We start from the raw sequence: 112289 nt of genomic DNA, 5'->3' as shown, positions 1-112289 counted from the left end.
GCGGTGCAGCTCCGGCGGCGGCGGATCGCTCCCCCGTCGTCGGCGACGCGGCTGTCGAGGACCCGGGTGTCGGTGTGCCGGCAGTACGGGCAGTGCATCTCGGCTCCTCTCGCTGTGGACGGAAATGTGGAGAACCACGGTTTCCTGTGGGGTTCGCCACTGGCCCTTGTGGACTAGATGTGGATAACTACATCCGTGTAAGTACTAGATGTAGTGGCTACCGTACGCGTCCGACCCAGCCCATGCAACTCAGTCTCACGTGTCGCGCCGACATTTCTGTCCTCGCAGGTCAGAGGCGGTTTTGGGCGTACGGCGCGGCGTGTCGCGGGTCTCACCCGCGGTGCCGCGGCCGAGAGCGCCGCATGCCGCGTACGACCAGCACCACGTCCGCGAGGGCGACGACCGCGATCACGGCGCTCGCGACGCCCAGGACGACCAGGGTGTCGGTGGCGTCCGGCGCCAGCAGGGCCCACAGCGCGAGCGCGGTGAAGACGACGAGACCTCCGAGGGACAGGCCGAGGCGCATCCCGTACGCACTGAGGGCCTCCTTGGGCTCAGCGCCGGTACGCCTCAGGTGCGGTCCGGAGCGGGAGTGTGAGCTCATGACGGACCTCCTTCGCTGTTACCTGTACAACACCGCGAGCACGCCGATCCATCCCCTGACCCGCACCTCGTACGGGCGGGCTGACCTGCATGGACAGGGTCGTTGGCACGATCACTCGTACGCTGTACGCGTACGGTGTACGAGAGTTTTGAGCGGACCCCTCTTGCTCAGTCGGCGGCCGCTTCGAGGCGCGCGATCCGCCCCACTCCCCAGCCCCCCAGCGACTCGAGCGCGGCGTTGAGGGAGACCCCGTGCTCGGTCAGCGAGTACTCGACCCGCGGCGGCACCTCGGGGAACACCTCGCGGCGCAGCAGGCCATCGGCCTCCATCTCGCGCAGCTGCTGCGTGAGGACCTTGTGGCTCACGCCCGGCAGCCCGCGGTGGATCTCCGCGAACCGGCGCGTGCCGTACGCCTCGAGCTCCCACAGGATCAGGGCCTTCCATTTCCCGCTGACGACGTCCATCGCGGCGTCCAGCCCGCAGACGTACGGGCCCCGTCGCCGCATGTCGGGCTTTGCTGCCTCTACCGTGCTGCCAGTCATCGGGTCCCCCGTCGGTCAGTGGTCGGTTACCTGAAGGTGAGAACCGCACAATGAAGTGCGTTCTTCCGCGGACCGCCGCCGGCCGCGATCGTGGACGGCATGACACCCACCACCCACTCCACCGTGACCGTACTCGGCCTCGGTTCGATGGGCCGCGCCCTCGCGACCACCATCGCCGCCGCGGGCCACCCCACGACGGTCTGGAACCGTACGCCGGGCCGCGCCGACGACCTCGACTCCGCCCGCACGACCGAAGCCCCGTCCGTACGAGACGCCGTGACCGCCTCGTCGCTGGTCGTCGTGTGTCTGCTCGACGCCGCGTCCGTACGCGAGGTCCTTGACCCGGTCGCCGACGCACTCGCCGGCCGTACGGTCGTGAACGTCACGACCACCACGCCCGAGCAGTCGCGCGCACTCGCTGCCTGGGCCGACGGCTACGGCGCGGCGTACCTCGACGGCGGCGTCATGGCCACGCCGCCGATGATCGGTGGGGAGGGCTCCCTCGTCCTCTACAGCGGATCCCCGGCCGCGTACGAGGAGTGGCGCGGCGTCCTCGAGACGTGGGGCGAGAGCCCGTACCTCGGCGAGGATGCCGGAGCGGCAGCGCTGTACGACCTCGCGCTGCTCGCCGGCATGTACGCGATGTTCGCCGGGTTCTTCCACGGCGCGGCGATGGTCGCGACAGCCGGGATCTCGGCCAGCGCGTTCGCCGAGAGCGCGGTCCCGTTCGTGTCGGCGATGGTGCCGGCGTTCCGTGACTACGCCGCGGTGGTCGACGGCGGCGACTACGGCGTGGCCGGGCAGCAGAGCCTCGACTTCTCCGACCTGTCGGACATGGTCCAGGCGAGTGCCGACGCTGGTGTCGCGCCCGGCGTCGTCGCGGCCGTCCAGGGGCTGATCCGGCGACAGATCGACGCGGGGCACGGCAAGGACGGGTTCGCGCGGGTGTACGAGAGCATCGCCCGCCCCGCAACGACGCGAGCGGCGCGATGAAGGTGACGGTCATCGGGCTCGGACCGATGGGGCAGGCGATGGTGCGGATCTTCCTCGCGGCCGGCCACGACGTGACGGTCTGGAACCGTACGGCCTCGCGGGCGGACGACCTCGTCGCCGCGGGCGCCGTCCGTGCGCAGACGCCGTCGGAGGCGCTCGCCGCGAGCGAGCTCGTCGTGCTGAGTCTGACCGACTACGCGGCGATGGACGACATCCTCGGGCGCGACCCCGAAGCGATCGCCGGGCGCACACTCGTGAACCTCAGCTCGGACACTCCCGACGTCACGCGCGAGGCGGCCCGGTGGGCGGACGCGCACGGCGCGGCCTTCCTCGTCGGCGGCGTCATGGCGCCGCCACCGATGCTCGGCGGCAAGGACGCGTACGTCTACTACAGCGGGCCAGCCGACGCCTTCACGCCGTACGAGAAGGTGCTCGCGCTGCTCGGCGAGCCTCGCTACGTCGGCGAGGATCCTGGCGCGGCGCAGCTGCTCTACCAGGCGCAGCTCGACGTCTTCCTCACCGCGCTGTCGGGGATCGCGCACGCGGTCGCGCTCGTCAGGACGGCGGGTGTGGGTGCTGCCGAGTTCCTGCCCGACGCCCTCGCCACCCTCGCGGGCATCGCCGACATGACCGGGCTCAGTGAGGACGGCGCGGAAGCGTTCGACGACGGCATCCACCCGGGTGACCTGAGCACGGCCACGATGATGGGCGCGACCGCGGCGCACATCCTCGGCGCGAGCGAGTCCGCCGGGGTCGACACCGCGCTGCCTCAGGCGGTGCTGTCGCACTACGAGCGGGCGATCGCCGCCGGGCACGGCGCGGACAACTGGACGAGCATCTTCGAGGTGATCAAGGCGCGCTGACACTGACTCAACTGATAACGCGGCCGATGGTGGTGGCAAGCATCCACGCCACTCCCCCGGCGCACGCAGCCGTGGCGAGCCAGAACGACGCCAGCCACACTGACGCCGGGACTCGCGTGAGGGTCTCGAGCGCCACGGCGTCCGACTCGCCGCGGCTGCGGTGCCAGTGGCGGCTGCGCCACGTGTCGACGACCGAGCGCAGACCACCAAGGACGAGGAACGCGCCGACGCCCACCGCCGCACCGCTCTGCACGACCGGCGGCGCCCACCACCACAGCGCTGCCGACGCCGCCACACAGCCGACCAGGACGAGGACGGTGAACGCGCTGCGCGCCCACAGCAGGCACACCGCGAACAGCACTGCGAGCCCGAACAGCCCCGGCGCCGCCCAGCCCTTGACCGCAACGAGCACCGCGATCAGTCCGGCGATCGCCGGAGCCGGATAGCCGGCCCACGCACACACCACCATCCCGAACCCCTGCGCCTTGCCGCGGGTGTGGGTGACGCCCGACGCGTCGAGCCGTACGCGCAACGCGGTCAGCTTGCGGCCCGCGAACACGCCACCGAGGGCGTGTCCGAGCTCGTGCGCGACGGTGACGACGACGCTCGTACGACGCCAGGCCGGAGCGGTGAGAGCGAGGATGGCGACCACCAGGGCGAACGCCCACACCGTGAGGTCCGCCGTCGTGTACGTGGCGGGGTCCACGGTGGCGAGCCGCGCGTCGAGGTCGTCGAAGGTCACGCCATGAACCCTAGGCGTTCTGACCTATCGGCAGCGTCCCCAGTGCCACGTTGTCCACAGGTGCGGTGTCGAGGGGCGACGCCACACCGGCGAGTCGCCCTAACCTGCCGCGCATGCCTCTTCAACTTCGCTCGTCGTTCGCCCTCGTCCTCGCTGTCCTCGTCGTCTCCTCGTACGGGGCCGGGTGCGGGCCGCAGGAACGGCCGGCCTCCGCGCAGACGGCTACCCCGACGACCACCGTTGCCCGCACATCGACCGAGCTTGCCGAGCCGGCCGTCCTCGTCCCGACGCTCTCGCGCGCCGCGGACGAGTTCACCGCGGCGGCGGCACAGGTCTTCTTCGAGCACTACTACCGCCTCATCAACCACGCCGCCCGCACCGGCGACACGCGGCCCTTGCGCCAGGCCTCGGCGGCCGAGTGCCGCGGCTGCGACAACGTCGCCGACCAGATCGACCGCGCGTACAAGACCGACGGGGGCATCACCGGTTTCTGGTGGGACCCCTACTACACGCACGCGATGGACGAGCAGGACTACAAGGTGGCCGCCGCCGACGTCGAGGCGGACGCTTACGCCTACCGCCGCAGCGCCGACGCCAAACCGAACCGTGTGCGCAAGACCGAGCACCACCACCTGCTCCGCGCGAGGCGGTACGACGGCCGGTGGCGGGTGATCTTCCTCAGCGACCAGGCGGCTCTGATGCCGGACGGGTACGACACCGACTTCCCGATGAAGGCCCCGCCCCGCCCGCGGTTCTCGCCGTTGCTCAGCTGACCTCGCGCGCGTCGAGCTCGGCGATGCGACGCTTCGGTGCGATGAGCCGGTACGAGGCGTCGACGAGCTCGGCGACCTCGTCCCAGTCGACGTCGGGATCCTCGAGGTCGAGTGCTCGCCAGCCGAACGGGCCGTAGTACGCAGGGACGAAGAACCGCTCGTCCTCGTCGAGCGCCGGGATCTCCGACTCGTCCACCTTGACGAGCAGCGCACTGCGTACCTGTCGGTGCTCGCCGGGGCGCACCTTCTCGGAGCCGCCGAACGCGGCGAAGATCTTGCCGCACCGGAACGTCGGACGGCCGTGCGACACGTGCTCGTCGGCTCCCGGATAGGCGAGGCAGATCGCGCGCAGCTCTGCCAGGCCGGGGTCGTCGTCACTGAACATCACCGGGTGAGCCATGCAGGAGAGTCAACCAGCCTTTCGTCCACAGGACGTGCAACGGAGCCTTCCGCAGGACCTGGGTTGCCACTACGTTTTGCGGCATGACTCGCCTGGGTACGGCGCTGGCCGCGGCCGTCGCTCTGCTGTCGGTCACCGCGTGTACGGGTGAGGAGCCGGCTGACGGCGACCCCACATCGGCACCGCCGACCACCGCCAGCGCATCGCCCTCCCCCACACCTTCCGCACCGACGATCCCGCCCGAGGCGACCAAGCACAGCGCCGACGGCGCCGCCGCCTTTGTGAAGTACTGGAACGAAGTCTTTAACTACACCGTCACAACGCTAGACACACGTCACCTTGATGCTCTCTCCGCTCCCGACTGTGACGCGTGCGGAGAAATGATCGGATTCGTAGATCGTGTCCGGGTTGGCGGAGGCTACTCCGAAAGTCCGCGATACCGAACCCTTGTCACAAGTAGCCAACTCATCGATGGCGCCTTCATGGTCGCGGCAGAACACACCTCGTCTGACTACCGATATCGGGAATCGGCTGACTCAAAAGAGATGCTCGTTCGGGCGGCGAAGTACCGATACCTCTACGAACTCGGCTGGAACGGCCGCGGGTGGAGCCTCGATGGGATCCGGAAGCAGGAGAGCGCATCATGATGGTTGTCAGTCTGCTGGTCTCGGTCGCGCTGGCAGGTCCAATAGTCGCGCCGAGCCCGTTTGACGAGAGCATTGAGACACGGGATGAGTCCACGACCGATGGCACTACAAGCCCGGGGCCTGACCAGGATTCTGGCCAGCAGGATGCCGAGTACCGCCTGGATCCGATGTGCACTCCGACCAGCAGTAGTGACACGACATGCAGCCTCGCCTACAACTGCCCGGAAGGGCAGATCCGCTATAACATCTGGCGCCGATACCCGGGGCAGGAGTGGGAATGGTTCGGAGAAGACTGCTTCGGCAACACACCGCAGGTCGACGCGCTTCCGGAGGTCACGCGCGGCGATGTGCTCCGCGAAGTCCGCCGTCTCCCGCTCCCCAAGGCGCAGATCGCGATCCAGCCGTCCGACCGCACGTTGGTGAACCTCGACACGGTCTTCTCGACGACCGCACCTCAGTTCGACCGGACGGTAACGATCCTCGAGCAACGCGTCCACATCACGGCGAAGCCGACACGCTACGCATGGCACTTCGGCGACGGCGCCAGCAAGACGACCACGACCCCCGGCCGCCCGTACCCGGCGATGGACGTCACCCATCAATACACGAAGGCCGACCGCACCCACCGCCCGCGCGTCGACGTCACCTTCTCGATCTCCTACTCCGTCGATGGCGGTCCGACGCAGTCCCTCGAGCAGACCGTCACGACCGCAGGTCCCGCCGCCACACTCGTCACCCGGGAGGCCACCCCGGTGCTCGTCGAGTGACGACACCGCAGCGTGCGGCAGGCCTCCTACCGTGGTCGGCATGACCGAGCCCTCGATGCGCGACCGGATGCTCGCCGGCGAGCTCTACATCGCGGACGACCCCGACCTCATCCGCGAGAACGAGCGCGCCCAGCGCCTCACCCACGCGATCAACACCTCCAACCCGACCGACCGCGAGCGGCGGCGCGAGCTCCTGACCGAGCTGCTCGGCGGGTTCGGCGAGGACAGCGCCATCCGGCCGCCGCTGCACGGGGACTACTTCGGGCTCGTGATCCTTGACGTCGAGACCGTGACGATCGGCGACGATGTCCAGATCGGTCCGTACGTCAGCTGCTCACCGCAACGCACCCGCTCGAGCCTGGCCCGCGGCGCGACAAGTGGGCGTCGGCCGAGCCGATCGTGATCAGCGACAACGTCCGGCTCGGCGGCGGCGTCATCGTGTGCCCCGGGGTCACCATCGGCGAGAACACCGTGGTCGCCGCCGGCTCGGTCGTCACGCGCGACCTGCCTGCGGGCGTCCTCGCTGCCGGCACGCCTGCGCGGGTCGTCCGCGAGCTCTGACTCACGCACGACCCGCGCCCGGCGCCCCGAGTCCCAGGAGGCGTCAGCGCACCCGGAACCTCTTGACGACCTTCGGGCTCCAGCCGCTGATGTTCTTCGCGCGGACCGTGACGGTGAGCTTTCCTCGGCGCAACGCCGACTTCTTCACCGTGTAGGACCGCCGCCCGGGCTTCAGCGTCACCGACTTGACGATCTTCGAGCCCTTGCGGAACACCAGCTTGTACGACTGGACCGCACCGCCGCCGTTGTCGGCAGGCTTCGCCCAGCGCACCTTCCGCTTCGCCGCGCGCGTCTTCCCGGTCACCCGCACCGAGCGCACCGCCGAGGGCCGCTTCGGGAACATCGTCGAGAACACCTGGATCGCACGTGACCCCCGGGTCGTGACGATCCGGCCGTTCAGGGCGACGGCGGCCTCACGCGGGTTGATGCTCGCCTTCTTGCCGCGTAGCACCCGCAGCGGACGGACGTTGCCGTTCGCCGTCGGCGCGAATGCGCTGATGCTCCGGCGCGTCCCGTCCGTCACGTACAACCGGTTCGCGGAGTCGACATCGACGTGACGCGGCGACCGGAGACCGGTACGAGGGCCCTTGATGCGCACTGCCGGTGGGACGTCGTCCCTGGCGCCCGGGGCGTACCCGAGCACCTCGTTGGCGACCGCCACCCAGATCCAACCCCGACCGTCGATGGCGACGTCCCGGACCCCGTCCGCCGGCAGCCCGGGGAGCAGGCCCACGAGGATGACACCAACGTCCTTTTGGGTCGTGGCGCCCGGCGGATACAGCCACAGCTCGTTCGCGGTGGCGACGACCAGGTCGCCCCTCGGGGAAACAGCCAACGCTCGGGAGTAGGTCGGAACCCAGAGGCGCCTCAGAGGGCTCGTCCCCGAGAAGCGGGGGCGATACGTCAGGACGTTCGCCTCGCCCTCGATGATCGACCTGAGCATGTAAGCGTTGCCTGCGGCGTCCGTCGCCACGTCGATGTCCACCTTGTCTCCTGCAGGCCCTGGAGCCACGACGTGAGACGGACTCGCGTTGCCGTCCGCACGCGGACCGAACACCCGTACCCGGTCGGACAGCACCCGAGCGAAGAATGTCGCCCCGTCGGAGGCGATCCCCACCGCCTGAGCATTCTCGACCTGCGCTCGAGATCCGGAGATCACCCGGCTCGGGCCATAGTCCACCGTGTCCGCACTCGCGGACCCCGCGCCAGCCACCGTCACGCCGCCGGCGACGAGCGCGATGCTCCCCGCTACGGCGATCGATCGTTTCGTCACCATCGGTCGTTCCCCCTATCGCACCCTGAACGGGCGCACCACCTTCGGGCTCCAGCCCATGGAGGTCTTCGCCCGCACTGTCACCGTGAGCTTGCCGCGGCGCAACGACTTCTTGTTCACGACGTACGACCGCTTCCTCGGGCCGAGCGTCTTCGTCCGCAGGACCTTGGTGCCCTTGCGGATCACGACCTTGTACGACCGCACCGCACGCCCACCGTCGTACGACGGCTTCTTCCACCGCACCGTCCGCTTCGCGGCCGCAGACTTCCCGGTCACACGCACTGCGCGCACCTTCGAGGCACGTGTCGGGAACATCGTCCGGTAGACCCGGACGGCGTCGGCACCCACGGGGACGACGATGTCGCCGCGCGGACCCACGTCGTCGCCGCGCTGGTACCGCGGCCGTGTCCTCGGGGGAACCGTGAGCACGCGCAGCGGCGCCGCGTCGCCGTTCGCCGACGGCGCGAACACACTGATCCGTGGGATGGATCCCGAGTACTGGGTGACGTAGACCCGTCCGGCCGCATCGACGTCGAGCGCCGCTCCAGCACCGAGCCCGGTCCGAGGACCGGCGACGCGACGGTCCGGAGCGACGTTCCCCCGAGCCCCCGGTGCGTACGACAACAGGGTGTTGGGCGTCGCGCCCGCCACCCAGAGACGGCCGTCGCCGCCGAGGGCCAGATCGAGCGAACCCGCCGACGTCTCCGCCGACACGTCGATCACCCGGGTGGGTGTCGCGCGGCCGCGGGCAGTCCGCGAGTAGATCTGGACCTCGCTGTCGCCACCGAGGTTGGTCGCGATCTCTCCGGACGGGGAGACGGCGATCGAGGTCTTGTCGTCCAGGAGCTCCAGCGTCCGCAGCGGCTTGCGCGAGGTCGCGCCGCGCGGGTAGACCTTGACGATGGTGTCGACGTCCCGCGGCCCCCCTGACAGGGCGTAGAGGCGGCCCGCTGAATCGGTCGCGAGCGGATCAAGGATATCGAGGTACACGGTGAGCTTCTGCACCCGCACCGGCCGGGCGTTCCCGCGTGCACCGGGCCCGAAGACACGGACGGTCGTCGGGTTCGTCGCCCGCAGCACGTACGTCGTGCCGTCCGGCCCGACCGCGAGCCCCGCAGGGCTGCGGACCTTCGCCCGGTCGCCGGCGATCGTACGGCTCGGCGGATCCTCCGCCGCCATGCCTGGTCCAGCGCCGGCGAGCACGAGGCCGCCCGCTGTCATCGCTGCGGTTGCCGCAGCGAGGATTCGTCGTGTGAGCATGCGTGCTCCGTCCGTGTGGATGTGGATGTGGATGTGCGTGTCGAGGCTTCGCTCACCCGGCGGGAGGAGCGCGAGTCAGGCGGCGCGGCGGCGGTTCGTCACGCCCGACACCGCGAGCGCGACCACGGTCACGAGGTAGACCTGCCCGATCAGCGCCTCGAAGGCGGCGATCATCTTGCCGGTGTCCGTCAGCGGCGTGAGATCGCCGAACCCGGTCGTGGTGATCGTGATGAAGCTGAAGTAGAAGAAGTCGACCGAGCTGTGGATGGCGTCGGTCTGGGCGAAGAACACGCCGTCTCGCGCCCCCATGAACGCGTACACGCCGGAGAACGCGTAGCCGAGCAGCAGATAGACGACGATGACCCCGAGCACGATGTGCACGTCGAGCGACGGATCGCGGATGAGGTGGGCGGCGATCGTCGCGATCGTGCCCAGGCAGAGGATCACGACGATCGCCGAGTACGCCATCGTCGCCTCGCGGTCCTCCGCGATCTGCGAAACCGCGCTCGCCACCACGCTCAGCACGACGAGGACCATCGACACGAGGATCACCAGCCGCCGTGCCCCCGACGTCCGCTGTGCGAACAACAGCACCGCCCCGAGCAGGGCAGCCACCACAGGTCTCAGCAGCGTGTTCTCGACCGGCACGAGCAGCACCACAACGGCGAGCAGGATCAGCAAGATCCCGTACCGGTCTCCTCGTGGCACACGCTGGTCCTCCACGACACGTGAGCCTAGGGCTCAACGTGTCTGTGCGCAGGACCATCGCGTCGTCCACGAGCTACTTCCGCACCGTGAAGGTGGCCTGAGCCACCGGTCCGTACCCCTTGCGGTTCTTCGCCCGCACACGCACGGTGTTCTCCCCGGCGGGCAGATCGCGCCGCGCCAGCACGTACGACCGTCGTGAGCCCTTCACCACGGCAACCTTCACGACCCGGTCGCCGCGCATGACCGTGACCTTGTACCGCGTGATTGAGGCTCCACCGTCCGCGACCGGCTTGCGCCACCGGACCACACGCTTCGCCGCCCCAGCGGAGCGAGCCACGGTCACCCGCCGGACCTTCCACGGCCGCGTGGGCGCGAGGAGACGCGGATAGACCACGATCTTGCGTCCGTCGGACACGGCGAGCTTGCCAGACCGGATCATGGACATCCCGTCGATGTGCGACTGACGCGCGTTGCTGAGGGTGAAGAGCGGCTTGGTGACGCCGTTCGCGTTCGGCGAGAGGACGTCGACCTCACCCGTGTGGGTTCCGACGTACACCCGACCTGCGCGGTCGAAGCGCAGCATCTCCGGCTCCCACAGTCCGGGCCGGTCCACGGTGATCTTTCGCTCAGGCTTGGCGTCCTTGCCCGCACCCGGCGCGAAGACCTCGATGAAGCCTTCCTCGCCCCAGCCGACCCAAAGCCGACCGTCGACGTTCCGCTCGGTGGCGTACGCTCCGCGCGCCTTGTCAGGGATGGGGTTGGGACGCGGGCGCATCTGGCGGACCGGGCGTACGTTGCCGCGGGCGTTCTTGGCGAACACAAGGATGCGCCTGTCGCTGAAGACGTGCAGCCGCCCCTTGGCGTCGCGCGACAGTCCCCCTGGGTTCACGATCCTGGTCCGTGGGCCCTGCAGCCGGTAAAGCGGCTTGGCGTTTCCTCGCGCTCTGGCCCCGTACACGACAACCCGGTGCCGGTGATAGTCCGACGCGTAGACGCGTCCACTCGCGGTGAGCAGGATGTCCCACGGATTCACTCCACCCCGCGTGCCGATGATCGTGCGTTCTGGTCGGACGTCGACAGGCTCGGCAGCTGCGGCCGCCTCCGCCGGAGCGGCAGCAAGCACCCCGCCAGCGAGCGCGGCGCCGGCCACGGCACCGACAAGACGTGTGCGGTTCATGCGCGTTCTCCCCTGTTCGTAGGTCCGTACGAGGGATCGACACCGAGCGCGGTTCTTTTGTGACCGGCCCGTCCCGAGATAAGGGACGAGCATCACACCTTCGCGTGGGAGCGCGGAAGGCTTTTCGACGACGCTTGAAAGCGGAACCGCGTCGACCGCAAGGTCTGCAAGCCTGGGGAAGTCCTGGACAGGGGGATTCCAGTGCTCCGCATTCATTTCAGCGAGCTTGACCTCGCGCGCACACGACTGGCCGACGCACCCGACCCGATGTGGGAGGTCGCCTCGAGCCTGCACCGCCTCCAGACCGGCCACGGACGCCGTGCGCACGGACGCTGGCACGCGGACGTCATGCGCACGCTGCGCGGTACGTCCCTCGGCCGGGCTGTCCGTACGATGCTCCTGCCGCTGTACCCGCGGGCCCGCTACTTCCCCGACTTCCTGACTCCGGGCGGAGGCATGGCCAACCTCGACGATGCGCTCGAGGCGATCCTCGCCACCCCAGAACGCCGCGTCACCAAGGAGCTCGCGCGTCTCGACCCGCGGCGGCGCAACCGCACCTCGTTGCACGACGTGGCCGCGCCGGAGGGACGTCGCCACTTGACCGCGACGCTGCGCGCCTACCACCAGACCGTGATCGGGCCGGTCGCCGGACAGATGCAGGATGTGCTCGACAGCGAGCGGGCGGTACGCGCTCGGCACTTCCTCGATGGTGGCGTGGACGGTCTTCTCCAGGGGCTCGGCCCGTCGCTCCAGTGGCACCCGCCGGTCCTCCGTGTCCTCGACCACGTCGACGACCGCGACATCTACCTCGACGGACGCGGGCTCCAGCTCATCCCCTCGTACTTCTGCTGGCAGCGTCCGGTCACGATCGCCGACTCGACGCTGCCTCAGGTGCTCGTCTACCCCCTCCTCCGCACCGCCGCGGACCACGTCGCCGCGCACCCGGAGCAGGCCCTGGAGGCCCTCATCGGGGGCAGCCGCGCGTCGGTGCTCGCGGCGTGCATGGCTGGTGCCACCAACGGGGAGATCGCCCGCCGTGCGGGGGTGTCTGCGGGAACGGTCAGCTATCACACCCGTACGCTTCGCGAGGCCGGGCTGATCACTAGCCGGCGCGACGCCGAGAGCGTGCTGCACACCGTCACCCAGCTCGGCGCGGAGCTGATGCGCACGGTGCGGTGACGGCCCGCGCCATCGCGCGCAGGTTCGTCGGCCCGAGCGCACCGGTGGGGCAGGTCACGAAGACCTGCCCCACCTGAGTGTTACCTCACTTGCGGACGCGGAACGACTTCTTGGCGTTCTTGCCGAAGCCCTTGCTGTTCTTCGCCTTGATGTAGACGGTGTTCTTGCCGTTGCGCAGCTTGGCGCGCTTGATCTTGTACGACCGCTTGCTCGGACCGAAGTTCTTCCGCAGCAGGGTCTTGCCGCCCTTCTTGACGACGAGCCGGTAGCCGGTGATCTTGGCCCCGCCGTTGTTCGCCGGCGCCCTCCACGAGACCTTGCGGGTCTTCGCGCCACGCTTGCCGGCGACCTTCACGGCCCGCGGCTTACCTGGGACCTTGGCGGCCTTCCGGAAGAGCGAGGCGAACGACGAGACGTCGTTGCCGTCGTAGTCGGACACGACGATCGTGCCGTTGGACGCGATCGACACCCCAGCGGGCAGCGTCAGCGCCGCCGCGGGTCCGCCGAGCGTCTTGATCGGCGCGACGTCACCGTTCGCGTTGGCGGCGAAGACCTTGATGTCGTGCGCCTGGTGGTCGGCGACGTACACCCGCCCAGACGAGTCGGTCGCGACGTCCGTGGCGAACTGGATCTGCGTCTTCGGGCCCTTGATCACTCGCGCCGGCGTCGCGTTGCCCGTCGCGCCCGGCGAGAACGCGACGACGGAGTCGCCGCCACCGTTCGCCACCCACAGACGGTTCACGCTGTCGACCGCGAGGCCACGCGCGTTGGTCAGCCGGGTGCTCGTGATGGTGCGCTCCGCAGCCGGTGTGCCGGTCGCGGAGAGCGGGAACACCTTGATCGTGCTCACGTTGTCGGAGACGTTCACCTTGTTGTTCTTGTCGATCGCGATGCCGAACGGGACGAACCCCGGGTCGAACTTCGAGTCCGGTGCGACGTTCCCGTCGGCGGCCGGACCGAACGCGAGGACGCGGTTGGCGGCTGTCGCCGTCGAGTTCGCGACCCAGGTGAACCCGGCGCTGTCGGCCGCGACATGGCGCGGCGACGACAGCCCCGACGCAGCGCCGGCGATGTGCCTCAGCGGCGGTACGTCACCGTTGGCGTTGGCGGCGAAGACGCTCACAGAGCCCCCGCCGAAGTTGCTGATATGGATGTGGCCGCCTCGGACGTACATGCCGAGCGGCTGGTTCAGCTCGGTGTTGGTGGCGCCCTTGATGGTCCGTACGGGCGGGACGCTGACGTTGTCGGCGGAGGCGCTCGGGCCACTGGCGACCAGCACCCCCGCTACAAGTGCGGTGCCGGCCAGAGCGCCGGTCACACGGATGGTTCTGTTCATGGAAGTTTCCCCCTTCGCAGTCCACCTTGAGGACCGCAGGGTTCACGGCCAGTCCGTTTTGTCTTCGTCACGCCTGGTTGGTTACGTACCAGCGGTCAGGATGTCCGTCGCCTTGTGGTGCTCGTCGACACCGTCCACGACGATCACGTCCGACACCCCGTTCTCGATACGCAGCGGCAGGATCGCCTGATAGGCGGGCGACGTGTACCAGGCCGTCACGTGCGCCCGGTCCGGGAAGCCGATGATGATCACGTTGCCGGGCCAGGAGCCTTCCACCTCGGTCACCGTGCCGCCGTGCACGACGAACCGACCCCCGAAGGGCGCCAGGGTCTCGTCGATGCGCTCCAGGTACTCGACGATCTCCGGCCCCATCGAGACCTCGCGCATGTGGGCGATCGCGTACGCAGTCATCAAATGCTCCTCTCCTTGTGTGCTGTCACCCCAGCCTCACGTGCCGGGATGCGCGAAGTCGATGACCTCGGAGGTCATGGTTTCGAGGGGTTGACAGGCCGTGCTCAGAGGCGCATTCTAAAACAATCCAGTTATACAACAGATCGGTTATAGAACATGACGGACGACGAGCTCGACGCGGTGTTCGGGGCCCTCGCGGACCCGACGCGGCGCGCCATCCTGGCCCGACTGGCTCAGGACGACGCCAGCGTGAACGAGCTCACGGCGATGTTCGCGATGTCGCAGCCCGCGGTGTCGCGACACCTCAAGGTCCTCGAGCGTGCGGGGCTCGTGTCCCGGACGCAGCAGGGGACGATGCGGATCAGCCATCTCGAGGCGGCGCCGCTGCGCGAGGCCACCGACTGGCTCGCGGACTACCGGGCGTACTGGGAAGACAGCTTCGCCCGGCTGGAGACGCTCCTCGCCGAGGCCGACACCTCGTCCGACGGCTCCTGACCGATCACCGACCACCCCAAAGGGGGAACCATGTCCGACCTCGAGGTCACCGCCGCACCCGGCACGACCACGATCACGATCACCCGCACGTTCGCCACGACGCCCGAGCGTCTGTACCACGCGTTCACCGACGACGACATGCAGAAGAACTGGCTCGGCCCGGACCGTCTCACGACCGAGATCCCGGTCAACGAGGTCCGCGACGGTGGGCGCTGGCAGTGGGTCCAGAAGGACACCGACGGCACCGAGTACGGGTTCCGCGGGGTCTATCACGGAGAGCCGTCCGTCGAGAACGGCATCACCCGGACGTTCGAGTTCGACGGCGTCCCGGGCCACGTCTCGCTCGAGACGATGCGCTTCACCGACCTCGGAGACGGCCGTACGCGCATCGACAACGTCACCGCATTCACGTCGGTCGAGGACCGCGACGGCATGGTCGAGTCCGGCATGGAGGGAGGCATGGAGGAGGGCTTCGTCCGTCTCGACAAGCATCTCGCCGAGTCGTGACCCCCTGCCGGCCCGGACGTCATACGGATCGTGGGTTTCGACCCACGATCCGTATGACGTCCGGAGGGAGGGAACGCATAGGCTGACCGGCGTGGCAGCGTTCGCATCAGACAACTACGCCCCCGCTCATCCTGCGATCCTCGAGGCCGTCGCCGCGGCGAACGACGGGCACGCCGTCTCGTACGGCGCCGACCCGTGGACCGAGCGCCTCGCCGAGGTCGTACGGCACCACTTCGGCGACCACGCCGTCGCGTACCCCGTCTTCAACGGCACCGGCGCCAACGTCGTCTCGCTCGCAGCGGCACTCCCCCGATGGGGCTCGGCGATCGTCACCGACGTCGCTCACCTGCACACCGACGAGAACGGCGCCCCCGAGCGCGTGGCCGGCATCAAGCTCCTCACGGTCGAGGCGCCCGACGGCAAGATGCGGCCCGAGTCGTTCGCTCCGTACACGCTCAACCTCGGCGACCCGCACCGCCCGCAGCCGCTGGCCGTATCGCTGACCCAGTCGACTGAGCTCGGCACCGTCTACTCCGTCGACGAGGTGCGTGGCCTCGTCGAGACCGCCCACTCGTACGGGATGCGCGTCCACGTCGACGGGTCCCGGCTCGCGAACGCCGCCGCGCACCTCGGACTCTCCCTCCGCGAGATCACCACCGACCTCGGCATCGACGTGCTCTCGTTCGGCGGCACCAAGAACGGGATCCTGCTCGGCGAGGCGGTCGTCGTCCTCAACCACGAGGCGGTCGCGGGCATCGAGTTCGTCCGCAAGATGTCGATGCAGCTGGCCTCGAAGATGCGGTACGTCTCCGCGCAGCTCGCCGCCCTCCTCGACCCTGCGGACGACCTGTGGCTCGCGAACGCGTCCGCCTCGAACGCGCGCGCGACGCGCCTTCGCGAGGGCGTCGACACGCTCGCGTCCGAGCTCGCACGCGACGGCCGTACGCATGAGACCGGCGCACCGCTGCTCCATGTCGCCAACCCGACGCAGGCGAACGTGGTGTTCCCGACGCTCCCCCGCGCGGTCGCGGACGCCGTACGCGCTGAGCACCCGTTCTACGACTGGCGCCCCGGCGCGCACCCGGACTTCGTCGAGTCTCGGTGGATGTGCTCCTGGGACACGACCGACGAGGACGTCGACGCGTTCCTCGGTGCGCTGCGCAAGGCCTTCGGATGACGACGGCCGAGCCTGTCGAGACCCCGCGCGTCGAGATCACCTACTGCACGCAGTGCCAGTGGCTGCTGCGTGCAGGGTGGATGGCGCAGGAGCTCCTGAGCACGTTCGGCACCGAGCTCGCTGAGGTCGCGCTCGTCCCCGGGACGGGCGGCGTCTTCCGCGTGGCCGTCGACGGCGACCTCGTGTGGGACCGCAAGGACGACGGCGGGTTCCCGGACGCCGCCGAGCTCAAGCGCCGGGTGCGCGACCGCATCGATCCGGACCGGCCGCTCAGGCACGCCGACCGTACGACCGACGCACCCGGGGCGGACGCGTGACCGTCCCACCCCTCCCGCAGCTGCGCGACGACGTCCGGTGGTCGGTCGAGGTGCGCGACGCCGACGACGACCACGTGCTCGCGTCCTTCGAACCCGACCTCATCCTCCCGACGGCCAGCATCGGCAAGCTCGTCCTGCTCGTCGAGGCCGCCCACCAGATCGCGACCGAGCGGCTCGACCCGGACGAGCCGCTCACCCGTACGGACGAGGACGGGGTCGCCGACTCCGGCCTGTGGCACCTCCTGCGGACGGACACCCTGCCCGTCGCGGACGCGTGCACGCTCGTGGGCGCGGTCAGCGACAACCTCGCCACCAACGTGCTGCTGCGACGGCTCGGCCTCGAGGCCATCACACAGACGGCGACGCGGATCGGCATGGAGCGCAGTCGGCTCCTCGACCGGGTTCGCAACGATCGCGGCCCCGAGCACCCCCCGACGCTCTCGGTCGGGTGCGCGGCAGACCTCGCGCACTTCTGCGCACGCCTCCATCGCCGCGAGATCCTGTCGCCCACCATCAGCGAGATGGTCAGCGGATGGCTCGGCGCGAACACCGACCTGTCCATGGTCGCCAGCGCCTTCGGCCTCGACCCGCTCGCCCACGCCGGTCCGGACCGCGGCGTCGTCCTCTGGAACAAGACCGGCACGATCGAGACCGTACGGGGCGACGTCGGGCTTGTGTCCAGCCCGGCACGCACCCTCGCGTACGCGGTGATCGCGGAGTGGGACGACGACGCCGAGCCGTCCGTGCGCGACCGCGTGCTGGACGACATGCGCGCGGTCGGGCTCTGGCTGCGCGCCGTCATCGACGGTCACGCCTGAGCGCTCTGCGACACGATCGCAACGAAGACCGTCGCTCTCAGTAGAGAGGCACGTAGATCGTCGCGCCGGCCACGATCTCGCCCGCGCTCGCGAGCGAGTTGAGGTCAGCGATGTCTTGGACGGTCTCGCGGATGTCGCCCCGAGGGTTGGCCTCGGCCGCGAGGTCCCAGACGGTCTCGCCCGGCTGCACGGTCACCACCCGGCTCGGGACAGGCTCGCCCGCCTCCGAGGTCGCGATGACCTGCGTGCCCAACCCGACGGTGAGCCCGCCGAAGGCGACCATCGCCGCGACGAACACCACGAAACGCCCCCGACGCGTCAGCCGGTACGACGACTTACGCGGGGCGGCACGACGCTCCGGACGTGCCGTGGGTCGCGTCGGCGCCGTGTGCGCCGCCGGCCTCCCCTTGCCTGCGGGGTGACGCGCCACTGCTCGGGTCAGCGGCGTGTCGAGGGTGATCACGGTGCGGTCGCAGGTGCTGGGGACGGTGCTCATCGTGTCCTCCTGGTCTCGGACTCGTACGGCCTGCCCGACGGCGGCGAGACGGCTGACCAGCTGGTGGATCCGTAGCCGGAGCCGAACACGCGTTCGATCGAACATGTGTACGAACCTAACCACACGCACCGACAGATGTGAAGGACCCGCTCGAACAAACTTTCGAGTGTCGTACGACACGCGACGGTCGAACATATGTTTGATCGAACCGCCGCCCGGTACTAGGGTCAGTACATGACCAAAGCCGAGGTTTCCGAGCTCCCCGACGGCCCACCGGACGCGAGCGGGCTGACTCCCCGCCAGCGCCGCGTGCTCGAGATCATCCGCGAGTCGATCGAGCAGAAGGGCTACCCGCCCAGCATGCGCGAGATCGGCGCTGCGGTGGGTCTCGCGAGCGTCTCCTCGGTCGCTCACCAGCTCAAGGTCCTCGAGCGCAACGGCTTCGTCCGCCGCGACCCCAACCGCCCGCGCGCGATCGAGGTCTTCCTTCCCGACGTCCTCGCGGCCCGCCGCTCGATCGGCGACGCACTCGACTTCGGCTTCGACGACACCGCGTCCGGCGACGCGCGCCCCGCGCCAGCGTACGTGCCGATGGTCGGCCGGATCGCCGCCGGTGGGCCGATCCTGGCCGAGGAGCGCGTCGAGGAGATCATGCCGCTCCCCCGCACGCTCGTCGGCGAGGGCACCTTGTTCATGCTCGAGGTCCGCGGAGACTCGATGGTCGATGCCGCGATCTGCGACGGCGACTACGTGGTCGTCCGTCAGCAGCCGACCGCCGAGAACGGCGAGATCGTCGCTGCCCTCCTCGACGGCGAGGCGACCGTCAAGACACTGCAGCGCAAAGACGGCGAGATCTGGCTCCTCCCCCACAACCCGGCGTACGACCCGATCGACGGCACCGACGCCACGATCCTCGGCAAGGTCACCACGGTCATGCGACGCGTCTGACCCCACGTGTCGTGTGGTGGGCGCGAGATCCCCTCGGTCTCGCGCCCACATGTGTGTCCGGACCCGCCCCGCGACGCCCCCTCCCGCGCTCGCCGGCGAGCCGGCACCCGTACGTCAGTTGGCGGACGCGGCCGCGTCGAGCCGCTTGAGCGCTCCCAAGATCTGCCCGCGATCGACCGTCCGCCACATCGGCGGCATCGAGGAAGCGAGGAACGACCCGTACCGCGCCTTGGCCAGGCGGGAGTCGAGCACCGCGACGACGCCGCGGTCGTCGGAGCGGCGGATGAGCCGTCCGGCCCCTTGAGCCAGCAGGAGCGCGGCGTGGGTCGCGGCCACCGCCATGAAGCCGTTGCCGCCCTGGCGTTCGACGAGGCGCTGGCGCGCGCTCATCAGCGGGTCGTCGGGTCGAGGGAACGGGATCCGGTCGATGATCACGAGCTGACACGTCGTGCCAGGCAGATCGATGCCCTGCCACAGGCTCAACGTGCCGAAGAGGCACGTGTGCGGGTCTTCGGTGAACCGGCGCGCCAGCTCGGGCAGCTGCGCGTCTCCTTGGCACAGCACCTCGATCTCCGGCAGCCGCTCGCGGACGACCTCGGTCGCCGCCTCGGCGGCCCGCCGTGACGAGAAGAGCCCGAGCGTACGCCCGCCTGCCGCACGGACGAGGTCGACGATCTCGTCCGCGGTCGCGTCGGCCATCCCGTCGCGCCCCGGCGGCGGCAGGTGGCGCGCGACGTAGAGCATCGCCTGCTTCGCGTAGTCGAACGGCGAGCCCACGTCGACCGCGTCCCATGCGAAGTCGCGTTCGTCGGACTCGGCCTTGTCCGCGGGGCCGACCCCGACCTGCTCCGTCGCCCACAGCCCGACCGATCGTGCCACGGAGTCGAAGCCGCCACCCAGCTTGAGCGTCGCGCTGGTGAGCACGACCGTGTTCTCGCCGAACAGCTTGTCGCGCAACGTCAGTGCCACGTCGACGGGCGCGATACGCAGCTCGTTGCCGCCACGCGAGCCCTCACGCTCGGCGAGCCACAGCACGTCGGCCTCGGAGGCCGCCGCCATGCGTTCGGCGACCTTGCGGACCTCGTCGACGAGCCCCTTGACCTGCTGGCGAGCCGCATCGGTCTCGCCCTCCTGCGACTCCTTCGGGATCGCAGAGTGGCACGCGCGCGCGGTGTCTCGTACGAGGGCCAGCGCGTCCGCGAGCTGGTCGGTCGGTGACGCGATGCGACCCGGCGGGGTCACCTCGAGAGCGTCGCGCAGCGCGTCGGTCGCGTCCTCGAGGTCATCGGCCTCCCGCCCGCGGACGAAGGCCCGGGCGCGGCGCGCGGCCCGCTCGACCATCGGAGGCGACAGCTCGGCCGTCGAGGCCTGGGTGACTCGGGCGACCAGCTCGTGGGCCTCGTCCACGACGACGGTGTCGTACTCGGGGAGCATCGGAACTCCGTCGATCGCGTCGATCGCGAGGAGCGCGTGGTTGGTGACGACCAGGTCGGCATCGGCGGCGTCGTCGCGCGCCCGCTCGGCGAAGCACTCCTGCGCGTACGGGCAGCGGGCGGCGCCGAGGCACTCCCGCGCGTGGACGCTCACCTGGCGCCACGCCCGCTCGGTGTGCGAGGGCGCCGAGTCCCGGTCGCCCACGCCGCTCCGGTCGGTCTCCTCCTCGGCCCATGCCCGCAGGGTCACGACCTCCTCACCGAGCGAGCCCGACGGCGCCTCGATCAGGACGCCCTGCTCGTCGGGCGCGCCCTCGCGGATGCGGTGGAGGCAAGCGTAGTTGCCGCGGCCCTTGACGACCGCGTGCTTCGGCGTGCGTGAGAGAACGGTCCGGGCACCGTCGAGCAGCGCCGGGATGTCGCGCTCGACGAGCTGGTGCTGGAGGTTGAGGGTCGCGGTCGCCACGACGACACGGCGGTCGTGCAGCAGGCTCGGCACGAGGTAGCCGAGCGACTTGCCGGTGCCCGTCCCGGCCTGCACCAGCAGGTGCTCGCCGCGCGCGAAGGCGCCGGCGACCGCTTCGGCCATCTGGACCTGCCCCGGTCGTTCGGTGCCACCCACGGCCTCGACGGCTGCATGGAGGACGGCGCCGACCTGCGCGCGTCGCTCGGGATCGGCGTCGGGCGCTGCGGGGTGTTCCGAGATCGACGAGGTCACCGACGCAGCCTACCGAGCCGCGCGGACGTCCCGTGGCGGCGACTCACAGGCTCGTACGCCGCGACGGCGAGTCACCATCCGGTAACGATTGAGGGCCCGCTCGGACTAAGCGCTTGCTTACCCCACTCAGGTCGGTAGCGTTCGGCGTCACGACGTCATGTGGTCTGGATCACACCTCCCTGCCCGGATGACACCGCCCCCTCTCGGAAGGACGCGCATGACCCCTCCCGTCGAGCCCACTCCCGACCCGCCGCCGCACGGCGCGTTCGTGGCCGAAGGCGTGACCGTCCGCTTCGGCGGCCTCGTCGCTCTCGACGACGTCGGCGTACGGGTCGAGCCCGGCCAGGTCCACGGAGTGATCGGCCCGAACGGCGCTGGCAAGACGACGTTCTTCAACGTCTGCTGCGGCTTCGTCCGCCCCGACGAGGGGTCGCTCACCTGGGAAGGCTCACGCCTGGAGAATCTCCGCGCCCACGACCTGGCAGGCCTCGGCATCGCCCGTACGCTGCAGGGCGTCGGGCTGTTCACGGGCATGAGCGCGCTCGAGAACGTGATGACCGGTGCTGCCGTCCGGTCCAGCAGCGGGTTCGTGTCGGCGGCCTTCGGACTCCCTCGAGGGCGCCGCGACGAGCAGGCGCTGCGCGAGCGCGCGATGCAGGCGCTGGCCGACCTGGGAGCCGCGCACCTCGCGCCGCGCTATCCGGGCATGCTGCCGTACCCCGACCAGAAGAAGGTCGCGCTGGCCCGTGCCCTCGTGGCCGAGCCGCGCCTCCTCCTGCTCGACGAGCCCGCCGCTGGCCTGTCCGAGGGCGAGATGGACGAGCTCGGCGAGCTCGTACGCCGCCTCACGGACCGCATGTCCGTGCTCCTCGTCGAGCACCACATGGATCTCGTCATGCGTATCTGCGACACGATCACCGTCCTCGACTTCGGTCAGGTGATCGCGCGCGGCACGCCTGCGGAGGTCCGCGACGACCCGTTGGTCATCGCCGCCTATCTCGGCGCCGAGGTGACGGGCGGCAGTGAGATCGACACGACCTCGCTCGATGCCGGACCGGCTGTCGCCGTGACGAAGGAGGGCTGACCGTGCTCACGATCGCCAACCTCACCACCACGTACGGGCCGGTCCGTGCTCTCGACGCCGTCGACATGACGGTCAAGACCGGACGCATCACGGCGGTGCTCGGCGCCAACGGTGCCGGCAAGACCTCGCTGCTGCGGACCGTGTCCGGGCTCGTCCGCCCGACATCGGGGACGATCACGCTCGACGGCACCGACATCACCGGCGCGCCCGTCGAGTCGATGGTGCACCGCGGGATGGCCCACGTCCCCGAGGGCCGCGGCGTCATCGCCGAGCTCACCGTCGAGGAGAACCTTCGCCTCGGCGCCCGCGGCGCAGCCAAACGTCCGGACGACGTGCCGGCTCCGGTCCGCTCGCTCGACGACGCCTATCAGCTGTTCCCCGTGCTCGGCGACCGCCGCAGCGCGCAGGCGCACACGCTGTCCGGCGGCGAGCGTCAGATGCTCGTCATCGCACGGGCCCTGCTGTCGCGGCCGACGCTGCTGCTCCTCGACGAGCCCTCGCTGGGCCTCGCTCCGCGGATCGTGGCGCAGATCTTCGACCTGATCCGCCGCCTGGTCGCCGACTCCGGCCTCACGGTGCTCCTCGTCGAGCAGAACGCCCGCAGCGCCCTGTCCATCGCGCACACCGGTGTCGTGCTCAACCTCGGCAAGGTCGTCGTGACCGAGTCCGCCGAGGTCCTGCGCAACGACGCCGCGCTCCGTCACTCATACCTCGGGTTCTGAGGAGGAGACCATGACCGACGACATCCAAAAGCTCGTCAACGTCCTGCTCAACGGACTCACCCAGGGCATCGTGATCGCCGCGTTCGCGCTCGCCCTCGTGCTGATCTTCCGGTCGACCCGGATCATCAACTTCGCTCAGGGCTCGCAGGCGATGTTCACCACGTACATCGCCCTGGCGCTGCTCAACCAGGACTTTCCCTACTGGGCTGCATTCGCGGGCGCGCTCGCCGCCGGCTTCGTGATCGGCGCCCTGCTCGAGCGGGTCGTCATCCGACCGCTCGAGGGCGGCATGGAGCTCAACATCGTCATCGCTACCCTCGGTCTGTACGTGGCGATCCAGGCGCTGGCCGCGATCCTGTTCGGGTCCGACTACCAGTCGTTCCCGTCGCCCTTCGGCATGGCCGGGTTCCAGGCCGGCGACCTCAACCTCGCGCTCACGCCGACCAGCATCTTCGTCGTCTGCACGGTCGGTGTCGTCGTCGTCGGACTCACGCTGCTGTTCCAGAAGACGCAGCTCGGGCTCACGATGCGCGCGGCGGCCTTCGACGGCGAGGTCTCACGCATCCTCGGGATCAAGGTCTCGCACCTGCTCACCTTCGGGTGGGCGCTGGCCGGTCTCGTCGGGTCGGTCGCCGGGATCCTCGTGGCGACGGGCACCTTCATCTATCCGAGCTACATGGAGACGTTGATCGCGTTCGGGTTCATCGCCGCGGTCATCGGCGGGCTCGACAGCCCGGTCGGCGCCGTCGTCGGTGGCCTCCTGCTCGGCGTGGTCAACTCCGTCGTCTCCGGGTACGTGGCCTCCGGACTCGTCACGATGGCCGCGTTCGTCCTCTTGATCGTCGTCCTGCTGCTCAAGCCCGGGGGTCTCTTCTCCAGCACGAAGGCCAGGAGGGTCTGATGACGACCGATGCCGCCACGAGGCCCGCAAAGCGCCTGCTCGATCTCAACCTCACGCGCAGCCTGCTGATCAGCGTCGCCGTCCTGCTCCTCGGCGTTCTCCTGCTGGAGTCCACCGACCGCTACACCAACACCCAGCTCTCCTCGCTCGCCTACTACGCCATCGCGGCGATCGGCCTGACCGCTCTCACAGGGCTCAACGGTCAGATCTCGCTCGGCCACGGGGCGCTGATGGCCGTCGGCGCCTACACGACGGCGCTGATGCTCGACACCGAGACTCCGCTGCCGTTCCCCGTCGTCGCGCTGGCCGCGGTCGTCGTGACGTCGCTCGTCGGGTTCGTCGTCGGCATCGGCGCGGCACGTCTCCACGGGCCGTACCTCGCCGGTGCCACGCTCGCGCTGGCCGTCGCGCTGCCGAGCGTCGCGCTCTACTTCAAGGGCACCTTCAACGGGGAGGTCGGACTCACCGTCGTCCAGCCACGGCCGCCGGAGTGGTTCGTGTCGTTCATCGACGCGGTGTCGGGCGAGTTCGTGACGTCGACGAAGTACGTCGCCTACCTCGGCCTGTTCTGCTTGGTCGTCGCCCTCTTCTTCGCGCTCAACCTGCGCCGTTCCAAGATCGGGCGCCACTGGCGCGCGGTCCGCGACCAGGAGGTCGCGGCGGAGATCGCCGGCATCAACCTCGGCCGTACCCGCGTGCAGGCGTTCGTCATCAGCGCCGCGTACGCCGGGCTGGCCGGCGCCGTCATGGCGATCGTTGCGCGGCTCGCCGCGCCGGGCTCCTTCTCAATCGTCCTCTCGCTCTCGCTGCTCACCGCCGCGGTGATCGGTGGGCTCGGCAGCATCACCGGAGCGTTCATCGGCGCTGCGGTGCTGGTCTTCCTGCCGCCGTGGGTGACCTCGATGTCGACCGGGCCGGGCGGCCTGTCGGACACCCAGGCCGCTCAGATGTCGCCGTTTATCTACGGCATCGTCCTCGTCCTCGTGATGCTCCTCGCACCTGGAGGAGTGATGGGGACCCTCTCGACGGCATGGCGGCGAGCACGCCTGCGCCGTCTCCACCCCGCAACACCCACCCAGAAGGGATGAGATCCATGGCTCATCAGCCCAAGCCGGCGCGCAGGAGTCGCCGACTCGTACTCGGGGCGGCACTCGCCGCCTCCGCACTGGTCGTCGCCGCGTGCGGTGGCGGTGATGACGACGGCGGCTCGACCGATGTCGGCCTCACCGAGGACTCGATCAAGATCGGCGGTCATTTCCCGCTCACGGGTGTCGCAGCGCCCGGCTACAGCGAGATCCCGCTCGGTCACAAGGCCTACTACGACTTCGTCAACGCCAACGGCGGCGTCAGCGGCCGTGACATCGAGTTCATCGCCAAGGACGACGGCTACAACCCGGCCAAGACGTCCGAGGTCGTCAACGAGCTGGTCCTCAAGGACGAGGTGTTCGCGATCGTGGGGGGACTCGGCACCCCGACCCACCAGGCGGTCACGAACTTCCTCAACGCCGAGGGCGTTCCCGACCTGACGGTGTCGTCCGGATCGCTCCTGTGGGACAACGCCGAGGAGCTGCCGATGACGTTCGGGTGGCAGCCCGACTACGAGTCCGAGGGCAAGGTCATCGGCCAGTACATCGCCGAGAACATGCCCGACGCCAAGGTCGGCATCTTCGGTCAGGACGACGAGCTCGGCGAGGACGGCACCCGCGGCCTCGAGCAGTTCATCGACGACCAGATCGTCGCCCAGGTGAAGTACGTCCCCGGCAACACCGATGTCGGCCCGCAGATCGCCGAGCTGCAGAAGTCGGGCGCGGACGTCGTCGTGGGGTTCAACGTCCCGTCCTACACCGCGCTGTCGCAGCTGGTGTCGATGAAGCTCAACTTCAAGCCGACCTGGTTCTACACCAACGTCGGCTCCGACTCCGGGCTCGTCGGATCGCTCCTCGAGGAGTTCTCGCAGGGCGCTATCAAGGGCGCGAGCCCGCTGGCCGGTGTCTACACGACCACCTACATGCCGCAGGCCTCCGAGCCGGACAGCGACTGGACGAAGCTGTGGCAGAAGGTCTGGGACGAGTACGGCGACGGCTCGCCGCTGACCAACTACAAGGTGTACGGCATGTCACAGGCGTTCACGCTCGTCGATGCGCTGCAGCGCACGGGCGACGACCTCAGCCGTGAGTCCATCGTGGAGACCTTCGAGCAGGACGGTGCGGACCTCGGTGGCCCGAACTACGTGCCGTTCCGCTACTCCGAGGACCGCCACGCGGGCATCGGCGGCCTGAAGCTCGTCGAGATCCAGGCGAACGGCACGACCGCCGACAAGACCCCGGTCCTCCAGACCGACGTCGGTGACGCGCCGATCGAGGAGTACACCGGAGACGCCAGCACCCCGCCGTCGTCCGGCATTCCTGGGAAGGACTAGCCCTGGGAAGGACTAGCCCTGGGAAGGACTAGCCCCGACCGTACGGGCGCCGACTCACCTGCGGGTGGGTCGGCGCCCGTCGCGTGTCAGGCGTACTGGGCCAGTGCGCCGGCGAGCTCGTCGTGCACGCGGGCGACGACGTGGGTGCCGTCGGGCGTGTGCTCGAGCGAGTCGATCTCGCCGTGCAGGTGGATCTGGTTGAGCAGGTCTCCGCGCTCGTACGGCAGCACGACGTCGACCTTCGCCGCGGGCGTCGGCAGGTCGGCCTCGACCGCGCTGAGCAGCTCGTCGATGCCCTCGCCGGTGCGGGCCGACACCACGACGGCGTGCGGCTCGCGTGCAAGGAGGCGCGACAGGACCAGCGGGTCGGCGGCGTCGGCCTTGTTGATGACGATGATCTCGGGCACTCCGAGGGCGTCGATGTCGGCGAACACCTCGCGCACCGCGTTGATCTGGCCCTCGGGATCGGGGTGCGACCCGTCGACGACGTGCAGGACGAGGTCGGCGTCAGCGACCTCCTCCAGCGTCGAGCGGAACGCCTCGACCAGCTGGTGAGGGAGGTGGCGGACGAATCCGACGGTGTCCGACAGCGTGTACTCGCGGCCGTCGGAGGTCTCCGTACGACGCGTCGTCGGGTCGAGCGTTGCGAACAACGCGTCCTCGACGAGGACGCCCGCCCGCGTCAGGCGGTTGAGCAGGCTCGACTTGCCGGCGTTGGTGTAGCCGGCGATCACGACGGCCGGCACCTGGTGGCGTTGGCGGTTCGCCCGCTTGGTGTCGCGGGTCTTGCGCATCTCGCCCATCTCGCGGCGGAGCTTGGCGATGCGGTCGTTGATGCGACGCCGGTCGGTCTCGATCTTGGTCTCACCAGGACCACGCGAGCCGATGCCGCCGCCGTCGCCGCCGACACGTCCACCGGCCTGGCGCGAGAGGTTGCCACCCCAGCCGCGCAAGCGCTGCTTCATGTACTGCAGCTGCGCCAGCTCGACCTGGGCGCGCCCCTCACGCGACTTTGCGTGCTGGGCGAAGATGTCGAGGATCAGGGCGGTACGGTCGACCACCTTGACCTTGGTCTTGTCCTCCAGGTTGCGCAGCTGGCTCGGGGCGAGCTCGCCATCGCAGATCACCGTGTCGGCGCCGGTCACGCGCACGATCTCGGCGAGCTCGTCAACTTTGCCTCGGCCGATGTAGGTCGCCGGGTCAGGACGCTGACGCCGCTGGACCAGTCCGTCCAGGACCTCGGACCCGGCGGTCTCGGCCAGGAGCTTGAGCTCGGCGAGCGAGTTCTCGGCGTCGGTCGCGGAACCGTCGGTCCACACCCCGACCAGGACGACGCGCTCGAGGCGCAGCTGCCTGTATTCGACCTCGCTGATGTCCTCGAGCTCGGTCGACAGCCCGGCGATCCGGCGCAACGAGTTGCGGTCGGCAAGGTCGAACTGGTCGCCGTCGTGGGTCTCGGCGTGGTCTGTCTCGGTACGTTCGTGTGCAGTCATCTGTTCCTTGCAACGTCGGCAGTGCGGTCGATCATCCCAGCCACGTCAGATCGCCGCGAGCGATTATGAGTGCCGGACCGGCAAGAACAGCGTGCCCGTCAGCCCGCCAGGTCACGCGTAGCGTGCCACCGGGCACGTCCACCCGGTACGTCACCTCTCCATCCCGTACGGGATCGGCGCCGTCGGCCGAGGCGCTCGCCAGGGCGGCAGCGACCGCACCCGTGCCGCAGGAGCGGGTCTCCCCCGCTCCGCGCTCGTGCACCCGCATCGCCACGTGCCGCGGGCCGCGTCGGGCGACGAACTCGATGTTGACACCCTCGGGATAGACAGAGGCGTCATATTCGGGCTCGGCCAGCAGCGTCCCTGCCTCATCGAGCTCGCCGACGAACGCGACCGCGTGCGGGTTGCCGACATCGACGTGCCGCGCTGTCCGAGCGACCCCCTCGGCCACGACCTTCGACTCGCCCAGCAGACGAGGCGTGCCCATGTCGGCAGCGATCGTCCCGTCGGGCGCGTACGTCACGACCTTGATGCCGTCACGGGTGGCCACCGGCACCGGGCGGGACGGATCGACCAGTCCAGCGTCGGCGAGGTAACGGGCGAACACCCGCACCCCGTTGCCGCACATCTCCGCGATCGACCCGTCCGCGTTGCGGTAATCCATGAACCACTCTGCGTCGGCATCCGTCGCGCGCACGGCACGCAGCACACCGTCAGCACCGATCCCCCGGCGCCGGTCGCACAGCGCGGCCACGAACGACGCGTCGAGCGCACCATGCACCGTCCCGTCCGGGTCGGGCAGGATCACGAAGTCGTTCTCGGTGCCGTGGCCCTTGAGCCACGCGAAGGTCCTCACCCCGCAAGTCTAGGTGCTCCGCCTCTGGCCCCGCGGAACGCTGTCCCTGCACACGCATCCCTGTGGACCGACGCCGCCGCCGGCGCGCGCTGGGGATGACGGAAGGGTCTGACCAAAACAGGCGCACGCTGTACGCGTACGCCGTACGTGACTTTTGGACGGACCCTGCTCCTCTCCCGCCGACCCCAGAGGACGTGACGCCACGATGAATCGTGCCGAGATCGTCGACATCGCCAGCCAGATGGTCGCCGAGGGTGGCTGGAAAGCGCTCACTGTCCGCGCTGTCGCGGCGCGCGCCGAGATCGCCGTCGGAACGCTCCGCCACTACTTCGCTACCCAGGCCGAGCTGTTCTCGGCGGTCGGCCGTCGGCTCAACCCTGTCGATTTCGGTCTGGCTGACGTCGACCCCTCGCTCGTCGCGGCCGATGCCAAACTCCTCGCGGTGCTTCGCCAGATCCTCCCGCCGGTGTCGACCGAGCGAGACGCGATCATCGGGTGGTTCTTGACGCACGCCGAGGCGTACGGGCCTCAGGCTTGGGTGGAGATGGAGGACCTGCTCGTGGAGCGGAGCATGTGGCTGCGCGTCGACGTGGAGAAGACGCTGAACGCGATCGAGCGAGAGGGCGGGCGCCGAACGGAGCGCGACGTGAAGCACCAGGCGACGCTGCTGATCGCCGTCATCAGCGGTCTGCGTGCGCTCTTGCTGACCGATGAGGCGGTGTGGGACGACGATGCGGTCCACGTGCTCAAGGACGTCGTGCGAAGTCTCATCGTCGCGTGACGTCGTCGCGATAAGGTGCCCCGGTGCACGACTCCGACGACGCCGTCACGCGTCACGAGCAGAAGGAGCGCACCCGGCAGGCTCTCCTCGACGCCGCGCTCGAGCTCACCGACGAGCACGGATTCGCCGGGGTCAGCCTGCGACAGGTCGCGCGGCGTGCTGGCGTCGTCCCGACCGCGTTCTACCGACACTTCGCCACTATGGAGGAGCTCGGCCTGGCCCTCGTGGACCAGTCGTTCGACACCCTGCGCGGCATGATGCGCCTTGCACGCCAGGACCCCCAGACGTACGCCGACGTGATCACCGCCTCGGCATCGATCATCGTCGAGCAGGTCCAACTGCACCGGTCGCACTTCGCGTTCGTCGCCCGCGAGCGGTTCGGCGGGGTACCGGCGGTCCGCCACCGCATCCGTGACGAGCTGCGCCTGTACGTGAGCGAGCTGGCCATCGACCTGCGGACGTTCCCGCACCTCGACACGTGGAACGACGCGGACGTGCGGACGGCGTCACAGCTGTTCGTCAACATCATGGTGTCGACGGCGGAGCAGATCATCGAGTCGCCGGACCGGCCCGAGGTGCTCGAGCAGATCGAGACCGAGGCGCGCCGTCAGATGCGACTGATCGTCCTGGGGTATGCCGGATGGCGGTCGGAGCCACCGACATGACCGTGACCGTACGCTCCGACGGCACGGGTCACCTCGCGGGGACGCTGCACGTGGACGCACCCGTCCAGGCGGTGTGGGAGTACGTGACGGCATGGGAGCGCCAGAGCGAGTGGATCCCCGCAACCCGGGTCCGTACCGACGGCGACCTGATTGTCGCCCGCACGGGGCTCGGGCCGTTCGGCTTCGACGACCCGATGCGCGTGACCTCGTGGGACCCACCACACCGCTGCGACGTCGAGCACCTCGGGCGGGTCGTGTCCGGCACCGGGACATTCGTCTGCAGCCCCGACGCGACGGGCACGGGCACCGACTTCGGATGGTCTGAGGTGGTCCACGTCCCCGGTGGTCCGTTCGCGCCGCTGCTCTGGCGAGTCGCGACACCACTGCTGCGCCTGTCGTACGCACACGCGCTGGGCCGTCTGCGTCGCCGTCTCGCGCGCGAGGCCCGTTAGCCCCCCACTACCGCGAGCGCCTGGTCAACGAGGTCCGGCGCGTCGTACGGCAGCCAGACGATCCGCGGGTCCTTGCGGAACCACGAGTCCTGCCGCCTCGCGAACTTCCGCGTCCCCCGCACGGTCGCCTCGCGGGCCTCGTCCTCGGTCATCGTGCCGTCGAGAAAGGCGAGCACCTGGGAGTAGCCGAGCGCGCGGCTCGCGGTGCGCCCGCCGGCCAACCCCTCGGCCACGAGCCTGCGCACCTCGTCGACGAGACCGGCTTCCCACATCAGGTCCACGCGCCGGGCGATCCGCTCGTCGAGCACGTCGCGTGGGACGTCGATGCCGAGGAGTCGCACGTCGTCGTAGTACGCGGTGTGGGCCGGCAGCGTTGCGGCGAACGGACGACCGGTGATCTCGACGACCTCCAGCGCACGTACGATCCGGCGACCGTTGGAAACGAGGATGCTGGTCGCGGCGTCGGGGTCGAGCGCGGCGAGCCGCCGGTGCATCTCCTCAGGACCCTGCTCGCGCAGCTCGGCCTCGAGCCGCGCCCGTACGGCCGGGTCTGTGCCGGGAAACTCGAACGCGTCCAGCACGGCGCGGACATACAGCGCGGAGCCGCCGACGAGCACCGGAGTAACACCCCGCCCCCGTACCTCTTCCAACGCGGCACGCGCCCACCGTTGGAACTCAGCGACCGTCGCCGGCTCGGTGACGTCCAGGATGTCGAGGAGGTGGTGCGGGACCCCACCCCGCTCGGCCTCCGCCAGCTTGGCCGTACCGACGTCCATGCCGCGGTAGATCTGGTAGGCGTCGACGTTCACCACCTCGCCCCTGACACGTTGCGCGAGTGCGACGGCGAGGTCGGACTTGCCGGCGGCGGTCGGACCGACCACTGCGACGACGGGAGGGCTCACGGCGACCATTCTGACTGACGTAGATTCGAACACACACATCACACCGCATCCGGCCACGGCAGGAAGAGATCGGCATGAGCAAGTTCGACGAGGCCTTCGAGAAGTTCAAGGACTCCAGCGAGGACCTGGCCCGTGAGATGAAGGAGCGCGCGAGCACGCTCGTCACCGAGAACGGCGACAAGATTGACGACGCGCTCGTGACGGTGCGCGACAAGGCCAAGGAACTGAGCAAGGGCAAGTACGACGACAAGATCGACAAGGCCCACGCCGTCGCGAAGGAGCAGATCCACAAGCTCGACAAGGACCCGGGCGACGGACCAGGGACGGGGACGACCCCACCCTCGCCCACCGGCACCTGACGAGGCGTCGGTCCGCTCGCGGTCAGCGCCTGGTGACGGTGCGGCTCGGCTTCGACACGCGAGCCAGCATCGGCGCAGTACAGCCCCGCGCGTCGCTCACCCGCACGCAGCTGCATCGCACGTCCGTGGCGATCGGCGAGCATCGTGTTGCCCGCCGCGCCGGTGACGGTGCGCTCAGGGAAGTCGACCGCCGTGCGGATCCCAGGTGGGGGTACGGCCGGCGCGGGGGTGGTAGGTGACCCGACGAGCAGGCCCGCGACGATGTTGTCCAGGTCACATCAGACAATGTGGATTGACCGTGCCCCGGGCGCCACCGGACCCTGAGGCATGGGCCAAGCGACAGGCGGGACTGCAGCCGACGGCGGAGCGACCGACGCGTTCGCCGGGCGGATCTTCGCATCCGTTCTCGGCGCGATGGACTGCCTGACAATCGCCCTCGGCGACAGGCTCAACCTGTACGACCTCCTGTCCGAGCACGGTCCGCTCCGCCCCTCGCAACTGGCCTCCCTCGCAGGGATCGATGCACGATACGCCCGCGAATGGCTCGAGCAGCAAGCAGTCGCGGGCCTCATTGCGGTCGCCGCTCCCTCCGACGACGGCGACACCCGCACGTACGGGCTCAGCGCCGCGCAGCGCGAGGTGCTGTGCGACCGGTCGCTCGAGTCATACCTCACTCCCGTCACCCAGATCGTCGCTGCCGCCGGCGCCCGGTTGCCCGAGCTCGTCGACGCCTATCGCAGCGGTGGCGGGGTCGCGTGGCGCGACTACGGCCCGCGCATGCGGCGCGGCCAGGCCGATGCCAACCGTGCGCTGTTCCTCACCTCACTCCCACAGGTGTGGCTGCCGTCGCTGCCAGAGCTCCACGCGCGCCTTACCGACGGCGCGCGTGTCGCGGACATCGGCTGCGGCGACGGCTGGTCCACGATCGGCATCGCCTCCGGCTATCCCGCGAGCACCGTCGACGGCTTCGACCTGGACGCCGACTCAGTCGCGGCCGCGCGAAGGAACGCCGTCGCCCATGACGTCTCCGAACGGGTGGGCTTCCACCACGCTGACGCGGGATCCGTCGATGGGGCGTACGACTACACGCTGGTGACAGCCTTCGAGTGCATCCACGACATGCCAGACCCGGTGTCCGTGCTGGCGAGCATGCACGCGATGGCCGCTCCGGACGGGTGGGTGCTGGTCGTAGACGAGCGAGTGCCCGACGCGTTCAGCGGTCCCGGGGACCCCGTCGAGCAGCTGATGTACGGCTACTCGGTCCTCGTCTGCCTCCCCGACGGGATGTCACACCGCCCAACCCGCGCCACAGGGACGGTGATGCGGCTGGACGTGCTCCGCGGCTACGCCCGCGAGGCAGGCTTCGCCGACGTCGCAGTGCTGGCGATCGAGAACGATATGTTCCGCGTCTACCGGTTAGTGCAAAGTCCCCCACGTGGTGTTCCGGGGCCGCTCGGGCGGTAAGCCCGCCGCCAGCAAGTACGTGATCAAGCGGGGCGGCTCCATACGTCCTTTCGGCTCCAGACGGCGACCCAGTAGGCGACGCCGTACGGCGCCCCGTCATAGCGGAGTCGCGCCGCCCATCCTTCCGCCGCGTCGGCACGCACGGTCGCGGCGAGCGCTCGGAACGCCGGGGCGCCACTCGCCCACAGTGCGTCGGCGAGAGCGGGGTCCAGCGAGGCGAGGGCGTCGAGATCGACGCCGGCCAGCGCCGTACCGATCACCGCGTCGAAGGCGAGTGACCGCACATCCACGTGGCCCGGAGCCGATTCTTCTCGCTTCGCGGTGCCATCGGCGAGGACGAGCAACGCCGTACGGACGTGGCCGCCGAGGTCGATCGCGGTGCCCGTGGTCTCGCGGAAGGTACGCGGAAGCGTGACGCCCGCCGCGGAGAGCAACCACTCCCCCAGCGGCAGCGCGGACCCAGGCCGGACGTCGCTGGCGCCCGTATCGAGGCACTCGTACCCGAACGCCGAGAAGTCCGCGACCACCGAGTCGTATGCCTCCTCCCCAGGCCCGGGCGCCACGACCATGACCCTGTCGGCCACCCCCGCCGCCTCGCGCACGGCCTCGATCGCGGCGGCGCGCAGCGGCTCCAGCTCTCCCGCCGCGCCGGCGGCGATCTCGGGGACGAGCAACGGTGTCTGCGGGACCACGGCGACGGCGACGAGCACGTCACGAGGCTAACGCGACCGCCGGACACGCCGCCTAGAGTGCTGTGCATGAGACACGCGCTCGTCCCCGCCTCGTACGTGATGCTGCTCCGTGGCCCGCTGGGTGAGGAGGAGATCCTGCTGCACCTGCGGCAGAACACCGGCTTCCGCGACGGGTGCTGGGCGATGATCGCCGGCCACGTCGACGCGGACGAGTCCGTACGGACGGCGGCTCAGCGCGAGGCGTACGAGGAGGCCGGTGTCTCGATCGCCCCCGACGCGTTGGAACCGCTGACGACGCTGCACCGGTGGGTCGAGGGCGGCCCCGCGCTCGAGCAGCGGGTCGACTTCTTCTGGATCGCGCGCGCCTGGGACGGAGAGCCCCGCATCGTGGAGCCCGAGAAGGCTGCTGACCAGCGGTGGTTCAGGCTGCGCGACCTCCCCCAGCCCGGGGTCGAGCACGAGATCGTGGTGATCGAGACCTACCTCCGCGGCCCGGTGCCACCGATCCTCACGCTGACGTCGCACGCCGCACGGTGACGCCTAAGATTTGAGCAGATCACCACACTACGTACCCGGGGGACCCATGGGACTGCTCGACAAGTTCAAGGACAACGCCGACGGCCTGAAGGACAAGGCTCAGGACCTGATCAAGGAGCACGGCGACAAGATCGACCAGGGCATCGACAAGGCCGCCGACCTCGCCAGCGACAAGACCGGTGGCAAGCACGACGACAAGATCGACAAGGGCGCCGACGCGCTCAAGGACGGGGTCGACAAGATCGACGGCGACCCGACGACCTGACGGTCAGCAGGCGCAGGCCGGCCCGTCGCTGACAGGCAGCGGAGCCGGCGCGCCGATGCTCGGCATGCCGAGCCCGACACCCACCGCGACGGGTGCGGTGTTGCGGGCCTCCCACGCGTCGCCCGCACGCGTCCGGCGCACCGCGACCGGCGTCCCATCAGCCATCAGGTGGTGGGGCGCCGCCTTCGTGAGGACGACCTCCACGACGTCACCCGGCCGCACCTCGACACTGTCCGGCCTCGAGAAGTGCACGAGCCGGTTGTCGCGCGAGCGTCCGGTGAGACGGTGGGTGGCCTCGTCCTTCTTGCCGCCCTTGCCCGCGCTCGTGTCGGCGACGAGCAGCTCGACGGTCGTCCCGACGAGCGCCTTGTTCTCGTCCCACGCGATCTCGTTGACGAGCGCGACCAGCCGGTCGTACCGCTCCTGCACGACAGCCTTGGGCAGCTGCGCGTCCATGGTCGCGGCTGGCGTGCCGGGGCGCGGTGAGTACTGGAACGTGTACGCGGAGCTGAACCGCGCCTGACGGACGACGTCCAGCGTCTCGAGGAAGTCCTCCTCGGTCTCCCCCGGGAAGCCGACGATGATGTCGGTGGTGATCGCGGCGTCGGGCATCGCGGCGCGCACGCGCTCGATGATGCCGAGGAAGCGGTCCTTGCGGTACGACCGGCGCATCGCCTTCAGCACACGGTCGGACCCGGACTGCAGCGGCATGTGCAGCTGGGGCATGACGTTCGGCGTCTCGGCCATCGCCTCGATGACGTCGTCGGTGAACGCGGCGGGGTGCGGGGAGGTGAAGCGGACCCGCTGCAGGCCCTCGATCTCGCCGCATGCGCGCAGCAGCTTGCCGAACGCGAACCGGTCGCCGAACTCCACCCCGTACGAGTTGACGTTCTGGCCGAGCAGCGTGACCTCGACGACGCCCTCGGCGACGAGCGCCTCGATCTCGGCGAGGATCTCGCCCGGCCGACGGTCCTTCTCTTTGCCGCGCAGGCTCGGGACGATGCAGAAGGTGCACGTGTTGTTGCACCCGACGCTGATCGAGACCCACGCGGCGAACACCGACTCGCGCTTGGTCGGCAGCGTCGACGGAAACACCTCGAGCGACTCGAGGATCTCGACCTGGCTCTCCTCCTGGACCCGCGCGCGGTCGAGCAGCGCCGGCAGGGAGCCGATGTTGTGGGTGCCGAAGACCACGTCCACGTACGGGGCGCGCTTCGTGATGGTGTCGCGGTCCTTCTGGGCGAGGCAGCCGCCGACGGCGATCTGCATGCCCGGGTTCTCGCGCTTGATGCTGGCGATGTGGCCGAGCGTGCCGTACAGGCGGTTGTCGGCGTTCTCACGGACCGCGCACGTGTTGAACACGACGACGTCGGCGGGCTTCTCGGCCCCGCCGACGGGCGGTGCGGCGACATAGCCGGCGTCCTCGAGCAGGCCCGACAGGCGCTCGGAGTCGTGCACGTTCATCTGGCACCCGTAGGTGCGCACCTCATACGTCTTAGGCATAGCCCTCCCAGGGTACGGGGCCCGCCGTGGCTCCCGACACTCTCCTGGCAAGGGGTCACGTTCTGACAACAACCGAGAGGCCTGAGGGACGACGAGTTGGCCGCATCGCAGCGCTCACCGTACCTTTCTCACATGTCGGATGACTCGTACGACTCGGCCGCTGGCGTGCCATCATCCAGCGGATCCACTACCGCCACGGACACCTACATGGTCGCCATGGACGACGTCCAGAAGTGGTTCGGAGACCTCCACGTCCTCAAGGACATCAACCTTCACGTGACTCCTGGCGAGGTCGTGGTGGTGATCGGCCCGTCCGGTTCGGGCAAGTCGACGCTGTGCCGCGCGATCAACCGCCTCGAGCCGATCGACGAGGGAACGATCGCGATCGACGGCTCCGAGCTGCCTGCGGAGGGCCGCATGCTCGCCCAGCTGCGCGCCGACGTCGGCATGGTGTTCCAGTCGTTCAACCTCTTCGCACACAAGACGGTCCTCGAGAACGTGATGCTCGGGCCGGTCAAGGTTCGCAAGAAGTCGAAGGCCGACGCCGAGAAGCGCGCGATGGAGCTCCTGACGCGGGTCGGCGTCGAGTCGCAGGCCAACAAGTACCCTGCCCAGCTCTCAGGTGGGCAGCAGCAGCGCGTCGCGATCGCCCGCGCCCTGGCCATGGACCCGAAGGTCATGCTCTTCGACGAGCCCACCTCCGCCCTTGATCCGGAGATGATCAAGGAAGTCCTCGACACGATGGTCGCGCTGGCCAAGGGTGGCATGACGATGATCGTCGTCACCCACGAGATGGGCTTCGCTCGTACGGCCGCCGACCGCGTCGTCTTCATGGCCGACGGGCAGATCCTCGAGGAGGAGACTCCGCAGGAGTTCTTCGACAACCCGAAGACCGACCGTGCCAAGGACTTCCTCGCGAAGATCCTCAAGCACTGAGCCGGCGGGCCTCGGGGCCTGTGCTCGACTCCGATGCATGACCAGTCCGACACCGCTACGACCAGTTCAGGGAAACGTACGACGGGTGCCGCACGGGCGCCGCTAGCAAGGGAGAAGTCATGAAGATCCGTAGGACCAAGATCGCGGTGATCGCCGCCGCAGCAGCGCTCACGCTCGCCGGGTGCGGCGATGCCGGCGACGACGGCGACAGCAGTGACGGCGGCAACGGCGGGTTCACCCCCGAGGTCGCCGAGGACGTGACGTTCGACGACGGCACCCGCATGGCGGAGCTCGCGGACGCCGGCACCGTGAAGATCGGCGTGAAGTACGACCAGCCGGGCATCGGCTTCAAGTCGGCCACGTCGGACACGCCGGTCGGGTTCGACCCCAACATGGGCAAGATCCTCGCCGCCCAGCTCGGCATCCCCGCCGACAAGATCGAGTGGGTCGAGACGATCTCGGACAACCGTGAGCCGTTCCTCCAGAACAGCACGGTCGACTTCGTCATCGCCTCGTACTCGATCACCGACGAGCGTCGCCAGGTCGTCGGCCAGGCAGGCCCGTACTACGTGACCGGCCAGCAGCTGCTCGTCGCGGCCGATGACGACTCGATCAACGGCCCGGACGACCTGTCCGGCAAGAAGGTCTGCTCGGTCACCGGCTCGACCTCGATCAAGACGGTCGAGGAGGAGTACGGCGCGACGCCGGCCGGCTTCGACACGTACTCGGAGTGTGTCGAGCAGCTCAAGACCGGCTCGGTCGACGCCGTGACCACCGATGGTGCGATCCTCGCCGGCTACGCCGCTGAGGATCCCGACGCCCTCAAGGTCGTCGGTGAGCCCTTCTCGGAGGAGCGCTACGGCATCGGCTACAACAAGGACCAGGCCGGCATGTGCGACTTCATCAACACGACGCTCGAGGGCGCGTTCGAGGACGGCGAGTGGGAGGCAGCGTTCGACGACACCCTGGGCAAGGGTGGCATCGACCTGCCGGAGACCCCGACTCTCGATCCCTGCCCGTGATCTCGACGGTGACGGGGTCGGCTCCGGCCGGCCCCGTCACCAGTCCTGTCCAACCCTCGACCTCGTGAGGAGGTGACACGTGGACGCTTTGACCGAGAACTGGGACATCATTCTCGAAGGCTTCCTCAAAACGCTGCAGCTGCTCGTCGGCGCGGGCGCGCTCGCGCTCGTCGTCGGCACCGTCATCGCGATGTTCCGCGTCAGCCCCGTACCGGTGCTGCGCCGTACGGGCGCGGTCTACGTGGCGATCTTCCGCAACAGCCCGCTCCTGGTGCTGCTGCTGATCACCTATTACGGCCTTCCGCAGCTCGGGATCAACCCGAGCTTCTACTGGAAGATCGTCCTCGCGATGGGTCTCTACACGGCCGCGTTCGTCGCTGAGTCGCTACGGTCCGGCATCAACGGCATCCCCCTCGGGCAGGCCGAGGCGTCGCGCTCCCTGGGCTTCACGTTCGGCCAGTCGATGACGCAGGTGGTCCTCCCGCAGGCCTTCCGCAACGTGGTCCCGCCGCTGGCCAGCGTCTTCATCGCCCTCACCAAGAACACCTCGCTCGCGATGTCGTTCGGCATCGCCGAGGCGGCGTTCCGGATGAAGGGCCTCATCAACGACTACGCCGCCGACCGCTGGACGATCTTCATCGGGATCGCCCTCGGCTACATCATCATCGTCGAGGCGATCTCTCTCGGGGCCGCCCTGCTCGAGCGACGCTGGAGGGCAGAGCGATGAGCCAGAGCACCGTCCTTTACGACACCCCGGGCCCCCGCGCGCGGCGCCTGTACCGCATCATCGGCGCCCTCACCGTCATCGGCCTCATCGTGCTCGGCTACGTGGTCGTCAACACGCTCGCCGACAACGGTCAGCTCGAGTACGAGGGGGTCTGGGAGCCCTTCGTCACCCCGGCCTTCCTCGAGATCCTCTGGGGTGGGCTGCTCGACACGTTGAGAGCGGCCGTCTTCGCCATCATCGGTGCCCTGATCTTCGGCGTCATCTTCGGGATCGGGAAGCTGTCGGAGCACCGCTTCGTCCGCTGGCCGTGCTGGCTCATCGTCGAGTTCTTCCGCGCCGTGCCGCTGCTGATCCTCATCGTCTTCCTCTGGTCGCTCTACTCACTCCAGCTCGACCGCTCGTTCCAAGCGCTCGTAATCGGGCTGGTGCTCTACAACGGCTCCGTGCTCGCCGAGGTGTTCCGCGCCGGCATCAACGCCGTCCCCAAGGGGCAGGCGGAGGCCGCGTACGCGCTGGGCATGCGCAAGTACCAGGTGATGGGGTCCATCCTCATGCCGCAGGCCGTCAAGATCATGCTGCCGTCGATCATCAGCCAGTGCATCGTCGCCCTCAAGGACACCTCGCTCGGCTTCGTCATCCTCGCCCCGGGCCTGACCACGGTCGGGCGGCAGATCTGGCGCCAGTTCGGCAACTACCTCGCGACCGCGCTGGTGCTGCTGGTGATCTACCTGGTCATCAACCTGCTGCTCGACTGGCTCGGGCGCTGGGTCGAGCGCCGCTACACCGGCGGCCGCAGGCTCGACGTCAGCGCGGTGGGCGTACTCGGCGAGCAGGAACGGTTGGCGCAGGCCCAGGTCGAGGCTGCGCGTCAGACCGCGACGATGGGCGGCTCCGGCGTCGGCGGCACGACCGGCTGAGTGCCAGTCGAGACCCGCTCAGCGCACGTATACGCTGCCGTCGAAGTTGAGCATGCCTGCCGACTCGAGCCCGATGGTGGTCTCGCTGTTCTCGTCGCCGTCGGCGTGGGTCTCCACGTCGACGGCGGCGATCTCGGCGAGCGGGATCGCGTGCACCGCGGCGGTGCGGATGCCGTTGCCCGAGCGATCGGTGAGCACCCCCTCCTCCAGGAACAGGTAGCCGCCGCGCAGGCCGAGGACCCTGGCGTATGGGTGCAGCTCACGGCTGCCGTCGACGCGGCGTACGGACAGGGTGCTGAAGGCGTTGGTCTCGCTGGTCACGGGCACAGTGTCGCACCCGCGGCCGAGCGCGGGTTCACTTCGACGGCTTCGGTGTGACCCAGAGGTGGATAACGCCCTCGACGACGCGCGTGCCGTCGTCGCGGGTGGCGTAGACGGTCACGTCGACCTCGGGCGCGTTCGCCCAGTCGGCGTCGGTGGTCTCGGCGACGCAGACGAGGTCGCTGGTCGACTTCGCGAGGTACGAGACGTCCATCCCCTTCGGAAGCCACCGGTAGCCCTCGGGCACGGTCGCCTCTGCGAGCAGCCCCATCGCGGCCTCGAGCCCGTTGCACACGGCGATGGCGTGGACGGTGCCGATGTGGTTCTGGACGCCCCAGCGCTTCGGCACGACGAGCTCGGCGCGGTGGGCACGCATCTCGCGCACCCGCGGGCGGACCGTACGGAAGTAGGGCGCCTTCAGCGAGAAGGCGAGACCGAACAGCCGGTCGCCCAGCGGGAGGGACGAGATGCGCGTGTAGAGGGCGAGCGTCTGGTTCATGGTCGGGACACTAGCAGGTTTGTTACTCGTCGGTAACTGGTCCAGCGACGTGATCCCTCGAAGCACGGCACACGATCTGGGCGTACTCCTCCCCCGGCATCTGGATCCACTGCCGCTGCGCGAATCCGAGCTTGTCGAGCACCCGCAAGGACGCTGCATTGCGCGCATCCGGGCAGGCGACGAACCACCGTGCATCACGGTGGCCGGGGAGCACGACGTCACGCAGGTACGCCGCGAGCACCTGCGTCCCGAGCCCGCGCCCAACCTCGCGCGGATCTCCGATCAGGTAGTCGAACCCAACGGACCCCGGCAGCTGCACCCGTACGGCCAGGTCGTCGTCGGCGGCAACCGGGTAGTCCTGCAAGGAACCGACCGGCGCACCGTCGACCTCGACCACCCACATCCGGGTCGGATCGTCGCCACTCAAGCGCGCGCCGTACCACTTCCGCGCGTCGGGGACATCAGCCGGCGGGTCGCGGAACCACGCGAGCACGTGCGGCTCGTGCCGCCAGCCGACCAGCAGGCCGAGGTCGCTCTCGTCCATCGGACGGAAGACGATCGAGGGCATGGTCCGAGATTAGTGGCGCGTCTACCCTCGGGACCATGGGACGCACCGCGCTCCTCGTCGCCGGCCTCGTGCTCGCCGGCTGCACGCCCTCGCCGGTCGAGCCTGTCGAGACCCCGCCGGTCGAGCCCACCCCGCCGGTCGAGCCTGTCGAGACCCCCGAGACCCCCCGCATCCTCGTCACCCACCACCACTCCCCCTTGCGTGTGCTGTCCGCCGACGGCGCTGTACGGCTTCTCGGCTCGGGCTCCCTGTCCGGCCTGCGCCTGCTCACCGACCGCTCCGACGTCCCAGCCGCTCAGCGTCCCGGCGATGCCGCCGCCGTCGTTGCGCGAGTGAGGCGCGACCCTAACCTCATCGGCTACGTGCCTGTGTCGGCGGTCGACGAGACCGTCCGCCCCGTCCGGGTGGGCAGTGTCGACCCGCTGCGCGACCCTGCCGCCTACCCTTTGCGCAGCGAGGTCGCTCCGCCCGATCCGGACATCGTGACGCTCGCGATCACCGGCGACCTCATGCTCGGTCGCAGGGTCGGGGCTCATCTGCGCGAGGCCGGCGGCCCGACGACGGTGTTCCGCCCGTTCCTGAAGCGGCTCGCGGCCGCCGACATCACCGTGGGCAACCTCGAGTCCACGCTGTCGCAGCGCGGCTCACCGACGCAGGGCGGTGACTCGTTCGGCGCGGACCCGAACGTGCGGGGCGCGTTGCGGGCGGCCGGGTTCGACGTGATCGGGCTCGCCAACAACCACGTCGGCGACTTCGGCGCGGCGGCGATGCGCGACACGTTCCGGCTGCTCCGCGAGGGTGGCCTCCCGTACGTCGGTGCGGGCAGGAACCGCGCGGAGGCCGAGCGTCCGCTGGTCGTCGAGCGTGGCGACACGTCGGTGGGTTTCCTCGCGGTCGACTCGATCGGCGAGAGCCCCGCCGCGACGGGGTCGTCTGCGGGGACAAGCCGGCTCGACATGCCGCCTCGTACCGGGCCGATGGACGAGGAACGCCTCGCGCGCCTCGCACGGCAGGTAAGGGCGCTTGCCCGCAAGGTCGACATCGTCATCGTGTTGACGCACTGGGGCACGCAGTACACGAACGTGCCCGAGCCATCCCAGCGCCGCGTCGCTCGCGTGCTCGCGCAGGCCAGCGCGGACGTGGTCGTCGGCGGCCATCCACACTGGCTGCAAGGGCTCGAGCAGGTCGGTGACACGCTTGTCGCACACTCGCTCGGCAACTTCGTGTTCGACATGGACCTCCAGCAGCGCACGCGTGAGGGGGCCGTCCTCGAGCTCGTGCTGTGGGACGGCGTCGTCAAGGGCGCCCAGCTCGTCCCGTACGTGATCGGCGACGACTTCACCCCGCGTCCCGTACGAGGAGGTCGGGCAGAGCGCATCCTCGCCACCGCGTGGGAGACCAGCCGCGGTCCTTACGCACTCCCCTGACTGCCCTCCGCCGGTCGAGTCCGCGGGAGCTCAGCGGAGCCAGCGCCAGGTGATCGAGGCGACGCGGCGCAGCTGCAGGTCGTCAACGGCGTTCGGCCGGTCGCCCTCGGAGTGGTAGCCGGCGTACGGGATGCTCCCGAGCCGTGCAGCGGGGACGTCAGCCTTCTCGTACGACCAGTGGTCGCTCGCACGGTCTTCGCACGTGGTCGTCGGGATGCCGCCTGCGGCGTCGACCAGCGCGCGCACGACGCGGCCGGTGCTCGTGCCGCCGTCGCACACCGGGACGGATCGTCCGCGCACTCCCACGCGGTCGAGCGACACCATCGCCCTTGTGGCGCGGCGCTCGGCCGCCGACATCTGCACAACGCGGTGCTGCGACCCGAAGTGGTGGAGGGCATCGCCAGGTCCGCGCGGCTCCTCCGCTCCGAACGCGACAAACCGCACCGGGAGGCGGGTCCCGTTCTCCATGGCGAGGCGTGCAAGCTCGCGGACGACGGCGACGCCCGACGCGTTGTCCTCAGCGCCTGGCGAGACCGCGACGGTGTCGAGGTGCGCGCCGACGACCAAGTGCGGCCGGGACGGCTCGAAGCCGGGCGGGTCCGCGATGACGTTGAGCGAACGTCCCGCCTCGACCGGTACGCCCCACGAGTCGCCTGCCGGCACGCGGAAGGACTCGTCGGTGATGGTGTAGCCGAGGCCGCTCAGCTCAGCACGGAACCAGTCGGCGGCCTCGTGGAAGGCGGGAGAGGTCGCGAGGCGCGGCCCGATCCGTACGGCGAGGTGGCGGATCGCGGTCCGCATCGAGGCGACGTCGACCGTCGGCGAGGTCTCGACGGGCTCGACCGACGGAGGTGGCGAGGTCTCGACGGACGGGGGCGGCGGTTCGGAGGTCGTCCGAGCGCCGTCGTCCACGCCCCCGCTGCACGCGCTCAGCAGCAGGAGCGCCGCACCTGCGACGACGCTGCGCATGGCCCCATGGTGGCACCACGCAGCGCCTCAGTCGTCCCAGTCGCCGGCGTCGAACGGGTCGACCTCAGCGCCGATCTCCTCGCGGACGATGCGGTAAGCCAGTCCGGGACCATATCCCTTGCGTCCGAGGACACCGACCAGCCGGCGGACCTTCACCTGCTCGTCGACGTTGCGGAGCGAGCGGAGCTTTTTGCGGACCAGCGCCCGCGCGACCTCCTCCTCGGAGGCGGGATCGATCGCGTCGATGGTATCGCGCACGATCTCGTCGTCGACGCCCTTGCGGCGCAGCTCGAGCGCGAGCGCGCGCCCGGAGAGCCCACGTATCTGCTGGCGCGACCGCACCCACAGCTGCGCGAACTCCTCGTCGTCGACAAGCCCGACCGCCTCGAACCGGTCGAGCATCCGCTCCGCGATCTCGTCCGGGACGTTGCGCCGCCCGAGCTGGGTCGCAAGCTCGGCGCGTGAGCGCGGTCGCTCGGCGAGGCGGTCGAGCAGGATCTTGCGGGCGATCGCCTCGTGGTCCGGCTCCGGCCCGAGATCACGATCGACCTCCGGCTCGACGTCGCGGCCGGGGCCTCGTCGGCGACGAGACCCCGCACCCTGCCTGCGGGCCATGCTCAGAAGTCGACCTCGACGACCTTGCCGGCCTTCTTGCCGCCCTTGGCATCAGCGACGACATCGGCCGGCTCGTCCACGACGGCACCGATGCCGAGGTGCTCCATGATCTTCTTCTCGAGCTCGTTGGCGAGGTCGGGGTTGTCGCGCAGGAAGTTGCGCGCGTTCTCCTTGCCCTGGCCGAGCTGATCGCCCTCGTAGGTGTACCAAGCGCCGGCCTTGCGGACAAAGCCCGCCTCGACACCGACATCGAGGAGACTGCCCTCGCGGCTGATGCCCTGGCCGTACATGATGTCGAACTCGGCCTGCTTGAACGGCGGGGCCATCTTGTTCTTGACGACCTTGCAGCGCGTGCGGTTGCCGACCATGTCGGTGCCGTCCTTGAGCGTCTCGATGCGTCGGACGTCGAGGCGGACGGAGGCGTAGAACTTGAGCGCCTTGCCGCCCGTCGTCGTCTCGGGCGAGCCGAACATCACGCCGATCTTCTCGCGGAGCTGGTTGATAAAGATCGCGGTCGTGCCGGCGCCGTGGATCGCACCGGTGAGCTTGCGCAGCGCCTGGCTCATGAGGCGGGCCTGCAGACCGACATGGCTGTCACCCATCTCGCCCTCGATCTCGGCGCGCGGCACGAGTGCGGCCACCGAGTCGATGACGATGATGTCGAGCGCCCCGGAGCGGATCAGCATGTCGGCGATCTCGAGCGCCTGCTCACCGGAGTCAGGCTGGGAGATCAGCAGCGCGTCGGTGTCGACGCCCAGAGCCTTGGCATAGTCGGGGTCGAGCGCGTGCTCGGCGTCGATGAACGCCGCGATGCCGCCGGCGCGCTGCGCGTTGGCCACGGCGTGGAGCGCGACCGTCGTCTTGCCGGAGGACTCCGGCCCGTAGATCTCGACGATGCGGCCGCGCGGGAGCCCGCCGATGCCGAGGGCGATGTCGAGCGAGATCGCCCCGGTGGGGATGACCTCGATCGGGATCTTGCCACGCTCACCGAGGCGCATCACCGATCCCTTGCCGTGCGAGCGCTCGATCTGCGCCATCGCCGCGTCGAGTGCCTTGTCGCGGTCCTTCGGTGCGCCCTTGCCGGGGTCAGCAGCCATCAGCGTGGTCCCTTCAACATTCGTGTCCGCCGGTCATCTACGACGTTAGAGACCGGCACTGACACTCGTACGGCTCGTACGGGCGCCTGTGGATGCCGGGTCTCTGCGTCGACCTGTGGGACGACTCTAGTCCGAACACCTGTTCGATGCGACTACCGACACGCGCGTGTCGCGTGTCGGTAGTCGCGTCGATCCCCAGGGGGGCGGCTGAGCGCTCAGACTGCGGGCGCGAAGCGGTCCCACGCCCGGTGCAGCGCCATGGCCTCCTGGACACCGGCGAGCACCTCAGCCCCGTTCTCGCCTCGGACGATGCCGAGGCCGTCGGCTCCCAGGGCGTCCAGCACGGCCGCGCCGGCGCCCCACGCCCCGATGGCCTTGGCCTGTCGGAAGCACTCCTCTACCAGCAGCACCACGCGCGGGTCGATCGTGGTCGTCCCGGCCGTACCCGCCTTCTCGTCGCGCAGCGGCAGCGCGTCCGGCGCCGGAACCGGCGCGCCGGCGAGGAGAACGGCGTCGAACTCCACCGACCGCGCCGTCGCGAAGGTCCGCTGCACGGTGATCCCGTCGCCGACCGTCCCGCCGTGCGGAGCGATCACGAGCGGCATCATGCCGGCCTCGAAGATCGTCGTGCTGATCGCGTCGACGCCGGACAGGTCACCGTCCGGGTCGACAACGATGCCGACGATACGTCCGTCCGACGGCCACGTCTCGCCCACCTGCGAGAGCGCGGGGCTCGGCACGGGCTCGGCCAGCTCGATCGTCGGCGACGGTGCAGGCAGGCCCAGACCCGTGGCGACCTCGGCGCAGAGCACCGGGTCGATGTTCGCCAGGCACTCCAGCTGACGTTCCTTGATCGTCTGCTCGTAGCACTTGCCCAGCTCGAACGTGTAGGCGCGGATGATGTGCTCCTGCTCCACCGGCGTCATGCTCTTCCAGAAGAGCCGCACCTGGCTGAAGTGGTCGTCGTACGAGGCAGGCTGTGCCCGTACCTTCGTGCCTTCGGCCACGCGCACCGCGAGATGCTCGAAGGCCCCTTCGACGTCGGCGCCGGCATGGAACGGACAGCCACCATCGAGCGAATTGGGCCGGTACGGCGCCACCCCCGCGTGCACGGCGTGCTGGTGGAAGCCGTCGCGGAGCATGTCGTTGACCTCGGTGTGCGGCCGGTTCACGGGGAGCTGGTTGAAGTTCGGCCCCCCGAGCCGCGTCAGCTGCGTGTCGACGTACGAGAACAGGCGCGCCTGCACCAGCGGATCATCCGTCGCGTCGATCCCGGGGACCAGGTGCCCGACGTGGAAGGCCACCTGCTCGGTCTCGGCGAAGAAGTTCGTCGGGTTCGCAGTGAGCACCATCAGGCCCACCGGCTGCACGGGAGCCAGCTCCTCGGGCACGATCTTCGTCGGGTCGAGAAGGTCGATGCCGTCGAACATCTGCTCTGGGTTGTCCGGGAAGACCTGCAGGCCCAACTCCCATGCGGGGAAGGCACCCGCCTCGATCGCGTCGTACAGGTCACGCCGGTGGAAGTCCGGGTCGACGCCGGCGGCGATCTGGGCCTCTTCCCAGGTCAGCGAGTGCACGCCGAGCCGCGGCTTCCAGTGGAACTTCACCAGCGAGGTCTCCCCAGCGGCGTTCTCCACGCGGAAGGTGTGAACGCCGAACCCCTCCATCATCCGGTAGGAGCGCGGGATGCCGCGGTCGGACATGTTCCACATCGTGTGGTGCTGCGCCTCGGTGTGCAGCGAGACGAAGTCCCAGAAGGTGTCGTGGGCGCTCTGCGCCTGCGGGATCTCCCGGTCCGGGTGGGGCTTGCCGGCGTGGATGACGTCGGGGAACTTGATGCCGTCCTGGATGAAGAACACCGGGATGTTGTTGCCGACGAGGTCGAAGTTGCCCTCGTCGGTGTAGAACTTCGTCGCGAAGCCGCGCGTGTCGCGGACCGTGTCCGCCGAGCCGCGGGAGCCCAGCACGGTCGAGAAGCGCACGAACGTCGGCGTCTCCACGCCTTCGCGCAGGAACGTCGCCCTGCAGACGGCGTCGGCGGTGCCGTAGCCCACGAACACGCCGTGCGCCCCGGCGCCTCGGGCGTGCACCACCCGCTCGGGGATGCGCTCGTGGTCGAAGTGGGTGATCTTCTCGCGCAGGTGGTGGTCCTGAAGCAGTGTCGGGCCCCGCTCACCTGCCTTGAGGGAGTGGTCGGTGTCGCGTAGGCGAACCCCTGCCGACGTCGTCAGGAAGGTCTCCTGCTGCGCCCGGGCGGTCAGCGGCGCACCAGTCTCCACGCCGGTGGCGGTACGGGTCGCGGGCGCGGACTGGTCGGGCTTCGGCGGCAGCGGCTCACGCGGTTCCGTCGGCTCGGCGAGACTCGGCGGCTCCACACCCGGAGCGCCCGGGATCGCACGCTCTGCATCTCCGGTGAGGCCGTGGACGACCCGATCGAAGGTCTCTTTGGCCAGCTGTTTGAGATCCATCGTCTCTCCTCGTTGATCGGAACGGCTTACCGGTCGTACGAGGGGCCGGTACCCGCGCGGGGTCCCTGCACACCACCGACCGCCGGCGATCTCCGATCTCGAGGCGACGTCAGCGCTCGGCCGGCGGCAGCTGCAACGCCGCCCAGACGGCACGCCAGACCGTCTTGGGGGCGACCCCGGCGTCGAGCGCCTCGGTGACGGTCCGCCCGCCGAGCTCGGCCAGCACCTGGTGGTCGGCCCACACCGGGGCGTACCCGCCACCGAGGTGCTTTTCCATGCGCTCCCAGAGCTCGCTGTGCCTCACTCGGCCAGTATGCGGGTGCGCTCCTTGCCGACCCCGCCGGCCGCCGGCTCCGCGCCGCCCTCGCGCAGGCCGTACCGCTCCCACCACCGGCGCAGCGGGCCCGGCGCCCACCAGTTCGCGCGGCCGAGGAGCTTCATCGTCGCGGGCACCATGACGAGCCGGACGAGGGTGGCGTCGATCAGCAGCGCCACGAGCATCCCGACGCCGATCATCTTCATGAACACGATCCCCGACGTCGCGAACGCGCCGATCACGACCGCGAGCAGCAGCGCCGCGCTGGTGATGATCCGACCGGTCTTCTGGACGCCCGTCGCGACCGCGACCTCGTTGTCACCGGTGACGTCCCACTGCTCGCGGATCCGCGACAGCAGGAACAGCTCGTAGTCCATCGACAACCCGAACAGGATCGCGAACATCAAGATCGGCTGCGTCCCGTCGAGGTAGCCCGACGACGTGTAGCCGAGCAGTCCCTCAAGGTTGCCGTCGGCGAAGATCCACGTCACCACCCCGAACGCCGCCGTGATCGACACGATGTTGACCAAGACGGCCTTGATCGGGAGCACCACCGATCCGAACGCGACGAACAGCAGCACCAGCATCGCCGCCACGATCAGCCCGATCATCAGCGGGAGCCGGTCACCGATCTCGTCGAGCATGTCGACCGTCTGCGCCGTCGTGCCACCCACGTACGCGTCCGCGGGCGCGTCGACCGCACGCAGATCTCGTACGAGGTCCTGGGACGACTGGCTCTGCGAGGTGCCAGACCACGTGACGTCGACGAGTGTGCCGCCGTCGTCGGCGGCCACCGTACGTGCGTCTGCCACGCCGTCCACGGTGCGCAGGTCGGTGACGTACGACGCCACGTCGGCCCGGTCGTCGGTGGCGAGGAACACCTGCGCGTCGCTCGTCGGTCCGCCGAAGCCATCCTCGAGCCTCTCCGTGGCGATCCGCGACGGTGCGTCCGCCGGCAGCGCCCGGTGATCGACGCTCCCCCACGACGCCGACAGGAACGGGCTCGCGAGCAGCAAGAGGAAGGCGGTGACCAGCGCGAGGCTCACGATCGGCCTGCGCATGACCGTGCGGGCGAAGCGCGCCCAGCCCTGGGACGGACGCCGCGCCCGACGTCGCCACGGCATCGCGCCGGCCTCGATACGCCTGCCGAGCAGCGCGAGCGTCGCCGGGAGCAGCGTCAACGCCGCGGCCATCGCGACGACCACGGCGGCCACCCCGCCGTACGCCATCGAGCGCAGAAACGTCTGCGGGAAGACCAGCAGCGCGGACATCGCCATGGCGACGGTCAGTCCGGAGAAGAGGACCGTACGGCCAGCGGTACGCATCGTCGCGCCGACGGCGTCATGCACCTGCGCGCGGTCGGAGGAGTCGCGTACGGCCAGCTCGTCGCGGAAACGGCTCACCACGAACAGCGCGTAGTCGATCGCGAGCCCCAGTCCAAGCAGTGTGATGATGTTGATCGCGAAGACCGACACGTCGGTGACGGTGGTCAGCAGCCGCACGACTGCGAGGGCACCGAGCACCGCGACGGCCCCGATGCCGACCGGCATGAGTGCGGCCACGACCGACCCGAAGACGATCAGGCTGAGCACGAGCACGAGCGGCATCGACAGCATCTCGGCGCGGGCGATGTCTTCGGAGACGATCGTGTTGACGTCGTCGAAGACCGCCCACTGACCCGCGACCGCGAGGTCGAGCGTCCCGTCGTCGACAGCGGCGCCGTCGAGCGCGGGCCGGACCTCGTCGTACGCCTCGAGCAGCGCGTCCTGGTCCTCGCCGGTCAGGGTGATCAGGACACTCGTCGCGTGCCGGTCGCGCGAGACCAGCGACTCGGTCCCCGGCGGGCCGTACGCGACGACCTCTTCGACGGCCTCGGCGGGCAGCCCCGCGACGACGTCGGCGACCGCCTCGCGGAACGGTGCCGCGTCGACCGTCATGTCCTTGCTCTCGTAGACCGCGACGAGGTCGGCACCGTGGCGCCCGACGGTCTCGTCGATCAGCTCGGAGGCGCGGTACGACTCGCTGCCGGGATCGTCGAACCCACCGTCGCTGAGAGCGCCGAACACCCCTGTGCCGTACGCCCCCGCGGCCACGACCACCAGCAGTCCCAGGCCGAGCACCCATCCCGCTCGTCGTGCGACGAAGCGTCCCCACCGTTCCATCGGAATCCCCCGTCATCTTCACCACAGTGAATGGCGTTCACTATTGTTAACAGCGTTCACCGCTAACACTGTTCACTATGCTGAGCGGATGGACGCGATGTCAAGGGGTCGGCCCACACGCCGCGACCAGCAGCGCCAGGCGACCCTTGACGAGATCGTGCGCACGGCACGTGCGCTCCTCGTCGAGACGCACGAGATCTCACTGCGCGCGGTGGCGCAGACGATGGGGATGACCGCGCCGGCGCTCTACCGCTACGTGAGCAGCCTCGAGGACCTCACGTTGCGCGTCGCGGCGCAGGTGTACGACGACCTGCTCGCCACGCTCGAGGCGACCGCCGCCCCGTACGAGGGCGACCCGGCGGCCCAGGTCGTCGCCGGCTCTACCGCGTTCCGGCAGTGGTCGCTGCAGAACCCTCAGGAGTTCGGGCTGACCTTCGCGAATCCGATCACGAGCGGCGCCAAGTCCGTCGACCTCGGCGCGGACCTGCTCGGAGGCCCCGTCGAGCCGCCGTCGGGCGCCACGGTGGTCGGAGCGGAGTGCACGGCGGCGGCGCATCGCTTCGGCAACTTCTTCGGGCGGCTCGTCGTCGAGATCTGGGAGCGCCAGGGCTATCCGGCGACCGGCCCGGTCCCCGCTCCCGCCGAGGAGAGCTTCACGACGTCGCTGACGTCGAAGCTCAATACCGACGTCCCCACCGAAGCGACGTGGGCCTTCGTCCGCGCGTGGTCTCGCCTGTACGGGACGACGGCGTTGGAGGTGTTCGGGCACATCGACAAGGAGGTCGTCGCCACCGGCGCGCTCTACCGCGACATGATGAACGACTGCGCCGAGGTCCTCGGCCTGCAGGCGCGGCGTACCGACCTCCAGCGTGTCGTCAGCGAGGTGCTGGAAGCCGAGCCCGCACCCTGAGCCCCAGGCGGCTCAGCGCAGGATCAGCGTGCCCACCCGCTGCGAGGCGACACGCAGCCCGAGCGCGCCGAAGACGAGGAAGTACACGACCGGCAGCCATAACCCCGGCGTTACGTGCCCGGTCGTGAGCGAACGGATGAGGTCCACCGCCTGGTAGAGCGGCGTCACCTGAACCACCTGCTGAAGCCACCCCGGATACGCCGACAGCGGGTAGAACGTCGCCGACAGCAAGAACATCGGCATCACCGCCACCTGGATCAGCTCGAAGTCCTGCCACGAGCGCATGTACGTGGACAGCGCCATGCCGCAGGCGGCGAACGCGAACGCGACCAGCAGCGCTGCCGGCAGGGCCAGCAGGGCCCACCACGACTCGGTCAGCCCCATCACCGCCATGATCACGACGAACGCCGCGGAGTAGCCGGCCCCGCGAAGCGTCGCCCAGGTCACCTCACCCACCGCGACGTCCACCGGCCGCATCGGCGTCGCGAGCACGGCGTCGTACAGGTGCTCGTACTTGAGTCGGAAGAAGACCCCGAACGTCGCGTCGAACAGCGCCCCGTTCATCGCCTGCGTCGCGAGCATCGCCGGCGCGACGAAGACCGTGTAGGGGACCTCCTGGCCGTTGTCGAGGGTCACGTCCCCGACCAGCGCCGCGACGCCGACCCCGATGGACAGCAGATAGATCAGCGGCTCCAGGAACCCCGACGCGAACACCAGCGGCGCCCGTCGGTAGACCAGGATGTTGCGGCCGACCAACCGGCCCGAACCGGTCCGCCGCTGCGCCTCGCGGCGTTGCGCCTCGGTCGGCACCGTCGTCGTGCTCATCACTGGCTCCCTAGACGTCGTCCGAACGCCCGTCGCGCCCACCACCAGCCGGCGAGACCGACGACCACGAGGTACGCGACGTGCACGAGAGCCATCGGCGTCAGCGTGTCGGTGCTGCACATCCGCGCGAGCTCCACGCCGTGCCACGCAGGGAGGACGTGAGCGATCACCTGGACCACTTCCGGCAGCTGGTCGATCGGAAAGAACGCGCCGGAGAACATCGTCATCGGGATCACGCCGAGCCGGAACATCAGCGTGAGCGCGCTGTCGGAGCCGGTCCAGGCCGCGTACCCGATGAAGACCGCCCCGTGCGCCGCACCGACGAGCGTGCCTGCCAGGACGAGCAGCGACGCGCCGCCGACCGACGCGAGCGTGCCGAAGAGGCCGAGCACGATCGTCAGGGCGACCGTCGCCGTGGCCACGCGGAACGTCACGTACGCCGTCACGCCGTTGACGACGTCGACCGCACCGAGCGGCGTCGACGACATCGCGTACGCCATCTTGGTCCAGGTGAACATCGCATACACCGGGTAAAGCGCCTCCCCCGCCGCCGCCGTCAGCGCGGACGTCGCGAGGATGCCCGGCGCGATGAAGTCGAGGTAGTCGACGCCGCCGAGCGCCGCGTCGTCATTGACGAAGCTGCCGAGCCCCAGGCCGAACGACGCCAGCATGATCACCGGCAGGACCGCGTACGAGAAGATCGAGCCGCGCCAGGTACGGCGGAGCACGGTCAGGTAGTACGGGACCTGGCGGCGTACGGCGGCCCATCGACCGCCGTCGCCGCGCGGTCGGTCGTGCAGCACCTCCGAGATCGCCGGGGCAGTGCTCATGCGTCCAGCGCCCGTCCTGTCAGGCGGAGGAAGACGTCCTCCAGGGTCGAGCGCCGTACGAGGGTCGAACGGGGTTGCAGCCCTCGGTCCACGGCTGCCTCGGCGGCCTTCTCGCCGTCGGCGGTGTAGATCAGCACACGGTCGGGCAGCACCTCTACGCGCTCGCCGAGATCGGCGACCTGCTGGGCGGCGGCCTCATTCTCGCCGACGCCCATCCGCAGTTCGACGACCTCGCGCGTCGAGTAGCGCGCGATCAGCTCGTGCGGGGCGCCTTCGGCGACGATCTGGCCGTCGTCCATGACCACGAGCCGGTCGCACAGCTGCTCGGCCTCATCCATGTAGTGCGTCGTGAGCACCAGCGTCACGCCGGTCTGCTTGAGCCGGTAGAGCTGGTCCCAGACGACGTGGCGAGCCTGCGGGTCGAGCCCGGTCGTCGGCTCGTCGAGCAGCAGCATCTCGGGGTTGTTGACGAGCGAGCGCGCGATCGTGAGGCGCCGCTTCATGCCGCCGGAGAGATCGTCGACCATCTGGTGGCGCTTGTCGGTGAGCTTGACGAACGCGAGCAGCTCGTCGGCCTTGGCCCGGGCGTACGACCGCGAGAACCCGAAGTAGCGCGTGTAGACGACGAGGTTCTCGTAGACGGTGAGGTCGGTGTCGAGCGAGTCCTCCTGCGGGCAGACGCCGATCCGGGCGCGGATCTCGGACCCGTCCGTCGCCGGGTCGCGTCCGAGGATGCGCAGCGTGCCTCCGCTGGTCGGCGAGACCGCCGCGATCATCCGCATCGTCGAGGACTTGCCGGCACCGTTCGGGCCGAGGAAGCCGAAGGCCTCGCCGCGCCCGACCACCACGTCGATGCCCTTGACCGCCTCGAGGTCCCCGTACGCCTTGCGCAGCCCGTGCGCCTCGATCATCGCCTCCGTCACCGTTCGACCTTAGGGATGTCTGCTGACAGTTGTCTTGTCGATATCGGCGCGCCCGGCGCCCCGTCCGCCCCACGATTTGACGCCTTGCCCACCGTTCGCGGGGCGCATTCGGTGGGCAACGCGTCAAATCGCGGGGCGGGCCACCTGAACGTGTCAGCCCCGCGAGGCAGGATGGACGGGTGCCCGATGTGCTCGACCGCTTCTCGCCCGCGACCGCGGCGTGGTTCCGCGGCGCGTTCCCGGCCCCGACCCCCGCACAGGCCGGCGCGTGGGACGCGATCGCCCAGGGCAGCAACGCCCTCGTGGTCGCGCCGACCGGATCCGGCAAGACGCTGTCGGCGTTCCTGTGGGCGCTCGACCAGCTCATCACCGGCCCGGAGTCCGACGAACCCAAGCAGCGCACGCGCGTCCTGTACGTCTCGCCGCTCAAGGCCCTCGCCGTCGACGTCGAACGCAACCTGCGCTCCCCCCTGGTCGGCATCACCCAGACCGCCAAGCGCCTCGCGGCCACCGGCGAGTCGGCCGCGCCTCGCGACGTCACGGTCGGCGTCCGCTCCGGAGACACGACGCCCGCCGAACGCCGTACGCTCTCGACCCGTCCTCCCGACATCCTCATCACGACGCCGGAGTCGCTGTTCCTCGTCCTCACCTCCGCCGCCCGCGAGACGCTGCGCGGTGTCCAGGCGGTGATCGTCGACGAGGTCCACGCGGTCGCCGGCACCAAGCGCGGCGCCCACCTCGCGCTCAGCCTCGAGCGCCTCGATGCGCTCCTCGACCGACCCGCGCAACGCATCGGCCTGTCGGCGACCGTACGCCCGCACACCGAGGTCGCGCGCTTCCTCGGCGGCGCCGCCCCGGTGCGCGTGGTCGCGCCGGAGTCGCAGAAGCGCTGGGACCTCTCGGTCGTCGTCCCCGTCGAAGACATGACCGCGCTCCCCACACGTACGGGCACAGACGACGGCGACGACCCCGATCCCCGCGACCAGGCCTCGATCTGGCCCCACGTCGAGGAGCGGGTCGTCGACCTCGTCGAGCAGGCTCGCTCGTCGATCGTCTTCGCCAACTCGCGCCGACTCGCCGAGCGGCTGACCGCCCGCCTCAACGAGATCCACGCCGCGAGGCAGGGCGTCGACCCGGCACCGCGTACTCCCGCGCAGACAATGGCCCAAGCTGGTGCGTCGGTGACGGCGGCCAGCCCGGCGCCCACGGTCGCGCCGCCGATCTTGGCAGCCGCCCACCACGGGTCCGTCAGCAAGGAGCAGCGCGCCCTCATCGAGGACGATCTCAAGACCGGCCGTCTCCCGTGCGTGGTCGCGACCTCCAGCCTCGAGCTCGGCATCGACATGGGCGCGGTCGACCTCGTCGTCCAGGTCGAGTCGCCGCCGTCGGTCGCGAGCGGCCTGCAGCGCGTCGGACGTGCCGGCCACCAGGTCGGCGAGGTCTCGCGCGGCGTCGTCTTCCCCAAGCACCGCAGCGACCTCCTCCAAGCCACGGTCACGATCGAGCGGATGGTCTCGGGAGCCATCGAGGAGCTGTCCGTCCCGACCAACCCGCTCGACGTCCTCGCCCAGCAGGTCGTGGCCGCGTGCGCGCTCGACGTGCTCGACGTGGACGAGCTCTACGAGACGGTCCGCCGTGCGGCCCCGTACGCGACACTCCCCCGCTCGGCGTACGACGCCACGCTCGACCTGCTCGCCGGCCGCTACCCGTCGGACGAGTTCGCCGAGCTGCGCCCGCGCATCGTGTGGGACCGCGTCGCCGGCACGCTCACCGGCCGCCCCGGCGCCCAGCGTCTCGCGGTGACCTCGGGCGGCACGATCCCCGATCGCGGGCTGTTCGGCGTCTACCTCGTCGGTGCCGAGTCCACCGCCCGTGGCAGTGCGCGCGTCGGCGAGCTCGACGAGGAGATGGTGTACGAGTCGCGCGTCGGCGACGTGTTCGCCCTCGGCGCCACGAGCTGGCGCATCGAGGACATCACGCACGACCGAGTTCTGGTCTCCCCCGCGTATGGTCAGCCCGGGCGGCTCCCGTTCTGGCGCGGCGACAACCCCGGGCGGCCCATCGAGCTCGGCCGCGCGCTCGGCGCATTCACCCGCGCGATGGCGACCGGCGCCCGCGACCAGGCCCGGACACGCTGCGAGGCCGCGGGGCTCGACCGATACGCGATCGACAACCTGTTCGCCCTCGTCGACGAGCAGAAGCAGGCGACCGGACGCGTCCCCGACGACACGCTGCTGGTCGTCGAGCGGTTCCGCGACGAGCTCGGCGACTGGCGTCTGGTCCTGCACTCCCCGCTCGGCCTTGCGGTACACGCCCCGTGGGCGCTCGCGGTGGGGGCGCGCGTGCGCGAACGATACGGCCTCGACTCCGCGAGCATGGCCAGCGACGACGGCATCGTCGTACGCCTTCCCGAGACCGATGCCGAGCCGCCCGGCGGCGAGCTGTTCGCGTTCACGCCGGACGAGATCGAGGACCTGGTCACCGAGGAGGTCGGCGGCTCGGCACTGTTCGCCGCGCGGTTCCGCGAGTGCGCCGCGCGGGCGCTGCTGCTGCCCCGCCGTGATCCCGGACGCCGCAGCCCTCTCTGGCAGCAGCGCCAGCGTGCCGCCCAGCTGCTCGAGGTCGCGCGCCGCTACCCGACGTTCCCGATCGTGCTCGAGACCGTACGCGAGGTGCTGCAGGACGTGTACGACGTGCCGTCTCTCGTGCAGATGATGCGCGACCTCGAGAGCCGTCAGCTGCGCCTCGTCGACGTCGCGACTCAGGAGCCGTCGCCGTTCGCGAAGTCGCTGATGTTCGGCTACGTCGCCGCGTTCCTGTACGAGGGCGACAGCCCGCTGGCCGAGCGTCGTGCCGCGGCCCTCTCGCTCGACTCATCGCTGCTGTCGGAGCTGCTGGGCCGTGCCGAGCTGCGCGACCTGCTCGACGCCGAGGTGATCGCGCAGATCGAGGCCGAGCTCCAACGGCTCGTGCCGGACCGGCGCGCCCGTGGCGCCGAGGGGGTCGCCGACCTGCTCCGCGTCCTCGGGCCGATGACGTCCGAGGAGGTCGCTGAGCGCTGCACCGAGCCGTCCGAGGCATCGGCATGGCTGGTGTCGCTGGCCGAAGCGCGCCGCGTGATCCGGGTCGCGGCGCCGTCCAGCGTCGGCGAGGGCACCCAGTGGTGGGTCGCCGTCGAGGATGCGGGGCGACTGCGCGACGCCCTCGGCACGCCTGTCCCGATGGGAGTGCCGAATGCTTTCGTCGAGCCCGTCGACGACCCGCTGGGCGACCTCGTGGCGCGCTATGCCCGTACGCACGGGCCGTTCGTCGCCAGCGACGTCGCCTCGCGGTTCGGCCTCGGAGTGGCCGTCGTGTCCGAGACGCTGCGCCGCCTCGCCGGCCACGGGCGCGTGACCGAGGGCGAGTTCACGCCCGGCGCCGGCGGATCGGAGTGGTGTGACGCGGAGGTCCTGCGGCGGCTGCGGCGGCGTTCGCTCGCGGCGCTGCGCAAGGAGGTCGAGCCGGTCTCTCCCGAGACGCTGGGCCGCTTCCTGCCCGCCTGGCAGCACGTCGGTGGGCGTCTGCGCGGCGTCGACGGGCTCGTGACCGCGATCGAGCAGCTCGCCGGATCGTCGGTCCCCGCGTCTGCGCTCGAGCCGCTGGTCCTGCGCTCACGCGTGCTCGACTACTCCCCCGCGATGCTCGACGAGCTCACCACGGCCGGCGAGGTCGTCTGGTCCGGGGTCGGCGCACTGCCCGGCAACGACGGTTGGATCTCGCTCCACCTCGCGGACACCGCGCCGCTCACGCTCGCCGCGCCGTCCGAGCTCGAGCTCAGCCCGCTCCAGGAAGCCGTGCTGGGGGTCGTCCAGACCGGGGGGGCCTACTTCTTCCGCCAGCTCGCCGACGCGGTCGCCGCGGGAGCATTGGGCTCCGGCACCGAGCCGGCTCGCGTCGACGACACCGAGCTCGCGGACGCGCTCTGGGACCTCGTCTGGGCCGGCTACCTCACCAACGACACCCTCGCGCCGCTGCGCACGCTGATCGGCGCCGGCCGTACGGCCCATCGCACCGCCCGAAGCGCTCCACGCATTCGCGGCCGCCGCTCACCGTCGTTCGCGCGACCGACGATGCCCTCCCGTACGGGCCCGCCGACCGCCGGCGGCCGCTGGGCGCTCATCCCCCGCCCCGAGGACAACCCGACCCTCCGCGCCCACGCGACAGCCGAGCAGCTCCTCGAGCGCCACGGGATCGTCACGCGCGGGACCGCCGTCAGCGAACGCGTGACGGGTGGGTTCGCCGCGGTCTACAAGGTGCTGAGCGGGTTCGAAGAGGCCGGGCGCGCGCGTCGCGGCTACTTCGTCGAAGGGCTCGGGGCGGCACAGTTCGCCACCGCCGGCGCCGTCGACCGCCTGCGCTCGTACGCCCGCGAACCCGGCCAGGACGCCGAGCGCCGCGCCGTGACGCTCGCTGCGACCGACCCCGCCAACCCGTACGGGGCCGCGCTCGGTTGGCCCGAGACCGGCGGCGGGCACCGGCCCGGGCGCAAGGCCGGAGCACTCGTGGTGCTCGTCGACGGAGCACTGTCGCTGTACGTCGAGCGCGGAGGCCGGACGCTGCTCACCTTCGATGACCTCGACGATCCGGAGGGCGCTGCTCGGCTGGAGCCCGCGATCGACGCGCTCGCGACCGCCGTACGCGACGGGGCGCTCGGACGCCTGACCGTCGAGAAGGCCGACGGCGAGGCGGTGCTCGGCACGGCCCTCGGCGACGCGCTTGCCCGCGCCGGATTCCACGCGACCCCCCGCGGCCTGCGGATCCGGGGCTGACGGGTGCCCGAGGGCGACGCCGTCTGGCGTACGGCACGCCGGCTCGACAAGGCGCTACGTGGCGCCACCCTCGTCCGCACCGACTTCCGCGTCCCCCAGCTCGCAACCCTCGACCTCGCCGACGAGGCGGTGCACGGCGTGACGAGCCGCGGCAAGCACCTCTTCGCCCGGATCGGCGACGTCTCGCTCCACACGCGGCTCGGCATGGACGGCTCGTGGCGGACGTACGACGCTGGTGCCCGTTGGTCTCGACCGGCGCACGAGGCGCGGGTGGTGCTCGCGACCGAGCGTGTCCAGGCCGTCGGCTTCCTGCTGCCGACGGTCGAGCTGCTGTCGCTCGAGCAGGCCGACGCGGTCCGCGCGCGACTCGGCCCCGATCTGCTCGATCCGGAGTTCGACGCCGCCGAGGCGCTGCGTCGGGTGGTCTCCGACCCGGGACGCAACCTCGGCGAGGCGCTGCTCGACCAGAGCAACCTCGCGGGTGTCGGCAACATCTTCCGCAACGAGATCCTGTATGTCCGCGGGCTCCACCCCGACACCACGGTCGGCGACGACCCCGACCTCGCCCGTACGGTCACGACGGCGCGGCGCATGCTCCTCGCGAACCGCGACTACCCCGCGATCGTCACCACGGGCATCGACCGGCGTGGTCAGCGCACGTGGGTGTACGGGCGGGGCGGCGAGCCGTGTCGCCGCTGCGGCACACGCATCGAGCGGCGCACCCCTGTCGTGACGCAGACCCACGGCGTCGAGGAGCGCGTCACGTACTGGTGCCCGCACTGCCAGCCCTCCCCCACCTCCGTCGTCGTCGCGTCCGCGTTGTGAAGGCAATCTGACCGAACTGACCGGCGGAAACGGTCAGGTTGCTTTCACAACGCGGACGCAGAGGGCGACAGCCGCACCATCAGCGGTCAGCCGAGAGCGACGAATTGACCAGGAGGTCCGGCGAGAGTAGCGGGCCGGCGTATGCGATACGTTCGACGGTCACCGTCGACGGACGCGAGGCGGGATCGGCGCACCGCGCAGTTGCCAAGGCTGACTGCGCAGAGGCCAGGTGCTCCGAGGCAGCCGAGCTCAGCGGACGCCGACGGAGTCGGATTCAGGCGCCAGCGCGATCGAGGCGTCGATCGTCGACTGCTCCTGGATCTCCATGAGCGCGCTCACGTCGCGCAGGACCTGCGACATCGGCACGTCGAGGGCGTCGCAGAGAGCGGCGAGGAGCTCGGAGCTGGGCTCCTTCTGGCCGCGCTCGACCTCGGAGATGTAGCCCAGGCTCACCCGAGCAGCAGCGGAGACGTCGCGCAGCGTCAGGCCCTTGGCCATCCGGCGAGCCCGCAGGACCTCGCCGATCAAACGTCGAAGCACCGTCATCTCACACCTCCGCTCTCAGACTTGGTACAACTCCTCGTCGAGCCGTGTTCTTCCCACCACTCTATGCGCTCCCGGTCGCACACCGGCAACGTGCTCACGTCAGCGGGCGTTTCGCCCCTCGCCGAGCACGGTGGCGAGCAGCGCCAGCGCGCCGTCGACGGACGCGCTCCGCACGGCGCCGCGGTCACCGTCGAGCGCCAGACCCAGGCTTCGCACTCCTCCCGGCCAGGCGACCGCGACGAACACGGTGCCTGCGGGTTTGCCCTCGGCCGGGCCCGGGCCGGCGACGCCAGTCGTCGCGAGCCCGTACGTGGCACCGAGGCGGTCACGCACACCCTGCGCCATCGCCTCGGCGACTCCCGGATCGACGGTGCCGCGCTCCTCGAGGAGCCGTCCATCCACACCCAACAGTGTGGCCTTGAGGTCTGCCGCGTACGCAACGACGGCCCCGCGCACGACGTCCGACGCCCCGGAGACATCCACCAGGCGTGCGCACAGCGCTCCCCCGGTCAGCGACTCTGCGAGCGCGAGCGACTCCGTACGCCGGCGGAGCTCGGCGATCAGCGCGGCAGGATCAGCACCAGCCGGCGCGGTCACGGGCGGCCGGCGACCTGCTCGGGAGCGTCCTTCGCCTTGGACTCGCGCACCATGCGTACGGCCTGAGCGATGTAGTCGAAACCGGTCACGATCGTCACCGCAACGGCCGCACCCATCGTCAGGTAGGCGAACCACATCATCCAGTCGGGCAGCAGCGCCTCGATCGGGAAGACGTACGCGGCGAGCGCGACGGCCTGAAGGACGGTCTTGAGCTTGCCACCGCGTGAGGCGGGCATGACGCCATACCGGATGACGCCGAAGCGCATCACGGTGATGCCCCACTCGCGGACGAGGACGAGGATCGTGACCCACCACGGCAGAGCGCCGATGATCGAGAGCCCGACGAACGCCATGCCCGTGAGCGCCTTGTCAGCGATCGGGTCGGCGATCTTGCCGAAGTCGGTGATGAGGCCGCGGCTGCGTGCGAGGTTGCCGTCGATGCGGTCGGTGGCCATCGCGACAACGAAGACCGCAAAGGCCGCCAGACGAAGACCGGTGTCGTCTCCTCCGTCGATGAGGAGGAGCCACCCGAACAACGGCACGAACGCGATCCGTAGGACGGTCAACGCGTTCGCGATGTTGTAGTTGCTCGGCGCCTGCGTGGCAGCGGGCGTCGATGAGTCGTTCATCTCTCTCCTCGGGCTGGGACGGGGGTGCAGGTCGTCTGGTGCCCCTGCCCTATGACCTCCGTCCAGCCTATCGCCACCCTCAAGAATCACCGACCGTGGTCGACGCCTTCTCGGAGCCGTCTGCGACGCGCCGCGCCTTGCCACCGTTCACCGCCACCGTGGCGGCGTCGGCCCTGCCGACGGACACCTTGGCGGGCCCGACGACGCTGACGCGCTTGAACTCCCCCTTGGCGATGTCGCCCGTCCAGATCGTCGCGCCCGTCCCGTCGGTGACGGTGATCTTGGTGGGCTTCTTCTCCTTGCCACGGATGAGGAGATGGTTCGTGGTCGGGGCACCGAGACCGGCCAGCGACGACGGGTCGGTAGGCGGCGGCGCGACCTCGGTCGGGACGGCCGCGGGGGCGCCGGCATCGTCCCCGTTGCCGACGACGAGCTGCCCGATCCCCCAGATGATCGCGAGCACGAGGACGACGACAGTCACGGCGAGCCAGCTCCGGCCGCCGCGGGCGACGCGGATGGTCTGCGAGCCCGTCGCACGCTCGGCCTCGAAGACGGCACGAGCCGGGATCGGGGCCTGGGCGTACGAGGCGTCGTAGCGGGCGATCCACGGCGCGGGGTCGGCGCCGAGGGCGCGGGCGAGTGAGCGGAGGTGCCCGCGGGCATAGAAGTCGCCCCCGCAGGCCGACACGTCGTCAGCCTCGAGGGCTTCGATCACGTGAGGGCGGATACGGGTGCGCTCAGCAAGCCCGTCGATCGAGACTCCCGCGCTCTCGCGAGCGGTACGGAGGAGGTCGCCGAGGCCGGGAACGGTCTGCACGGTCTCAGACTCCGCGTCTTCCGGCTCGGACTCGGGCGCTGGCTCGTCGACCACGAGCGGAGGGGCAACGCGTGCCGCCGGGGCATCGATGACCAGCTCGGGGCGGCCACGGCTGGCACGCAGGGCGGTGACGACCTTGTATCCCGGGGCGAGCGCGGAGCTGCCCACGCTCTGGACCAGGCCGAGGTCGATCCGGGCAGGGGCGCTGACGGTGGGTTCGACAAGATCAGGGCCGCCCTCTCGTCCCCGATTCGGTCGATTCTCCACCGGATCCGGCTCGTCATTCGGTGGAGAATCGACCGAATCGGGGACGGGAGGGGCGGGATCGGGGACGGGAGGGATCGAATCGGGGACGGGAGGGACGGGGGCGGCGGGATCGGGTCCGTCCTGCGGATCCGGGTCCGGCTCGACCACGATCTCGTCGTCGCCCGACAGCTGCCGCAGGGCGGCGGCCACGTCCTCGCTGCTCGCCCGTACGGCCAGCCCGAGCGGCACCACGAACGCCGTGCCGTCGGAGGCGACCACGTCGATCGCGCCGTCCGCGAGCAGGCCGCGCGGCTCCGCGAGCACGATGTGGTCGACGTCCGCCCACGGGAAGCCCCGCCACGCGTCACCGTGCCGGACCCGAACCCCGAGCGAGTCCGCGACCAGCAGCGGGCTCCGGGCGTCGAACCAGCCGCGCCCGGCGAGCAGGCCGCCGCCCGCGAGCAGTCCCGCGACCAGCCAGAGCAGCATCGACCCTTCGGCGGCGCGCACGGCGTACGCGATCGCGAGCACACCCGCACCCACCGCGACGAGGGCCAGCACGCCGGCGCTGCGGCGTACCTCCAGCACCTCTCCCGCCCCCGTACCTGCGGGGTCGGGCGTTCGTCCCTGCTCCAGCCGATCCGTCATGTCACTCTCCCCGCAGCGTCTCCAGGACCTCGTCCAGGTCGTCCGGCTTGATCATCACGTCGCGCGCCTTCGAGCCCTCGCTGGGGCCGACGACGCCACGTGACTCGAGGATGTCCATCAGGCGGCCGGCCTTCGCGAAGCCGACGCGCAGCTTGCGCTGCAGCATCGAGGTCGATCCGAACTGCGTGTTGACGACCAGCTCGACGGCCTGCAGCACCAGATCGAGGTCGTCGCCGATGTCGTCGTCGAGATCGCGCTTGGTGGTCTGAGGCGCGGTCACGTCCTCGCGATAGACCGGCTGCAGCTGGTCCTTGCAGTGCTGGACGACCTCGCGGATCTCCTTCTCGGTGATCCAGGCGCCCTGCATGCGCACCGCCTTGTTGGCGCCCATCGGCAGGAAGAGTCCGTCACCGCCACCGACGAGCTTCTCGGCACCGGGCTGGTCGAGGATGACGCGGCTGTCGGCCAGCGACGACGTCGCGAACGCGAGCCGGCTCGGCACGTTCGCCTTGATCAGGCCCGTGACGACGTCGACCGACGGCCGCTGCGTCGCGAGCACGAGGTGGATGCCTGCCGCACGCGCGAGCTGCGTGATGCGGACGATCGAGTCCTCCACGTCGCGCGGCGCGACCATCATGAGGTCGGCGAGCTCGTCGACGACGACGAGCAGGTACGGGTACGGGGCGAGGACGCGCTCGCTGCCCGGAGGGACCTTCACCGAACCCTCACGTACGGCCTTGTTGAAGTCGTCGATGTGGCGGAACCCGAAGTTGGCCAGATCGTCGTAGCGCAGGTCCATCTCGCGCACGACCCACTGCAGCGCCTCGGCGGCCTTCTTGGGGTTGGTGATGATCTGCGTGATGAGGTGCGGGATGCCCTCGTACGCGGTGAGCTCCACGCGCTTGGGGTCGACGAGGATCATCCGCACCTCGTCGGGCGTCGAGCGCATGAGCACCGACGAGATCATCGAGTTGATGAAGCTCGACTTGCCCGAGCCGGTGGCGCCAGCGACGAGGAGGTGCGGCATCTTCGCCATGTTGGCGACGACGAACCCACCCTCGACGTCCTTGCCGAGGCCCACGACCATCGGGTGGTGGTCGCTGCGCGCCCGGTTGGAGCGGAGCACGTCGCCGAGGGAGACGGTCTCCTTGTCGGTGTTGGGGATCTCGATGCCGATCGCTGACTTGCCGGGGATCGGCGAGAGGATGCGCACCTCGTTGGAGGCGACGGCGTACGAGATGTTCTTGGCGAGCGCGGTGATCTTCTCGACCTTGACGCCCTGGCCCAGCTCGATCTCGTACCGGGTGACCGTCGGGCCTCGCGTGTAGCCGGTGACCTCGGCATCGACGGCGAACTCCTCGAGCACGGTCGTGAGCCGAGCGACGACGGCGTCGGAGGCCGCGGTGCGCGCCTTGTGCGGGGTGCCCTCGCGGAGCATGTCGTTGGCCGGGAGGGTGTAGACGATGTCGCCGGACAGCGCGAGCTGCTCGGCGCGTGCCGGCAGCGGCGTCATCGGCGGCAGCTCGACCGGCTCGTCGTCGGGCGGGGCAGCCGCCGCGGGGACCTCCACGCCGACGGTGTCGTCGTCGGGGCTCGGCGCGTTCTTGGCCTTGGCCTTGCCCTTGCGGGCCCCGGTGTCGATGGTCGGCTCGTCGTCGGCGCCGACGACGAGCGGGTTGTCGTACGGGACGTCGCTGCCGGCACCGCCGCGCGGCGCGCGCTTGCGGGCGGGCCCGGCGGGGGCGGCATCGGGCTCGACGTGACGGCGGCCGAGGAGCAGGTCGCGTGCGCCGCGGATGCGGTCGGGGATGCGGTAGACGGGCGTGCCTGTGACGACCAGCAGACCGAAGAACGCCAGCAGGACCAGCAGAGGAACGGTCACGTACGACGTGCGGAGCAGGTCGTCGAGCAGCTTGGAGACGCCGAAGCCGATCGCGCCACCCGCATCGCGGATGCCGTCGCCACCCGCCTCGGACGGCTTGGGGATGCCGTTGGCGATCGAGACGATCCCGAGCGTGCCACCGGCGAGGGCCGCCCAGCCAATCACCTGGCGGCCGAGCGGACCGTTGGCCTCCGGGTCGCGCATCGTCCGGGCGCCGACCACGAACAGCGCCAGCGGCACGGTCCAGGCGAGCAGGCCGACGCTGTTGGAGACGGCCTCGGCGACGGCAACGGTGACCGGGCTGTCGACCTGGAACCACACGGCCCCGACGACGACCACGCCGAGCCCGATGAGCGCGAGACCGATCCCGTCGCGGCGGTGTTCCGGGTCGAGGTCGCGTGCGGCCGTGCCGATGCTGCGGATGACTGCCCCGGTCATGCGGGCGAGGCCCATCCAGAGGGCACCGATGCCGCGCCCGATCACGCTGAGGGCACGGACGAACGGACCAGGGCCGGTCCTCGGCGGCGGGGCCGGCGGCTGACGCTTGGTCGAGCCACGGCCGCGCTGCTGCGGACGTCGGTCCTGGCCTCCGGACGACCGCGAGCTCTTCTTCTTGGACGACCCTCGCGGTGGGGAAGACGTACGGCTCGCCATGCTGGCGAGCCTAAGGGCGCGCCACGCCGTTCTGCGGTATCCCACGCCGGGCGTCCCCGCCGTTCCGTACGGGCCGTCCGTCGGCGGGCGCGCGGCCGGCTGTCACACGTCGACGTCGGGCGGTGTCTTCATGCCAAGACCACCCCACCGAGGAGGAAACATGACCACCACCCGCGTACCGCCAACCGAGATCACCGGCCTGTACGGCGCCGCCGTGAAGAGGTTCAGCCGCAAGATGTTCGGTGACGTCCCCGAAGGGCTCGGCGTGCTCTGGAACAACCCGCCGGTCCTCAAGGCCAGCCTCTCCCTCAGCACGAAGACCGCGAAGTGGGACAAGTGCGACAAGAGCCTCAAGTCATACGCCCACATGGCTGTCGCCTCACTGATCGGCTGCTCGTTCTGTCTGGACCTCGGCTATTTCCAGTCGCACCACGAGGGACTCGACGTCGACAAGGCCCGCGAGGTGCCGCGGTGGCGCGAGTCCGACGTGTTCACGTCGCTCGAGCGTGACGTCCTGGAGTACGCCGAGGCGATGTCGCAGACGCCGCCGACCGTGACGGACGCGCTGTCCGCACGGCTGCTCGACCAGCTCGGCGCGCCGGCGCTCGTCGAGCTGACGACCTGGATCGCGATCGCCAACCAGATGGCCCGCGGCAACGTCGCGCTCGGCATCGAAGGTCAGGGCTACGCGGCCGCCTGCGGTCTGGCACCGCTCGCGACCCCGAGCGGCGTAACGTCGCCGGCATGACCGACCCGTTCGTGGCCCACCGCAGCCTCCTGTTCACGGTCGCGTACGAGATGCTCGGCTCCGCTGCGGACGCCGAGGATGTCGTCCAGGACACGTGGCTGAGGTGGGCCGGGCTCGACGCGTCCGCACGGGCCGAGGTCCGCGACCCGCGCGCCTTCCTCGTCCGGATCGTGACCCGCCAGTCGCTCAACCGGATGCGCACAGTGTCGCGGCGCCGGGAGGACTACGTCGGCCAGTGGCTCCCCGAGCCGCTGCTGACCAGCCCCGACGTGGCCGACGACGTCGAGCTCGCCGAGAGCGTGTCGTTCGCGATGCTCACCGTGCTCGAGACGCTCGCGCCGACCGAGCGGGCCGTGTTCGTGCTGCGCGAGGTGTTCGAGGCCCCGTACGACGAGATCGCGGAGGCCGTCGACAAGTCTCCGGCTGCGGTGCGGCAGATCGCGCACCGTGCCCGTACGCGGGTCGCCGAGCGGCGCCCGCGCGCGACGGTGGACCGGGGGCAACAGGAGGCGGTCGTCCAGCAGTTCATGGCGGCGCTGAGCGGAGGAGACCTGCAAGCACTGATGGACGTGCTCGCACCCGACGTCGTCGCGGTGGGCGACGGAGGCGGGCTCGCCCCCGCAGCCAAGCGGCCGATCGTCGGCGCCGACCGTGTGGCGCGTCTGCTGATGGCGTTCTCGCGGCAGCAGGCCGCGTACACGATGTCGCCGACGTGGCTCAACGGTGCACCTGCGGCGCGGGTCGATCTCGATGGCGCGGCCGCCGGCGTGGTCAGCGTGGTGGTCGAGGACGGCCGGATCACGCGCCTCTACGCCGTCGCGAACCCGCACAAGCTCGGCCGACTCGGCGAGGAGGCCGCGCTGACGCGCTGAGCCAGCGCCCCGCCCACCACCGCCCGTACGGTCAGAAGGCCACCGGATCGCGCACGATCGGGCACGTCATGCAGTGCCCGCCCCCGCGCCCGCGCCCGAGCTCGGCGCCGACGATCGTGATGACCTCGACCCCGGCCTTGCGCAGCAGCGCATTGGTCTCCGTGTTGCGGTCGTACGTGAACACGACCCCGGGCTCGAGCGCGACGGCGTTGTTGCCGGAGTCCCACTGCTGGCGCTCCGACGCATACACGTCGCCCCCGGTCTCGATCACCCGCAGCTCCGGCAGCCCGAGCGACTGCGCGACGACCTCGACGAACCGCCCCTCCCCCTCGTCGACGACCTCGACGCCAGGCTCGGTGTCGCTCGGAAAGAGCGAGAACGTGTGGACGGCGTCCATGATCCGCGGGTACAGCGTGACGACGTCGCGGTCGGCGAACGTGAAGACGGTGTCGAGGTGCATCGCGGCGCGCAGCTTCGGCATCCCCGCGACCACGACGCGCTCGGCCGCGCCCTGCGCGAACAGCGCCTGCGCCACCTGCGTGATCGCGTGCCGCGAGGTGCGCTCGCTCATGCCCATGAGCACGACGCCGTTGCCGACGGGCATGATGTCGCCGCCCTCGAACGTCGCCTGCCCCCAGTCGAGCTCCGGGTCACCCCACCAGACGGTCGAGCCGACGAAGTCCGGGTGGAACCCGTAGATCGCCTTCATCAGCAGCGTCTCGTCGTGCCGTGCCGGCCAGAACAACGGGTTGAGCGTCACTCCTCCGTACAGCCAGCACGTCGTGTCACGGGTGTAGAGCGTGTTGGGCAGTGGCGGCATCAGATACTCCTGGACGCCGGTCGACTCGCGCGCCATCGCCAGGTACGAGGTCCGGTAGTCCTCGGGCAGGTCCACCGTCGCCATGCCGCCGATCAGCAGCTCGGCGAGGGCCGCCGGGGTGAGCGTCTCGAGGTACGACCGGGTGCCGTCGAGGAGCCCCAGCCCGACCTCGTTCGCGACGATCTTGCGGTCGAGCAGCCAGTCACGTGCCTCGGGGACGGCGACCGTCTGCGCGAGCAGGTCGTGCAGCTCGACGACCTCGACGCCACGGTTCGTGAGCTTGTTGACGAAGTCGGCGTGGTCGCGCTGCGCGTTCTCGACCCACATCACGTCGTCGAACAGCAGGTCGTCGGCGTTCGTCGGGGTGAGCCGCCGGTGCGCGAGCCCGGGACGACAGACGAGCACCTTGCGGAGCCGGCCGACCTCGGAGTGGACTCCGTACGAGCCTGCGGGGGCCGTTTCGGTCATGGCGGTGCCTTTCTGAGGAGGTCAGAGGGTGATGCGGCCGGTCCAGAGCGCGGTGACAGCGGCGATCGCTCCGACGACGATGAGGACGAACAGCGCGATCTCGGTGGGGGTGAACAGGCGGCGCCCGTTCTCGGTGCGCGCCTTGACGTACAGGAGCGTCGCCGGAGCGAGGATCAGCGTCGACAGCAGGAGGAACTCGAGCCCGGCGGCGTCGAAGAGGAACAGCGTGTACGCCGTGGCGATACCGGCGACGATCGTCTCCGTACGACGTGTGCGGGCGGAGACACCCTCGTACGCCTCGCCCGTCAGGCCGAGCTTGAGGGCGTACGCGGCGGCGAGGAGGTACGGCAGCAGCGCGAGGCTCGTGCTCAGGTCGAGCATGAAGTTGAGCGCGTCCTCGATGACGAGGGTGAGCGCGAGGAGTGCCTGGACGCCGAGCGACGTCACAACGAGCGCCGTGATGGGGGTGCCCTTCTCGTTCTCCTGGCCGAGGAACCGCGGGAAGTCGTCGTTGCGTGCCGGGATGTACATGACCTCGGCGGCCATCAGGGTCCACGCGAGATAGGCCCCGAGCACCGACACGATGACCGCGGCGCTGATGAAGACCTCGCCCCAGTTGCCCACGACCGACTCGAAGACGCCGACCATCGAGGGCTGGCGGGTGTCGGCGAGCTCCGGCTGCGGCATCACCGAATAGCTGGACAGCGTGACGAGCGCGAACAGCGACAGCACGCTGAGGAACCCGAGCACCGTCGCGCGTCCGACGTCGGAGCGCTTCTTGGCGTAGCGCGAGTAGACGCTCGCGCCCTCGATCCCGATGAACACGAACGTCGTGATGATCATCGTGTTGCGGACCTGCTCGTCGAGGTTGCCGAGGTCGCCGTAGCCGTACGCGGTCCAGTTGTCGGCGAACACGCCCGCGTCGAAGTTCGCGAACAGCACGATGATGAACACGATGATCGGGAGGATCTTGAAGACGGTGACGATCCGGTTGATGATCGCCGCGTCGCGCACCCCGCGGGCGATCAGGTAGTGGAAGCACCACACGCCCGCCGTCCCCAGCGCCACCGCGAGGAGCGTGTCGCCGTCGCCGAAGCCGTCGAAGAACGCGCCGAGCGTGGCGGTGATGAACACCCAGTAGAACGTGTTGCCCGCGACCGCACTCGCCCAGAACCCGATCGCGGAGTTGAAACCCGCATAGTCGCCAAACCCTGCCTTGGCGTAGATGAACACACCAGAGTCGAGGTTGGGTTTGCGGATCGCGAGGTTCTGGAAGACGAAGGCCAGCATCAGCATGCCCGCACCCGCGATCGCCCACGCGATGAGCGACCCGAGGATGCCCGTCGCGACGCCGAACCGCGCCGGCAGCGAGAACACGCCCGCGCCGACCATGCCGCCGACCACCATCGCGGTGAGCGTCGGGAGGCTCATCTTGTTGGCCGTCGACGGTGCCTCTGCGTCAGTCGCGCTCATGGCTCTCCCTGACTCGTGTTGTCAGGGGTGAGGCTAGGGGTGCGGGCGCTGCGCCGCACGGCAAGCGCACGTGGCGGCGGCGGGCTGGGCGGATGCGCGACCACGACTGAAGGTCACTCCACCGACGGATCCAGCGAGACGGTGACGCGTTCGGCCCACAGCCGCGCCGAGATCTCCAGCGTCACCAGGTCGACGTAGCGCCCATGGACTGACAGATCCGCCACCTGCCCCCGTGCGTCAACGGGGAACCCTCTGGGTCGCGATCCTCGGGTCCAGCAGGGTCCCATTCGTCGACACGTGCACGAGCGAACTCGTACAGGTTCCCGGGCACGATCACACCAACGACCTCACGCCGCCCGGACCGCGTCACGCCGCGTGTGCGTACGCCTGCGGGCGGGCGTCGAGGAAGCGGCGTACGACGAGGCCCGTGAGTCGCGCATCGGGCTCGGCGCCGTCGAGCAGCGGGGCGCTCACCAGATCGGCACCGACCTCGTCGAGGCGGTCACGGAACCAGCCGGGCGCGAGGAGGTACGAGGCGACGGCGACGCGCGCGTACGGGTACCGCCGACGCTCCTCCGCCACGACTGCAGCCACCGTGTCGCGACCGGCGCCGACGTGCCCCAGCGCGACAGGGCGGCCGAGCGCCGTCGCAAGCAGCGCCGCCGCCCGCTCGGTGTCACGGCGCGCCAGCGGGTCCGACGAGGCAGCGGCGGCGAGCACGACGCGGTCGCTCGTCCCCATGCCCGCCTGACGTAGGCGTTTCGCGAGCAACCCCGCGAGCACCGGGTCCGGACCGAGCGCAGGCGCCGCCACGACGTCCTCACGTTCCGCGACGGCTGCGGCGATGTCGACGTGGACGTGGTACCCCGACGACAGCAGCAACGGAACCACGACGGTCGGTCCACCGGTATCCGTGACGACCTCCGCGACCTGCGGGTGCTGCACGTCGACAAACGTCGGCGCGACCGCGAGCCCCGGCAGCGCACCGGCGACCGCGTCGACGAGCCCCGCGATCGCTGCCTGCCCTGCGCGGTCACGCGTGCCGTGGCTGCACGCCACCAGCGTCGTCATGCCCGCCCTCCCTGGTCGAGGTTGATCCGGTAGCCGCGCTTCACCACGGTCTCCACGACCGGACGCCCACCGAACGCCTCCCGCAGTCTCGCGACGGCGACCTCGGCGGTGTGCGGGTCGGTCGAGCATCCCGGCAGCACGCGCAGCAACGCCTCGCGTGAGACGACCGCACCCGGCACCGCGACCAGCGAACGCAGCACCGCGAGCCCACTGGGTGAGACGCCGACGACGTCGTGGTCGAGCGTCGCTGCCCGCGCGCGAAGCCGGAGCGCGCCAGCCGCGGTCTGGGTCGCTTCGTGGTCGTCCCCGAGGTGCATGATGAGCGTGCGTACGAGGGACCCGAGGCGCCCACGGTCCGGGATGATCGGGTCGAGCCCCGCCACACGAAGCGGCTCCGCGGTGACCGGGCCGACAGCCGCCGAGGTCAGCACGCCGGAACGGCCGAGCGCGATGACATCCTCCAGGACACCCGCCGCTCGCGCCGCCGTGATCCATGCGGCAGCGCCCGGGGCGGACGTGAAGACCACGGCGTCGTACGCTCCCGCGGCCGCGTCGCGTACGGAGGCGACGACGGCATCGGGGTCCGGCGGCGGACCCCAGCGATAGACGACGAGCCCCACCGGCTCCCCGCCCGCAGCGCGTAGCCGCTCCTCGAGGCCGTCGTCGCCGGCACCGTGGTGCTGCACGACGATCCGCTGGCCGGCAACACCTTCGGTGCAGAGGAAGTCCGCGATCTCGGCCGACGTCTCCGACTCCGCGACCCAGTCGGGGACGAGCCCGGCGGCCTGAAGCGCGCCGCGCGCCTTCGGGCCACGCGCGACCAGCCGCGTACGGGAGAGCGCGACGACCAGCGCCTCCCCCAGTCCTGCGGCTTCGGCGGTGTCCAGCCACGAGCGGAACCCGATGCCGGTCGTCACGACGACGACGTCCGCCGAATCCGCGACGAGCTCGCGGGTGCGTTCCAGCAGGGTGTCCTCGTCGATCTGCGACTCCACGCCCAGCGCCGAAGCGACCGAGACGACGGCGCCCCTGCGGCCCAGCGCCATCGCCAGGTCGTCCGCACGGCGCTGCGCGGTGACGAGGACGGACGTCCCGGAGAGGACCGCACCGAGAGGCGTCATGGCGCCGGCGGGGCCGCGGACGAACCGACGGTTGAGCCAGTCGAAACCCCGACAGGCGTACCGACGGTTGAGCCAGTCGAAACCCCGACAGGCGTACCGACGGTTGAGCCAGTCGAAACCCCGACAGGCGTGGTCTCGACAAGCTCGACCGACGAAAGCCGCTCGAGCGACGACGGCCGCGGCTCGAGCAGCGGGGTGGCGGCGACCTCGACGACGCCGTCGACGACACGGGTCGCCCAGACGCCGACCGAGACCGCCGGGTCCTCGACCGCGGTGCCGTCGTCGAACCGGAACCGCTGCTTGTGCATCGGCGAGACCACCACCGGGACGTCGCCGACCGTGCCGACCAGACCGCGCGCCATCACGTTCGCCCCGCTGTACGGGTCGCGGTGCCCGATCGCGCGCACGACGTCGGGCTCACCCGCCAGCCGGAAAAGCGCGACCTGCCGGCCGTCGACCAGCGCGGCCGCTCCGCGGTCGGGGAACAGCGCGTCGAGCGCGCAGACGCGTACCCACGTCGCGACCTCGCGCTCGGTCAGAGACGCAGCACTCACGAGCGAACCTCCAGCGTCGTCCCGGCGATCAGCGTCGCGCGCTCCTGCGCATTGGCGGGTCGGCGTTGACCGCGCTCGGCGACGTAGACCAGGTCCGGGTCGGGGGTGTCGGGGCTGTTGACGAAGCTGGCGAACTTGCGCAGCTTGTCGGGATCGGCGAGCGTCGCTGCCCACTCGTCCTCGTACTTCTCGACGTGCACCGCCATCGCTGCGTCGAGATCGGCGGCGATCCCGAGACTGTCGTCGAGCACCACCGATCGTACGTGATCCAGGCCGCCCTCGACCGCCTCGAGCCACGGGGCGGTCCGCTGGAGCCGGTCGGCGGTGCGGATGTAGTACATGAGGAACCGGTCGACCGTCCGTACGAGCTCCTCGGTCGAGAGGTCCTCGGCGAACAGCTGCGCGTGCCTCGGGGTGAAGCCGCCGTTGCCGCCCACGTAGACGTTCCAGCCCTTCTCCGTCGCGATCACGCCCACGTCCTTGCCGCGCGCCTCGGCACACTCGCGGGCGCAGCCGGAGACGCCGAGCTTGATCTTGTGCGGCGAACGCAGCCCGCGATAGCGCAGCTCGAGAGCGATCGCGAGTCCGACGGAGTCCTGCACTCCGAAACGGCACCACGTCGAGCCGACGCACGACTTCACGGTGCGCAGCGACTTGCCGTACGCGTGGCCGGACTCGAACCCCGCGTCGACGAGCCGCCTCCAGATCGCCGGGAGCTGCTCGATCCGCGCGCCGAACAGGTCGATCCGCTGGCCGCCGGTGATCTTCGTGTAGAGCCCGAAGTCCGCGGCGACCTGCCCGATCGCGATCAGTCCCTCGGGCGTTACCTCGCCGCCGGGGATGCGCGGGACGACGGAGTACGTCCCGTCCTTCTGCATGTTGGCCATCACGTGGTCGTTGGTGTCCTGCAGCGCCGCCGCCTCGCCGTCGAGGACGTGCCCGGTCTCCAGCGAGGCGAGGATCGACGCCACGACGGGACGGCAGATGTCGCAGCCACGCCCGGTGCCGTGGGCGGCGACGAGCTCGGAGAACGTACGGATGCCGGTGACCCGTACGACGTCGAAGAGCTGCGCACGGCTCATCGCGAAGTGCTCGCACAGCGCGTTCGAGGTCGCGATGCCGGCGGCGGTCAACTCCTCGTCGAGCAGCTTCTTGACGAGCGGAAGGCACGATCCGCAGCTCGTACCGGCCTTCGTGCAGCCCTTGAGCGTGCCGAGGTCGTGGCAGGGCTCACCATTGGCCTCCCCCCGCACCGCGCACCGGATCGCTCCCGCGGTCACGTTGTTGCACGAGCACACCGCCGCAGCGTCGGGCAGCGACCCACCGGACACCGGCGTCACGCCGTCCGGCACCAGCCACGCCGTCGGGTCGCCCCCGAGCTCGCTGCCGACCATCGGCCGCAGCGACGCGTACGCCTCCGCGTCGCCGACGAGGATGCCGCCGAGCAGCGTCTTGGCGTCGTCGGACATCACGAGCTTCTTGTAGACGCCGCCGACCGGGTCCGCGTACACGACCTCGAGGCTGCCCTCTGTGCCCGCGAACGCGTCGCCGAAGCTCGCGACGTCGACGCCGAGCAGCTTGAGCTTGGTCGAGAGGTCGCCGCCGGTGAACGTCGCGTCCCCGCCGAGCAGCCGGTCCGCGACCACCTCGGCCATCGCGTAGCCAGGGCCAACGAGACCCCACGTGCGACCTCCGATGTGCGCGACCTCACCGATCGCGAACACGTGCGGGTCGTCCGTACGGCACGCGTCGTCGCACGCCACTCCCCCGCGCTCGCCGATCGCGAGACCCATCGCCCGGGCAAGCTCGTCCCGTGGGCGGACGCCGGTGGCGAACACGACGACGTCGGCGTCGATGCTGCCTCCCCCGTCGGCGAAGTCCATCGCTCGAACGGTGCCGCTGCGGCCGACTCGGATACGTGAGGTCGCCGTCGAGGTGCGGACCTCGACCCCCAGCTGCTCGATGATCCGTCGCAGCGTCCGTCCGCCGGCCTCGTCGACCTGCATCGGCATCAGCCACGGCGCGAACTCGACGACCGTGGAGTCCGCACCGAGCGCCCGGAGCGCGCCCGCGGCCTCGAGGCCGAGGAGCCCGCCGCCGACGACGGCGCCGCGTACGGGCCGGTCGAGGCGCGCGGCGAGCTCGTTGACGTACGCACGCAGCTCAGCGACGTCGTCGACCGTGCGATAGACGAAGCACCCGGGGGTGTCCTTGCCCTCGACCGGCGGCACCATCGCGTACGAGCCGTTTGCGAGCACCAGCGCGTCGTACGGGTAGGCCCGGCCGCGGGCGGTGACCGTACGGGCGTCCTTGTCCACCGCGGTCACCCTCACACCGCGGTGGAGCCGGATGCCGTCGGTCGCCCACAGCGACGGGTCGCCGAGGACGAGGTCGTCGGGGTCGCGGTCGGAGAAGAACGACGTCAGCGCCACCCGGTCGTACGGGGGCCGGCTCTCCTCGCCGAAGACGTCGATGGTCCAGGTGTCGGCACCGCCGCGACCGACGAGCGCCTCCACCAGGCGGTGCGCGACCATGCCGGCACCGACGACGACGAGGCGCTTGCGTGTGGCGGAGTCGGTGGCGGAGCCCATGTCGATCACCGTAGGAACGGGGTGTTTCGGGTCCTGACTCATCGGGTTACGCACCCTTCACAACGGGCTCACGCGAGGGCGTGGCGGTCTGTGAGCCGCCCTCACCGCCGGTCGAGACGCCCTCACCGCCGGTCGAGACTCCCTCACCGCCGGTCGAGCCTGTCGAGACCACCAGCCAGTCCGCGATCCCACGCACGAGCGACACGCAGCCCCCGCAGCCGGTGGTCGCGCGCGTGGTGGCCGCGAGCGCGTCGACGGAGCACGCCCCGCCGTCCCACGCCGCGACCAGGTCACGCTTGGTCACGCCGTTGCAGCGGCACACCGTCGTGCTGCCCGGCATCGTGGTGGGCGACCCGGCGGCGGCGTCGGCCTGCCCGGCGCTCGGCGCGAGGAGCTGCAGCGGGTCGAGCGGGACGACGCCCGGCCGCCCGTACTGGACGCTCAGCGACGCTGCGAGCTCGGCGGCTCCGAGGCAGGTCATCCCGACCAGCTCGTCGCCGTCGAGGACGACCTCCACGTAGCGGCGCGCGTACGGGTCGCTCATCGTCAGCACCCGCGCCCCGTCGGCGCAAGACGCCTTCCGCCCCATCGCGACGAGGCTGAGCCCGGCCGCCTTGAGGCGCATGGCGGCGCCGTCGACGACCACGGGTGCAGGGTCGGCCGCGGTGCCGCCGTCGACGACCACGGGTGCAGGGTCGGCCGCGGTGCCGCCGTCGGTGAGCCGCCGAGCGAGTGCGCGGGCCTGCTCCCACCCGGGTGCGACGAGCCCTGAGACCCCCGACGGCGTCTGCGCGCAGTCGCCGATCGCGTGGATCGCCGGGTCGTATGTGGTCGTCAGGTCGTCGCCGACGACGATCCCGTGGGCGACCTCGAGTCCGGCGGCACCCGCGAGGGCGGTCTCGGGGACAGCCCCGGCCGCGAGGACGACGAGGTCAGCCGCGAGCGTACGACCGTCGTCGAGCACCACCGCCTCCACGTGGCCGCCTCGTCCCCTCCACGATTTGACGGGTTCTCCACCGGTTGAGGGCACCGATTGGGGGGACAACCCGTCAAATCGTGGAGGAGCGCAGGTCACGCCCGCGAGCGCGGCGTTGCCGTGGAACGTGATGCCGAGGTCGGAGACCGCGTCGGCGAGCAGCCGGCCGGGCGCGGGGTCGAGGTCGCGGTCGAGGAGGTGCCCCGCGAACGAGATCACCTCCACCGCGACTCCCCGCAGCCGCATCCCGCAGGCGACCTCGACACCGAGCGGACCGCCCCCGACGACGACGGCACGCCGGGCGTTGAGCGCGGCGGCGGTGATGCCGCGGGCGTCGTCGACCGAGCGCAGCGCGAAGACGCCACCGGGCAGCGGGTCGCCCGGAGCGCCGTCGAGGCCCGGGACGCGCAGCACCCGCGCCCGCGCGCCGGTCGCCAGGACGAGGTGGTCGTACGGGATGGGCTCGCCGTCCACCCACACCGTACGGGCGCCACGGTCGATCCCGTCCACCCGCGCGCCGAGCCGTACGGTCACCCCGGCCGGCCGCGGCAGCACGAGGCTCGCGAGCTCCGCGCGCCCGGCGACGAGCTCGGTGAGCAGGATCCGGTTGTACGGCTCGTACTCCTCCTCCCCCAGCACCAGCACGTCGAACCGTCCCTCGCGGTCGGCGCGTGCGAGCTCCTCGGCGAATCGGGTGCCGACCATGCCGGCCCCGACGACCACCACCCGCTCGCGCGTCACTGTGCTGCCTCGACGGTCACGGCGGACACCTTGAACTCCGGCATCCCCGAGATCGGGTCGGTGGCCGCGCTGGTGACACTGTTGACCCGCTCGAGCCCCGCGAAGTGGAACGGGGCGAACACCGTGTCCGGCCGGATGTCCGCGCTGATCCGCGCCTGCGCGACCATCGAGCCGCGACTCGACGTCACCCGGATCTCCTCCACGCCCTCGATGCCGAGCCGCGCGGCGAGCAGCGGATGGAGCTCGACGTACGCCGCGGGCGCCGCGTCCCGCAGGCGCGCGACGCGGCGGGTCTGGGCGCCGGACTGGTAGTGCTGGAGCACCCGCCCGGTCACGAGGAACAGCGGAGCGGCGCGCGTCAGGTCGTCCACCCGCCCAGTCGGCTCGACCGCCACCATCCGTGCCCGGCCGTCCACATGGGCGAAGCCGTCCGCGAACAGCCGCGGCGTGCCCGGATGGGCCTCATCGGGGCACGGCCAGAACAGCGCCTCGCCCGCGTCCAACCGGTCGTACGAGATGCCGGCGTAGTCGGCACGCCCCCCGGCCGACGCGCGCCGTAGCTCGTCGTACACCTCGCGCGGGTCGGTCGGCAGCGACACCGTGGCCCCGAGCCGCGCCCCCAACCCGGCCAGGATCTCGAGCTCGCTGCGCACCCCCGGCGGTGGCGTCACGGCGGCCCGGCGACGGATCACCCGGCCCTCGAGGCTCGTCATCGTGCCCTCCTCCTCCGCCCACTGCGTCGTCGGCAGCACGAAGTCGGCCAGCATCGCGGTCTCCGACGGCACGAAGTCGCAGACCACCAGCAGGTCGAGCGCCCGCAGCCGGTCGGTCACAGTCCGCGCGTCGGGGGCGCTGACCACGAGGTTGGACCCGTGGACGAACAGCGCCCTCGGGCCGTCATCCGTGCCGAGGCCCATCAGCAGCTCGACGGCAGGCACGCCCTTGCCCGGCAGCGAGTCGGGGTCGACGCCCCAGACCTCGGCCACGTGCGCCCGCGCCGCAGGGTCGTCGATCATCCGGTAACCGGGCAGCTGATCCGACTTCTGCCCGTGCTCGCGCCCACCCTGGCCGTTCCCCTGCCCCGTGATGCAGCCGTACCCGCTCCCGACCCGCGCCGGCAGGCCGAGGCACAGCGCGAGGTTGATCGCCGCGGTCACCGTGTCCGTACCGTCCGTGTGCTGCTCGGCGCCGCGTCCGGTCAGCACGTACGCGCCTGCGCCGCCGTGGCACGGGGCGGCCGCCGCGAGGCGCCGCGCGATCCGGCGCAGGCGCCCCTCGTCGATGCCGGTGGCCGACGCGACGCGCTCCGGCCACCACGCGGCGACGCTGCGCCGGACGTCGTCGAGGCCGTTCGTACGGTCGTCCAGATACGCCGCGTCCGCGAGACCCTCGGCGAGCACGACATGGGTCAGCCCGAGGAGCAGCGTCAGGTCCGTCCCGGGGACGAGCGCGAGGTGCTCTCCGGCACCGTCGTCGGTCAGGCGTGCGGTCGCACTGCGCCGCGGGTCGACGACGACGAGCCCACCTTGCGCACGTGCATGGGACAGGTGCTGCACCGCCGGCGGCATCGTGTCCGCGAGGTTGCTCCCGAGCAGCAGCACCGCGTCGGCAGCGTTGAGGTCCTCCAGCGGGAACGGAAGGCCGCGATCGATCCCGAGGGCGCGGTTGCCGGCTGCGACCGCCGACGACATGCAGAAGCGGCCGTTGTAGTCGATGAACCGCGTCCGCAGCACCGTGCGGGCGAACTTGCCGAGCGCGTAGGCCTTCTCGTTGGTCAGCCCTCCCCCACCGAAGACCGCGATCGCGTCCCGTCCGTGGGCCTGCTGGAGTGCGGTCACGCGTGCCGCGATCTCGTCGAGCGCGTCGTCCCAGGAGACCTCCTCGTAGCGGCCGTCGGCGGTACGACGCAGCGGTGCGGTGATCCGGTCGGGCGTACGGAGGAGGTCAGCGCTCGTCCAGCCCTTCTGGCACATCCCGCCCCGGTTGGTCGGGAACTCCCGAGGCGAGGCGGCCAGGTCGCCGCTCGCCTCGGGAGCCAGCCGCATCGCGCACTGGAGTGCGCAGTACGGGCAGTGGGTGTCTGTTGACGCAGCGGTGCTGGTCACACGTGTGCCTTCGCCATCGCGGCTCCCGGCCGCAGGTAGGCGCACCACGTGACGGCGAGCATCGCCGCGTACACCCCCACGTACACGAACATCGCCGGCTCGATCGAGCCCGTCGCCTCAGACGCCCACGAGTAGACGCGCGGGACGAAGAACCCGCCGAACGCGCCGACCGCCGAGATGATGCCGATCGCGGCCGCCGCCTCGCGCTTGGCCCGCAGCGTGCCCTCCGCTCCTTCGGTGGCGGTCGCGCGGAAGATCGCAGGGATCATCCGGTACGTCGAGCCGTTGCTGACGCCGGTCGCGACGAACAGCACCAGGAACGAGGCCAGGAAGAACGCGAAGGAACCGGCCCGCAGCGCGAAGATCGCGGCGAGCACGCCGACGCCCATCACCACGAAGCTCGCCGCCGTCACGGCCGCACCGCCGACCCGGTCGGACAGGCGCCCGCCGAACGGCCGGGCCAGCGACCCGACGAGCGCGCCGAGAAACGCCCAGGACGTCGGGTTCACGTCGGCGAACTCCATCTTGATGAGCATTGGGAACGCCGCCGCGTACCCCATGAACGAGCCGAACGTGCCGATGTAGAGGAAGGCCATCACCCAGGTGTGCGGGCGCTTCGCAGCCGCCGCGGAGGTCGAGAAGTCGGCTTGGGCGGTGCTGAGGTTGTCCATCGCCTTCCACGCGAGGAACGCGGCGAGCAAGATCAGCGGGACCCACATCAGACCGGCCCGCCAGAGCACGAGCCCTCCGCCGGCGGTGACGACCGCTGTGACGACGAAGGGCGCCTGGACGACCGCGACGCCGATGTTGCCGCCGGCCGCGTTGAGCCCGAGGGCCCAGCCCTTCTCCTTCTCGGGGTAGAAGTACGAGATGTTCGTCATCGACGACGCGAAGTTGCCGCCGCCGAAGCCCGCCGTGGACGCAACCAGCAGCAGGACCCAGAACGGGGTGTCGGGCCGCTGGACGACGATCGCGAGCCCGGTCGTCGGGATCAGCAGCAGCAGCGCCGAGACAATCGTGAAGTTGCGGCCCCCGAAGAGCCCGACCGCGAACGTGTACGGGAGGCGCAGCGTCGCCCCCACGAGACTCGGCACGGCGACGAGCCACAGCAGCTGCGAGTTCGTGAGCGAGAAGCCGGCGGCGTTGAGGTTCACCGCGACGATGCTCCAGAGCATCCACACGGAGAACCCGAGGTGCTCGGCGAGGATCGAGACGATCAGGTTCCGGCGGGCGACCGGGCGCCCCGTACCCTCCCAGAACTCCGCGTCCTCAGGGTCCCAGTGGTCGATCCAGCGGCCGGTACGACGGCGTACCGGGGAGGTCGTCGTGCTCGCGGGCGTGGTGCTCGGCTCGGTGCCGAGGGTGGGCAGCGCCATGACGGGCTCCTGGAGGCGGAGGGGCCCGGCCGGATGCCGGACACCGTACCCAGGACGCTACGAACGCCGTGTTTCCGGCCCGTTGCCCTGCGGGTGGCGGGTCCGTAACCGTCCTCGCACAGCCTCGTACGCCCCCGTGTGAGGCGCCCGCGACGTGACGCTCCCCCGCAACGTCATACGTTCCGTGGCCCCTGGACCACGGAACGTATGACGTCAGAGAGCGGAGGCTCAGGCCTCCAGGACCACGGGCACGATCATCGGGCGACGCCGGTGCGCGCCCGAGACCCAGCGGCCGACCGTACGGCGGATGATCTGCTGGAGCTGGTGGGTGTCGTACGTCCCGTCGGCAACGGCGCTCGCGAGCGCCTGCTCGATCTGGGGCACGATCGCCTGGAACACCGAGTCGTCCTCGGCGAACCCCCGCGCCTGGATCTCCGGGCCGCTGACCAGCTTGCCGGTCGACGAGTCGATGACGACCATGACCGAGATGAAGCCCTCCTCGCCGAGGATCCGGCGATCCTTGAGCTCGGACTCGGTGATGTCGCCGACCGACGAGCCGTCGACGTAGACGTAGCCACAGTCGACCTTGCCGGTGACCCGCGCCCGTCCGTCGATGAGGTCGACCACGAAGCCGTCCTCCGCGATCACGACGCGGTCGGGCTCGACGCCCGTCGCACGCGCCAGCGCCGCGTTGGCGTGGAGGTGACGCATCTCGCCGTGCACCGGCATGACGTTGCTCGGCTTGACGATGTTGTAGCAGTAGAGCAGCTCGCCTGCGGACGCGTGACCGGAGACGTGCACGAGCGCGTTGCCCTTGTGGACCACGTTCGCGCCGAGCCGGATCAGTCCGTCGATCACGCGGTAGACCGCGTTCTCGTTGCCGGGGATCAGCGAGCTCGCGAGCACGACGGTGTCACCGGGCTCGATGCGGACCGAGTCGTGCGAGTTCGCGGCGATGCGCGACAACGCGGCCATCGGCTCGCCCTGCGACCCCGTCGAGACGAGAACGAGCTCCTCGGGGCGGTACTCGGAGACCTTGCGCCCGTCGACGATCACGCCGTCCGGCACGTGGAGGTAGCCGAGGTCGCGCGCAATCTGCATGTTGCGGATCATCGACCGGCCGATGTAGGCGACCTTGCGTCCGTGCTTCACCGCGGCGTCGAGGATCTGCTGGACGCGGTGCACGTGCGAGGCGAAGCACGCCGTGATGATCCGCTGCTGGCTCTGCGCGAAGACGCGGTCGAGCACCGGCGAGATGTCGCGCTCGGTGGTGGTGAACCCCTGCACGTCAGCATTCGTCGAGTCGGTGAGGAACAGGTCCACCCCCTCCTCACCGAGCCTCGCGAACGCCCGCAGGTCGGTGATGCGCCCGTCGAGCGGGAGCTGGTCCATCTTGAAGTCGCCGGTGTGGATCACCAGGCCGGCGGCCGTACGGATGGCGACGGCGAGCGCGTCGGGGATCGAGTGGTTGACCGCCACGAACTCGAGGTCGAACGGCTCCATCGAGAGCGTCTCGTCCTCGGCGACGACGTACTTCGGCACGTCCTTGATCCGGTGCTCGCGGAGCTTGGAGTCGACGAGCGCCAGCGTGAGCTTGGAGCCGACCAGAGGAATGTTGCTGCGCTCACGGAGAAGGTAGGGGACGCCGCCGATGTGATCCTCGTGGCCGTGGGTCAGCACGATCGCGACGATGTCGTCGAGGCGGTCCCGGATCGGCGCGAAGTCGGGGAGGATCAGGTCGACGCCGGGCTGGTGGTCCTCGGGGAACAGGACGCCGCAGTCGACGACGAGCAGCTTGCCGGCGTGCTCGAAGACGGTCATGTTGCGCCCGATCTCTCCGAGGCCACCGAGCGCGATCACGCGCAGGCCGTCGGCGGGCAGCTCCGGCGGGGCGCCGAGCTCGGGATGGGGATGGCTCATCGATCAGTCCTTCAGCAGAGTGGCGTCACGGAGCACCTGGGCCAGCGTCGCCACCTGCTCGTCGGTCGCGTCCACGTACGGGGAGCGGGTCGTGCGGTTCTGGATCACACCGAGCAGCTGCATCGCCGCCTTGGCCATGATCGCGCCCTGCGAGGTCGGCGACATGATCGTGGCGACGACGTCGAGGAGCTCGTCGTTGATCGTACGGGCGTCGACGAGGCGGCCGTCATCGACCGCCCTCACCATCGAGGCGTACTGCGAGGCAGCGACGTGGCTGACGACCGAGACGACACCGGCGGCGCCGTACGCGAGCCAGGCGAGGTTGAGCGGGTCGTCGCCGGAATACCAGGCGAGACCGGTCTCGCGCATGAGGCGCACCCCGGAGGCGAGATCGCCGACCGCGTCCTTGACCGCGACGATCGCCTCGTGCTGCGCGATCTCCGCGTAGGTCTCGGGCGCGATGCGGACGACGGCACGGCCCGGGATGTCGTAAAGCATCACCGGGACGCCTTCGCCCGCATCGGCCACGGTCGTGAAGTGGCGAACGAGGCCGGCCTGCGGCGGCTTGTTGTAGTAGGGCGACACGAGCAGCATGCCGTGGGCACCCAGCTCGGCAGCCTGGCGGGCCAGCCGCGCCGACGCCTGCGTGTCGTTGTTGCCGACGCCGGCGACGACGGAGGCGCGGTCACCGACCGCCTCGAGGACCGCGGCCAGCAGGCGGCCGTCCTCTTCGGGGTTGGTGGTGGGCGACTCGCCGGTCGTCCCGCTCACCACGATGCCGTCGGAGCCTTCGTCGACGAGGTAGGTCGCCAACTTCTTGGCGGCGTCGAGGTCGAGGGCGCCGTCCGGGGTGAACGGCGTCACCATGGCGGTCAGCACCCGGCCGAACGGGGCCTCAGGTCTGGCGAGCGGAGAGGTCATATGTCCCACGCTACCGCTTGGGCGGGACGGACTGTGGGGCCGGTCAAACCAGCGAACCCGGACATGGAATGTCCCGGTGCTGCCCGTTCGGGGGCCCGGGCAGCACCGGGACACTCAGAACATCGCCCGAAGCCAGAACGGCGTTACGGCCGATCACGAGCCACGTATTGTGACCTGTGTCACACCCGCTCGTACGTCGCGATCCGGTAGCCGTCGTAGGGGATCGCGTCGATCTCGCACCACTGCGACCAGTCGACCTCGGGGAACCACGCATCGCCCTCAGGGGCCGCGTCGACGAGGGTCAGCACCATCCGGTCGGCCTGGTCGAGCGTCTGCCTGTAGATCTGCTCGCCGCCGATGACGAACACCTCGCCGCCGAGCTGAGCGGCGAGGTCGAGAGCCCCGTCGACGTCGTTGCTGACGACCACGTCGTCCGGCCCCTTCCAGCCCGTACGGCGGGTGATGACGACGGACGTGCGGTCGGGCAGCGGGCGCCCGATCGAGTCGTAGGTCTTGCGCCCCATCACGAGCACGTGGCCGGTCGTAAGGGCCTTGAACTGCTTGAGGTCGCCGGTGCGTGGCCACGGCAGGTCGCCGTCGCGCCCGATGACGCCGTTGGTGCCGACGGCGGCGACGAGCGTGATGCGGGCGTGGCGCTGCGCGCCCAGATCGCGAGGGGTCATACGGCGATGGGCGCCTTGATGCCCGGGTGAGGGTCGTAGCCGGCGAGCTTGACCGAGTCGAGCGTGAAGCCGTCGATCGAGGTGACACCGGGGTCGAGCTCGAGCTGCGGGAGCGGCCGAGGCTCGCGCGACAGCTGCTCGCGGGCCTGGTCGAGGTGGTTGAGATAGAGGTGCGCGTCGCCGAGCGTGTGGACGAAGTCGCCCACCTCGAGCCCGGTCACCTGAGCCACCATGTGGGTCAGCAGGGCGTACGAGGCGATGTTGAACGGGACGCCGAGGAACACGTCACCCGAGCGCTGGTAGAGCTGGCACGACAGGCGACCGGGCCCGCCGTCCTCCCCCGGCGCGACGTAGAACTGGAACATCGTGTGGCACGGCGCCAGCGCCATGTCGGGCAGGTCGGCGACGTTCCAGGCGCTCACGATGTGGCGACGCGAGTCGGGATCGCCGACGAGGGCGTCGATCACGCCCTGGAGCTGGTCGACGTGCCGCCCGCCCGGAGCCGGCCACGAGCGCCACTGGTAGCCGTAGATCGGGCCCAGCTCACCCTGCTCGTCTGCCCACTCGTCCCAGATCGAGACGCCGTTCTCTTTGAGATAGGCGGTGTTGGTGCTGCCCGCGATGAACCACAGGAGCTCGGCCACGACGGACTTCACGTGGACCTTCTTGGTGGTGACCAGCGGGAAGCCTTCACGCAGGTCGAACCGCATCTGGTGGCCGAACACGCTGAGCGTGCCGGTGCCCGTACGGTCGTCCTTGCGGACGCCGTCGTCGAGGATCCGTTGAACGAGGTCGAGGTAGGCGCGCACGTTCTCACGCTACGACACCGACCTGACACAATCGAGCAGTGACTACCGCCGACACCAGTGTCCGGGTCGCGTGGCGCGCCGACGCCCCCGCGATCGCCTCCCTGCAGGCCGACGCGTGGCGCGAGCGGTACGGCCCGGTGCTGCCGCCGGAGATCGTCGCGCAGATCGTCCCCGCCCTGTTCGAGGAGAAGTGGGTCGCCTCGCTCGACAAGCCCGGCGACGCCCGCAACCGGGTCCTCGTCGCGCTCGAGCACAGCACCGTACGCGGGTTCGCCGTCACGGGGCCCTCGAGCGACGACGATGCCGACCCGGTCGCCGACGGCGAGGTCAGCGAGCTGACCGTCTCCCCCGCCCACCGCGGCGCCGGCCACGGCTCACGGCTCCTGCAGGCCTGCGCCGACACGCTGCGTGCCGACCGGTTCGTCCGGGCGACGATGTGGCTCGACGCCTCCGACGACGCGATGCGCGGGTTCGTCACCGGCACCGGCTGGGCGCCTGACGGCGCGCACCGCGAGGTCGACCCGGTGGGCGACGGGGTCGTTCTCCTCAAGCAGGTCCGCCTGCACACGATGCTGGGCGGTGACGAGGACGGTGACTGACACCGACCACGTGCCGGTCGGCTTCACCGTCGCCGCCGCCGACTTCTACGAGGACCTCGAGAACGACAACTCCCGCACGTTCTGGACCGCCCACAAGGACGACTACGACACGCTGGTGCGGCGCCCGATGCTGGCACTCACCGCCGCGCTCGCCGACGAGTTCGGTGCGGCCAAGGTGTTCCGGCCGTACCGTGACGTGCGGTTCAGCGCCGACAAGACCCCTTACAAGACCCATCAGGGCGCCTTCGTCGCGACCGAGCCGGCCAACGGCTACTACGTCCAGATCGACGCGTCGGGGCTGCGGGTCGGAGCCGGCTGGTACGACGCGACCGCCGAGCGCAAGCACCGCTTCCGTACGGCGGTCGACGACACGCGCAAGGGTGCCGAGCTCGAGCGGCTGCTCGGCCGGCTCACCGCCGACGGGTTCGAGCTCGGCGGCGACCGCGTCAAGACCCAGCCGCGCGGCTGGTCCGCGGAGCATCCCCGCATCGAGCTCCTGCGGCACAACACGCTCACGCTCATGCGCTGGTACGGCACGCCCGAGTGGATGGGCACCCCCGGACTCGCCACGCGGGTCGCCGATGACTGGCGGGCATTGACCCCGCTCCTGGACTGGCACGCACGACATGTCGGCTGAGGCGTCCGCGCCCAGCGACCGCAGCGTCGTCATCGACTCGCTCGGGGTCGGCCTGGCCACGGGTGCTTACGGGATCAGCTTCGGCGCGATCGGGACGGCCTCGGGGCTGACGGTCCTCCAGACGTGCGTGCTGTCGCTGCTGATGTTCAGCGGGGCGTCACAGTTCGCGTTCGCGGGTGTGGTGGCCTCGGGCGGCAACCCGTTCACCGGCGCGGTCACCGCGGTCCTCCTCGGCAGCCGCAACAGCTTCTACGGGCTCGGACTGGCGCCGCGGCTGCGGGTGCACGGCTGGCGGCGACTGCTCTCGGCGCAGATCGTCATCGACGAGTCCACCGCGATGGGTGTCGCCCGCACGACCGACCGGCACGCTCGGATCGGCTTCTACGTCACGGGCGTCTCGATCTTCATCCTCTGGAACCTCATGACGTTCGTCGGCGCCCTCGCCGGAAACGCTCTCGGGGACCCCCGGACGTACGGGCTCGATGCCGCCGTGGGCGCCGCGTTCCTGGCGCTGCTGTGGCCCCGGCTGACGGCGTGGCCGCAGCGCACGGTCGCGATCGTCGGCGCGCTCGTGGCCATCGGCACGGTGCCGCTCTCCCCCGCAGGCGCGCCGATCATCATCGGCGGTGCCGTCGCCGTCGCCCTCGGGATCTGGATCACCCGTCGCAGCACCGACGCCGAGATCACCGACGCGCTCGAGCACCCCGAGGAGCCGCACCACCACGATCACCACGAGAGGGGCGAGTCGTGATCTGGTGGGCCATCATCGCGGCGTCGCTCGCGTGCTACGGACTCAAGCTCGCCGGGCTCTCCATACCCGACCGTGCCCTCGAGCATCCGCTGACCGTCCGTGTCGCGGCGCTCATCCCGGTCGGGCTGCTCGGTGCGCTGATCGCGGTGCAGGTGTTCGGCGACGGGCAGTCGCTCGTGCTGGACGCACGGGTGGTCGGGCTCGGTGTCGCGGTGCTGCTCCTGGTCGTACGGGCGCCGTTCCTCGTCGTCGTGGGCGCAGCCGCCCTCGCGGCCGCCCTCGTACGCCTGCTCTGACGCCGTCCGCGTCCGCGTTGTGAAAGCAACCTGACCGAATCGCGGGCCGAATTCGGTCAGGTTGCTTTCACAACGCGGACGGATCCGGGGTGTGCCGTCAGGCGAGGCCGAGGATGCCGTCGAGCCCGACGGTGACCCCCGGGTGCGCGGCGACGCCACGCACTCCGGCGACGACGCCCGGCATGAACGACTCGCGGTGCACCGAGTCGTGGCGGATCGTCAGCGTCTCGCCGGGATCACCGAAGAGCACCTCCTGGTGGGCGACGAGCCCACGCGCCCGTACGGCGTGCACGTGGATGCCGTCCACCACCGCGCCCCGCGCCCCGAGCGGGTCGGCCGTCGTCGCGTCGGGCACCGGCGCCGACCCCGCGGCCCGACGCGCCTCGGCGACGAGCTCGGCCGTCCGTGTCGCCGTGCCGGACGGCGCGTCGACCTTGTCAGGGTGGTGCAGCTCGACGATCTCGACTGACTCGAAGTACGGCGCGGCGATCTGCGCGAACCGCATCATTAGCACGGCCCCGATCGAGAAGTTCGGCACGATGAGCACCCCGACCTCGGGCGACTGCGCCGCGAGCTCGCGGACCTCGGCAAGGCGCGCGTCGTCGAACCCTGACGTCCCGACGACGGAGTGGATGCCGTTGGCGACGCAGAAGCGCAGGTTGTCCATCACGACGGCCGGGCTGGTGAAGTCCACGACGACCTCGACACCCGCGTCGACGAGGAGGTCCAACGGGTCGTCGGCATCGATCGCCGCGGCGGGGGTGAGCCCCTCGGCCGCTTCGATCGCTCGTACGGACTCCGACCCCATGCGCCCTCGGGCACCCAGCACCCCGACCTTGGTCTCGCTCATGCGCCGATCATCCCACCCGCGTGCGCGGCCGGTCCGGCAGACTGGAGACAGCCCAGTGCCCCTACCGAGAAGAGCAGTCATGGCTGACCCTGGCGACACACGCGTCGCCGTGTACCTCGACTTCGACAACATCGTGATCTCGCGGTACGACCAGGTGAACGGACGCAACCAGTTCCAGAGGGACAAGGCGCGCGCGTTCTCGACGACCGAGCGTGACGCCGACCCCGACGTCGCCGAGAAGCTCGCCCGCGCCACGGTCGACGTCGGCGCGATCATCGACTTCGCCTCGTCGTTCGGGACGCTCGTCCTGACCCGCGCCTATGCGGACTGGTCCGCGCCGGTCAACGCCGAGTATCGCGGCCAGCTCGTCAGCCGCGCCGTCGACCTGGTCCAGCTGTTCCCGGCGGCCGCGTACGGCAAGAACGGCGCCGACATCAGGCTCGCCGTCGACGCGGTCGAGGACATGTTCCGGCTGCCCGACCTCACGCATGTGGTGATCGTCGCAGGTGATTCCGACTACATCGCGCTCGCGCAGCGGTGCCGGCGGCTCGGCCGGTACGTCGTCGGTGTCGGCGTCGCCGGCTCCACCAGCAAGTCCCTCGCGGCGGCGTGCGACGAGATGGTGACGTACGACGCGCTGCCCGGCGTCGAGCCGGCCCCCGAGCCGGAGCCGGCAGCGAAGAAGTCGGCCCGCTCCCCCTCGCGGAGGCGCTCGGGTGAGCGTCCTGCCAAGCCGGACACCGCCTCGGACGACGTCTCGGCCGCGGAGACGGAGCCGAGCGGGACGGGCGCCAAGCGCGACTCACGCAAGCCCACGGCCACGGTCCCGCTCTTCGCCGAGCCCGGGTTTGACGACCGTGCAGAGCACGAGCCGGAGCCGGAGGACGCCCAGAAGGTCGCGACCCGGCTGCTGGAGCGTGCCTTGCGTTTGGGCCACGAGAAGGACGACGCCGACTGGCTGCACAGCTCGGCGGTCAAGAGCCAGATGAAGCGGATGGACCCGTCGTTCAACGAGAAGGCGCTCGGGTTCCGCTCGTTCTCGGACTTCGTACGGTCACGGGGCGATCTCGCCGAGCTCGACGAGAGCTCCACGGCGCGCCTGGTACGCCTGAGTCCGAAAGCTTCGCACTAGGTGGTACGGTCGTCAGTAGTTGCAATACCGTCACGCCGCAGATTCGAATGCAAGACCCTCGTTTATCGAGGCCTCTCGTTCTTCTCCCAGGTTGAGGTGATCGCGACACCAGTCGCACGCGAACGTCGCGTGCGCACGACCAGAGGAGAAACATCATGGCTACAGGCACCGTTAAGTGGTTCAACGCTGACAAGGGCTTCGGCTTCATCGCTCCCGACGGCGGCGGCGAGGACCTGTTCGCGCACTTCAGCGCGATCGCAGCCTCGGGCTTCCGCTCGCTCGATGAGGGCCAGAAGGTGGAGTTCGACGTCGAGCAGGGCCAGAAGGGCCTGCAGGCGGCCAACATCCGCCCGCTCTGACTCTGACGCGGCTCAGCCGCGTTTGACGAAGCCCCCGCCTCCCTCACGGGAGGCGGGGGCTTTCGCGTCTGCGGATGACCCGCGTCAGCGGCCGACGGTCAGCGGAGCCGCGTCAGGATCGACGGCAGCGATGATCGCGCGGATCCGCTCGACGTCGTCCTGCAGGCAGGCGACCTCGAAGTTGCCCACGGGCTCTCGACGAGACCCGATCCAGGTGTCGATCCCCTCCGCCCTCAGGGCAGCCAGGATGGGGGCACAGCTGCGCCCCTCGCCCGGCTTCCACGCGATGATGCGGGGGCGCTCAGGGCGGTTGTCGCTCAGGCCCATCCGGCTGAGGTCACGCGGTCGACGTCGCGACCGGCTCGGGGCTGATCCGACCGGATCAGGATGGTCGTTCATCGGGGGCACCGACTCTCCACTCGCCGGCGCCGCGCCCGGGTGAGCGCGTCGAACCGGTAACCCCGACTGTACGCCACGGGATGAATATCCCTCCAGGCCTTCATCGGCCCATCTCGGCAGCAAGCGGGCAGTCGAACGGGCTTCGTGCCCGCAGGCCGACGTTGTTGAGGTAGCCGATCACGATCCGGTACGACCCGATCAGGCTCTCCTCTGTGTACGGGATGCCGTGGCGCAGGCAGTGCTCCCGGACGATGGGCCGCGCCCGGCGCAGGTTGGGCCGCGGCATGCTCGGGAACAGGTGGTGCTCGATCTGGTAGTTCAGGCCGCCCATCGCGGCGTCGACGAACCAGCTGCCACGGATGTTGCGCGACATCAGGACCTGCCGGCGAAGGAAGTCGATCTTCATGGTCGCCGGGACGATCGGCATGCCCTTGTGGTTCGGCGCGAATGCGCTCCCGAGGCACACCCCGAAGACCGCCATCTGCACCGCGAAGAACGCCACTGCCTTGCCCGGAGGAAGCAGGACGAAGAGCAGCGCGACGTACGCGACGAGTCGCGTGCTGACCATCGCGAGCTCCAGCCGGCGCCACGGCAACGTGGTCCGCTCGACGAGCGTACGGATGCTGGCGGTGTGGAGGTTGAGGCCTTCGAGTGTCAGGAGCGGGAAGAAGAACCACCCCTGGCGCCGGGCGAACCAGCCGGCGAAGCCCGTGCGACTCTCGACGATGTCTCGCGTGAACGCGATCGCGCCGGGAGCGATGTCAGGGTCTCGCCCTTCTTGGTTGGGCGCTGCGTGGTGCTTGTTGTGCTTGCCGCGCCACCATCCATAGCTCAGTCCAGCGAAGGCTCCCGCGAGGATGCGCGCCGCCCAGGCGTTGGCCCGGCCCGACGTGAAGAGCTGGCGGTGTGCGGCGTCGTGCCCGAGGAAGCCGAACTGCGTGACGACCAGCCCGAGGACGGCGGCGAGCGCGAGCTGCCACCAGGAGTTGCCCAAGAGGACGACGCCGACCCAGACGGCGGCGAACGCGGCGACCGCGAACCCGATCCGGGTGAGGTAGTAGACAGGACGCCGTCGCAGCAGCCCGCGGTCGCGGACGTCGTTGAGCAGCGTCGCGTATGCGCTCACGAAGTTCTCGGCTCGGCGCGGGGCTCCAGGCTCTTGCTGGTCGAGGGCGGTGGTCGGTCGGTCAGCCATGGCTGCCTCTCCACGAACTCTCAGAGGTCCAGGGAGAATCACTCGAGCACATCCCTCCAATCTACACGGAGAGCTGTCGGTCACCCTCCACGATCTGACGCGTGACGTCGAGCGCGGTCCACAGCTCCGCGTACGAGGTGGTCAGCGGCGAGAGCCCGAGCCGGATCATGTCGGGGTTGCGGAAGTCGGGGATCACCTTGGCCGCGTACATCGCGTCGGCGACCTCGCGTGCGCGCGGCCCCTGCACCGTCACGTGGCCCCCGCGCCGCGCCGGCTCGCGCGGCGACGCGACGGTGAAGCCGTGCGGCACCAGCCACGCGTCGACCAGCGCGACGCAGTGCTCGGTGAGCGCGACGGCCTTCTCCCGGATCGCGTCGATCCCGGCCTCGGCGACCAGCGACACCGACGCATCCACGGCGACGATCCCCGGGACGTACGCGGTGCCGGACAGCATCGCGCGGATCGACGGGTCAGCCTCGTACGACGGGCCCATCGCGAAGCGGTCCTTGCTGCTCCACCACCCCGTGATCGGCTGACGCACGGCACTCAAGTGGCGCTCGGCCACGTAGACGAAGGCGGGCGCACCGGGACCTGCGTTGAGGTACTTGTAGGTGCAGCCGACCGCGAGGTCCGCCCCGACCGCGTCGAGGGCGAGCGGGATCACGCCGGCGGAGTGGCAGAGGTCCCAGATCACGACCGCACCGGCCGCGTGGATCTGCTCGGTGACCGCCGCCATGTCGAGCAGCACGCCCGAGCGGTAGTCGACGTGACTCAGCAGGACCACCGCCGTCCGCTCCGAGAGCACCGCTGCCAGCTGGTCGGCGGTGACACCCTCGACGACATCCGGGCTCAGCCAGCGGACCGTCATCCCCCGGGCACCCGCGACGGACTCGACCAGATAGCGATCGGTCGGGAAGTCGGCGTCCGTCGCGACGATCTCGTCCCGCCCCTCGCGCAGCCCGCACGCCGCGTGGATCGCCTTGTAGAGGTTGACCGACGTCGACTCGGCGATGACCGTCTGCCCAGCGGCAGCACCGAGGCATGCGGCCGCCAGGCGGTCACCGACCTGCTCGGGAAGCTCCAGCCAGCCGTCCTCCCAGCTACGGATCAGTCCCTCCCCCCACTGGCGGCGCAGGACGTCTTCGACCCGCTCCAACGTCCGGCGCGGCGGCCGGCCGAGCGAGTTGCCGTCGAGGTAGGCGACGGGGTCGTCACCGCGCAGGAACTCATCGCGGAACGCCGCCAGCGGGTCGGCGAGGTCCATTGCAACCGCGTCGTCGTACGTGAGGGTCATGCCCTGATCTCACCATGCGCCGCGTGTGTTCCGCGCGCCCGGTCCACCGCCTTGCCCACCTCGACGAGGAGGAAGACCGCGATGGCGAGCACGGCGGTGTAGGCCCAGATGTCCAGCCCGATCGGCGCCGAGCCGAACCAGGTGTTCATGAATGGCAGGTAGACGAAGCCGAGCTGGGAGATCACCATCGCCGCCGAGGCGATCCAGACGGCCTTGTTGCCACGGAGCACGGCGGGCGTGAGGCTCGAGCGGTCGAGGTAGCGGCTGTTGAACAGGTACGCCAGCTGGCCGAGCGCGAGCATCGTCACTGCCGCCGTCCGCGCCTCGTCGAGCCGCAGGCCCGCGTCGTGCGTGCTCGTGAAGACCAGCAGGGTCGCGCCGCCGATCAGGACCGAGACCACGATGATCCGCCACCCGTACGCGAGATCGACCACGGAGGCACCGGGGTCGCGTGGTGCCCGGTCCATCACGCCCGGCTCGGCCTTCTCGTACGCAAGGGCGAGCGACAGCGTGACGGCCGTGACCATGTTGATCCAGAGCACCTGAACGGGCTCGAGGGGCAGCGTCATGCCGAAGAGCACGGCGATCAGCATCACCAGCGCCTGCGCCCCGTTGGTCGGCAGCAGGAAGAGCACGGACTTGCGGACGTTGTCGTAGATCCGGCGCCCCTCCTCCACCGCCAGCTCGATCGTCGCGAAGTTGTCGTCGGCGAGGACGACGTCGGCGGCCTCCTTGGTCGCTTCCGTGCCCTTGATGCCCATCGCGACGCCGACGTCCGCCTGCGTCAGTGCAGGAGCGTCGTTGACCCCGTCGCCGGTCATCGCGACGACCTCGCGGTGGAACTGCAGCGCCGAGACGATGCGGATCTTGTGCTCCGGGCTCGTCCGCGCATAGACGTCGACCTCCCGGACGACCTCGCGCAGCTGCTCGGTGGTCATCGCCTCGAGGTCGGCACCCGTGAGCACGCCGACCCCCTCGCCGCGGACCAGTCCCATCTCCCGCCCGATCGCAAGCGCGGTCCCGGCGTGGTCGCCGGTGATCATCTTCACCCTGATCCCCGCGCGTCGGCACTTCTTGATGGCGTCGATGGCCTCGGAGCGCGGCGGGTCCACGATGCCGACGAGCCCGACGAACTCGAGCCCCTCGCTGACGTCGTCGTCCGTGATGCGGGTCTCGGCGGGCGGCGGCCCGACGGCGGCGGCGAGGACGCGCAGGCCCTGCGCTCCGAGAGCGTCGATGTGCTCCTCCCACCAGCGCCGGTCGAGCGCCTCGCGGGTGCCGTCGGCCGCCCTCTGGTGCGCGGACCGGTCGAGGATGCGGTCGGGGGCGCCCTTCACGAGGAGCACCGCCGCTCCCTCGGGGTCGCGGTCGAGCGTCGCCATGTACTTTGTCTGCGAGTCGAACGGGACGACGTCGACCCGCGACCAGCCGTCGGCGTCGAAGCCGCCCTTGAGCGCGAGCGTCCGCAGGGCGCCGTCGGTCGGGACGCCGACGAGCCCCCACCGGTCGTCCTCGTCGCGACGGACGACCGCGTCGTTGCAGCGGGCCATCACGGTGACCAGCGAACCGAGGTCCGCGTGGTCGGCGAGCGTGGCGACTCCGTCGCCGTCGCGGATCTCGCCGTCGGGCGCGTAGCCGATCCCGGTCACCTCGTACGACTGTGCGCGCGTCACGACGGTGCGTACCGTCATCTCGTTCTTGGTGAGCGTGCCGGTCTTGTCCGAGCAGATCGTCGTCACCGAGCCCAGTGCCTCGACCGCGGGCAGCTTGCGGGTGATCGCGCGCTCGCGCGCCATCTGCTGCACGCCGAGCGCGAGGATGATCGTCACCAGTGCGGGCAGCCCCTCGGGCACCGCAGCCACGGCGAACCCGATCGTCGCCGACACCAGCTCCTCCCCTGCGAAGTCGTGCACGACCCGGCCGACCACGACCATGATGACCGCCATGACCGCGATCAGGAGCGCGAGCGCCTTGCCGAACGCGTCGAGCTGGCGGCTGAGCGGGGTCTCCAGCGGCTCGACCTCGTCGACGAGCGTCTGGATCTTGCCGACCTCGGTGCCCTGCCCCGTCGCCGTGACCACGCCGCGCGCGCTGCCCTGGGTGATCAGCGTCCCGGAGAACACCATGTCCGAACGGTCGCCGACGCCGGCATCGGACGCGACGACGTCCGCGTCCTTGCTCGACGGCACGGACTCCCCCGTCAGCGCGGACTCCTCCGCCTGCAGGTTAGACGCGGCGACGAGCCGCAGGTCCGCAGGCACCTTGTCGCCGCCACGCAGCCGTACGACGTCACCGGGGACGAGCGCATCGGCGTCCACCCGCTCCCAGGCGCCGTCGCGGCGGACGTCGGCCTGGACGCTGAGCATGGTCCGGATCCCGGCGAGCGCCTTCTCGGCCCGGCCCTCCTGGATCAGGCCGATCGCGGCGTTGATCACGGCGACGGCGAGGATCACGGTGAAGTCGACCCAGTCCCCGAGCGCCGCCTTGGCCGCGGCGGACGCGAGCAGGATGTAGATCAGCGTGTCCTGGAACTGCGCGAGCACCCGCTTCCACCACGGAGTCGGCTCCGGAGGTGGGAGCCGGTTGGGTCCCACCTCCGCGAGTCGTTGCCGCGCCTCGTCGTGCGTGAGCCCCTCTCGCGACGTGTCGAGTCGCGTGAGGACCTCGTCGACCGGACTGGCCCAGACCGGCGGCTGTTCGGTGACCTCCTGCATGGGTCCATCGAACCCTGCCCGGTCTTCGCCCGCACTCGCAGGGGTCACGGCGTCGCGAGCGCCTCCGTCGGCGACATCCGCGCGGCACGGACCGCCGGGTAGAGGCCGGCCACCGCGCCGATGAGCAACGTCGCGGCCAGCCCGCCGGCCGTCGCCCAGACCGGTACGACGGTGACCCAGTCCTGCGAGGCCGCGTACGCCGTCGTGACCCCGACCCCGATCAGGAGTCCACCGACGCCTCCCAGCAGGCACAGGATCTGCGACTCGGCCAGGAACTGGGTACGGATCTGGCCGCGTGTCGCCCCCATCGACCTCCGCAGCCCGATCTCCGCCCGCCGTTCGAGGACGGAGATCACCATCGTGTTCGCCACCCCGACACCCCCGACGAGCAGGGCGACGCCACCGAGTCCGAGGAGCAGCCCGCCCAGGGTGTCGTCGGTCGCCTGCTTGGCTGCCAGGGCTTCCGACGGACGCGACACCTCGACCTCGTTCGGGTTCTGCGGGTTCGCCGTCGCCGCGAGGACCGCGCGCACCTCGGCCACGTACGCGTCGTCCGCGCGGGTGTAGATCGTCGTCGGGTAGCCGTCGAAGTCGAGCCGCTCCTCGGCGACGTGCCACCCGACCAGCGCCGACATGTCGAGCTCGGGCGTGAGCGCCGACGACGCGAGGACTCCGACGACGGTGAACCACTGCCCTCCGAGCCACACCTGAACGCCCGTGCCCGGACGGCTCACCCCGAGGCGCTGCGCCGCCGAGCTTCCGAGCACGACGGCCGGATAGCGCGCGGTCGCCGCGTTCAGCCACGCCCCCGCCGCCACGGAGGTGCCTGTGGTGTCGAGGAGGTCGGTCCGCGCAGCCCGTACGGAGATCCCGCCGGACTCCGCGTCGGGGACGAGGTCGGAGCGATAGACGTTCGCCGCGAGGACGGCGGTCGCCGAGGTCGACGTGACCGGAGCGATCCGGTCGACCATCGCGACCGCGTCGTCGGGCAGGTGCGAGGCGTCGCCGAACAGCGTCTCCCCCGGCGCGACGGTTAGGAGGTTCGTCCCCAGCGCGTCGAGCTGACGGTCGAGCTCGGCCCGGCTCGAGGTGGAGATGCCGACGACCGCGAGCATCGACGCGATGCCGATCGCGATCCCCAGCGCACTCAGGACGACCCGCAGCGGGCGTGTGACCAGGCCGGAGGCACCGACCCGGACGACGTCGCGGATCCGCATCCGCGCGGGCGCGAGCCCGCTCATCGTGCAACCGCCGTACGGGACACGACACGCCCGTCGCGCATCTCCACCTGCCGCGGGACGCTTGCGGCGATCTCGCGGTCGTGCGTGATCACGACGACCGTGGTTCCGGCTGCGTGGAGCTCGCGCAGCAGCCCCATCACGGCGCGTCCCGACGCGGAGTCCAGGTTGCCCGTCGGTTCGTCGGCCAACAGGAGCGCGGGCTCGGCCACGACCGCCCGGGCGATCGCCACTCGCTGCCGCTCGCCGCCCGACAGCTCGTGTGGGCGGTGCCCTACTCGATGCTCGAGCCCGACGCGCGCCAGTGTCTCGGTGGCCCGGCGCCGTCGTTCCCGTTGGCCGACACCGAGATAGAGCAACCCGTCGGCGACGTTGTCCAGAGCGGCGACGCCGGGCGCGAGGTGGAACTGCTGGAAGACGAACCCGATCCGCCGGGCCCGCAGCGCCGACAACGCGCTGTCGGACAGGCGGGAGACGTCGTGCCCGTCGATCACGACCGTGCCTGTGCTCGGCCGGTCCAGGGTCCCCAGCAGGTGCAGCATCGTCGACTTCCCCGAGCCCGAGGGCCCGACGAGCGCGACGAGCTCGCCCCGGGCCACCCTCACGGACACGTCCCTCAGCGCGGTCACCCCGCCGGCGTACGTCTTGCCCACATCCTGCGTCTCCACGATCCAGGGACTCATGACGGGACCACCACGTTCGTCCCCTCTGCGAGGCCCTCGCCGGACACCTCGACCTGCCCGTCGGCGAACAGACCGACCTCCACGGCGACGTACGAGGTGGTGCCGTCGTCGGCGACCACCTCCAGGCCGTAGCCGCCCTCCGCGAGCGCGACGAGGGCGTTCACCGGTGCCGCGAGGACGTCCTCGCGCTCCTCCGTCACGATCGTCACCTCGACGGGGGCCGCGTCGAGACGGCCGAGCGCCTTATGCTTGCCGATCCGTACGGTCACGGGGACGGTCGTGGTCTCCTCCCCACCCTGCGGATCCTGCTCGGCCGTCGCCACGGTGCCGACGTCGCTGACACGACCTGCGACGGTCGTGCCGTCGGGGAGCGTGACCGAGACCGCGTCCCTCTCACGGACCTCGTCCTGGTCGGCCGCGTCGAGATCGACCGCGACCGATCGCCGCCTGCTGGTGGTGGTGAGCACTGGGCCGGTGGCCAGATCGCCGACCGCCAGCGAATGGCTCGCGACGCGGACGGCACCCGCGGCGACCACGACGTCGCCAGGCTCGACGCGACCGGTCTCGTCGATGCCGAGATCTTCCTGCCACCGCTCGACCGCGTCGGCGGTCGCCTCGGTGAACTCCTCGTCGACGGTGAAGCCGCTGTATCCGAGGGCGGCGAGGTTGCGCTCGAGCTGCTCGACGTCCTCCCCCTCGACACCGTCGGACAGCGGCCGGTATGCCGGCACCGTGCCGTACAGGAGCACGACGGGCCGGGCATCGACCTCGAACAGGCGCTCCCCCCGCTCCACTGTCCTGCCGGTCCCCCGGAGCCAGGTCAGCGTCCCGCTCCCCCGCGCCGAGACCGTCGTCGCGGTCCCGTACCCGAGGGTTCCGGCCAGCGACTGCGTGGCGGACAGCGTCGTACGGACGACCTCGGCAGTCGCTGGGGTCGACGGCTGCGCACTCTCCGGCTCCGGGTCGGCGCCGCCGTACCCGACCGCGGCGGCCGTCGCACCCGCGATCCCGAGCCCCGCTCCTGCCGCGACGGCCACACGGGCGAGGCGCCTCATGCCGTGGACCCCTCGACCTCGTCGCGGGCCCCGGGCTGCAGCGTCGCACAGGCCTCCATCGCCTTGCGGGTCTTCTCGTCGTCCTTGAAGCCCTGGAGCATCGGGCCGCCGTCGGCCTTCGGGTCCGACATATCGACGCCGTGCTCGCGCATGCACGCCGCGAACGCGCGCATCTGCTCGAGCTCCTCCTCGGTCGGCTTGCGGGTCTTCCCGTCGCCCGGCATGAGCGCGCGGCACTCCTCCATCGCCTTCTCGACCGTCGCCTGGGTGGGGCCGCTGCCCTTCTGGCTCCTGAGCGTGATCTTCGGGCCCTGGCCGTCCTCGCCAGGCTTCGGATCCTCCATGGGGACGCCGTTCTCGCGCATGCACGCGGCGAACTCGAGCGCCTTCTCGTCGTCGGTCTTGTCGTCGTCGGACTCCTTCGAGGTCGCGGTCGGCGACGACGAGCCGCCGGCCGACGGAACCCCCGACCCGCCCGCAGACGACCCGCAGGCGGTGAGGAGAAGGAGTATGAGGGCGAGAGGAACGGCCAGGAGCCATGGTGTGTGAGGTCCTCGCTCGGAGGACGGTGCTGTGATGTGCATGCCGCGAGCCTGGTCCCGTGGGCTCGGCACTCCCTCAGGACAACCTCGAGGTCCCCTCAGAGTGTGCGGGCAGCGGCAGGACGACCCGGAACGTCGCGCCGTGCGGCGTCGACCGCCGGAGCACGACCGCACCCGCGTGGGCGCTGGCGAGGGCAGCGACGATCGACAGTCCGAGCCCCGCACCACCACCTGTCCCCCGGGCACGGCTCCGGTCAGGACGGTAGAGCCGGTCGAAGATCTTCGCGGCGTGCTCGGGCGGGACGCCGGGACCGTCGTCGGCGACCTCGAGGTAGGCGTGCCGGCCGACCGGCGGCGCGCCGACGACGGACTGCACCCGGCTCGGTGGACCGCCCGCTGCATAGCCGGCTCGGACGACGACCCGTGCGTCGGACGGCGTGTGCTCGAGCGCATTGGCGACCAGGTTCGTCGCCACCTGGCGGAGCCGGGCCTCGTCCCCGGTCACGACCGGCCCTGCCTCCTCCCCCTTCACGAGCTCCAGACGGAGGTCACGACCAGGACAGCGCACCCGTGCGTCGCGGACCACGTCGGCAGCGATCCGCCCGAGCTCGACCCGTCCGCGCGCGAGCACGCGTTGTTCGTCGAGCGCGGCGAGCAGCAGCATGTCGTCGACGAGCGACCCCATCCGAGCCGCCTCGTCCTCGATCCGGCGCATGGTCGCGTCGAGCTCGGGGCCGGGGGGCGCTCCCCCGTGACGGTAGAGCTCGGCGAACCCGCGGATGGACGTCAACGGGGTCCGCAGCTCGTGCGAGGCGTCGGCGACGAACCCCCGCAGCCTCCGCTCGGAGGCCTCCCGGGCCGTCAGCGCCCCGTGCAGGCGTCCGAGCATCGTGTTGAGCGCGATCCCGAGCCGCCCGGGCTCCGTGTGCGGATCGGTGTCGTGGACGCGCGCCTCGAGCACACCACCGGCGATCGAGGCCGCCGTCGTCTCCATCCGTGTCAGCGGACGGAGCCCGATGCGGACGACGGCCAGCGCCGCACCGGCGATGAGGACCATCGCGAACAGGCTCACGGCGAGACCGATCCACAGCATCCGGCTGACCGTGGCCTCGACGTCGGAGAGGGAGGCCGCGACCGCCAGGTATCCGCGGCTCGGTTCGGACGAGACCGCCACGCGCCAGCCTGCGCCGCCGTCGACATCGTCCACGGTGAACGTCGCACCACCGGCGCGATCGGCCAGCGCCGTGAGCGAGGGCAGCTCCGGCCCGCCCCCGTCGGCGGTGCCCAGGAGCGAGGTCTCGCTGCCGTCGGCGTCGACACGGACGATGCGTAGCGTCTCCCCCACGAGGGCATCCACCTGCGTGGTGAGCGTCCTCCCCGCGCCGCCTGTCGGCGGTTCGCCCGAGGCCTCCTGCCGGATCATGAGCTGGCCGCCGCCCGACATGCGCTCCGCCTGATCGTCCACGCGTTCGGTGAGGTAGCCGCGGAGCAGCGCCGTGCCGATCAGGGTGACCGTCACCAGCGCGACCCCCGCGGCCACGACGACCAGCGACGTCATCCGGGCACGGACAGTCCACGACCCCCACGGCCGGAGGCGGGCCCCCTCGGTCACGAGCGGCGCTCCCGCACGGTGTACCCCACGCCGCGCACGGTCTGGATCAGCGGAGGGCCGAGCGCGTCCAGCTTCTTGCGCAGGGTGTAGACGTACGACTCGACGATCGCGCCGCTGCCGTCGAACTCGTAGCTCCACACCCGGTCGAGGATCTGCGCCTTGCTCATCACGTGGCCGGCGTTGGTGAGCAGGAAGCGCAGCAGCTTGAACTCCGTCGGCGACAGGTCCACGAGGCGTCCCGCACGGCGGACCTCGTGCGCGTCCTCGTCGAGCGTCAGGTCGGCGTACGCGACGACGGCACTGTGACCGCCTTCCGCAGGACCGCTGCGCCGCAGGATCGCACGCACCCGAAGCACGACCTCCTCGAGGCTGAACGGCTTGGCCACGTAGTCGTCGCCCCCGGCCGTGAGGCCCGCGACCCGGTCGTCCACGCCGCCGCGTGCGGTGAGGAACAGGATGGGCGTCGTCCGCTCAGCGGCGCGCAGCCGCCGAGCGACCTCGAGACCGTCCAGGTCCGGCAGCATGACGTCGAGCAGCACGAGGTGCGGGTCGTACGAGTCCACCGAGGCGAGGGCCTCACGTCCGCTGTGCGCCTGGCGTACGTCGAGGTCGACGAGACGCAGCGTCGAGCTCAGGAGCGTCGTGATGTTGGGCTCGTCGTCGACGACGAGAATCCGCGCGCGCGTCCCGGCCATGGGCTGAGCATCACCGACGAACCTCACGTGCGCCTCGGAACCACCTGAAGATTCGCTGAAGACCTGAGGTGCCGCGCCGCGCTACGGTCGAGGCAGGACTCCGGCACGCGCCGGGACGAACAGGGGGACCCCATGACGTTCGATCCGACGACGATCCCCGCAGCGGTCGTCGACCGGTTGACCGAGGACTACGTGCTCTGGCTGACGACGGTGAACGCGTCCGGCGAGCCGACACCCACGCCCGTGTGGTTCGTCTGGTTCGACGGCGAGGTCTGGATCCGCAGCCAACCCGAGGGGGCGAAGATCGACCACCTCGCCGCGAACCCCCACGTCGCGCTCAACCTCAACAGCGACCGTACGGGCGGCGACGTGGTCGTCCTCAACGGCGCGGGCACCGCCCAGGACGCGATGCCCGACGCGGCGTGGGAGGCCTACGTGGCCAAGTACGACCAGCAGATCTCCGGCCTCGGCTTCACACCCGAGTCGTTCGCGGCGTCGTACGCGGTGCCGATCCACGTGACGCCCTCTCGTCTGCGCCACTGGTAGACCGCGTACGGAGCTCGCCGACGGCCGCGTCGTCGCGCCGGACACGCAGCCCCAGCGCTGACCCGCGGCGGATCGGCTCAGACGTCGAGCGCGTCGAGGGACTCGAACGGTCCGACGACGGCGAGCGCGGGCTTGCCGGCGAACAGCCGGGCGACCTCGCGGGTGTCGTCCAGCGTGACGGCGTCGATGTTGGCCAGGAGCTCGTCGAGGCTCGCGAGCTCGCCGTTGAGGAGGTCGGCCTTGCCGATCCGCGACATCCGGGACGCCGGATCCTCCAGGCCGAGGACGACACTGCCCTTCAGCTGGCCCTTGCCGCGCTCGAGCTCGTCGGCCGACGGTCCGCGCTCGGCGTAGGTCCCGAGCTCGTCCCGTACGACCTTGAGGACGTCGCGCAGCTTGCCGGGCGCGCAGCCGGCGTAGACGCCGAGCATGCCGGCGTCCGCATAGCTGGAGCCGAACGAGTAGACCGAGTACGCGAGTCCGCGCTTCTCTCGGATCTCCTGGAACAGGCGCGACGACATGCCGCCACCGAGCACGGCGTTGAGCACGCCCAGAGCGTGCCGCCGCTGGTCTCCCCGGGCCAGGCCCGGGAGCGCGGCGACGACGTTGGCCTGCTCGGTCGGACGGGTCACGAGCCCACGAGCCCGACGGAAGCGTGTCTTCGTGGCGCGCACACGAGGCGTCACCGGCTCGGCGTCGCCCGCAGCGGCCAGGAAAGGACCGAACGCGTCGGCTACCTGGGCCACGACACGGTCGTGGTCGACGTTGCCGGCGACCGAGACGACCATCGCGGACGGACGATAGCGGCGCCGGTAGTAGCGGACGATCTGCTCGCGCGACAGCGTGCGGATCGAGTGCGGGTCGCCCGCGACGGGGCGGCCCAGCGGCGTCGTACCCCATGCGAGGGACGACGCGAGGTTGTGGACGACGTCGTCAGGGTCGTCCTCGTTCATCGCGATCTCTTCGAGGATCACGTCACGCTCTGCCTCGACGTCCTCGGCTGCGATCACCGAGTCGGTGACCATGTCGGCGAGGACGTCGACCGCGAGCGGGAGGTCGTCGTCGAGTACCCGCGCGTGGTAGCACGTGTACTCCTTGCCGGTGAACGCGTTCATCTCGCCACCGACGGCATCGAGCGCCGCGGAGATCTCCAGCGCGGAGCGGCGCCGGGTCCCCTTGAACAGCAGGTGCTCGAGGAAGTGGGAGGCACCGGACAGGGTCGGGGTCTCGTCGCGAGACCCGACCCCGACCCAGATGCCGATGGTGGCCGTCCGCACGCCCGGCATGGCCTCGGTCACCACGCGCAGCCCGCCCGCGAGCACCGTACGGCGGACGAGGCCGCCTTCGGTGAGGAGGGTGCGTGTGGTTCCCGGGGCCTGTGCCGGGTCGAGCGGGACGGTCACTTGTCGGTGTCTGCCTCGGCCTCGTCGCCCGCGACCTCGGCGGTCTCGGTCTCCTCGACCACCGGAGTCAGCGACAGCTTGCCGCGGTCGTCGATCTCGGCGATCGCGACCATGACCTTCTGGCCGACCTTGACGACGTCGTCGACGTTCTCGACGCGCTTGCCGTCGTTGAGATCGCGCAGCTTGCTGATGTGCAGCAGGCCGTCCTTGCCCGGCATCAGCGACACGAAGGCGCCGAAGTTGGTCGTCTTGACGACCGTGCCGAGGTAGCGCTCGCCGACCTCGGGCATCGTCGGGTTGGCGATCGCGTTGATCGCCGCACGAGCCGCCTCGGCGGCCTCGCCCGACTCCGCACCGACATACACGGTGCCGTCGTCCTCGAGCGTGATCTGAGCGCCGGTGTCGTCCTGGATCTGGTTGATGACCTTGCCCTTGGGGCCGATCACCTCGCCGATCTTGTCGACCGGGATGTGGATCGTGATGATCCGCGGCGCGTACAGCGACATCTCGTCCGGAACCGCGATGGCCTCGTTCATGACGTCGAGGATCGTGAACCGGGCGTCACGCGCCTGGGTCAGCGCGCCCGCCAGGACCGACGCCGGGATGCCGTCGAGCTTGGTGTCGAGCTGCAGCGCGGTGACGAACTCGCGGGTGCCGGCGACCTTGAAGTCCATGTCGCCGTAGGCATCCTCGGCGCCGAGGATGTCGGTCAGGGTGACGTACTCGGTCGAGCCGTCGACCTCACCCGAGATCAGGCCCATGGCGATGCCCGCGACCGGGGCGCGCAGCGGCACACCGGCGTTGAGCAGCGACATCGTCGAGGCGCAGACCGAGCCCATCGAGGTCGAGCCGTTGGAGCTCAGCGCCTCGGAGACCTGACGGATCGCGTACGGGAACTCCTCGCGCGTCGGCAGCACCGGCATGAGAGCGCGGCCAGCGAGCGCGCCGTGACCGATCTCGCGACGCTTCGGCGAGCCGACCCGGCCGGTCTCACCGGTCGAGTACGGCGGGAAGTTGTAGTTGTGCAGGTAGCGGCGCGCACGCTCGGGCGAGAGCGTGTCGAGCTTCTGCTCCATCGTCAGCATGTTGAGCGTGGTGACACCCAAGATCTGGGTCTCGCCGCGCTCGAACAGCGCCGAGCCGTGGACGCGCGGGATCGTGCCGACCTCGGCGTGCAGCGTACGGATGTCGGCCAGGCCGCGTCCGTCCATGCGAACCTTGTCGGTGAGCACACGCTCGCGCACGAGCTTCTTGGTGACCGCGCGGACAGCCGCACCGATCTCCTTCTCGCGACCCTCGAACTGCTCGCCGAGCTTGTCGAGCACGTCGGCCTTGATCGCGTCAAGACGCTCCTCACGCTCCGCCTTGCCGGCGATCGTGAGGGCCTCGCGCAGGTCGTCGGAAGCCGCTGCCTCGACGGCGTCGTGCACGTCGTCCTGGTAGTCGAGGAAGACCGGGAACTCCTGCACCGGCTTGGCGGCGGACGCGGCGAGCGCGGCCTGTGCCTCGCACAGCGTGCGGATGAACGGCTTGGCGGCCTCGAGGCCCTCGGCCACGACCTCCTCGGTCGGCGCCTTGGCGCCACTGCGGACGAGGTCCCACGTGACGTTGGTCGACTCGGCCTCGACCATCATGATCGCGACGTCGTCGCCCGCGATCCGGCCCGCGACGACCATGTCGAACACGGCGTTCTCGAGCTCGGAGTGCTTCGGGAAGGCGACCCACTGGCCGTCGATCAGCGCGACGCGGACGCCGCCGATCGGGCCCGAGAAGGGCAGGCCGGAGATCTGCGTCGACGCCGACGCGGCGTTGATCGCGAGGACGTCGTAGGCGACGTCAGGGTTGAGCGAGAGGACGGTGATGACGACCTGGACCTCGTTGCGCAGACCCTTCTTGAAGGTCGGGCGCAGCGGGCGGTCGATCAGCCGGCACGTGAGGATCGCGTCCTCGCCGGGCCGGCCCTCGCGGCGGAAGAACGAGCCGGGGATGCGGCCCGCGGCGTACATCCGCTCCTCGACGTCGACCGTCAGAGGGAAGAAGTCGAAGTGGTCCTTGGGGTGCTTGCCCGCCGTGGTCGTCGACAGCAGCATCGTGTCGTCGTCGAGGAAGGCAGTCACTGCACCGGCGGCCTGGCGAGCCAGCACACCGGTCTCGAAGCGGATCTCCCGCTTGCCGAACCGACCGTTGTCGATCACAGCAGTCGTGGAGTGAATCTCGGGTCCCGTCATGGGTACCCCTTTCTCACGCGCATCCGCGCGTGGGTCTCGCGGAGCAGTCACGCGAGCGGGTCGTGCGCACCTTCGTGGGTGCGCCGGCTCCGATGGGCGCCGGTCTTCGATCGAGGTCCGCGAAGTGCGAGCGTCTCGTACGCCGCCATCCGCGAGCCACTACCGAGGACCGAGCGTCGACCCGGGCGCTGCTCCGTCTGTGAGGTGGTGCGATATGAAGTTGTCAGGTCGAGGATGTCCTTGAGCCCAGTCTGCCTGAGCCCGGACCCCTCGTGCATGCGACGAACGGCCCGTCCGTGGCGGAGGGGCCGCTCGTCGCCGAGATCATCGACGCAGGCCGAGGCGCTCGATGAGGCCGCGGTAGCGCGCGATGTCGTTCTTCTGGAGGTAGTTCAGGAGGCGACGGCGCTGGCCGACCATCAGCAGCAGGCCGCGCCGGCTGTGGTGGTCGTGCTTGTGCGTCTTGAGGTGCTCCGTCAGGTGCGCGATGCGCGCCGTGAGGAGTGCCACCTGGACCTCCGGAGAACCGGTGTCGCCCTCAGTCGTCGCGAACTCCGCGATGATGTCCTTGCGGTCGACGTCCTTGATCTCGGCAGGGGTGTACGTCTTGGTCGCGCTCACGCGGTCTCCTTGTGGTCGTTGCACGGCGCGCCGGGGCAGGTTCACCCGGGCACTCTGGATCCGTGGCCGTTCTGACGGCAGCGTCCAGGATATCAGCGGCCCCGTAGCATCCCTAATCTGCGCTTGCCCCTGCTCCCCCGGGCGCGCACGATCGGAGGTACCGACCGAACGAGGGGGATGCATGTCCGAGTTCGAGACCGAATCCTACGACGCCGAGGCGCCGCTCGACGAGGACCAGCCCGACGAACGTCTCACACCTGACCCCGACGTCGACCCGCAGCCCGGCATCGACGTCGACGAGGTCGATCCGGACGCCGAGGCGAACGAGGCCGACCAGATCGACCAGGCGTGGGAGGTCGTGCTCGACGACGACACCGAGCGCGGGTGAGGTGACCGTCACGACCCCCCGTACCGGGTCGGGGTCGCCCCGGAACGAACCCTGAGATCGCTCCGAAGCCTTTGCTCCGTACGCCCTGGTGGGCCCAACCTAGGAGCGTGTCCTCAGGATCTGCAGCTCCCGCCCGCCCGCGCCGTCGCCGGCCCCTCGTGCTCGCGCTCGTGGCCGTGGTCTCGCTGGTCGTCCTGGCCGTCGGTGGGTTCGGCGTCTTCATCGCGGTGGCTCTGGTGACCGCGAAGGTCGACACCATCGGCGAGGTAGCCTTCGACCGCCCGCTCGCGGTCCCGCCGCTCGCCCCGTCGCGGGTCGACGCCAACGGGACCCGCGTCTTCGCGCTGCGGATGCAGCAGGGCGAGTCCGACCTCGGGGCGGGGCGACCGACGCCGACGTGGGGGTTCGACGGGGACTACCTCGGGCCGACGCTACGCGCCGCGCGTGGGGAGAAGGTCCGCGTCGAGGTGACCAACGGCGTCAGCGAGGCGAGCACCGTCCACTGGCACGGGATGCACCTCCCGCCAGCGATGGACGGCGGCCCGCACCAGTCGATCGAGCCGGGAACCACCTGGAAGCCGCACTGGACGATCGACCAGCCGGCAGCGACCCTCTGGTACCACCCGCACCCCCACGGCCAGACCGCCGCGCACGTACGACGAGGGCTGGTGGGGATGTTCCTCCTCGACGACGCCGTGGGTACGGACGCCCCCGTCTCGCAGGCGCTCCCCCACGAGTACGGCGTCGACGACGTCCCGCTGATCGTCCAGGACGTCCGGTTCGAGGACGACGGCACGCTGGACGAGAACGGCTCGTTCCTGAGCCCCGTCGGGCTGCTCGGCGACACGACCCTCGTCAACGGGACGCCGGGACCGTACGACGAGGTCACTGCCGAGCACACCCGCTACCGGATCCTCAACGCCTCGAGCGCCCGAACGTACACGTTCACCTTCTCCGACCGGCGGGAGTTCGCGCTCGTCGGGACCGACGGCGGGCTCGTCGAGAAGCCCGTCGCGCTCCGCGAGGTGGTGCTCACGCCCGGGGAGCGGGCGGAGATCGTCGTCACGATGACACCGGGCGAGCGCACCGTCCTGCGCAGCGCCCCGCTCCCTGACGACCGCGGTTCCGGCAACCGGCTCGCCGGGGACGACGACGAGCTCGACATCCTCGAGCTGCGCGCCTCCGACACGCTGACCTCGTCCGCGCCTCTCCCCCGCCGACTCGCCGCCGCACCGGACGTCGACCCCGACGACGCGGTACGCACCCGGCGCTTCACCATCAGCGCGTCGGAGGTCAACGGCCGAAAGATGGACATGAACCGCATCGACGCCCGCGTCGAGGCGGGATCGACCGAGATCTGGGAGCTGTCGGCGCGCGACGGGAGCCCGCACAACTTCCACGTGCACGACGTCCAGTTCCGGGTGCTCGACGTCGGCCGCCGTGACCCGGCACCCGATCAGCGTGGGTGGAAGGACACGGTGAACGTACGGCCGGGTGAGCCGGTGCGGATCGCGATCCGCTTCGACCTGCCCTCCGGAGCCGACGGCCCGGGCGACTCGCCGTACATGTTCCACTGCCACCTGCTGCGCCACGAGGATTCGGGCGCGATGGGCCAGTTCCTCGTCGTTCCGCCAGGTCAGGGTTCCGACAGTGCCGAAGGCGACCCCGTCGCCCCGTCGACCACCCGCCGGCACTGACAGAAAGGCACCCTCACCTCGAGGTGCCGAGGGCCTCTCGCACGTCGCGAACGTCTCGATGCATCCGGCCGATGAGCGACTCCACGTCGTCGAAGCGGATCTGGCCGCGGACCCGTGAGACGAACGACACCGCGACGTCGACCCCGTAGAGCTCGAGATCGTCGCGGTCCAGCACGTACGACTCGACCCGACGCTGGTTGCCGTCGAACGTCGGGTTGGTGCCGACGCTGATCGCCGCCGGCAGCACGTCACCGGTGTCGTAGCGGCGGAGCCACCCGGCGTACACGCCGTCGGCGGGCACGGCGAAACCCACGGGCGGGAGGACGTTCGCGGTGGGGAAGCCCATCTGGCGCCCCCGCTTGTCACCCTCGATAACCGTGCCGCGGATGCTGTGGGGGCGTCGCAGCACGCGCGCCGCCTCGGCGACGTCGCCCTCCGCGACCAGCGCGCGGACGTACGTCGAGGAGTAGACCGTCTCGCTGTCTCCGTCGAGCCCGACGCCTTCGGCCACGAAGCCGTGAGCGACGCCGCTCTTGATGAGGGTGTCCACGTCGCCGGCCGCCTTGCGCCCGTACGTGAAGTTGGCGCCGATGACGACTCCCGCCACCCGCAGCTGACCGATCAGGATGCGCTCGACGAACTCCTCAGGACTCCACGAGGCCATCTCGGTGCCGAAGCCCAGCACACGGACCTCGTCGGCGCCCGCCTCCTGGAGCAGGGCGACGCGCTGCTCGACCGTCGTGAGCAGGTCGGGCGCACGGTCGGGCGCGAACACTGCCGTCGGGTGCGGGTCGAAGGTCACGGCCACCACCTCCAGCGGGGTGCCCGGAGACAGCTCGGCCGCGCGCTCGCGGGCGCGCGCCAGCACGTGCCGGTGTCCGACGTGGACGCCGTCGAAAACTCCGACGCACACCACACTGGGCTCGGTGCGCGGTTGAGTACGCGCGCCCTCGATCGCTCGCCAGACGTTCACAGGGCAACTGTGCCACGGACGACCGACGGGCTCGCGCTCGTCCCCCCGACAGGATGAGAGTTCTCTCATCCTCGCTTCATGTTCTTGCGATGCCGAGCACGGATGGTGAACGCCATGACGTTGTCGACCAAGATCGCCCTCGCACTCCTGGGTGTGCTGATCGCCGTCGTCGGAGGGACGGCGGCGATGGCCGCGATGAGCACCCCCAGCCCGTCGCCTGCGGACACCGACCCGGTCCGGGTCACCCAATCCAACCTCCCCCACGGCCCCGATGGCCACCGCAACGTCGGCCCCGTCGCCGACCGATGACGACGGCGGCGAACACGACTGAGCGCGACCACAGGCTTCTCCGTACGGCAGAGCATCACCGGGGTGGTGGTCGCGCTGCGACCTCGCGCGGCTCCGGGCGGTCGTCCGGGCCCGGCGCCATGCACGTCGACCGGCACGAAGTAGGGCATCGGCCGCGGCCGACTCACCAGCTGGCGATAGCGGACCTCGAGGGCGTCGTCGCGGTGCCCGATCTCGTACGGCCCGTAGCCGCACGCGCCGAGGTAGAGCGTCGCGCCGAGGCCCCACACGTCGCTGGCGGGCGACGGCACACCGTACCCCTGCGGATCGGCCTGCTCGGGCGCGAGGTAGTCGTCGGTCCCGACGACGTAGCCGTGCGGGGGCGCCCATGATGACGCTGCTGGGCTTGACGTCGAGGTGCACCACGTCGCGTACGCGCAGGTAGTGCAGTGCCGACGCCAGCTCGAGCCCGAGCGGCAGCAGCTGCTGGACCGGCAGTGCGCCGTGCTTGCGTACGAGCGAGGAGAGGCGCGGGCCGTCGAGGTTCTCGAGGATCAGGTACGGCCGTGCCGCGGGCCGTCGCGCCGGACGCCGAACCGGCGCACGATCGCGGGATGGGCCAGATCGGCGAGCGTGTCGGCCTCGCGCTCCAGCCCGCGAAGGGTGGTGGGGTCATCGGTCTGGTCGGGCCGTACGACCTTGACGACCACCGGGGCGTGCAGGATCTCGTCGAACGCGAGGTAGGCCTCGTACGCATTGCCTCCGCCCAGCAGCTATCTGAGACGATGCCGACCCGCGGTGAGACCGCTATGAGGCTGCCGTGAGAGCCCTCTTATGCCGCGTTCACCGGACCAGACGGTCAGAGAAGCGGGCGCAAGGGGACCAGGACGGCCTCGCTGAACCTCGCGCCCCACCGGCGGGTCGCCCACTCCTCGAGGGTGAGCTCGCGCGTGGCAGTGGAGTCGTTGGCGAAGACCTCGTCCATGAGGGCGGCGACTCCTTCGTCGACGATCTCGGCGTTGACCTCGTAGTTGCCGGTGAGGCTGAGCCGGTCGATGTTGGCCGTGCCGATGGTCGACCAGCGCCCGTCGATCGTCGCAGTCTTCGCGTGGACCATCGCCCCCTGGAAGAGCAGGATCCTGACCCCGCCCTTCAGCAGCTGCGTGTAGAAGCCGCGCGACAGCCAGTCGGCGAGCACGTGGTTCGAGACCTCCGGGACCAGCACGCGGACATCGACGCCACGCTGCGCCGCGCGCAGGAGCGCGGCAAGGATGTCCCGGTCAGGGATGAAGTAGGCCTGCGTGATCGCAATCGAGCGGCTCGCCCGGTCGATCGCGTCGAGATACATGTTGCGGATGGGGAAGGACAGGTGGATCGGAGAGTTGCGGTGCGCCCGTACGCGAGGCTCCCACTGCACGGCGCCGGGGTCGGGCAGGTCGGACGTCCCCCGGTCGCGGTGGAGGTTCCAGAAGTCGACGAACGCGTTGTTGAGCTCCCACGTCAGCGGCCCCTCAAGACGCAGGTGGGTGTCACGCCACTTCGTCGCGTAGTCGGAGCCGATGTTGTATCCGCCGACGAACCCCACCTTGCGGTCGACCACCAGGATCTTGCGGTGGTCACGGCCCGTCTTGCGCAGCCGCAGCACGAGGATCCACGGGTTGAAGAACGGGTAGCGCAGCACGTTCACCGAGGCCGGGAAGCGCTTGAACGAACGCTTCACCACGAAGTTCGCGAACGAGTCGAAGATGACGTGGACCTTGACACCGCGCTCAGCGGCCGCGATCACCGCCTGCTTGAACTCCTCACCGACCTCGTCGCCCTTCCAGATGTACGACTCGAGGAGGATCTCCTGACGGGCGCCTCGGATCTCGGCGAGCATCGCGTCAAACAGGTCACGTCCGTAGGTGAAGACCGTCAACGTCGACTCGCCGACCTTCTCCGAGATCGGCGGCAGCCGCGGGAACGTGACCGCGTCATCCTCCTTACGCCGCTTGCGGCGCGCGTCGACCGTCATCAGCACCGCGGCGACCAGGACGATCAGGACGAACCAGATCAGGACCACCCAAAGGACCACCGAGAGCAGCGTCGACATGGGGACAAGCGTAGGTGCTGGGACTGCCGCCGGCTCAGCCGACGAAGACCGCGACCGGACGTGCGTCGGCGCCGCGCTGCTCGTAAAGCGCCAAGAACGCGCCGTCAGGTGCGAAAACCGCGACCGGGCCGTCCGCGCCGAGCGTGAACTCCCGCAGCGGTCGCCCGAAGCGCACCTCCGCTGCCTCCTGCTCACCGAGGTCGACGCTCGGGAACGACGCGCGTGCCGCGTCGTCGAGGCCCAGCACCGTGAACTCCTCTGCGAGCTCGTCGAGCGTACGGGCGACATCGAGGGAGACCCCGCCGACCCGCGTACGACGCAGCCGCGTGAGGTGGCCCCCGACGCCGAGCGCAGCGCCGAGGTCGCGCGCGAGCGCCCGCACGTACGTCCCGCTCGAGCACGTCACGACGGCCTCGACGTCGACCGCGCCCTCGGGTGCAGGGCGCAGGCCGGCAAGCGCGAACTGCGAGACAGTGACCGGTCGCGCGGCGAGCTCGACCTTCTCCCCCGCTCGGACACGCGCGTATGCCCGCTTGCCGTCGACCTTGATCGCCGACACCGACGACGGCACCTGGGCGATGTCGCCGGTCAGGGCGAGCGCCGCCTCACACACCTGCGCGAGGCTCAGCCCGGACGCGTCCACGCGTGTCACGAGCTCGCCGTCCGCGTCGTCGGTCGTCGTCGACTCGCCCAGCCGGATCGTGGCCTCGTAGTCCTTGTCGTGGCCGGCGAGGTGTCCGAGCAGGCGCGTCGCCCGGTTGACGCCGAGCACGAGCACCCCGGTCGCCATCGGATCGAGCGTCCCCGCGTGGCCGACCTTGCGGGTGCCGGCGAGCCGGCGGACCCGCCCGACGACGTCGTGCGACGTCCAGCCAGCAGGCTTATCGACGACGACCAGACCGCTCGGCGTCGCCTCGGTGCTCACTCCCTGCCGTCGAGGTCGTCGGACTCGTCGAGCTCGTCGGCGTCCTTGACCTTGTACGGGTCGGGGTCGCCGGCGTACTGCGCACGCGCGGCCTTCTCCGCGACCCTGGCGTCACGCTCGCGCGCACGGCCCAGAAGGTCCTCGATCTGGCGTGCGTTCTCCGGGACGGCGTCACGGACGAACTCCAGCGACGGCGTGTGGCGCATGCCGAGCTGCTTGCCGACCTCGGATCGGATCAGCCCCTTGGCGCTCTCGAGCGCCACGGCGGTGCCCTCGAGCTCCTCCGCGTCACCCATCACGGTGTAGAACACGGTCGCGTGCTGGGTATCGCCCGTGACCCGAACGTCCGTCACCGTGACGAACCCCAGCCGGGGGTCCTTGATCCGGCGGTCGAGCATCTC

Annotated in this window: 113 protein-coding genes (1 of these 113 only partly in view); 45 read left to right on the top strand and 68 right to left on the bottom strand. The window is 70.4% G+C overall.

Annotation, left to right across the window (positions count from 1 at the left end):
- From nrdR to ACFSDF_RS17870, 3 genes are all read right to left on the bottom strand, one after another.
- A protein-coding gene (nrdR, locus tag ACFSDF_RS17880) for a transcriptional regulator NrdR (protein ID WP_139104932.1) crosses the window boundary here: on the bottom strand, window positions 1-98 show its 5' portion. It extends 391 nt beyond the left edge of the window; only the first 98 of its 489 coding nucleotides appear in the window; its start codon is at window positions 96-98; its stop codon lies beyond the left edge, outside the window.
- Window positions 99-331: 233 nt separating this feature from the next.
- The gene (locus ACFSDF_RS17875; RefSeq protein WP_167003302.1) at window positions 332-604 is read right to left on the bottom strand and encodes a DUF6343 family protein; all 273 of its coding nucleotides are present in this window, start codon (window positions 602-604) and stop codon (window positions 332-334) included.
- 167 nt (window positions 605-771) lie between these two features.
- Entirely contained in the window at window positions 772-1146 is a 375-nt protein-coding gene (locus tag ACFSDF_RS17870) for a winged helix-turn-helix transcriptional regulator (protein ID WP_370465447.1), read from the bottom strand.
- Between the two features lie 99 nt (window positions 1147-1245).
- On the opposite strand from ACFSDF_RS17870, the gene ACFSDF_RS17865 reads away from it, so the two are divergent.
- Both ACFSDF_RS17865 and ACFSDF_RS17860 read left to right on the top strand, forming a co-directional pair.
- Window positions 1246-2139, top strand: a complete 894-nt coding sequence (locus tag ACFSDF_RS17865; RefSeq protein WP_377158564.1) for an NAD(P)-dependent oxidoreductase — start codon at window positions 1246-1248, stop codon at window positions 2137-2139.
- Complete coding sequence (locus ACFSDF_RS17860) at window positions 2136-3002, top strand: NAD(P)-dependent oxidoreductase (RefSeq protein WP_377158562.1); 867 nt, start codon at window positions 2136-2138, stop codon at window positions 3000-3002. The genes ACFSDF_RS17865 and ACFSDF_RS17860 overlap by 4 nt, the downstream gene beginning before the upstream one ends.
- Window positions 3003-3009: 7 nt before the next feature.
- Here the strand turns inward: ACFSDF_RS17860 and ACFSDF_RS17855 are convergent, their stop codons facing one another.
- Window positions 3010-3744 (bottom strand): M50 family metallopeptidase, encoded by a 735-nt coding sequence (locus ACFSDF_RS17855; RefSeq protein WP_377158560.1) that lies wholly within the window; start codon window positions 3742-3744, stop codon window positions 3010-3012.
- A gap of 113 nt (window positions 3745-3857) precedes the next feature.
- Between ACFSDF_RS17855 and ACFSDF_RS17850 the strand changes: the two genes are divergently transcribed.
- Window positions 3858-4517 (top strand): DUF6318 family protein, encoded by a 660-nt coding sequence (locus ACFSDF_RS17850; protein ID WP_377158558.1) that lies wholly within the window; start codon window positions 3858-3860, stop codon window positions 4515-4517.
- Here ACFSDF_RS17850 and ACFSDF_RS17845 read toward each other — a convergent pair.
- Window positions 4510-4917, bottom strand: coding sequence for an MmcQ/YjbR family DNA-binding protein (locus ACFSDF_RS17845; protein WP_377158556.1), 408 nt, complete (start codon window positions 4915-4917; stop codon window positions 4510-4512). The genes ACFSDF_RS17850 and ACFSDF_RS17845 overlap by 8 nt on opposite strands.
- An 83-nt stretch (window positions 4918-5000) precedes the next feature.
- Between ACFSDF_RS17845 and ACFSDF_RS17840 the strand changes: the two genes are divergently transcribed.
- From ACFSDF_RS17840 to ACFSDF_RS17825, 4 genes are all read left to right on the top strand, one after another.
- Window positions 5001-5564, top strand: a complete 564-nt coding sequence (locus ACFSDF_RS17840; RefSeq protein ID WP_377158554.1) for a DUF6318 family protein — start codon at window positions 5001-5003, stop codon at window positions 5562-5564.
- A gap of 167 nt (window positions 5565-5731) precedes the next feature.
- Window positions 5732-6331, top strand: coding sequence for a hypothetical protein (locus tag ACFSDF_RS17835; protein ID WP_377158552.1), 600 nt, complete (start codon window positions 5732-5734; stop codon window positions 6329-6331).
- A 40-nt stretch (window positions 6332-6371) separates the two neighbouring features.
- Window positions 6372-6734, top strand: coding sequence for a maltose acetyltransferase domain-containing protein (locus ACFSDF_RS17830; RefSeq protein WP_377158550.1), 363 nt, complete (start codon window positions 6372-6374; stop codon window positions 6732-6734).
- Complete coding sequence (locus ACFSDF_RS17825; protein WP_377158548.1) at window positions 6731-6892, top strand: DapH/DapD/GlmU-related protein; 162 nt, start codon at window positions 6731-6733, stop codon at window positions 6890-6892. Before ACFSDF_RS17830 ends, ACFSDF_RS17825 begins: the two co-directional genes overlap by 4 nt.
- A gap of 43 nt (window positions 6893-6935) precedes the next feature.
- On the opposite strand, the gene ACFSDF_RS17820 is transcribed toward ACFSDF_RS17825, so the two are convergent.
- The 4 genes from ACFSDF_RS17820 to ACFSDF_RS17805 all read right to left on the bottom strand — a co-directional run bounded on the left by ACFSDF_RS17820 (window position 6936) and on the right by ACFSDF_RS17805 (window position 11310).
- The gene (locus ACFSDF_RS17820; protein WP_377158546.1) at window positions 6936-8165 is read right to left on the bottom strand and encodes a hypothetical protein; all 1230 of its coding nucleotides are present in this window, start codon (window positions 8163-8165) and stop codon (window positions 6936-6938) included.
- Window positions 8166-8180: 15 nt separating this feature from the next.
- On the bottom strand, window positions 8181-9425 hold the full coding sequence (locus tag ACFSDF_RS17815; protein WP_377158544.1) for a hypothetical protein: 1245 nt from the start codon (window positions 9423-9425) through the stop codon (window positions 8181-8183).
- A 75-nt stretch (window positions 9426-9500) separates the two neighbouring features.
- Window positions 9501-10148 carry a potassium channel family protein gene (locus ACFSDF_RS17810; protein WP_167003322.1) on the bottom strand — a complete coding sequence of 216 codons (648 nt, stop codon included), beginning with the start codon at window positions 10146-10148 and terminating at the stop codon, window positions 9501-9503.
- Between the two features lie 58 nt (window positions 10149-10206).
- Entirely contained in the window at window positions 10207-11310 is a 1104-nt protein-coding gene (locus ACFSDF_RS17805; protein WP_377158542.1) for a fibronectin type III domain-containing protein, read from the bottom strand.
- Window positions 11311-11511: 201 nt separating this feature from the next.
- Here ACFSDF_RS17805 and ACFSDF_RS17800 point away from each other — a divergent pair, with 201 nt between their 5' ends.
- On the top strand, window positions 11512-12489 hold the full coding sequence (locus tag ACFSDF_RS17800; protein WP_377158540.1) for an ArsR/SmtB family transcription factor: 978 nt from the start codon (window positions 11512-11514) through the stop codon (window positions 12487-12489).
- An 85-nt stretch (window positions 12490-12574) separates the two neighbouring features.
- Here the strand turns inward: ACFSDF_RS17800 and ACFSDF_RS17795 are convergent, their stop codons facing one another.
- Both ACFSDF_RS17795 and ACFSDF_RS17790 read right to left on the bottom strand, forming a co-directional pair.
- Entirely contained in the window at window positions 12575-13825 is a 1251-nt protein-coding gene (locus tag ACFSDF_RS17795; protein WP_167003328.1) for a hypothetical protein, read from the bottom strand.
- A gap of 81 nt (window positions 13826-13906) precedes the next feature.
- The gene (locus ACFSDF_RS17790; protein ID WP_167003330.1) at window positions 13907-14236 is read right to left on the bottom strand and encodes a DUF1330 domain-containing protein; all 330 of its coding nucleotides are present in this window, start codon (window positions 14234-14236) and stop codon (window positions 13907-13909) included.
- Between the two features lie 156 nt (window positions 14237-14392).
- Between ACFSDF_RS17790 and ACFSDF_RS17785 the strand changes: the two genes are divergently transcribed.
- From ACFSDF_RS17785 to ACFSDF_RS17765, 5 genes are all read left to right on the top strand, one after another.
- Window positions 14393-14731 carry an ArsR/SmtB family transcription factor gene (locus tag ACFSDF_RS17785; RefSeq protein WP_167003332.1) on the top strand — a complete coding sequence of 113 codons (339 nt, stop codon included), beginning with the start codon at window positions 14393-14395 and terminating at the stop codon, window positions 14729-14731.
- A 30-nt stretch (window positions 14732-14761) separates the two neighbouring features.
- Window positions 14762-15238: an SRPBCC domain-containing protein gene (locus ACFSDF_RS17780; protein ID WP_167003334.1), complete on the top strand. Its 477-nt coding sequence runs from the start codon at window positions 14762-14764 to the stop codon at window positions 15236-15238.
- 91 nt (window positions 15239-15329) lie between these two features.
- Window positions 15330-16415: a threonine aldolase family protein gene (locus ACFSDF_RS17775; protein WP_243842956.1), complete on the top strand. Its 1086-nt coding sequence runs from the start codon at window positions 15330-15332 to the stop codon at window positions 16413-16415.
- Complete coding sequence (locus ACFSDF_RS17770; RefSeq protein WP_377158536.1) at window positions 16412-16732, top strand: Rdx family protein; 321 nt, start codon at window positions 16412-16414, stop codon at window positions 16730-16732. Before ACFSDF_RS17775 ends, ACFSDF_RS17770 begins: the two co-directional genes overlap by 4 nt.
- Entirely contained in the window at window positions 16729-17550 is an 822-nt protein-coding gene (locus ACFSDF_RS17765; protein WP_167003338.1) for a serine hydrolase, read from the top strand. Before ACFSDF_RS17770 ends, ACFSDF_RS17765 begins: the two co-directional genes overlap by 4 nt.
- Before the next feature lie 37 nt (window positions 17551-17587).
- Here ACFSDF_RS17765 and ACFSDF_RS17760 read toward each other — a convergent pair whose 3' ends face one another.
- Complete coding sequence (locus ACFSDF_RS17760) at window positions 17588-18151, bottom strand: LysM peptidoglycan-binding domain-containing protein (RefSeq protein ID WP_377158533.1); 564 nt, start codon at window positions 18149-18151, stop codon at window positions 17588-17590.
- Window positions 18152-18280: 129 nt separating this feature from the next.
- On the opposite strand from ACFSDF_RS17760, the gene lexA reads away from it, so the two are divergent.
- Complete coding sequence (gene lexA / locus ACFSDF_RS17755; protein WP_167003342.1) at window positions 18281-18994, top strand: transcriptional repressor LexA; 714 nt, start codon at window positions 18281-18283, stop codon at window positions 18992-18994.
- 114 nt (window positions 18995-19108) lie between these two features.
- Here lexA and ACFSDF_RS17750 read toward each other — a convergent pair whose 3' ends face one another.
- Window positions 19109-21016 (bottom strand): ATP-dependent DNA helicase, encoded by a 1908-nt coding sequence (locus tag ACFSDF_RS17750; protein WP_377159074.1) that lies wholly within the window; start codon window positions 21014-21016, stop codon window positions 19109-19111.
- Window positions 21017-21362: 346 nt separating this feature from the next.
- Between ACFSDF_RS17750 and ACFSDF_RS17745 the strand changes: the two genes are divergently transcribed.
- The 5 genes from ACFSDF_RS17745 to ACFSDF_RS17725 are packed head-to-tail and all read left to right on the top strand — an operon-like array spanning window position 21363 to window position 26271.
- Window positions 21363-22229 (top strand): ABC transporter ATP-binding protein, encoded by an 867-nt coding sequence (locus ACFSDF_RS17745; RefSeq protein WP_377158531.1) that lies wholly within the window; start codon window positions 21363-21365, stop codon window positions 22227-22229.
- Window positions 22230-22231: 2 nt separating this feature from the next.
- Window positions 22232-22951 (top strand): ABC transporter ATP-binding protein, encoded by a 720-nt coding sequence (locus ACFSDF_RS17740; RefSeq protein WP_377158529.1) that lies wholly within the window; start codon window positions 22232-22234, stop codon window positions 22949-22951.
- Window positions 22952-22961: 10 nt separating this feature from the next.
- Complete coding sequence (locus ACFSDF_RS17735; RefSeq protein ID WP_243842958.1) at window positions 22962-23852, top strand: branched-chain amino acid ABC transporter permease; 891 nt, start codon at window positions 22962-22964, stop codon at window positions 23850-23852.
- Window positions 23852-24940, top strand: a complete 1089-nt coding sequence (locus ACFSDF_RS17730; protein WP_377158526.1) for a branched-chain amino acid ABC transporter permease — start codon at window positions 23852-23854, stop codon at window positions 24938-24940. The genes ACFSDF_RS17735 and ACFSDF_RS17730 overlap by 1 nt, the downstream gene beginning before the upstream one ends.
- A gap of 5 nt (window positions 24941-24945) precedes the next feature.
- Window positions 24946-26271, top strand: coding sequence for an ABC transporter substrate-binding protein (locus ACFSDF_RS17725; protein ID WP_167003348.1), 1326 nt, complete (start codon window positions 24946-24948; stop codon window positions 26269-26271).
- An 86-nt stretch (window positions 26272-26357) separates the two neighbouring features.
- Here ACFSDF_RS17725 and hflX read toward each other — a convergent pair whose 3' ends face one another.
- Both hflX and dapF read right to left on the bottom strand, forming a co-directional pair.
- Complete coding sequence (gene hflX, locus ACFSDF_RS17720; RefSeq protein ID WP_377158524.1) at window positions 26358-27764, bottom strand: GTPase HflX; 1407 nt, start codon at window positions 27762-27764, stop codon at window positions 26358-26360.
- A gap of 31 nt (window positions 27765-27795) precedes the next feature.
- Window positions 27796-28620 (bottom strand): diaminopimelate epimerase, encoded by an 825-nt coding sequence (gene dapF / locus ACFSDF_RS17715; protein ID WP_377158522.1) that lies wholly within the window; start codon window positions 28618-28620, stop codon window positions 27796-27798.
- A 205-nt stretch (window positions 28621-28825) separates the two neighbouring features.
- On the opposite strand from dapF, the gene ACFSDF_RS17710 reads away from it, so the two are divergent.
- Genes ACFSDF_RS17710 through ACFSDF_RS17700 form a run of 3 tightly spaced genes read left to right on the top strand, consistent with a single transcriptional unit; the run spans window position 28826 to window position 30518 of the window.
- Window positions 28826-29401 carry a TetR/AcrR family transcriptional regulator gene (locus ACFSDF_RS17710; RefSeq protein ID WP_167250537.1) on the top strand — a complete coding sequence of 192 codons (576 nt, stop codon included), beginning with the start codon at window positions 28826-28828 and terminating at the stop codon, window positions 29399-29401.
- A gap of 23 nt (window positions 29402-29424) precedes the next feature.
- Window positions 29425-30066 carry a TetR family transcriptional regulator gene (locus ACFSDF_RS17705; RefSeq protein ID WP_167003357.1) on the top strand — a complete coding sequence of 214 codons (642 nt, stop codon included), beginning with the start codon at window positions 29425-29427 and terminating at the stop codon, window positions 30064-30066.
- Window positions 30063-30518: an SRPBCC family protein gene (locus ACFSDF_RS17700; protein ID WP_377158519.1), complete on the top strand. Its 456-nt coding sequence runs from the start codon at window positions 30063-30065 to the stop codon at window positions 30516-30518. Before ACFSDF_RS17705 ends, ACFSDF_RS17700 begins: the two co-directional genes overlap by 4 nt.
- On the opposite strand, the gene miaA is transcribed toward ACFSDF_RS17700, so the two are convergent.
- Complete coding sequence (miaA, locus tag ACFSDF_RS17695) at window positions 30515-31429, bottom strand: tRNA (adenosine(37)-N6)-dimethylallyltransferase MiaA (protein ID WP_182397092.1); 915 nt, start codon at window positions 31427-31429, stop codon at window positions 30515-30517. The genes ACFSDF_RS17700 and miaA overlap by 4 nt on opposite strands.
- A gap of 65 nt (window positions 31430-31494) precedes the next feature.
- On the opposite strand from miaA, the gene ACFSDF_RS17690 reads away from it, so the two are divergent.
- Together ACFSDF_RS17690 and ACFSDF_RS17685 are read left to right on the top strand one after the other, a co-directional pair.
- Entirely contained in the window at window positions 31495-31779 is a 285-nt protein-coding gene (locus ACFSDF_RS17690; protein ID WP_167003360.1) for an antitoxin, read from the top strand.
- A gap of 327 nt (window positions 31780-32106) precedes the next feature.
- Window positions 32107-33243 carry a class I SAM-dependent methyltransferase gene (locus ACFSDF_RS17685; RefSeq protein WP_167003362.1) on the top strand — a complete coding sequence of 379 codons (1137 nt, stop codon included), beginning with the start codon at window positions 32107-32109 and terminating at the stop codon, window positions 33241-33243.
- A 23-nt stretch (window positions 33244-33266) separates the two neighbouring features.
- Here the strand turns inward: ACFSDF_RS17685 and ACFSDF_RS17680 are convergent, their stop codons facing one another.
- Window positions 33267-33953: a class III extradiol ring-cleavage dioxygenase family protein gene (locus ACFSDF_RS17680; protein ID WP_167003364.1), complete on the bottom strand. Its 687-nt coding sequence runs from the start codon at window positions 33951-33953 to the stop codon at window positions 33267-33269.
- 48 nt (window positions 33954-34001) lie between these two features.
- On the opposite strand from ACFSDF_RS17680, the gene ACFSDF_RS17675 reads away from it, so the two are divergent.
- Complete coding sequence (locus ACFSDF_RS17675) at window positions 34002-34472, top strand: NUDIX domain-containing protein (RefSeq protein ID WP_167003366.1); 471 nt, start codon at window positions 34002-34004, stop codon at window positions 34470-34472.
- Window positions 34473-34518: 46 nt separating this feature from the next.
- On the top strand, window positions 34519-34737 hold the full coding sequence (locus ACFSDF_RS17670) for an antitoxin (RefSeq protein WP_167003368.1): 219 nt from the start codon (window positions 34519-34521) through the stop codon (window positions 34735-34737).
- 3 nt (window positions 34738-34740) lie between these two features.
- On the opposite strand, the gene miaB is transcribed toward ACFSDF_RS17670, so the two are convergent.
- Window positions 34741-36240, bottom strand: coding sequence for a tRNA (N6-isopentenyl adenosine(37)-C2)-methylthiotransferase MiaB (miaB, locus tag ACFSDF_RS17665; protein ID WP_167003370.1), 1500 nt, complete (start codon window positions 36238-36240; stop codon window positions 34741-34743).
- Between the two features lie 207 nt (window positions 36241-36447).
- Between miaB and ACFSDF_RS17660 the strand changes: the two genes are divergently transcribed.
- The 4 genes from ACFSDF_RS17660 to ACFSDF_RS17645 all read left to right on the top strand — a co-directional run bounded on the left by ACFSDF_RS17660 (window position 36448) and on the right by ACFSDF_RS17645 (window position 39842).
- Entirely contained in the window at window positions 36448-37176 is a 729-nt protein-coding gene (locus tag ACFSDF_RS17660; protein ID WP_167004872.1) for an amino acid ABC transporter ATP-binding protein, read from the top strand.
- 119 nt (window positions 37177-37295) lie between these two features.
- Complete coding sequence (locus tag ACFSDF_RS17655; RefSeq protein WP_167003372.1) at window positions 37296-38198, top strand: glutamate ABC transporter substrate-binding protein; 903 nt, start codon at window positions 37296-37298, stop codon at window positions 38196-38198.
- 79 nt (window positions 38199-38277) lie between these two features.
- A complete protein-coding gene (locus tag ACFSDF_RS17650; RefSeq protein WP_167003374.1) occupies window positions 38278-38925 on the top strand; it encodes an amino acid ABC transporter permease in 648 nt (215 codons plus the stop codon).
- Complete coding sequence (locus tag ACFSDF_RS17645; RefSeq protein WP_167003376.1) at window positions 38922-39842, top strand: amino acid ABC transporter permease; 921 nt, start codon at window positions 38922-38924, stop codon at window positions 39840-39842. Before ACFSDF_RS17650 ends, ACFSDF_RS17645 begins: the two co-directional genes overlap by 4 nt.
- An 18-nt stretch (window positions 39843-39860) precedes the next feature.
- Here the strand turns inward: ACFSDF_RS17645 and ACFSDF_RS17640 are convergent, their stop codons facing one another.
- The 3 genes from ACFSDF_RS17640 to ACFSDF_RS17630 are packed head-to-tail and all read right to left on the bottom strand — an operon-like array spanning window position 39861 to window position 41230.
- Window positions 39861-40163: a hypothetical protein gene (locus ACFSDF_RS17640; protein ID WP_167003378.1), complete on the bottom strand. Its 303-nt coding sequence runs from the start codon at window positions 40161-40163 to the stop codon at window positions 39861-39863.
- Between the two features lie 34 nt (window positions 40164-40197).
- Window positions 40198-40662: a hotdog fold domain-containing protein gene (locus ACFSDF_RS17635; RefSeq protein ID WP_167003379.1), complete on the bottom strand. Its 465-nt coding sequence runs from the start codon at window positions 40660-40662 to the stop codon at window positions 40198-40200.
- A gap of 22 nt (window positions 40663-40684) precedes the next feature.
- Window positions 40685-41230 (bottom strand): GNAT family N-acetyltransferase, encoded by a 546-nt coding sequence (locus ACFSDF_RS17630; protein ID WP_167003381.1) that lies wholly within the window; start codon window positions 41228-41230, stop codon window positions 40685-40687.
- A gap of 35 nt (window positions 41231-41265) precedes the next feature.
- On the opposite strand from ACFSDF_RS17630, the gene ACFSDF_RS17625 reads away from it, so the two are divergent.
- Entirely contained in the window at window positions 41266-42657 is a 1392-nt protein-coding gene (locus ACFSDF_RS17625; RefSeq protein ID WP_377158513.1) for a CapA family protein, read from the top strand.
- A 30-nt stretch (window positions 42658-42687) separates the two neighbouring features.
- Here the strand turns inward: ACFSDF_RS17625 and ACFSDF_RS17620 are convergent, their stop codons facing one another.
- From ACFSDF_RS17620 to ACFSDF_RS17595, 6 genes are all read right to left on the bottom strand, one after another.
- A complete protein-coding gene (locus ACFSDF_RS17620; RefSeq protein ID WP_167250523.1) occupies window positions 42688-43626 on the bottom strand; it encodes a M28 family metallopeptidase in 939 nt (312 codons plus the stop codon).
- Window positions 43627-43653: 27 nt separating this feature from the next.
- Window positions 43654-44241, bottom strand: a complete 588-nt coding sequence (locus tag ACFSDF_RS17615; RefSeq protein ID WP_377158511.1) for a regulatory protein RecX — start codon at window positions 44239-44241, stop codon at window positions 43654-43656.
- Between the two features lie 2 nt (window positions 44242-44243).
- Window positions 44244-45338 (bottom strand): recombinase RecA, encoded by a 1095-nt coding sequence (gene recA, locus ACFSDF_RS17610; protein WP_167003388.1) that lies wholly within the window; start codon window positions 45336-45338, stop codon window positions 44244-44246.
- Between the two features lie 215 nt (window positions 45339-45553).
- Window positions 45554-47806, bottom strand: coding sequence for a catalase (locus tag ACFSDF_RS17605; protein ID WP_167250521.1), 2253 nt, complete (start codon window positions 47804-47806; stop codon window positions 45554-45556).
- A gap of 109 nt (window positions 47807-47915) precedes the next feature.
- Entirely contained in the window at window positions 47916-48110 is a 195-nt protein-coding gene (locus ACFSDF_RS17600) for a DUF3046 domain-containing protein (RefSeq protein WP_167003392.1), read from the bottom strand.
- Window positions 48107-50284 carry an MMPL family transporter gene (locus ACFSDF_RS17595; protein ID WP_377158508.1) on the bottom strand — a complete coding sequence of 726 codons (2178 nt, stop codon included), beginning with the start codon at window positions 50282-50284 and terminating at the stop codon, window positions 48107-48109. Before ACFSDF_RS17595 ends, ACFSDF_RS17600 begins: the two co-directional genes overlap by 4 nt.
- Window positions 50285-50372: 88 nt before the next feature.
- On the opposite strand from ACFSDF_RS17595, the gene ACFSDF_RS17590 reads away from it, so the two are divergent.
- Complete coding sequence (locus tag ACFSDF_RS17590; RefSeq protein WP_377158506.1) at window positions 50373-51194, top strand: TetR/AcrR family transcriptional regulator; 822 nt, start codon at window positions 50373-50375, stop codon at window positions 51192-51194.
- A gap of 12 nt (window positions 51195-51206) precedes the next feature.
- Here ACFSDF_RS17590 and ACFSDF_RS17585 read toward each other — a convergent pair whose 3' ends face one another.
- Genes ACFSDF_RS17585 through ACFSDF_RS17575 form a run of 3 tightly spaced genes read right to left on the bottom strand, consistent with a single transcriptional unit; the run spans window position 51207 to window position 53772 of the window.
- Entirely contained in the window at window positions 51207-52019 is an 813-nt protein-coding gene (locus ACFSDF_RS17585) for an ABC transporter permease (RefSeq protein ID WP_167003398.1), read from the bottom strand.
- Window positions 52019-52849 (bottom strand): ABC transporter permease, encoded by an 831-nt coding sequence (locus ACFSDF_RS17580; RefSeq protein WP_377158504.1) that lies wholly within the window; start codon window positions 52847-52849, stop codon window positions 52019-52021. The genes ACFSDF_RS17585 and ACFSDF_RS17580 overlap by 1 nt, the downstream gene beginning before the upstream one ends.
- On the bottom strand, window positions 52846-53772 hold the full coding sequence (locus tag ACFSDF_RS17575; protein WP_243842959.1) for an ABC transporter ATP-binding protein: 927 nt from the start codon (window positions 53770-53772) through the stop codon (window positions 52846-52848). The genes ACFSDF_RS17580 and ACFSDF_RS17575 overlap by 4 nt, the downstream gene beginning before the upstream one ends.
- A 179-nt stretch (window positions 53773-53951) precedes the next feature.
- Here ACFSDF_RS17575 and ACFSDF_RS17570 point away from each other — a divergent pair, with 179 nt between their 5' ends.
- Both ACFSDF_RS17570 and ACFSDF_RS17565 read left to right on the top strand, forming a co-directional pair.
- A complete protein-coding gene (locus tag ACFSDF_RS17570) occupies window positions 53952-58583 on the top strand; it encodes an ATP-dependent helicase (protein ID WP_377158502.1) in 4632 nt (1543 codons plus the stop codon).
- Window positions 58584-58586: 3 nt separating this feature from the next.
- On the top strand, window positions 58587-59408 hold the full coding sequence (locus ACFSDF_RS17565) for an Fpg/Nei family DNA glycosylase (RefSeq protein WP_167250509.1): 822 nt from the start codon (window positions 58587-58589) through the stop codon (window positions 59406-59408).
- Window positions 59409-59657: 249 nt separating this feature from the next.
- On the opposite strand, the gene ACFSDF_RS17560 is transcribed toward ACFSDF_RS17565, so the two are convergent.
- From ACFSDF_RS17560 to ACFSDF_RS17540, 5 genes are all read right to left on the bottom strand, one after another.
- A complete protein-coding gene (locus ACFSDF_RS17560; protein ID WP_167003406.1) occupies window positions 59658-59954 on the bottom strand; it encodes a helix-turn-helix domain-containing protein in 297 nt (98 codons plus the stop codon).
- A 99-nt stretch (window positions 59955-60053) separates the two neighbouring features.
- The gene (locus tag ACFSDF_RS17555; protein ID WP_167003408.1) at window positions 60054-60551 is read right to left on the bottom strand and encodes a CinA family protein; all 498 of its coding nucleotides are present in this window, start codon (window positions 60549-60551) and stop codon (window positions 60054-60056) included.
- Complete coding sequence (gene pgsA / locus ACFSDF_RS17550) at window positions 60548-61180, bottom strand: CDP-diacylglycerol--glycerol-3-phosphate 3-phosphatidyltransferase (RefSeq protein WP_167003410.1); 633 nt, start codon at window positions 61178-61180, stop codon at window positions 60548-60550. Before pgsA ends, ACFSDF_RS17555 begins: the two co-directional genes overlap by 4 nt.
- Window positions 61181-61259: 79 nt before the next feature.
- Complete coding sequence (locus ACFSDF_RS17545) at window positions 61260-62891, bottom strand: helix-turn-helix domain-containing protein (protein WP_167003412.1); 1632 nt, start codon at window positions 62889-62891, stop codon at window positions 61260-61262.
- A gap of 1 nt (window position 62892) precedes the next feature.
- A complete protein-coding gene (locus ACFSDF_RS17540; protein ID WP_167250505.1) occupies window positions 62893-65427 on the bottom strand; it encodes an FtsK/SpoIIIE family DNA translocase in 2535 nt (844 codons plus the stop codon).
- A 160-nt stretch (window positions 65428-65587) separates the two neighbouring features.
- Between ACFSDF_RS17540 and ACFSDF_RS17535 the strand changes: the two genes are divergently transcribed.
- Together ACFSDF_RS17535 and ACFSDF_RS17530 are read left to right on the top strand one after the other, a co-directional pair.
- A complete protein-coding gene (locus ACFSDF_RS17535) occupies window positions 65588-66175 on the top strand; it encodes a carboxymuconolactone decarboxylase family protein (RefSeq protein ID WP_167250503.1) in 588 nt (195 codons plus the stop codon).
- Complete coding sequence (locus tag ACFSDF_RS17530) at window positions 66172-67047, top strand: RNA polymerase sigma-70 factor (protein WP_167003418.1); 876 nt, start codon at window positions 66172-66174, stop codon at window positions 67045-67047. The genes ACFSDF_RS17535 and ACFSDF_RS17530 overlap by 4 nt, the downstream gene beginning before the upstream one ends.
- 31 nt (window positions 67048-67078) lie before the next feature.
- Here ACFSDF_RS17530 and ACFSDF_RS17525 read toward each other — a convergent pair whose 3' ends face one another.
- The 13 genes from ACFSDF_RS17525 to ACFSDF_RS17465 all read right to left on the bottom strand — a co-directional run bounded on the left by ACFSDF_RS17525 (window position 67079) and on the right by ACFSDF_RS17465 (window position 84676).
- On the bottom strand, window positions 67079-68335 hold the full coding sequence (locus ACFSDF_RS17525; protein WP_167003420.1) for an arginine deiminase: 1257 nt from the start codon (window positions 68333-68335) through the stop codon (window positions 67079-67081).
- Window positions 68336-68356: 21 nt separating this feature from the next.
- Window positions 68357-69808, bottom strand: coding sequence for a basic amino acid/polyamine antiporter (locus ACFSDF_RS17520; protein WP_167250499.1), 1452 nt, complete (start codon window positions 69806-69808; stop codon window positions 68357-68359).
- A 366-nt stretch (window positions 69809-70174) separates the two neighbouring features.
- Window positions 70175-70879: a sirohydrochlorin chelatase gene (locus ACFSDF_RS17515; RefSeq protein ID WP_167003424.1), complete on the bottom strand. Its 705-nt coding sequence runs from the start codon at window positions 70877-70879 to the stop codon at window positions 70175-70177.
- A complete protein-coding gene (locus ACFSDF_RS17510) occupies window positions 70876-72000 on the bottom strand; it encodes a uroporphyrinogen-III synthase (RefSeq protein ID WP_167003426.1) in 1125 nt (374 codons plus the stop codon). The genes ACFSDF_RS17515 and ACFSDF_RS17510 overlap by 4 nt, the downstream gene beginning before the upstream one ends.
- On the bottom strand, window positions 71997-72554 hold the full coding sequence (gene nirD / locus ACFSDF_RS17505) for a nitrite reductase small subunit NirD (protein ID WP_377158497.1): 558 nt from the start codon (window positions 72552-72554) through the stop codon (window positions 71997-71999). The genes ACFSDF_RS17510 and nirD overlap by 4 nt, the downstream gene beginning before the upstream one ends.
- Window positions 72551-75145, bottom strand: coding sequence for a nitrite reductase large subunit NirB (gene nirB, locus ACFSDF_RS17500; protein WP_377158495.1), 2595 nt, complete (start codon window positions 75143-75145; stop codon window positions 72551-72553). The genes nirD and nirB overlap by 4 nt, the downstream gene beginning before the upstream one ends.
- 46 nt (window positions 75146-75191) lie before the next feature.
- Complete coding sequence (locus tag ACFSDF_RS17495) at window positions 75192-76862, bottom strand: FAD-dependent oxidoreductase (protein WP_377158494.1); 1671 nt, start codon at window positions 76860-76862, stop codon at window positions 75192-75194.
- Entirely contained in the window at window positions 76859-78967 is a 2109-nt protein-coding gene (locus ACFSDF_RS17490) for a molybdopterin oxidoreductase family protein (protein ID WP_377158492.1), read from the bottom strand. Before ACFSDF_RS17490 ends, ACFSDF_RS17495 begins: the two co-directional genes overlap by 4 nt.
- Window positions 78964-80343 carry an MFS transporter gene (locus ACFSDF_RS17485; protein ID WP_167003431.1) on the bottom strand — a complete coding sequence of 460 codons (1380 nt, stop codon included), beginning with the start codon at window positions 80341-80343 and terminating at the stop codon, window positions 78964-78966. The genes ACFSDF_RS17490 and ACFSDF_RS17485 overlap by 4 nt, the downstream gene beginning before the upstream one ends.
- Window positions 80344-80571: 228 nt before the next feature.
- Window positions 80572-82263, bottom strand: coding sequence for a ribonuclease J (locus ACFSDF_RS17480; RefSeq protein WP_377158490.1), 1692 nt, complete (start codon window positions 82261-82263; stop codon window positions 80572-80574).
- A gap of 3 nt (window positions 82264-82266) precedes the next feature.
- On the bottom strand, window positions 82267-83184 hold the full coding sequence (gene dapA, locus ACFSDF_RS17475) for a 4-hydroxy-tetrahydrodipicolinate synthase (RefSeq protein WP_167003435.1): 918 nt from the start codon (window positions 83182-83184) through the stop codon (window positions 82267-82269).
- Window positions 83185-83363: 179 nt separating this feature from the next.
- Complete coding sequence (locus ACFSDF_RS17470; protein ID WP_167250493.1) at window positions 83364-83867, bottom strand: dihydrofolate reductase; 504 nt, start codon at window positions 83865-83867, stop codon at window positions 83364-83366.
- A complete protein-coding gene (locus tag ACFSDF_RS17465) occupies window positions 83864-84676 on the bottom strand; it encodes a thymidylate synthase (protein ID WP_167003439.1) in 813 nt (270 codons plus the stop codon). Before ACFSDF_RS17465 ends, ACFSDF_RS17470 begins: the two co-directional genes overlap by 4 nt.
- Before the next feature lie 38 nt (window positions 84677-84714).
- On the opposite strand from ACFSDF_RS17465, the gene ACFSDF_RS17460 reads away from it, so the two are divergent.
- Genes ACFSDF_RS17460 through ACFSDF_RS17445 form a run of 4 tightly spaced genes read left to right on the top strand, consistent with a single transcriptional unit; the run spans window position 84715 to window position 86959 of the window.
- On the top strand, window positions 84715-85275 hold the full coding sequence (locus ACFSDF_RS17460) for a GNAT family N-acetyltransferase (RefSeq protein ID WP_167003441.1): 561 nt from the start codon (window positions 84715-84717) through the stop codon (window positions 85273-85275).
- On the top strand, window positions 85268-85912 hold the full coding sequence (locus tag ACFSDF_RS17455) for a DUF2461 domain-containing protein (RefSeq protein ID WP_243842961.1): 645 nt from the start codon (window positions 85268-85270) through the stop codon (window positions 85910-85912). Before ACFSDF_RS17460 ends, ACFSDF_RS17455 begins: the two co-directional genes overlap by 8 nt.
- Window positions 85902-86663: an AzlC family ABC transporter permease gene (locus ACFSDF_RS17450; protein WP_167003443.1), complete on the top strand. Its 762-nt coding sequence runs from the start codon at window positions 85902-85904 to the stop codon at window positions 86661-86663. The genes ACFSDF_RS17455 and ACFSDF_RS17450 overlap by 11 nt, the downstream gene beginning before the upstream one ends.
- Window positions 86660-86959, top strand: coding sequence for an AzlD domain-containing protein (locus ACFSDF_RS17445; protein WP_167003445.1), 300 nt, complete (start codon window positions 86660-86662; stop codon window positions 86957-86959). Before ACFSDF_RS17450 ends, ACFSDF_RS17445 begins: the two co-directional genes overlap by 4 nt.
- Before the next feature lie 97 nt (window positions 86960-87056).
- Here ACFSDF_RS17445 and dapB read toward each other — a convergent pair whose 3' ends face one another.
- The gene (gene dapB / locus ACFSDF_RS17440) at window positions 87057-87809 is read right to left on the bottom strand and encodes a 4-hydroxy-tetrahydrodipicolinate reductase (protein ID WP_377158486.1); all 753 of its coding nucleotides are present in this window, start codon (window positions 87807-87809) and stop codon (window positions 87057-87059) included.
- 79 nt (window positions 87810-87888) lie between these two features.
- Here dapB and ACFSDF_RS17435 point away from each other — a divergent pair, with 79 nt between their 5' ends.
- The gene (locus ACFSDF_RS17435; protein ID WP_167003448.1) at window positions 87889-88941 is read left to right on the top strand and encodes an NYN domain-containing protein; all 1053 of its coding nucleotides are present in this window, start codon (window positions 87889-87891) and stop codon (window positions 88939-88941) included.
- A gap of 155 nt (window positions 88942-89096) precedes the next feature.
- On the top strand, window positions 89097-89300 hold the full coding sequence (locus ACFSDF_RS17430) for a cold-shock protein (protein WP_139106883.1): 204 nt from the start codon (window positions 89097-89099) through the stop codon (window positions 89298-89300).
- Window positions 89301-89384: 84 nt separating this feature from the next.
- Here ACFSDF_RS17430 and ACFSDF_RS17425 read toward each other — a convergent pair whose 3' ends face one another.
- The 10 genes from ACFSDF_RS17425 to ACFSDF_RS17380 all read right to left on the bottom strand — a co-directional run bounded on the left by ACFSDF_RS17425 (window position 89385) and on the right by ACFSDF_RS17380 (window position 100727).
- Window positions 89385-89699, bottom strand: a complete 315-nt coding sequence (locus tag ACFSDF_RS17425) for a hypothetical protein (RefSeq protein ID WP_167003450.1) — start codon at window positions 89697-89699, stop codon at window positions 89385-89387.
- 100 nt (window positions 89700-89799) lie between these two features.
- Window positions 89800-90894: a fatty acid desaturase family protein gene (locus ACFSDF_RS17420; RefSeq protein WP_167003452.1), complete on the bottom strand. Its 1095-nt coding sequence runs from the start codon at window positions 90892-90894 to the stop codon at window positions 89800-89802.
- A 61-nt stretch (window positions 90895-90955) separates the two neighbouring features.
- Window positions 90956-92188 carry a kynureninase gene (gene kynU / locus ACFSDF_RS17415; protein WP_167250484.1) on the bottom strand — a complete coding sequence of 411 codons (1233 nt, stop codon included), beginning with the start codon at window positions 92186-92188 and terminating at the stop codon, window positions 90956-90958.
- Window positions 92185-94902, bottom strand: a complete 2718-nt coding sequence (locus ACFSDF_RS17410) for a cation-translocating P-type ATPase (RefSeq protein WP_167003456.1) — start codon at window positions 94900-94902, stop codon at window positions 92185-92187. The genes kynU and ACFSDF_RS17410 overlap by 4 nt, the downstream gene beginning before the upstream one ends.
- Before the next feature lie 44 nt (window positions 94903-94946).
- On the bottom strand, window positions 94947-96143 hold the full coding sequence (locus ACFSDF_RS17405) for an ABC transporter permease (RefSeq protein WP_167003458.1): 1197 nt from the start codon (window positions 96141-96143) through the stop codon (window positions 94947-94949).
- Window positions 96140-96823: an ABC transporter ATP-binding protein gene (locus ACFSDF_RS17400; protein ID WP_167003460.1), complete on the bottom strand. Its 684-nt coding sequence runs from the start codon at window positions 96821-96823 to the stop codon at window positions 96140-96142. Before ACFSDF_RS17400 ends, ACFSDF_RS17405 begins: the two co-directional genes overlap by 4 nt.
- Window positions 96820-97878 carry a peptidoglycan-binding protein gene (locus ACFSDF_RS17395; protein ID WP_167003462.1) on the bottom strand — a complete coding sequence of 353 codons (1059 nt, stop codon included), beginning with the start codon at window positions 97876-97878 and terminating at the stop codon, window positions 96820-96822. Before ACFSDF_RS17395 ends, ACFSDF_RS17400 begins: the two co-directional genes overlap by 4 nt.
- On the bottom strand, window positions 97875-98462 hold the full coding sequence (locus ACFSDF_RS17390) for a hypothetical protein (RefSeq protein WP_167003464.1): 588 nt from the start codon (window positions 98460-98462) through the stop codon (window positions 97875-97877). Before ACFSDF_RS17390 ends, ACFSDF_RS17395 begins: the two co-directional genes overlap by 4 nt.
- A gap of 34 nt (window positions 98463-98496) precedes the next feature.
- The gene (locus tag ACFSDF_RS17385) at window positions 98497-100032 is read right to left on the bottom strand and encodes a sensor histidine kinase (RefSeq protein ID WP_377158481.1); all 1536 of its coding nucleotides are present in this window, start codon (window positions 100030-100032) and stop codon (window positions 98497-98499) included.
- Window positions 100029-100727 carry a response regulator transcription factor gene (locus ACFSDF_RS17380; RefSeq protein ID WP_167003468.1) on the bottom strand — a complete coding sequence of 233 codons (699 nt, stop codon included), beginning with the start codon at window positions 100725-100727 and terminating at the stop codon, window positions 100029-100031. The genes ACFSDF_RS17385 and ACFSDF_RS17380 overlap by 4 nt, the downstream gene beginning before the upstream one ends.
- A 132-nt stretch (window positions 100728-100859) precedes the next feature.
- On the opposite strand from ACFSDF_RS17380, the gene ACFSDF_RS17375 reads away from it, so the two are divergent.
- Window positions 100860-101273, top strand: coding sequence for a TIGR03667 family PPOX class F420-dependent oxidoreductase (locus tag ACFSDF_RS17375; RefSeq protein WP_167003470.1), 414 nt, complete (start codon window positions 100860-100862; stop codon window positions 101271-101273).
- A 77-nt stretch (window positions 101274-101350) separates the two neighbouring features.
- Here ACFSDF_RS17375 and ACFSDF_RS17370 read toward each other — a convergent pair whose 3' ends face one another.
- The 3 genes from ACFSDF_RS17370 to rpsO form a co-directional block, all read right to left on the bottom strand.
- Entirely contained in the window at window positions 101351-102676 is a 1326-nt protein-coding gene (locus ACFSDF_RS17370; protein ID WP_167003472.1) for a M16 family metallopeptidase, read from the bottom strand.
- Window positions 102673-104904, bottom strand: coding sequence for a polyribonucleotide nucleotidyltransferase (locus ACFSDF_RS17365; RefSeq protein ID WP_167250479.1), 2232 nt, complete (start codon window positions 104902-104904; stop codon window positions 102673-102675). Before ACFSDF_RS17365 ends, ACFSDF_RS17370 begins: the two co-directional genes overlap by 4 nt.
- A 324-nt stretch (window positions 104905-105228) precedes the next feature.
- Complete coding sequence (rpsO, locus tag ACFSDF_RS17360; RefSeq protein WP_167004890.1) at window positions 105229-105492, bottom strand: 30S ribosomal protein S15; 264 nt, start codon at window positions 105490-105492, stop codon at window positions 105229-105231.
- 214 nt (window positions 105493-105706) lie between these two features.
- Between rpsO and ACFSDF_RS17355 the strand changes: the two genes are divergently transcribed.
- Both ACFSDF_RS17355 and ACFSDF_RS17350 read left to right on the top strand, forming a co-directional pair.
- Entirely contained in the window at window positions 105707-105913 is a 207-nt protein-coding gene (locus ACFSDF_RS17355) for a hypothetical protein (protein WP_167003476.1), read from the top strand.
- Between the two features lie 107 nt (window positions 105914-106020).
- Window positions 106021-107610 carry a multicopper oxidase family protein gene (locus tag ACFSDF_RS17350; protein WP_208322892.1) on the top strand — a complete coding sequence of 530 codons (1590 nt, stop codon included), beginning with the start codon at window positions 106021-106023 and terminating at the stop codon, window positions 107608-107610.
- A gap of 13 nt (window positions 107611-107623) precedes the next feature.
- Here ACFSDF_RS17350 and ACFSDF_RS17345 read toward each other — a convergent pair whose 3' ends face one another.
- The 6 genes from ACFSDF_RS17345 to rbfA form a co-directional block, all read right to left on the bottom strand.
- Window positions 107624-108583 carry a bifunctional riboflavin kinase/FAD synthetase gene (locus ACFSDF_RS17345; RefSeq protein WP_243845088.1) on the bottom strand — a complete coding sequence of 320 codons (960 nt, stop codon included), beginning with the start codon at window positions 108581-108583 and terminating at the stop codon, window positions 107624-107626.
- Window positions 108584-108648: 65 nt separating this feature from the next.
- Complete coding sequence (locus tag ACFSDF_RS17340) at window positions 108649-109182, bottom strand: hypothetical protein (protein ID WP_377158477.1); 534 nt, start codon at window positions 109180-109182, stop codon at window positions 108649-108651.
- A gap of 243 nt (window positions 109183-109425) precedes the next feature.
- On the bottom strand, window positions 109426-109581 hold the full coding sequence (locus tag ACFSDF_RS17335; protein WP_167003482.1) for a hypothetical protein: 156 nt from the start codon (window positions 109579-109581) through the stop codon (window positions 109426-109428).
- Window positions 109582-109730: 149 nt separating this feature from the next.
- Entirely contained in the window at window positions 109731-110963 is a 1233-nt protein-coding gene (locus ACFSDF_RS17330) for a phospholipase D-like domain-containing protein (RefSeq protein WP_167003484.1), read from the bottom strand.
- A 34-nt stretch (window positions 110964-110997) separates the two neighbouring features.
- Entirely contained in the window at window positions 110998-111888 is an 891-nt protein-coding gene (gene truB / locus ACFSDF_RS17325) for a tRNA pseudouridine(55) synthase TruB (RefSeq protein WP_167250470.1), read from the bottom strand.
- Window positions 111885-112289, bottom strand: a 405-nt coding sequence (gene rbfA / locus ACFSDF_RS17320) for a 30S ribosome-binding factor RbfA (protein ID WP_377158474.1), incomplete at its 5' end; no start/stop codon positions are given. The genes rbfA and truB, both read right to left, overlap by 4 nt.

It is taken from the genome of Mumia zhuanghuii, assembly GCF_042681565.1.
GTDB lineage: Bacteria > Actinomycetota > Actinomycetes > Propionibacteriales > Nocardioidaceae > Mumia.
The sequence above is the reverse complement of the archived record's forward strand: the minus strand, read 5'-3'. Positions and strand labels throughout refer to the sequence as shown.

Excerpts from the sequence above, each read along its gene's own strand:
- hflX (WP_377158524.1), bottom strand. The coding sequence starts at position 27,764 with ATGACTGCACACGAACGTACCGAGACAGACCACGCCGAGACCCACGAC.
- ACFSDF_RS17530 (WP_167003418.1), top strand. The coding sequence starts at position 66,172 with ATGACCGACCCGTTCGTGGCCCACCGCAGCCTCCTGTTCACGGTCGCG.
- ACFSDF_RS17780 (WP_167003334.1), top strand. The coding sequence starts at position 14,762 with ATGTCCGACCTCGAGGTCACCGCCGCACCCGGCACGACCACGATCACG.
- ACFSDF_RS17700 (WP_377158519.1), top strand. The coding sequence starts at position 30,063 with ATGACCGTGACCGTACGCTCCGACGGCACGGGTCACCTCGCGGGGACG.
- ACFSDF_RS17685 (WP_167003362.1), top strand. The coding sequence starts at position 32,107 with ATGGGCCAAGCGACAGGCGGGACTGCAGCCGACGGCGGAGCGACCGAC.
- ACFSDF_RS17835 (WP_377158552.1), top strand. The coding sequence starts at position 5,732 with ATGTGCACTCCGACCAGCAGTAGTGACACGACATGCAGCCTCGCCTAC.
- ACFSDF_RS17785 (WP_167003332.1), top strand. The coding sequence starts at position 14,393 with ATGACGGACGACGAGCTCGACGCGGTGTTCGGGGCCCTCGCGGACCCG.
- ACFSDF_RS17525 (WP_167003420.1), bottom strand. The coding sequence starts at position 68,335 with ATGACCGAAACGGCCCCCGCAGGCTCGTACGGAGTCCACTCCGAGGTC.
- dapA (WP_167003435.1), bottom strand. The coding sequence starts at position 83,184 with ATGACCTCTCCGCTCGCCAGACCTGAGGCCCCGTTCGGCCGGGTGCTG.
- ACFSDF_RS17590 (WP_377158506.1), top strand. The coding sequence starts at position 50,373 with ATGGACGCGATGTCAAGGGGTCGGCCCACACGCCGCGACCAGCAGCGC.
- ACFSDF_RS17485 (WP_167003431.1), bottom strand. The coding sequence starts at position 80,343 with ATGGCGCTGCCCACCCTCGGCACCGAGCCGAGCACCACGCCCGCGAGC.
- ACFSDF_RS17605 (WP_167250521.1), bottom strand. The coding sequence starts at position 47,806 with ATGGATCTCAAACAGCTGGCCAAAGAGACCTTCGATCGGGTCGTCCAC.
- ACFSDF_RS17580 (WP_377158504.1), bottom strand. The coding sequence starts at position 52,849 with ATGAGCACTGCCCCGGCGATCTCGGAGGTGCTGCACGACCGACCGCGC.
- nirB (WP_377158495.1), bottom strand. The coding sequence starts at position 75,145 with ATGGGCTCCGCCACCGACTCCGCCACACGCAAGCGCCTCGTCGTCGTC.
- ACFSDF_RS17540 (WP_167250505.1), bottom strand. The coding sequence starts at position 65,427 with ATGGCGAGCCGTACGTCTTCCCCACCGCGAGGGTCGTCCAAGAAGAAG.
- pgsA (WP_167003410.1), bottom strand. The coding sequence starts at position 61,180 with ATGAACGACTCATCGACGCCCGCTGCCACGCAGGCGCCGAGCAACTAC.
- recA (WP_167003388.1), bottom strand. The coding sequence starts at position 45,338 with ATGGCTGCTGACCCCGGCAAGGGCGCACCGAAGGACCGCGACAAGGCA.
- ACFSDF_RS17725 (WP_167003348.1), top strand. The coding sequence starts at position 24,946 with ATGGCTCATCAGCCCAAGCCGGCGCGCAGGAGTCGCCGACTCGTACTC.
- ACFSDF_RS17845 (WP_377158556.1), bottom strand. The coding sequence starts at position 4,917 with ATGGCTCACCCGGTGATGTTCAGTGACGACGACCCCGGCCTGGCAGAG.
- ACFSDF_RS17425 (WP_167003450.1), bottom strand. The coding sequence starts at position 89,699 with ATGAACGACCATCCTGATCCGGTCGGATCAGCCCCGAGCCGGTCGCGA.
- dapB (WP_377158486.1), bottom strand. The coding sequence starts at position 87,809 with ATGAGCGAGACCAAGGTCGGGGTGCTGGGTGCCCGAGGGCGCATGGGG.
- ACFSDF_RS17355 (WP_167003476.1), top strand. The coding sequence starts at position 105,707 with ATGTCCGAGTTCGAGACCGAATCCTACGACGCCGAGGCGCCGCTCGAC.
- ACFSDF_RS17585 (WP_167003398.1), bottom strand. The coding sequence starts at position 52,019 with ATGAGCACGACGACGGTGCCGACCGAGGCGCAACGCCGCGAGGCGCAG.
- ACFSDF_RS17480 (WP_377158490.1), bottom strand. The coding sequence starts at position 82,263 with ATGAGCCATCCCCATCCCGAGCTCGGCGCCCCGCCGGAGCTGCCCGCC.
- ACFSDF_RS17735 (WP_243842958.1), top strand. The coding sequence starts at position 22,962 with ATGACCGACGACATCCAAAAGCTCGTCAACGTCCTGCTCAACGGACTC.
- ACFSDF_RS17420 (WP_167003452.1), bottom strand. The coding sequence starts at position 90,894 with ATGGCTGACCGACCGACCACCGCCCTCGACCAGCAAGAGCCTGGAGCC.
- lexA (WP_167003342.1), top strand. The coding sequence starts at position 18,281 with ATGACCAAAGCCGAGGTTTCCGAGCTCCCCGACGGCCCACCGGACGCG.
- ACFSDF_RS17675 (WP_167003366.1), top strand. The coding sequence starts at position 34,002 with ATGAGACACGCGCTCGTCCCCGCCTCGTACGTGATGCTGCTCCGTGGC.
- ACFSDF_RS17410 (WP_167003456.1), bottom strand. The coding sequence starts at position 94,902 with ATGCAGGAGGTCACCGAACAGCCGCCGGTCTGGGCCAGTCCGGTCGAC.
- kynU (WP_167250484.1), bottom strand. The coding sequence starts at position 92,188 with ATGACCCTCACGTACGACGACGCGGTTGCAATGGACCTCGCCGACCCG.
- ACFSDF_RS17730 (WP_377158526.1), top strand. The coding sequence starts at position 23,852 with ATGACGACCGATGCCGCCACGAGGCCCGCAAAGCGCCTGCTCGATCTC.
- miaB (WP_167003370.1), bottom strand. The coding sequence starts at position 36,240 with ATGCCTAAGACGTATGAGGTGCGCACCTACGGGTGCCAGATGAACGTG.
- ACFSDF_RS17840 (WP_377158554.1), top strand. The coding sequence starts at position 5,001 with ATGACTCGCCTGGGTACGGCGCTGGCCGCGGCCGTCGCTCTGCTGTCG.
- ACFSDF_RS17630 (WP_167003381.1), bottom strand. The coding sequence starts at position 41,230 with ATGCCCTCGATCGTCTTCCGTCCGATGGACGAGAGCGACCTCGGCCTG.
- ACFSDF_RS17790 (WP_167003330.1), bottom strand. The coding sequence starts at position 14,236 with ATGACTGCGTACGCGATCGCCCACATGCGCGAGGTCTCGATGGGGCCG.
- ACFSDF_RS17750 (WP_377159074.1), bottom strand. The coding sequence starts at position 21,016 with ATGGCCGAAGCGGTCGCCGGCGCCTTCGCGCGCGGCGAGCACCTGCTG.
- ACFSDF_RS17655 (WP_167003372.1), top strand. The coding sequence starts at position 37,296 with ATGAAGATCCGTAGGACCAAGATCGCGGTGATCGCCGCCGCAGCAGCG.
- ACFSDF_RS17400 (WP_167003460.1), bottom strand. The coding sequence starts at position 96,823 with ATGAGTCCCTGGATCGTGGAGACGCAGGATGTGGGCAAGACGTACGCC.
- ACFSDF_RS17510 (WP_167003426.1), bottom strand. The coding sequence starts at position 72,000 with ATGACGCCTCTCGGTGCGGTCCTCTCCGGGACGTCCGTCCTCGTCACC.
- ACFSDF_RS17395 (WP_167003462.1), bottom strand. The coding sequence starts at position 97,878 with ATGAGGCGCCTCGCCCGTGTGGCCGTCGCGGCAGGAGCGGGGCTCGGG.
- ACFSDF_RS17760 (WP_377158533.1), bottom strand. The coding sequence starts at position 18,151 with ATGTTCGATCGAACGCGTGTTCGGCTCCGGCTACGGATCCACCAGCTG.
- ACFSDF_RS17875 (WP_167003302.1), bottom strand. The coding sequence starts at position 604 with ATGAGCTCACACTCCCGCTCCGGACCGCACCTGAGGCGTACCGGCGCT.
- ACFSDF_RS17515 (WP_167003424.1), bottom strand. The coding sequence starts at position 70,879 with ATGACGACGCTGGTGGCGTGCAGCCACGGCACGCGTGACCGCGCAGGG.
- ACFSDF_RS17390 (WP_167003464.1), bottom strand. The coding sequence starts at position 98,462 with ATGCACATCACAGCACCGTCCTCCGAGCGAGGACCTCACACACCATGG.
- ACFSDF_RS17470 (WP_167250493.1), bottom strand. The coding sequence starts at position 83,867 with ATGACCCCTCGCGATCTGGGCGCGCAGCGCCACGCCCGCATCACGCTC.
- ACFSDF_RS17365 (WP_167250479.1), bottom strand. The coding sequence starts at position 104,904 with ATGACGGGACCCGAGATTCACTCCACGACTGCTGTGATCGACAACGGT.
- ACFSDF_RS17860 (WP_377158562.1), top strand. The coding sequence starts at position 2,136 with ATGAAGGTGACGGTCATCGGGCTCGGACCGATGGGGCAGGCGATGGTG.
- ACFSDF_RS17330 (WP_167003484.1), bottom strand. The coding sequence starts at position 110,963 with ATGTCGACGCTGCTCTCGGTGGTCCTTTGGGTGGTCCTGATCTGGTTC.
- ACFSDF_RS17625 (WP_377158513.1), top strand. The coding sequence starts at position 41,266 with ATGGGACGCACCGCGCTCCTCGTCGCCGGCCTCGTGCTCGCCGGCTGC.
- ACFSDF_RS17635 (WP_167003379.1), bottom strand. The coding sequence starts at position 40,662 with ATGAACCAGACGCTCGCCCTCTACACGCGCATCTCGTCCCTCCCGCTG.
- ACFSDF_RS17405 (WP_167003458.1), bottom strand. The coding sequence starts at position 96,143 with ATGAGCGGGCTCGCGCCCGCGCGGATGCGGATCCGCGACGTCGTCCGG.
- ACFSDF_RS17595 (WP_377158508.1), bottom strand. The coding sequence starts at position 50,284 with ATGGAACGGTGGGGACGCTTCGTCGCACGACGAGCGGGATGGGTGCTC.
- ACFSDF_RS17560 (WP_167003406.1), bottom strand. The coding sequence starts at position 59,954 with ATGACGGTGCTTCGACGTTTGATCGGCGAGGTCCTGCGGGCTCGCCGG.
- ACFSDF_RS17375 (WP_167003470.1), top strand. The coding sequence starts at position 100,860 with ATGACGTTCGATCCGACGACGATCCCCGCAGCGGTCGTCGACCGGTTG.
- ACFSDF_RS17615 (WP_377158511.1), bottom strand. The coding sequence starts at position 44,241 with ATGGCCCGCAGGCAGGGTGCGGGGTCTCGTCGCCGACGAGGCCCCGGC.
- ACFSDF_RS17690 (WP_167003360.1), top strand. The coding sequence starts at position 31,495 with ATGAGCAAGTTCGACGAGGCCTTCGAGAAGTTCAAGGACTCCAGCGAG.
- miaA (WP_182397092.1), bottom strand. The coding sequence starts at position 31,429 with ATGGTCGCCGTGAGCCCTCCCGTCGTCGCAGTGGTCGGTCCGACCGCC.
- ACFSDF_RS17815 (WP_377158544.1), bottom strand. The coding sequence starts at position 9,425 with ATGCTCACACGACGAATCCTCGCTGCGGCAACCGCAGCGATGACAGCG.
- ACFSDF_RS17670 (WP_167003368.1), top strand. The coding sequence starts at position 34,519 with ATGGGACTGCTCGACAAGTTCAAGGACAACGCCGACGGCCTGAAGGAC.
- ACFSDF_RS17620 (WP_167250523.1), bottom strand. The coding sequence starts at position 43,626 with ATGCGCAGCGTCGTCGCAGGTGCGGCGCTCCTGCTGCTGAGCGCGTGC.
- ACFSDF_RS17435 (WP_167003448.1), top strand. The coding sequence starts at position 87,889 with ATGGCTGACCCTGGCGACACACGCGTCGCCGTGTACCTCGACTTCGAC.
- ACFSDF_RS17870 (WP_370465447.1), bottom strand. The coding sequence starts at position 1,146 with ATGACTGGCAGCACGGTAGAGGCAGCAAAGCCCGACATGCGGCGACGG.
- ACFSDF_RS17830 (WP_377158550.1), top strand. The coding sequence starts at position 6,372 with ATGACCGAGCCCTCGATGCGCGACCGGATGCTCGCCGGCGAGCTCTAC.
- ACFSDF_RS17660 (WP_167004872.1), top strand. The coding sequence starts at position 36,448 with ATGGTCGCCATGGACGACGTCCAGAAGTGGTTCGGAGACCTCCACGTC.
- ACFSDF_RS17745 (WP_377158531.1), top strand. The coding sequence starts at position 21,363 with ATGACCCCTCCCGTCGAGCCCACTCCCGACCCGCCGCCGCACGGCGCG.
- ACFSDF_RS17450 (WP_167003443.1), top strand. The coding sequence starts at position 85,902 with ATGTCGGCTGAGGCGTCCGCGCCCAGCGACCGCAGCGTCGTCATCGAC.
- ACFSDF_RS17850 (WP_377158558.1), top strand. The coding sequence starts at position 3,858 with ATGCCTCTTCAACTTCGCTCGTCGTTCGCCCTCGTCCTCGCTGTCCTC.
- ACFSDF_RS17545 (WP_167003412.1), bottom strand. The coding sequence starts at position 62,891 with ATGACGGATCGGCTGGAGCAGGGACGAACGCCCGACCCCGCAGGTACG.
- ACFSDF_RS17795 (WP_167003328.1), bottom strand. The coding sequence starts at position 13,825 with ATGAACAGAACCATCCGTGTGACCGGCGCTCTGGCCGGCACCGCACTT.
- ACFSDF_RS17770 (WP_377158536.1), top strand. The coding sequence starts at position 16,412 with ATGACGACGGCCGAGCCTGTCGAGACCCCGCGCGTCGAGATCACCTAC.
- ACFSDF_RS17645 (WP_167003376.1), top strand. The coding sequence starts at position 38,922 with ATGAGCCAGAGCACCGTCCTTTACGACACCCCGGGCCCCCGCGCGCGG.
- ACFSDF_RS17520 (WP_167250499.1), bottom strand. The coding sequence starts at position 69,808 with ATGAGCGCGACTGACGCAGAGGCACCGTCGACGGCCAACAAGATGAGC.
- ACFSDF_RS17535 (WP_167250503.1), top strand. The coding sequence starts at position 65,588 with ATGACCACCACCCGCGTACCGCCAACCGAGATCACCGGCCTGTACGGC.
- ACFSDF_RS17865 (WP_377158564.1), top strand. The coding sequence starts at position 1,246 with ATGACACCCACCACCCACTCCACCGTGACCGTACTCGGCCTCGGTTCG.
- ACFSDF_RS17430 (WP_139106883.1), top strand. The coding sequence starts at position 89,097 with ATGGCTACAGGCACCGTTAAGTGGTTCAACGCTGACAAGGGCTTCGGC.
- ACFSDF_RS17380 (WP_167003468.1), bottom strand. The coding sequence starts at position 100,727 with ATGGCCGGGACGCGCGCGCGGATTCTCGTCGTCGACGACGAGCCCAAC.
- ACFSDF_RS17710 (WP_167250537.1), top strand. The coding sequence starts at position 28,826 with ATGAATCGTGCCGAGATCGTCGACATCGCCAGCCAGATGGTCGCCGAG.
- ACFSDF_RS17805 (WP_377158542.1), bottom strand. The coding sequence starts at position 11,310 with ATGAACCGCACACGTCTTGTCGGTGCCGTGGCCGGCGCCGCGCTCGCT.